Source organism: Klebsiella sp. K5-204 (genome assembly GCF_030128585.1).
GTDB classification, from domain to species: Bacteria; Pseudomonadota; Gammaproteobacteria; order Enterobacterales; family Enterobacteriaceae; genus Klebsiella; species Klebsiella quasipneumoniae.
This window is the reverse complement of the sequence record NZ_JAKUZS010000008.1, coordinates 1-115,343: the sequence shown is the minus strand read 5'-3', so window position 1 is coordinate 115,343 and position 115,343 is coordinate 1. Positions and strand designations below refer to the sequence as shown.

101 protein-coding genes, 1 rRNA gene, 2 pseudogenes and 1 riboswitch (1 of these 105 running past the window's edge) are annotated in these 115,343 nt (G+C 57.6%); of the genes and pseudogenes, 51 read left to right on the top strand and 53 right to left on the bottom strand.

Translation table 11 applies throughout. From position 1 onward, the window contains the following. From MKR05_RS20825 to phnP, 6 genes are all read left to right on the top strand, one after another. Window positions 1-210, top strand: partial view of an alpha-D-ribose 1-methylphosphonate 5-phosphate C-P-lyase PhnJ gene (locus tag MKR05_RS20825; protein WP_002885202.1) — the final stretch only. Its footprint begins 639 nt before the window's first position; the window shows 210 of its 849 coding nt (coding positions 640-849); its start codon lies beyond the left edge, outside the window; the stop codon is at window positions 208-210. Continuing rightward, window positions 207-965 carry a phosphonate C-P lyase system protein PhnK gene (gene phnK, locus MKR05_RS20820; RefSeq protein WP_023291666.1) on the top strand — a complete coding sequence of 253 codons (759 nt, stop codon included), beginning with the start codon at window positions 207-209 and terminating at the stop codon, window positions 963-965. Before MKR05_RS20825 ends, phnK begins: the two co-directional genes overlap by 4 nt. A gap of 107 nt (window positions 966-1,072) precedes the next feature. Next, window positions 1,073-1,753 carry a phosphonate C-P lyase system protein PhnL gene (gene phnL, locus MKR05_RS20815; RefSeq protein ID WP_048296450.1) on the top strand — a complete coding sequence of 227 codons (681 nt, stop codon included), beginning with the start codon at window positions 1,073-1,075 and terminating at the stop codon, window positions 1,751-1,753. Then, a complete protein-coding gene (gene phnM / locus MKR05_RS20810; protein WP_048296449.1) occupies window positions 1,750-2,886 on the top strand; it encodes an alpha-D-ribose 1-methylphosphonate 5-triphosphate diphosphatase in 1,137 nt (378 codons plus the stop codon). The genes phnL and phnM overlap by 4 nt, the downstream gene beginning before the upstream one ends. Next, complete coding sequence (gene phnN / locus MKR05_RS20805; protein ID WP_023291663.1) at window positions 2,886-3,449, top strand: ribose 1,5-bisphosphokinase; 564 nt, start codon at window positions 2,886-2,888, stop codon at window positions 3,447-3,449. The genes phnM and phnN overlap by 1 nt, the downstream gene beginning before the upstream one ends. 15 nt (window positions 3,450-3,464) lie before the next feature. Next, window positions 3,465-4,223 (top strand): phosphonate metabolism protein PhnP, encoded by a 759-nt coding sequence (gene phnP / locus MKR05_RS20800; RefSeq protein WP_048296448.1) that lies wholly within the window; start codon window positions 3,465-3,467, stop codon window positions 4,221-4,223. A gap of 22 nt (window positions 4,224-4,245) precedes the next feature. On the opposite strand, the gene yjdP is transcribed toward phnP, so the two are convergent. Next, window positions 4,246-4,599 carry a DDRRRQL repeat protein YjdP gene (gene yjdP, locus MKR05_RS20795; protein WP_004206366.1) on the bottom strand — a complete coding sequence of 118 codons (354 nt, stop codon included), beginning with the start codon at window positions 4,597-4,599 and terminating at the stop codon, window positions 4,246-4,248. A gap of 70 nt (window positions 4,600-4,669) precedes the next feature. Beyond that, window positions 4,670-6,955: an ATP-binding protein gene (locus MKR05_RS20790; RefSeq protein ID WP_048296447.1), complete on the bottom strand. Its 2,286-nt coding sequence runs from the start codon at window positions 6,953-6,955 to the stop codon at window positions 4,670-4,672. A gap of 179 nt (window positions 6,956-7,134) precedes the next feature. On the opposite strand from MKR05_RS20790, the gene MKR05_RS20785 reads away from it, so the two are divergent. From MKR05_RS20785 to MKR05_RS20770, 4 genes are all read left to right on the top strand, one after another. Continuing rightward, window positions 7,135-8,655, top strand: a complete 1,521-nt coding sequence (locus MKR05_RS20785) for a sugar ABC transporter ATP-binding protein (RefSeq protein WP_048296446.1) — start codon at window positions 7,135-7,137, stop codon at window positions 8,653-8,655. Then, entirely contained in the window at window positions 8,652-9,650 is a 999-nt protein-coding gene (locus MKR05_RS20780; RefSeq protein WP_023291658.1) for an ABC transporter permease subunit, read from the top strand. The genes MKR05_RS20785 and MKR05_RS20780 overlap by 4 nt, the downstream gene beginning before the upstream one ends. Window positions 9,651-9,680: 30 nt before the next feature. After that, entirely contained in the window at window positions 9,681-10,622 is a 942-nt protein-coding gene (locus MKR05_RS20775; RefSeq protein ID WP_032454582.1) for an ABC transporter substrate-binding protein, read from the top strand. A 74-nt stretch (window positions 10,623-10,696) separates the two neighbouring features. Further along, window positions 10,697-11,713, top strand: coding sequence for a carbohydrate kinase family protein (locus tag MKR05_RS20770; RefSeq protein WP_032454581.1), 1,017 nt, complete (start codon window positions 10,697-10,699; stop codon window positions 11,711-11,713). 40 nt (window positions 11,714-11,753) lie between these two features. Here the strand turns inward: MKR05_RS20770 and MKR05_RS20765 are convergent, their stop codons facing one another. Beyond that, window positions 11,754-12,482 (bottom strand): response regulator, encoded by a 729-nt coding sequence (locus MKR05_RS20765; RefSeq protein ID WP_023291655.1) that lies wholly within the window; start codon window positions 12,480-12,482, stop codon window positions 11,754-11,756. 272 nt (window positions 12,483-12,754) lie between these two features. Here MKR05_RS20765 and fdhF point away from each other — a divergent pair, with 272 nt between their 5' ends. Further along, window positions 12,755-14,902, top strand: coding sequence for a formate dehydrogenase subunit alpha (fdhF, locus tag MKR05_RS20760; RefSeq protein WP_077598907.1), 2,148 nt, complete (start codon window positions 12,755-12,757; stop codon window positions 14,900-14,902). A gap of 429 nt (window positions 14,903-15,331) precedes the next feature. Then, window positions 15,332-16,018 carry a tetratricopeptide repeat protein gene (locus MKR05_RS20755; protein WP_023291654.1) on the top strand — a complete coding sequence of 229 codons (687 nt, stop codon included), beginning with the start codon at window positions 15,332-15,334 and terminating at the stop codon, window positions 16,016-16,018. A 34-nt stretch (window positions 16,019-16,052) separates the two neighbouring features. On the opposite strand, the gene gltP is transcribed toward MKR05_RS20755, so the two are convergent. Further along, window positions 16,053-17,366 carry a glutamate/aspartate:proton symporter GltP gene (gene gltP / locus MKR05_RS20750; RefSeq protein ID WP_004206354.1) on the bottom strand — a complete coding sequence of 438 codons (1,314 nt, stop codon included), beginning with the start codon at window positions 17,364-17,366 and terminating at the stop codon, window positions 16,053-16,055. A 111-nt stretch (window positions 17,367-17,477) separates the two neighbouring features. Then, a pseudogene (locus MKR05_RS20745) lies at window positions 17,478-17,678 on the bottom strand (hypothetical protein). A gap of 100 nt (window positions 17,679-17,778) precedes the next feature. Between MKR05_RS20745 and acs the strand changes: the two are divergent. The 3 genes from acs (at window position 17,779) to actP (ending at window position 21,885) form a co-directional block, all read left to right on the top strand. After that, complete coding sequence (gene acs / locus MKR05_RS20740; protein ID WP_004206352.1) at window positions 17,779-19,737, top strand: acetate--CoA ligase; 1,959 nt, start codon at window positions 17,779-17,781, stop codon at window positions 19,735-19,737. 184 nt (window positions 19,738-19,921) lie between these two features. After that, window positions 19,922-20,233: a DUF485 domain-containing protein gene (locus tag MKR05_RS20735; protein WP_004206350.1), complete on the top strand. Its 312-nt coding sequence runs from the start codon at window positions 19,922-19,924 to the stop codon at window positions 20,231-20,233. Further along, window positions 20,233-21,885 (top strand): cation/acetate symporter ActP, encoded by a 1,653-nt coding sequence (gene actP, locus MKR05_RS20730; RefSeq protein ID WP_032429245.1) that lies wholly within the window; start codon window positions 20,233-20,235, stop codon window positions 21,883-21,885. The genes MKR05_RS20735 and actP overlap by 1 nt, the downstream gene beginning before the upstream one ends. A 52-nt stretch (window positions 21,886-21,937) precedes the next feature. Here the strand turns inward: actP and MKR05_RS20725 are convergent, their stop codons facing one another. The 7 genes from MKR05_RS20725 to MKR05_RS20695 form a co-directional block, all read right to left on the bottom strand. Then, window positions 21,938-23,035: a type 1 fimbrial protein gene (locus tag MKR05_RS20725; RefSeq protein ID WP_048296445.1), complete on the bottom strand. Its 1,098-nt coding sequence runs from the start codon at window positions 23,033-23,035 to the stop codon at window positions 21,938-21,940. 20 nt (window positions 23,036-23,055) lie between these two features. After that, window positions 23,056-23,607 carry a fimbrial protein gene (locus MKR05_RS20720; protein ID WP_044525147.1) on the bottom strand — a complete coding sequence of 184 codons (552 nt, stop codon included), beginning with the start codon at window positions 23,605-23,607 and terminating at the stop codon, window positions 23,056-23,058. A 35-nt stretch (window positions 23,608-23,642) separates the two neighbouring features. Next, entirely contained in the window at window positions 23,643-26,234 is a 2,592-nt protein-coding gene (locus MKR05_RS20715; protein ID WP_048296444.1) for a fimbria/pilus outer membrane usher protein, read from the bottom strand. Next, complete coding sequence (locus MKR05_RS20710) at window positions 26,188-26,877, bottom strand: fimbrial assembly chaperone (protein ID WP_044525145.1); 690 nt, start codon at window positions 26,875-26,877, stop codon at window positions 26,188-26,190. The genes MKR05_RS20715 and MKR05_RS20710 overlap by 47 nt, the downstream gene beginning before the upstream one ends. Before the next feature lie 59 nt (window positions 26,878-26,936). After that, window positions 26,937-27,494, bottom strand: coding sequence for a fimbrial protein (locus MKR05_RS20705; RefSeq protein ID WP_167879028.1), 558 nt, complete (start codon window positions 27,492-27,494; stop codon window positions 26,937-26,939). 509 nt (window positions 27,495-28,003) lie between these two features. Beyond that, window positions 28,004-28,693, bottom strand: coding sequence for an LrgB family protein (locus tag MKR05_RS20700; protein ID WP_044525144.1), 690 nt, complete (start codon window positions 28,691-28,693; stop codon window positions 28,004-28,006). After that, window positions 28,690-29,097, bottom strand: a complete 408-nt coding sequence (locus MKR05_RS20695) for a CidA/LrgA family protein (RefSeq protein WP_048296442.1) — start codon at window positions 29,095-29,097, stop codon at window positions 28,690-28,692. The genes MKR05_RS20700 and MKR05_RS20695 overlap by 4 nt, the downstream gene beginning before the upstream one ends. 104 nt (window positions 29,098-29,201) lie before the next feature. Between MKR05_RS20695 and MKR05_RS20690 the strand changes: the two genes are divergently transcribed. Further along, window positions 29,202-30,083 (top strand): LysR family transcriptional regulator, encoded by an 882-nt coding sequence (locus MKR05_RS20690; protein WP_048296441.1) that lies wholly within the window; start codon window positions 29,202-29,204, stop codon window positions 30,081-30,083. A gap of 125 nt (window positions 30,084-30,208) precedes the next feature. On the opposite strand, the gene MKR05_RS20685 is transcribed toward MKR05_RS20690, so the two are convergent. The 4 genes from MKR05_RS20685 to soxR form a co-directional block, all read right to left on the bottom strand. Further along, complete coding sequence (locus MKR05_RS20685; protein ID WP_004206334.1) at window positions 30,209-31,855, bottom strand: Na+/H+ antiporter; 1,647 nt, start codon at window positions 31,853-31,855, stop codon at window positions 30,209-30,211. A 147-nt stretch (window positions 31,856-32,002) separates the two neighbouring features. Further along, entirely contained in the window at window positions 32,003-33,352 is a 1,350-nt protein-coding gene (locus tag MKR05_RS20680) for an NCS2 family permease (protein ID WP_004206333.1), read from the bottom strand. Between the two features lie 390 nt (window positions 33,353-33,742). Continuing rightward, entirely contained in the window at window positions 33,743-34,411 is a 669-nt protein-coding gene (locus tag MKR05_RS20675; protein ID WP_238875328.1) for a glutathione S-transferase family protein, read from the bottom strand. Between the two features lie 259 nt (window positions 34,412-34,670). Next, window positions 34,671-35,129, bottom strand: a complete 459-nt coding sequence (soxR, locus tag MKR05_RS20670; RefSeq protein WP_004206331.1) for a redox-sensitive transcriptional activator SoxR — start codon at window positions 35,127-35,129, stop codon at window positions 34,671-34,673. Between the two features lie 84 nt (window positions 35,130-35,213). On the opposite strand from soxR, the gene soxS reads away from it, so the two are divergent. Beyond that, entirely contained in the window at window positions 35,214-35,543 is a 330-nt protein-coding gene (soxS, locus tag MKR05_RS20665) for a superoxide response transcriptional regulator SoxS (RefSeq protein ID WP_004206330.1), read from the top strand. Here soxS and MKR05_RS20660 read toward each other — a convergent pair. Beyond that, window positions 35,528-37,132 (bottom strand): EAL domain-containing protein, encoded by a 1,605-nt coding sequence (locus tag MKR05_RS20660; RefSeq protein WP_064157759.1) that lies wholly within the window; start codon window positions 37,130-37,132, stop codon window positions 35,528-35,530. The genes soxS and MKR05_RS20660 overlap by 16 nt on opposite strands. Before the next feature lie 508 nt (window positions 37,133-37,640). On the opposite strand from MKR05_RS20660, the gene MKR05_RS20655 reads away from it, so the two are divergent. Beyond that, window positions 37,641-37,922, top strand: a complete 282-nt coding sequence (locus MKR05_RS20655; RefSeq protein ID WP_002885064.1) for a YjcB family protein — start codon at window positions 37,641-37,643, stop codon at window positions 37,920-37,922. Window positions 37,923-37,968: 46 nt separating this feature from the next. On the opposite strand, the gene MKR05_RS20650 is transcribed toward MKR05_RS20655, so the two are convergent. From MKR05_RS20650 to MKR05_RS20635, 4 genes are read right to left on the bottom strand one after another with little or no spacing between them, the layout of a single operon-like run. Then, on the bottom strand, window positions 37,969-38,826 hold the full coding sequence (locus tag MKR05_RS20650; protein ID WP_044525142.1) for an ABC transporter permease: 858 nt from the start codon (window positions 38,824-38,826) through the stop codon (window positions 37,969-37,971). Then, the gene (locus tag MKR05_RS20645) at window positions 38,823-39,656 is read right to left on the bottom strand and encodes an ABC transporter permease (protein ID WP_044525141.1); all 834 of its coding nucleotides are present in this window, start codon (window positions 39,654-39,656) and stop codon (window positions 38,823-38,825) included. Before MKR05_RS20645 ends, MKR05_RS20650 begins: the two co-directional genes overlap by 4 nt. A 60-nt stretch (window positions 39,657-39,716) precedes the next feature. Next, a complete protein-coding gene (locus MKR05_RS20640) occupies window positions 39,717-40,856 on the bottom strand; it encodes an extracellular solute-binding protein (protein ID WP_044525140.1) in 1,140 nt (379 codons plus the stop codon). A gap of 29 nt (window positions 40,857-40,885) precedes the next feature. Next, window positions 40,886-41,917 (bottom strand): ABC transporter ATP-binding protein, encoded by a 1,032-nt coding sequence (locus tag MKR05_RS20635; protein ID WP_048296440.1) that lies wholly within the window; start codon window positions 41,915-41,917, stop codon window positions 40,886-40,888. 162 nt (window positions 41,918-42,079) lie between these two features. Here MKR05_RS20635 and MKR05_RS20630 point away from each other — a divergent pair, with 162 nt between their 5' ends. Genes MKR05_RS20630 through MKR05_RS20620 form a run of 3 tightly spaced genes read left to right on the top strand, consistent with a single transcriptional unit; the run spans window position 42,080 to window position 44,638 of the window. Beyond that, complete coding sequence (locus tag MKR05_RS20630) at window positions 42,080-42,850, top strand: MBL fold metallo-hydrolase (protein ID WP_044525138.1); 771 nt, start codon at window positions 42,080-42,082, stop codon at window positions 42,848-42,850. Next, window positions 42,847-43,866, top strand: coding sequence for a LacI family DNA-binding transcriptional regulator (locus MKR05_RS20625; RefSeq protein WP_048296439.1), 1,020 nt, complete (start codon window positions 42,847-42,849; stop codon window positions 43,864-43,866). The genes MKR05_RS20630 and MKR05_RS20625 overlap by 4 nt, the downstream gene beginning before the upstream one ends. Window positions 43,867-43,876: 10 nt before the next feature. Beyond that, window positions 43,877-44,638 (top strand): inositol monophosphatase, encoded by a 762-nt coding sequence (locus tag MKR05_RS20620; protein WP_044525136.1) that lies wholly within the window; start codon window positions 43,877-43,879, stop codon window positions 44,636-44,638. Between the two features lie 27 nt (window positions 44,639-44,665). On the opposite strand, the gene iraM is transcribed toward MKR05_RS20620, so the two are convergent. Both iraM and bamA read right to left on the bottom strand, forming a co-directional pair. Further along, window positions 44,666-45,019: an anti-adapter protein IraM gene (gene iraM, locus MKR05_RS20615; protein ID WP_023291644.1), complete on the bottom strand. Its 354-nt coding sequence runs from the start codon at window positions 45,017-45,019 to the stop codon at window positions 44,666-44,668. 552 nt (window positions 45,020-45,571) lie between these two features. Beyond that, window positions 45,572-47,995 (bottom strand): outer membrane protein assembly factor BamA, encoded by a 2,424-nt coding sequence (bamA, locus tag MKR05_RS20610; RefSeq protein ID WP_044525135.1) that lies wholly within the window; start codon window positions 47,993-47,995, stop codon window positions 45,572-45,574. Window positions 47,996-48,619: 624 nt separating this feature from the next. Between bamA and MKR05_RS20605 the strand changes: the two genes are divergently transcribed. Together MKR05_RS20605 and MKR05_RS20600 are read left to right on the top strand one after the other, a co-directional pair. Further along, complete coding sequence (locus MKR05_RS20605; protein ID WP_248569206.1) at window positions 48,620-50,380, top strand: tannase/feruloyl esterase family alpha/beta hydrolase; 1,761 nt, start codon at window positions 48,620-48,622, stop codon at window positions 50,378-50,380. 33 nt (window positions 50,381-50,413) lie between these two features. Beyond that, window positions 50,414-50,782 (top strand): helix-turn-helix transcriptional regulator, encoded by a 369-nt coding sequence (locus MKR05_RS20600; protein WP_048296437.1) that lies wholly within the window; start codon window positions 50,414-50,416, stop codon window positions 50,780-50,782. 265 nt (window positions 50,783-51,047) lie between these two features. Here the strand turns inward: MKR05_RS20600 and MKR05_RS20595 are convergent, their stop codons facing one another. Next, complete coding sequence (locus tag MKR05_RS20595; RefSeq protein WP_048296436.1) at window positions 51,048-53,306, bottom strand: TonB-dependent siderophore receptor; 2,259 nt, start codon at window positions 53,304-53,306, stop codon at window positions 51,048-51,050. Window positions 53,307-53,894: 588 nt separating this feature from the next. Between MKR05_RS20595 and MKR05_RS20590 the strand changes: the two genes are divergently transcribed. Continuing rightward, on the top strand, window positions 53,895-55,532 hold the full coding sequence (locus MKR05_RS20590) for a lytic transglycosylase F (protein WP_048296435.1): 1,638 nt from the start codon (window positions 53,895-53,897) through the stop codon (window positions 55,530-55,532). 71 nt (window positions 55,533-55,603) lie between these two features. Here the strand turns inward: MKR05_RS20590 and ssb1 are convergent, their stop codons facing one another. Continuing rightward, on the bottom strand, window positions 55,604-56,128 hold the full coding sequence (ssb1, locus tag MKR05_RS20585; protein WP_004151744.1) for a single-stranded DNA-binding protein SSB1: 525 nt from the start codon (window positions 56,126-56,128) through the stop codon (window positions 55,604-55,606). Between the two features lie 254 nt (window positions 56,129-56,382). Between ssb1 and uvrA the strand changes: the two genes are divergently transcribed. Next, complete coding sequence (gene uvrA, locus MKR05_RS20580; RefSeq protein ID WP_023291635.1) at window positions 56,383-59,208, top strand: excinuclease ABC subunit UvrA; 2,826 nt, start codon at window positions 56,383-56,385, stop codon at window positions 59,206-59,208. On the opposite strand, the gene MKR05_RS20575 is transcribed toward uvrA, so the two are convergent. From MKR05_RS20575 to dnaB, 6 genes are all read right to left on the bottom strand, one after another. Continuing rightward, the gene (locus MKR05_RS20575; protein WP_023291634.1) at window positions 59,209-59,565 is read right to left on the bottom strand and encodes an MmcQ/YjbR family DNA-binding protein; all 357 of its coding nucleotides are present in this window, start codon (window positions 59,563-59,565) and stop codon (window positions 59,209-59,211) included. It abuts the gene before it with no gap. Between the two features lie 3 nt (window positions 59,566-59,568). Beyond that, window positions 59,569-59,985 carry a secondary thiamine-phosphate synthase enzyme YjbQ gene (locus MKR05_RS20570; RefSeq protein ID WP_048296434.1) on the bottom strand — a complete coding sequence of 139 codons (417 nt, stop codon included), beginning with the start codon at window positions 59,983-59,985 and terminating at the stop codon, window positions 59,569-59,571. 131 nt (window positions 59,986-60,116) lie between these two features. Continuing rightward, window positions 60,117-60,830, bottom strand: coding sequence for an acid phosphatase AphA (gene aphA / locus MKR05_RS20565; RefSeq protein ID WP_004151745.1), 714 nt, complete (start codon window positions 60,828-60,830; stop codon window positions 60,117-60,119). Between the two features lie 191 nt (window positions 60,831-61,021). After that, window positions 61,022-62,215: an aromatic amino acid transaminase gene (gene tyrB, locus MKR05_RS20560; protein ID WP_048296433.1), complete on the bottom strand. Its 1,194-nt coding sequence runs from the start codon at window positions 62,213-62,215 to the stop codon at window positions 61,022-61,024. A gap of 177 nt (window positions 62,216-62,392) precedes the next feature. Further along, window positions 62,393-63,472, bottom strand: coding sequence for an alanine racemase (alr, locus tag MKR05_RS20555; RefSeq protein WP_047718370.1), 1,080 nt, complete (start codon window positions 63,470-63,472; stop codon window positions 62,393-62,395). A 31-nt stretch (window positions 63,473-63,503) separates the two neighbouring features. Next, window positions 63,504-64,919 carry a replicative DNA helicase gene (gene dnaB / locus MKR05_RS20550; RefSeq protein ID WP_002884942.1) on the bottom strand — a complete coding sequence of 472 codons (1,416 nt, stop codon included), beginning with the start codon at window positions 64,917-64,919 and terminating at the stop codon, window positions 63,504-63,506. A gap of 169 nt (window positions 64,920-65,088) precedes the next feature. On the opposite strand from dnaB, the gene MKR05_RS20545 reads away from it, so the two are divergent. Next, on the top strand, window positions 65,089-66,072 hold the full coding sequence (locus MKR05_RS20545; RefSeq protein ID WP_048296432.1) for a quinone oxidoreductase: 984 nt from the start codon (window positions 65,089-65,091) through the stop codon (window positions 66,070-66,072). A 182-nt stretch (window positions 66,073-66,254) separates the two neighbouring features. Here MKR05_RS20545 and pspG read toward each other — a convergent pair whose 3' ends face one another. The 3 genes from pspG to MKR05_RS20530 all read right to left on the bottom strand — a co-directional run bounded on the left by pspG (window position 66,255) and on the right by MKR05_RS20530 (window position 68,225). Further along, window positions 66,255-66,497: an envelope stress response protein PspG gene (pspG, locus tag MKR05_RS20540; RefSeq protein WP_004206297.1), complete on the bottom strand. Its 243-nt coding sequence runs from the start codon at window positions 66,495-66,497 to the stop codon at window positions 66,255-66,257. A gap of 140 nt (window positions 66,498-66,637) precedes the next feature. Continuing rightward, complete coding sequence (dusA, locus tag MKR05_RS20535) at window positions 66,638-67,636, bottom strand: tRNA dihydrouridine(20/20a) synthase DusA (protein ID WP_072199093.1); 999 nt, start codon at window positions 67,634-67,636, stop codon at window positions 66,638-66,640. 100 nt (window positions 67,637-67,736) lie between these two features. Further along, complete coding sequence (locus MKR05_RS20530; RefSeq protein ID WP_023291628.1) at window positions 67,737-68,225, bottom strand: cupin domain-containing protein; 489 nt, start codon at window positions 68,223-68,225, stop codon at window positions 67,737-67,739. 248 nt (window positions 68,226-68,473) lie between these two features. Here MKR05_RS20530 and zur point away from each other — a divergent pair, with 248 nt between their 5' ends. After that, window positions 68,474-68,989, top strand: a complete 516-nt coding sequence (zur, locus tag MKR05_RS20525; RefSeq protein WP_023291627.1) for a zinc uptake transcriptional repressor Zur — start codon at window positions 68,474-68,476, stop codon at window positions 68,987-68,989. Window positions 68,990-69,084: 95 nt separating this feature from the next. Here zur and MKR05_RS20520 read toward each other — a convergent pair whose 3' ends face one another. Then, complete coding sequence (locus tag MKR05_RS20520; protein ID WP_023291626.1) at window positions 69,085-69,294, bottom strand: CsbD family protein; 210 nt, start codon at window positions 69,292-69,294, stop codon at window positions 69,085-69,087. 65 nt (window positions 69,295-69,359) lie between these two features. On the opposite strand from MKR05_RS20520, the pseudogene MKR05_RS20515 reads away from it, so the two are divergent. After that, window positions 69,360-69,471: pseudogene (locus MKR05_RS20515) on the top strand (hypothetical protein); the annotation flags it as partial. A 60-nt stretch (window positions 69,472-69,531) separates the two neighbouring features. Here the strand turns inward: MKR05_RS20515 and dinF are convergent. The 3 genes from dinF to MKR05_RS20500 form a co-directional block, all read right to left on the bottom strand. After that, window positions 69,532-70,848, bottom strand: a complete 1,317-nt coding sequence (gene dinF, locus MKR05_RS20510) for an MATE family efflux transporter DinF (protein WP_044525128.1) — start codon at window positions 70,846-70,848, stop codon at window positions 69,532-69,534. 69 nt (window positions 70,849-70,917) lie between these two features. Further along, window positions 70,918-71,526 carry a transcriptional repressor LexA gene (gene lexA / locus MKR05_RS20505; protein WP_004206291.1) on the bottom strand — a complete coding sequence of 203 codons (609 nt, stop codon included), beginning with the start codon at window positions 71,524-71,526 and terminating at the stop codon, window positions 70,918-70,920. Window positions 71,527-71,648: 122 nt separating this feature from the next. After that, window positions 71,649-72,017, bottom strand: coding sequence for a diacylglycerol kinase (locus MKR05_RS20500; RefSeq protein WP_004206290.1), 369 nt, complete (start codon window positions 72,015-72,017; stop codon window positions 71,649-71,651). Window positions 72,018-72,145: 128 nt separating this feature from the next. Here MKR05_RS20500 and plsB point away from each other — a divergent pair, with 128 nt between their 5' ends. Continuing rightward, entirely contained in the window at window positions 72,146-74,569 is a 2,424-nt protein-coding gene (gene plsB / locus MKR05_RS20495) for a glycerol-3-phosphate 1-O-acyltransferase PlsB (protein ID WP_048296431.1), read from the top strand. A gap of 58 nt (window positions 74,570-74,627) precedes the next feature. Here the strand turns inward: plsB and ubiA are convergent, their stop codons facing one another. The 5 genes from ubiA to malK all read right to left on the bottom strand — a co-directional run bounded on the left by ubiA (window position 74,628) and on the right by malK (window position 79,720). Continuing rightward, window positions 74,628-75,494, bottom strand: a complete 867-nt coding sequence (gene ubiA, locus MKR05_RS20490; protein ID WP_002884808.1) for a 4-hydroxybenzoate octaprenyltransferase — start codon at window positions 75,492-75,494, stop codon at window positions 74,628-74,630. Between the two features lie 12 nt (window positions 75,495-75,506). Next, the gene (gene ubiC / locus MKR05_RS20485) at window positions 75,507-76,004 is read right to left on the bottom strand and encodes a chorismate lyase (RefSeq protein WP_048296430.1); all 498 of its coding nucleotides are present in this window, start codon (window positions 76,002-76,004) and stop codon (window positions 75,507-75,509) included. A gap of 187 nt (window positions 76,005-76,191) precedes the next feature. Then, window positions 76,192-77,121, bottom strand: coding sequence for a maltose operon protein MalM (gene malM, locus MKR05_RS20480; protein WP_008807310.1), 930 nt, complete (start codon window positions 77,119-77,121; stop codon window positions 76,192-76,194). Window positions 77,122-77,235: 114 nt separating this feature from the next. Beyond that, window positions 77,236-78,525, bottom strand: a complete 1,290-nt coding sequence (locus MKR05_RS20475) for a maltoporin (protein ID WP_002884747.1) — start codon at window positions 78,523-78,525, stop codon at window positions 77,236-77,238. A gap of 85 nt (window positions 78,526-78,610) precedes the next feature. Beyond that, window positions 78,611-79,720 carry a maltose/maltodextrin ABC transporter ATP-binding protein MalK gene (malK, locus tag MKR05_RS20470; RefSeq protein ID WP_002884743.1) on the bottom strand — a complete coding sequence of 370 codons (1,110 nt, stop codon included), beginning with the start codon at window positions 79,718-79,720 and terminating at the stop codon, window positions 78,611-78,613. Between the two features lie 370 nt (window positions 79,721-80,090). Between malK and malE the strand changes: the two genes are divergently transcribed. From malE to malG, 3 genes are all read left to right on the top strand, one after another. Beyond that, on the top strand, window positions 80,091-81,281 hold the full coding sequence (gene malE / locus MKR05_RS20465) for a maltose/maltodextrin ABC transporter substrate-binding protein MalE (RefSeq protein WP_004206285.1): 1,191 nt from the start codon (window positions 80,091-80,093) through the stop codon (window positions 81,279-81,281). Window positions 81,282-81,410: 129 nt separating this feature from the next. Continuing rightward, window positions 81,411-82,955 (top strand): maltose ABC transporter permease MalF, encoded by a 1,545-nt coding sequence (gene malF / locus MKR05_RS20460; RefSeq protein ID WP_023291623.1) that lies wholly within the window; start codon window positions 81,411-81,413, stop codon window positions 82,953-82,955. Window positions 82,956-82,969: 14 nt separating this feature from the next. Beyond that, a complete protein-coding gene (gene malG / locus MKR05_RS20455; RefSeq protein ID WP_002884725.1) occupies window positions 82,970-83,860 on the top strand; it encodes a maltose ABC transporter permease MalG in 891 nt (296 codons plus the stop codon). A 193-nt stretch (window positions 83,861-84,053) separates the two neighbouring features. Here the strand turns inward: malG and psiE are convergent, their stop codons facing one another. Next, entirely contained in the window at window positions 84,054-84,464 is a 411-nt protein-coding gene (gene psiE, locus MKR05_RS20450) for a phosphate-starvation-inducible protein PsiE (protein ID WP_004206282.1), read from the bottom strand. A 370-nt stretch (window positions 84,465-84,834) separates the two neighbouring features. Between psiE and MKR05_RS20445 the strand changes: the two genes are divergently transcribed. The 6 genes from MKR05_RS20445 (at window position 84,835) to MKR05_RS20420 (ending at window position 88,712) form a co-directional block, all read left to right on the top strand. Beyond that, the gene (locus MKR05_RS20445; protein WP_048296428.1) at window positions 84,835-86,112 is read left to right on the top strand and encodes a serine dehydratase subunit alpha family protein; all 1,278 of its coding nucleotides are present in this window, start codon (window positions 84,835-84,837) and stop codon (window positions 86,110-86,112) included. 62 nt (window positions 86,113-86,174) lie between these two features. Further along, window positions 86,175-86,915 (top strand): AzlC family ABC transporter permease, encoded by a 741-nt coding sequence (locus MKR05_RS20440; RefSeq protein WP_048296427.1) that lies wholly within the window; start codon window positions 86,175-86,177, stop codon window positions 86,913-86,915. After that, the gene (locus MKR05_RS20435) at window positions 86,908-87,228 is read left to right on the top strand and encodes an AzlD domain-containing protein (RefSeq protein ID WP_004206276.1); all 321 of its coding nucleotides are present in this window, start codon (window positions 86,908-86,910) and stop codon (window positions 87,226-87,228) included. The genes MKR05_RS20440 and MKR05_RS20435 overlap by 8 nt, the downstream gene beginning before the upstream one ends. A 20-nt stretch (window positions 87,229-87,248) precedes the next feature. Next, a complete protein-coding gene (locus MKR05_RS20430; protein WP_023291620.1) occupies window positions 87,249-87,629 on the top strand; it encodes a RidA family protein in 381 nt (126 codons plus the stop codon). Between the two features lie 109 nt (window positions 87,630-87,738). Continuing rightward, window positions 87,739-88,248 (top strand): GNAT family N-acetyltransferase, encoded by a 510-nt coding sequence (locus MKR05_RS20425; RefSeq protein WP_048296426.1) that lies wholly within the window; start codon window positions 87,739-87,741, stop codon window positions 88,246-88,248. 8 nt (window positions 88,249-88,256) lie between these two features. Then, on the top strand, window positions 88,257-88,712 hold the full coding sequence (locus MKR05_RS20420; protein WP_023291618.1) for an acyltransferase: 456 nt from the start codon (window positions 88,257-88,259) through the stop codon (window positions 88,710-88,712). Window positions 88,713-88,760: 48 nt separating this feature from the next. Here MKR05_RS20420 and pgi read toward each other — a convergent pair whose 3' ends face one another. Further along, on the bottom strand, window positions 88,761-90,410 hold the full coding sequence (pgi, locus tag MKR05_RS20415) for a glucose-6-phosphate isomerase (protein WP_023291617.1): 1,650 nt from the start codon (window positions 90,408-90,410) through the stop codon (window positions 88,761-88,763). 348 nt (window positions 90,411-90,758) lie between these two features. Next, window positions 90,759-90,994: riboswitch (Lysine riboswitch) on the top strand. 179 nt (window positions 90,995-91,173) lie between these two features. Here pgi and lysC point away from each other — a divergent pair. From lysC to MKR05_RS20400, 3 genes are all read left to right on the top strand, one after another. Then, the gene (gene lysC, locus MKR05_RS20410; RefSeq protein WP_048296425.1) at window positions 91,174-92,523 is read left to right on the top strand and encodes a lysine-sensitive aspartokinase 3; all 1,350 of its coding nucleotides are present in this window, start codon (window positions 91,174-91,176) and stop codon (window positions 92,521-92,523) included. Window positions 92,524-92,661: 138 nt separating this feature from the next. Next, the gene (gene panS / locus MKR05_RS20405; RefSeq protein ID WP_023291615.1) at window positions 92,662-93,591 is read left to right on the top strand and encodes a ketopantoate/pantoate/pantothenate transporter PanS; all 930 of its coding nucleotides are present in this window, start codon (window positions 92,662-92,664) and stop codon (window positions 93,589-93,591) included. 116 nt (window positions 93,592-93,707) lie between these two features. Continuing rightward, complete coding sequence (locus MKR05_RS20400; RefSeq protein ID WP_004177859.1) at window positions 93,708-93,980, top strand: DUF3811 domain-containing protein; 273 nt, start codon at window positions 93,708-93,710, stop codon at window positions 93,978-93,980. On the opposite strand, the gene rluF is transcribed toward MKR05_RS20400, so the two are convergent. Further along, window positions 93,977-94,852, bottom strand: coding sequence for a 23S rRNA pseudouridine(2604) synthase RluF (gene rluF, locus MKR05_RS20395; RefSeq protein WP_023291614.1), 876 nt, complete (start codon window positions 94,850-94,852; stop codon window positions 93,977-93,979). The two genes, MKR05_RS20400 and rluF, sit on opposite strands and share 4 nt — an antisense overlap. Before the next feature lie 349 nt (window positions 94,853-95,201). Here rluF and MKR05_RS20390 point away from each other — a divergent pair, with 349 nt between their 5' ends. From MKR05_RS20390 to MKR05_RS20355, 8 genes are all read left to right on the top strand, one after another. Further along, window positions 95,202-96,149, top strand: coding sequence for a sugar-binding transcriptional regulator (locus MKR05_RS20390; protein WP_002884616.1), 948 nt, complete (start codon window positions 95,202-95,204; stop codon window positions 96,147-96,149). Window positions 96,150-96,219: 70 nt separating this feature from the next. Then, window positions 96,220-97,023, top strand: coding sequence for an SDR family oxidoreductase (locus MKR05_RS20385; protein ID WP_044525122.1), 804 nt, complete (start codon window positions 96,220-96,222; stop codon window positions 97,021-97,023). A 9-nt stretch (window positions 97,024-97,032) separates the two neighbouring features. Continuing rightward, window positions 97,033-97,440: a mannose/fructose/sorbose PTS transporter subunit IIA gene (locus MKR05_RS20380; RefSeq protein ID WP_044525121.1), complete on the top strand. Its 408-nt coding sequence runs from the start codon at window positions 97,033-97,035 to the stop codon at window positions 97,438-97,440. Continuing rightward, window positions 97,440-97,934, top strand: a complete 495-nt coding sequence (locus MKR05_RS20375; RefSeq protein WP_044525120.1) for a mannose/fructose/sorbose PTS transporter subunit IIB — start codon at window positions 97,440-97,442, stop codon at window positions 97,932-97,934. The genes MKR05_RS20380 and MKR05_RS20375 overlap by 1 nt, the downstream gene beginning before the upstream one ends. A 65-nt stretch (window positions 97,935-97,999) precedes the next feature. Next, window positions 98,000-98,800, top strand: a complete 801-nt coding sequence (locus MKR05_RS20370; protein ID WP_002884608.1) for a PTS mannose/fructose/sorbose transporter subunit IIC — start codon at window positions 98,000-98,002, stop codon at window positions 98,798-98,800. Between the two features lie 11 nt (window positions 98,801-98,811). Continuing rightward, window positions 98,812-99,636: a PTS system mannose/fructose/sorbose family transporter subunit IID gene (locus tag MKR05_RS20365; RefSeq protein WP_002884590.1), complete on the top strand. Its 825-nt coding sequence runs from the start codon at window positions 98,812-98,814 to the stop codon at window positions 99,634-99,636. Between the two features lie 72 nt (window positions 99,637-99,708). Then, complete coding sequence (sorE, locus tag MKR05_RS20360; protein ID WP_048296423.1) at window positions 99,709-100,941, top strand: L-sorbose 1-phosphate reductase; 1,233 nt, start codon at window positions 99,709-99,711, stop codon at window positions 100,939-100,941. Further along, window positions 100,934-101,743, top strand: a complete 810-nt coding sequence (locus MKR05_RS20355; RefSeq protein ID WP_048296422.1) for a shikimate 5-dehydrogenase — start codon at window positions 100,934-100,936, stop codon at window positions 101,741-101,743. Before sorE ends, MKR05_RS20355 begins: the two co-directional genes overlap by 8 nt. An 87-nt stretch (window positions 101,744-101,830) precedes the next feature. Here the strand turns inward: MKR05_RS20355 and MKR05_RS20350 are convergent, their stop codons facing one another. After that, window positions 101,831-103,462: a Na/Pi cotransporter family protein gene (locus MKR05_RS20350; RefSeq protein WP_023291612.1), complete on the bottom strand. Its 1,632-nt coding sequence runs from the start codon at window positions 103,460-103,462 to the stop codon at window positions 101,831-101,833. A gap of 129 nt (window positions 103,463-103,591) precedes the next feature. Next, window positions 103,592-107,275, bottom strand: coding sequence for a methionine synthase (metH, locus tag MKR05_RS20345; protein ID WP_048296421.1), 3,684 nt, complete (start codon window positions 107,273-107,275; stop codon window positions 103,592-103,594). Window positions 107,276-107,469: 194 nt separating this feature from the next. Here metH and iclR point away from each other — a divergent pair, with 194 nt between their 5' ends. Then, window positions 107,470-108,300 carry a glyoxylate bypass operon transcriptional repressor IclR gene (gene iclR / locus MKR05_RS20340; RefSeq protein ID WP_004206826.1) on the top strand — a complete coding sequence of 277 codons (831 nt, stop codon included), beginning with the start codon at window positions 107,470-107,472 and terminating at the stop codon, window positions 108,298-108,300. Between the two features lie 50 nt (window positions 108,301-108,350). Here the strand turns inward: iclR and aceK are convergent, their stop codons facing one another. The 4 genes from aceK to metA form a co-directional block, all read right to left on the bottom strand. After that, entirely contained in the window at window positions 108,351-110,135 is a 1,785-nt protein-coding gene (gene aceK, locus MKR05_RS20335) for a bifunctional isocitrate dehydrogenase kinase/phosphatase (RefSeq protein ID WP_023291610.1), read from the bottom strand. Window positions 110,136-110,237: 102 nt separating this feature from the next. Continuing rightward, the gene (gene aceA / locus MKR05_RS20330) at window positions 110,238-111,542 is read right to left on the bottom strand and encodes an isocitrate lyase (protein ID WP_004206828.1); all 1,305 of its coding nucleotides are present in this window, start codon (window positions 111,540-111,542) and stop codon (window positions 110,238-110,240) included. Between the two features lie 80 nt (window positions 111,543-111,622). Next, window positions 111,623-113,224 carry a malate synthase A gene (aceB, locus tag MKR05_RS20325; RefSeq protein ID WP_048296420.1) on the bottom strand — a complete coding sequence of 534 codons (1,602 nt, stop codon included), beginning with the start codon at window positions 113,222-113,224 and terminating at the stop codon, window positions 111,623-111,625. Between the two features lie 260 nt (window positions 113,225-113,484). Continuing rightward, window positions 113,485-114,414 carry a homoserine O-succinyltransferase gene (gene metA / locus MKR05_RS20320; RefSeq protein WP_004206830.1) on the bottom strand — a complete coding sequence of 310 codons (930 nt, stop codon included), beginning with the start codon at window positions 114,412-114,414 and terminating at the stop codon, window positions 113,485-113,487. A gap of 156 nt (window positions 114,415-114,570) precedes the next feature. Here metA and MKR05_RS20315 point away from each other — a divergent pair, with 156 nt between their 5' ends. After that, window positions 114,571-115,032, top strand: a complete 462-nt coding sequence (locus MKR05_RS20315) for an acetyltransferase (RefSeq protein ID WP_032454547.1) — start codon at window positions 114,571-114,573, stop codon at window positions 115,030-115,032. Window positions 115,033-115,226: 194 nt separating this feature from the next. Here the strand turns inward: MKR05_RS20315 and rrf are convergent. Then, window positions 115,227-115,342, bottom strand: a 5S ribosomal RNA gene (gene rrf, locus MKR05_RS20310). Between the last annotated feature and the right edge of the window lies 1 nt (window position 115,343).

The window sequence follows — 115,343 nt, the reverse complement described above, 5'->3', positions numbered from 1 at the left end:
ATCTACGCCGTGCCGCCCTATACCCCGGTGGAAAGTCTCGATTTCGACGACCATCCGTTTACCGTCCAGGAGTGGGATGAGCCTTGCGCCATCTGCGGCTCGCGCCACAGCTACCTCGACGAAGTGGTGCTGGATGACAGCGGCCAGCGGATGTTTGTCTGCTCCGATACCGACTATTGCCGCCAGCAGAGCGAGGGGCAGAAAAAATGAGCCAGCCGTTACTTGCCGTCAATCACCTGACCCATCTCTATGCCCCGGATAAAGGCTTCCGCGACGTCTCCTTCGAACTGTGGCCGGGGGAAGTGCTCGGCATCGTTGGGGAGTCCGGATCCGGTAAAACCACCCTGCTGAAGGCGATTTCCGCCCGCCTGACGCCGCAGCGGGGCGAGGTGCTGTACCAGCAGCGCTCGCTGTACGCCATGAGCGAAGCCGAACGCCGCCGCCTGCTGCGCACCGAATGGGGGGTGGTGCATCAGCACCCGATGGACGGCCTGCGTCGCCAGGTCTCCGCCGGGGGCAACATCGGCGAACGGCTGATGGCCACCGGCGCGCGCCACTACGGCAACATTCGCGCCACCGCCGAAAAGTGGCTGCAGGAGGTGGAGATCCCGCCCTCGCGCATCGACGACCTGCCCACCACCTTTTCCGGCGGCATGCAGCAGCGCCTGCAGATCGCCCGCAATCTCGTCACCCAGCCGAAGCTGGTGTTTATGGATGAACCCACCGGCGGGCTGGATGTGTCCGTGCAGGCGCGGCTGCTTGACCTGCTGCGCGGCCTGGCGGTGGAGCTGAATCTGGCGGTGGTGATTGTCACCCACGATCTCGGCGTCGCCCGCCTGCTGGCGAACCGACTGCTGGTGATGAAGCAGGGCCAGGTGGTGGAGAGTGGCTTAACCGACCGGGTGCTCGACGATCCGCATCACCCTTACACCCAGCTGTTGGTGTCGTCGGTATTGCAGAACTGACGCTGTTTTGCCGGGCGGCGGCGGCGCCTTACCCGGCCTGCAGATACGTTATTCGTAGGCCGGGTCAGCGAAGCGCCTCCCGGCAACTCAACCCCGTGAGGGCTAACATGATCCGCGTTGAAAACATTCATAAAACCTTTGTTCTGCACCAGCAGCACGGCGTGCGTCTGCCGGTGCTGGCCGACGCCTCGCTGACCGTTAACGCCGGGGAGTGCGTGGTGCTCCATGGCCACTCCGGCAGCGGCAAATCGACCCTGCTGCGCTCGCTGTACGCCAACTATCTGCCGGACAGCGGCCATATTCATATCCGCCACGGCGACGAATGGGTCGATCTGGTCACCGCCACGCCGCGCAAGGTGCTGGAAGTGCGTCAAACCACCATCGGCTGGGTCAGCCAGTTTCTGCGGGTGATCCCGCGCATTTCGGCGCTGGAGGTGGTGATGCAGCCGCTGCTCGACCTCGGGACGCCGCGTGAAGCGAGCGCCGCCAAAGCCGCCCAGCTGCTGACCCGCCTCAACGTTCCGCAACGTCTGTGGCACCTTGCGCCGTCGACCTTTTCCGGCGGCGAACAGCAGCGGGTCAATATCGCCCGCGGTTTTGCGGTCGACTATCCGATCCTGCTCCTCGATGAACCCACCGCCTCACTGGATACCAAAAACAGTGCTGCCGTGGTCGACCTGATCCACGATGCCAAAGCGCGCGGCGCGGCCATCGTCGGGATTTTCCATGACGAAGGGGTACGCCGTCAGGTCGCCGACCGGCTGCACCCCATGGGAATAACAGCATGATTATCAATAACGTAAAACTGGTTCTCGACGATGACGTGGTCCACGGTTCGCTGGAAGTCCAGGACGGTCGCATTCTCGCCTTCGCGGAAAGCCAGAGCCGGCTGCCGCAGGCGCTGGATGGGGAAGGCGGCTGGCTGCTGCCGGGCCTTATCGAGCTGCATACCGATAACCTCGACAAGTTCTTTACCCCGCGGCCGAAGGTAGACTGGCCGGCCCACTCGGCGATGAGCAGCCACGACGCAATGATGGTCGCCAGCGGCATCACCACCGTGCTGGACGCCGTGGCGATTGGCGACGTGCGCGATGGCGGCGATCGTCTTGAGAATCTGGAGAAGATGGTCAATGCGGTGGAAGAGACGCAAAAGCGCGGTCTTAACCGCGCAGAGCACCGTCTGCACCTGCGCTGCGAGCTGCCGCATCACACCACGCTACCGCTGTTTGAAAAGCTCATTGACCGCGAGTCGGTGAGCATGGTCTCTCTGATGGACCACTCGCCCGGCCAGCGTCAGTACGCCGATCGCAGCAAGTACCGCGATTACTATCAGGGAAAATATCATCTGACGCATGACGAAATGGACCGTTTTGAAGCCGAGCAGATGGCTCTGGCCGCCACCTGGTCGCAGCCCAATCGCCAGACCATCGCCGCCATGTGCCGCGCCCGCCGTATCGCCCTCGCCAGCCACGACGACGCCACCGAGGCGCATGTGGCTGAATCCCACCAGCTGGGTAGCGTCATCGCCGAGTTTCCCACCACCCTGGCCGCGGCGCAGGCTTCACGTCAGCACGGGATGCACGTCCTGATGGGGGCGCCGAATATCGTGCGCGGCGGTTCCCACTCCGGCAACGTCGCCGCCCACCTGCTGGCGAACCACGGTTTGCTCGACATTCTCTCTTCCGACTACTATCCCGCCAGCCTGCTGGATGCCGTATTCCGCATCGCCGACGCCGAGGATAACGCCTTCACCCTGGCGCAGGCGATCCGTCTGGTCAGCAAACATCCGGCGCAGGCGCTGGGCCTTGACGATCGCGGCGTCATCGCCGAGGGGAAACGCGCCGACCTGGTGCTGGCGCACCGTCGCGGCGAGCATGTCCACATCGACCATGTCTGGCGCCAGGGAAGGAGGGTCTTTTAATGCCGGGAAAACTGATCTGGCTGGTGGGCCCCTCCGGCTCCGGGAAAGACAGCCTGCTGGCGGCGCTGCGCCAGCGCGAGCACCCGCAGCTGCTGGTGGCGCATCGTTACATTACCCGGCCCTTTAACGCCGGTAACGAAAACCATATCGCCCTCAGCGAACATGAATTTTTTACCCGCGCCGAGCAGCATCTCTTTGCCCTCAGCTGGCACGCCAACCATACTTACTATGGCATTGGCGTGGAGATCGACCTGTGGCTGCACGCCGGCTTCGACGTGGTGGCCAATGGCTCCCGCGCCCATCTGGCGCTGGCGCGGGAACGCTACGGCGAGGTGCTGGTGCCGATCTGTCTCGCCGTCTCGCCGCCGGTGCTGCGCCAGCGGCTGGAGCAGCGCGGCCGGGAAAATGCGGTGGATATCGCCCAGCGTCTGGACCGCGCCGCGCGCTATAAGCCGGACGATTGCCTGACGCTGAATAACGACGGCAGTCTCCGACAATCGGTCGATGAATTTTTCCGCCTGCTGCGCAGCCACGCGGTGCGCGAAGCGGATCCGCTGATATAAACACAAGGTGACACGATGAGCCTGACCCTCCGCTTAACCGGCACCGGCGGCGCTCAGCTGGTGCCGGTCTTCGGCTGCGATTGCGCGGCCTGCCGCCGCGCCCGCCGTGAGGAAAGCCATCGCCGCCGCCCCTGTAGCGGGGTGGTGACGTTCAACAGCGCAGTGACGCTGCTGGACGCCGGCAGACCGGATCTGATGGAACATCATCCCGCCGGCAGCTTTCAGCAGGTGCTGCTAACCCACTATCACCTGGATCATGTGCAGGGGCTGTTTCCGCTGCGCTGGGGCGTGGGCGCGCCGATCCCGGTCTACGGCCCGCCGGACGACGCCGGCTGCGACGATCTGCTCAAGCACCCCGGCCTGCTCGACTTCAGCCATACCGTCACGCCGTTTGTGGTGTTTGAGCTGCAGGGCCTGCGGGTAACGCCCCTGCCGCTCAACCATTCGAAGCTCACCTTCGGTTATCTGCTGGAGTCGGCCCACAGTCGGGTAGCCTGGCTCTCGGATACCGCCGGGCTGCCGGACAAGACGCTGAAGTTTTTACTCAGCAACCGCCCGCAGGCGATGATCATCGACTGCAGCCATGAGCCGCGGGCGCAGACCCCGCGTAACCATAACGATTTCAATACCGTTCGCGCCCTTAACCAGGCGATAGGCTGTCCGCGGGTGATCCTCACCCATATCAGCCATCAGTTTGACGTCTGGATGATGGATAACCCGCTACCGGAAGGTTTCGAAGCGGGTTATGACGGGATGGAAATCGTGCTGGATTAGGCGTCGGTCTGCTGCGGGGCGATCAATAGTCATCGTCCAGACGACGCTGATCGCTTTCTAACTGGCGGCGATCGCGATCGAGCTGGCGCTGGCGTTCATCCAGCTGACGGCGGCGATCGTCCAGCTGGCGTTGCCGATCGTCATGCTGACGCTGGCTGTCACGGCTCTGCTGGCGACTTCCCTGATAGCGCCCGTCATCATACCGGCCATCGTCATCGTATCTGTCGTCGTCATCAGAGCGACTGCTACCCGGGTTATAGGCGTCGTTAATGGCTTGCTGAATATTGCCGATCGCGTCATCGATAATATCGGCGCGGGCGGCCAGGCTGGTCAGCGACAGAGTGCAAAAGAGCAGTGCGATTGCGTAACGTTTCATCGGGGCCAATCTCATCAGAGTCCTGCCGCTACCTTAATCATCGGCATGCCGCCCGGGTAGCGGAGGAATCTCAAATCCTCGCGTACGCTGCACTCAGCGCCTGCGCCAGTTGAGCGCGGGTAAAGGGCTTACGCAGCCACTCCACCTCCGGCAGGGCCGGGTTCTGCGCCGGGCGCAAATCCTGACCGCTGATCAGCAGCACCGGCAGCGCCGGAAAGCGGCGACGCGCGGTATGGATCACATCGGCGCCGCTCAGCCCGCCGGGCAGCATCAGATCGCTAATCAACAGGGCAATATCCGGCGAGGCCTCCAGCAGCTGCAGCGCCTCTTCCCCGCTGGCGGTTTCCAGCGTCAGCCAGCCCAGCTGATGCAGCTGTTCGCACAGCGTCTGGCGAACATCCTCTTCATCCTCCAGCACCAGCGCCAGCCGCTCTCCCGCCGGGATGGGTTCGTCTTCCACCGGCGCCACCGCCTTCCCGACCTCGGTCATCGCCCGGGGCAGCTGCAGCCGCACCGTCGTCCCCTGCCCCGGCGCGCTCTCCAGCGCCACCCTGCCGCCCGACTGGCGCACAAAGCCATACACCATCGACAGCCCCAGGCCGCTGCCGCTGCCGGTGGCTTTGGTGGTGAAGAAGGGTTCAAACACCCGGGCTTTCACCGCCTGCGACATGCCGCTGCCGTGATCGATCACCTCCAGGGCCACCATATCCTGCCGCTGGCCGCTGCTGCGAGTGACCCGCTGATTCCAGGTGCGAATTTTAATGACGCCCGTGCGCCCGGCCATGGCGTCGCGGGCGTTCATCACCAGGTTGATCAGGGCGTTTTCCAACTGGCCGACGTCTATCCATGCCGGCCATGCCGGCGACTGCGCCTCAATCTCCAGGCTCAAGGTCGCCGGCAGGGAGTGGCGCATCAGCTCGCTGAGGTTCTCCAGCAGCGGCGCCATCGCCACCGCCTGGGGATGCAGCGCCTGCTTGCGCGAAAAGGCCAGCAGCCGCTGGGTCAGCAGCGCCCCGCGTTCCGCCGCCTTCAGCGCTCTGGTGAGGCGCGGCGCATCCTGCGCATTCGGCTCCACCAGCTCAAGGCTGCCGATGATCACCGCCAGCAGGTTGTTAAAATCATGCGCCAGGCCGCCGGTCAGCTGGCCGACGGCCTTCATCTTCTGGCTGTGCAGCAGCGCCTCCTCCAGCTCCTGGCGCTTAATCCGATCGATCTCCATCTGGGTGGTCTTCTCTTTCAGCAGCCGGGTGGTGTGCTCCAGCGACGCCGTATTGCGGGCGAAAACGTTAAAGGCGCGCGCCAGTTCGCCCAGCTCGTCGCGCCGCTGCAGGGCCGGCACCGAGACGTTCGGCTCTCCCTGAGCCAGCCGCGACATCGCCCGCGAGATAGCGGTCAGGTTAGAGCCCAGGTTACGGTAGATGTACCACCCGGCGCAGCCGGTGATCGCCAGCGCCAGCAGCGCGGAAAGCAGAATAAACATGCTGATGGAGCGCAGCTCCCGATGGCTCTGCGCCGCCCGCTGTTCTGAGGCTTCCGCCACCCGGGTCACGTACTGATTGATGTCGTCGTTAAGCAGCGCGACCAGCGCTTTGATGTGGTACATGTACCAGCTGATCGTCAGGTCGCTCTCCTCCAGCTGGGCCGACAGCGGGGCAAGTTTCGCCAGCTCCCGGGTGACGTCGGGGAGAACAAACGCCAGCGCGGGATCGGCGCTATGGGCCGGCAGGTCGCCGCGCAGCTGGTCGAGCTGCAGGACGATCGACCGCGGCGTGACGGTATGGATCGCGGCGACGATCAGCCGGTCCATCTCGGCCAGCCGGCGAGGATCGATCGCCCGCTCCCCGCCGCGATCGTTAAGATCGGCGAGATGGCGCAGGTTGCTCTGATTCTGGTAAAGCGAACTCAGCAGCGCATTGCGCTGCAGATGGCGGCGCTGGCCGCGCTCCAGCATCTCCGCCACGCTCTGCTGCAGCGCGTTGCTGCGGCGAATAATACTGGCCACCAGCGCCTGCTCCTGCTGCGCCAGCGGGGCCGCCGCCAGCTGGGCCAGCGAGTGCTTCAGCGCCTGCTGCGTCGCCAGCAGCCGTTCCGCTTCGCTTTTGTACTCCAGCGCGCCCACCACCTGCGACAGGCGCACCGCCGCCGTGGCGACATTCGCCGTGTCCCGCGCCAGATCCATACTGCCGCGCATATCGTTGAGGGTCTGGCGCTGCACCTGCTCCTGCAGCTGGCTGGCGTGGTGAAAGCCGAACACCGCCACGCCGCTCACCAGCAGGGTGACGACCACCATCAGCAGATTAAAGGAGAGCAGGCGGCCACGGGCGCTGGTGAAAAACGGGTGTCGGCGAGCGGTCATAGCAACTCCGGTGAAGGAACGGTCGGCAGATAAGCGTGACGGTGCAGAAAATGACGCCGCGTAACTGTGATCGCGGTTAACTATTTATCACTATGACAAATATGAATGGATTCTGACATCCTGCATTTATTTTCCGGTGGTGGACTGCAGCTATTGTTCTCGCAGACAGGAGCGCCGTGATGACCGCCACCCCGGTACTGGAAATGCGCCATATCGCCAAAGCTTTTGGCAAATTCTACGCGCTGAAGGGCGTCGACCTGACGGTCTGGCCCGGCGAGATCCATGCCCTGATGGGGGAAAACGGCGCCGGAAAAAGCACGCTGATGAAGATCCTCGCCGGCGCCTATACCGCCACCAGCGGCGAGATCCTGATCGACGGGAAACCGCAAACGATCCGCGGCCCCAAGGACGCGCTGGCCGCCGGGATCACGTTGATCTACCAGGAGATGCAGCTGGCGCCGAACCTGACCGTCGCGGAAAACATTTTCCTCGGCAGCGAGCTGGCGCGCGGTGGCCTGGTGCAGCGCAAAGCGATGCTCAGCCAGGCGCAGGCGGTGATCGACCGTCTCGGCGCCCAGTTCAAGGCCAGCGACCGGGTGATGACCCTGACCATCGCCGAACAGCAGCAGGTGGAGATCGCCCGCGCTCTGCACCGTCAAAGCCGCATTCTGGTGATGGATGAACCCACCGCCGCCCTCTCCTCGCGGGAAACCCAGCGCCTGTTCGACCTCATCCTGCGCCTGCGTGACGAGGGCATGGCGATCATCTATATCAGCCACCGCATGGCGGAAGTGTATGAGCTCTCCGACCGGGTCAGCGTCCTGCGCGATGGGCAGTATGTCGGCAGCCTGGTGCGCGACAAGCTCAATGCGCCGGAGCTGGTGCGCATGATGGTCGGCCGTCCGCTCAGCGATCTGTTCAATAAAGAGCGCGATATTCCCCGCGGCCAGCCGCGCCTGCGGGTCGAGGATCTGACCGATGGCGGCAAGGTTAAGCCCAGCAGCCTGGTGGTGCATGCTGGCGAAATCGTCGGCCTCGCCGGGCTGGTCGGCGCCGGACGCTCCGAGCTGGCGCAGCTGATCTTTGGCGTGCGCAAAGCCACCGGCGGGGTGATCGAGATCGACGGCGAGCCGGTGGTGATCCACTCGCCGCGCGAAGCCATCGACCATGGAATCGGCTTTCTGACCGAAAATCGCAAAGAGCAGGGCCTGTTTCTCGAACTGGCGGCCCAGGAAAACATCACCATGGCGACGCTGGAGCGCGACGCGACCTGGGGGATGCTCAATCGCCGTAAGGCGCAAACTATTTCCGATGACGCCATCCAGCTGCTGAACATCCGCGTGCCTCACGCCCAGGTGCGCGCCGGCGGACTGTCCGGCGGCAACCAGCAGAAGCTGTTAATTTCGCGCTGGGTGGCGATTGGCCCACGCATTCTGATCCTCGATGAACCCACCCGCGGCGTCGACGTCGGCGCGAAAAGCGAGATTTACCGCATCATGAACGACATGGCGCGCCAGGGCGTCGCTATTCTGATGATCTCCAGCGAACTGCCTGAAGTGGTGGGCATGAGCGACCGGGTCTATGTGATGCGCGAAGGGACTATCGCCGGCGAGCTGCAGTCCGGCGATATCAGCCAGGAACAGATCATGACGCTGGCCACCGGCGTGAACGATTCTCACCTTAAGGCAGGGCAACTATGAGCATACCGAAAGAGACCTCCGCGCCGGTCGCGACATCCGCTTCGGCGAAAAAAATGCTGATGGGCGACCTGATGCAGACCGTCGGCATTCTGCCGATCCTCATCCTGATCGTCGCCGTTTTCGGCTTTATCGCCCCCAACTTCTTCACGGAAAGCAATCTGCTGAATATCACCCGCCAGGCCTCGATCAACATTGTGCTGGCGGCGGGAATGACCTTCATCATCCTCACCGGCGGCATTGACCTCTCCGTCGGCTCCATTCTCGGCACCACCGCGGTGGCGGCAATGGTGGTCTCGCTGATCCCGGAGTTGGCGTTGCTGTCGATTCCGGCGGCGCTGATGCTCGGCCTGCTGCTTGGGCTGTTCAACGGCGCGCTGGTGGCCTTCGCCGGGCTACCGCCGTTTATCGTCACCCTCGGCACCTATACGGCGCTGCGCGGCGCCGCCTATCTGCTGGCCGACGGCACCACGGTAATCAACTCCGATATCAGCTTCGAGTGGATCGGCAATGACTACCTCGGCCCGGTGCCGTGGCTGGTGGTCATCGCCCTGGCGGTTATCGCGGTGTGCTGGTTTATCCTGCGCCGAACCACCCTTGGGGTGCATATCTACGCGGTGGGCGGCAACATGCAGGCGGCGCGGCTGACCGGCATCAAAGTCTGGCTGGTGCTGCTGTTTGTCTATGGCATGAGCGGCCTGCTCTCCGGCCTTGGCGGGGTGATGAGCGCCTCCCGGCTGTACAGCGCCAACGGCAACCTCGGGGTCGGCTACGAGCTGGACGCCATCGCCGCGGTCATTCTCGGCGGCACCAGCTTCGTCGGCGGCATCGGCACCATCACCGGTACGCTGGTGGGGGCGCTGATTATCGCCACCCTCAATAACGGTATGACCCTGATGGGGGTCTCCTACTTCTGGCAACTGGTGATCAAAGGGGCGGTGATCATCATTGCGGTGCTGATCGACAAATACCGTACCCGACACCATCAAAGTGCATAACAACACCATCTTACCTGCGAGGAAAAGCGAATGCGTTTAAAACCGATAGTCACCGCGCTGTGTGCTGGCGCGCTGCTGGCCGCCTCCCCCTTTGCGTCGGCCAAAGAGCTGAAAGCGATAGGCGTGACGGTGGGCGACCTTGCCAACCCGTTTTTTGTGCAGATCACCAAGGGCGCGGAGCTGGAAGCCCGCAAGCTGGCGGGGGATAACGTCAAAGTGACGCTGGTCTCCAGCGGCTACGACCTGGGCCAGCAGGTGGCGCAGATCGACAACTTTATCGCCGCCAGGGTCGATATGATTATCCTCAACGCCGCCGATTCGAAAGGCATTGGCCCGGCGGTGAAGCGGGCCAAAGAGGCCGGGATCGTGGTGGTGGCGGTTGACGTTGCCGCCGAAGGGGCCGACGCCACCATCACCTCCGATAACACCCAGGCGGGCGAGCTGGCCTGTAAATACATTAGCGACCGTCTGAACAACAAAGGCAACGTGGTGATCATCAACGGGCCGCCGGTCTCCGCCGTACAAAACCGCGTCGAAGGCTGCGAAACGGAGTTCAAAAAACACCCGGATATTAAAATTTTGTCCTCCAACCAGAACGCGAAAGGCAGCCGGGAAGGCGGACTGGAGGTGATGACCTCCCTGCTGGCGGCCAATCCGAAGATTGACGGCGTGTTCGCGATCAACGATCCGACGGCGATTGGCGCCGATCTGGCGGCGAAACAGGCGCAGCGCAGCGAGTTCTTCATCGTCGGCGTCGACGGCAGCCCGGACGGCGAAGAGGCGCTGAAGCGTAAGAACTCGCTGTTCGTCGCGACGCCGGCGCAGGATCCGCAGGTGATGGCGGCGAAGGCGGTGGAGATTGGCTACAACATCCTGCAGGGCAAACCGGCCCCAACCGCGCCGGTGCTGATCCCGGTGACCATGATCGACAAAAACAACGTCAGCTCTTACAAAGGCTGGACCGTGAAATAAGCGCAACCGGGCGCACAATCGTTCCGCCGATTGTGCGCTACGCTTAACGAGTATGACGGCGCGGAGTAGCGATCATGGAACGTAAAGGGATTATTGCCGCAGGCAACATGCTGGTCGATCATGTCCATCAGATCAGACAGTGGCCGGAGCGCGGCTGGCTGGTGGAAATTATTCACAGCGAACGCGCCACCGGCGGCGCGCCGCTGAATGTCCTGCTGACCCTGGCCAAAATGCACGCCGGACTGCCGCTGCAGGCGGTCGGCCTGATTGGCGAGGATAACGATGGCGACTATATTACCGCCATGCTCGATCAGTACCATATCAATCGCCAGCTTGTGCAGCGCACCAGCTCCGCCCCCACCTCGATGACTCAGGTGATGACCGACGCCGAAGGCCAGCGCACCTTCTTTCACTCTCCCGGCGCCAACCGCCTGCTTGACCTTCCGGCCTTTGAGCCGCTGGATGCGCCGCTGAAAATTTTCCATCTCGGCTATCTGCTGCTGCTTGAGAGTCTCGATCGCCCCGACGAAGAGTACGGCACCCGCAGCGCGCGGTTGCTGGCGCAGATGCGCGAGCGAGGCTATGAGGTTTCCCTCGATCTGGTGTCGCGCAAGGGCGACCCGCGCTACCGCCCGCTGGTCCTGCCGGCGCTGGCGCATCTTGACTACCTGACTATCAATGAGCTGGAAGCCAGCGAGTTTAGCGGGCTGGAGATTCGTCTACCCAACGGCGAGCCGCACGTCGCCCATATCGCCCGCGCCGCCAGCGCATTGCTTGACGCAGGCGTGCGCCAGCGGGTGGTGATCCACTGTCCGGAGGGGGCATGGGGCGTCTCCCGTACCGAAGCCGGGCGCTGGGTACCGTCATGGCGGCTGCCGCCGGAGGAGATTGTCGGCAGCGTCGGCGCCGGAGATGCCTTCTGCGCCGGCCTGCTGTACGGCAGCCATGAACGCTGGCCGTTAACCGACAGTCTGCAGCTGGCTCATGCCTGCGCCCGCGCCAGCCTGCAGGCCGCCAATGCGATCGACGGCGCCAAAACGCTCTCTGAGCTGCAGGCGTTTATTCAGTTGCAGAATAGTGAGAGGGGTTAACACCGCCAGCAATGGGCAGGCCGGTTAGACAGCCCCCACCCTACGCCGCCTTCTCGCTGTGGGTCACGTCGGCGGAAAAGACATAGCCCAGGCCGCGCAGCGTTTTAATCAGCGTCGGCTGATGCGGGTTCAATTCGACTTTGCGCCGCAGGCGCATGATCAGCACATCGATGGTGCGATCGAACACCTCGGTGCTTTCGGTATGGGTTAGCGCCAGCAGCTGTTCACGGTTCAGCACCCGGCGGGCGTTCTGCGCCAGCGCCAGCAGCAAACCGTATTCTCCCTGAGTCAGCGGGATCGCCTGCTGCTGTGGGTTATACAGCTCACAGCGGGTGGTATCCAGCCGCCAGCCGTTGAACGTCAGGCCAGCGACGCCGCCCGGCGCCTCGCTGGCCAGCGCCCCGCTGCGCCGCAGCACCGCCTTCACCCGGGCGACCACCACCCGCGAACTGAACGGTTTGGCGATGTAATCATCGGCGCCCATCTCCAGGCCCACCACCACATCGGACTCGCTGCCCAGGCCGGAGAGCATCACCACCGGCAGCTCAGGCCGCGTGCGCTGCAGCTGCTGGAGCACCTGCAAACCATGGGTATCCGGCAGGATCATATCCAGCAAAACCAGCGCGATGTCCGCCCGCTGCGCCACCGTCGCCAGCGCGTCGCCGCCGGTCTGGCAGACCAGCACCTCAAACGCGTGCGCGCCGAGCACATCGCTGAGCAGCTCGCCCATCGCTATGTCGTCATCAACCACTAAAATGACCGGTTTCATCTTTGCCTCTGCCCGCGGGGAGTTAGTGTCAGTCTGATCGATTCTGCAAGGCTGCGCCGACAAATTCCTCTCCCGGTGACATTTTTTCAAGCGCCGTCACATCTCCAGGGTATCGACACGTCAAATCTGTCGACAGGCTGTTTTTCGTCAGCATTTCGCCCAAAAAAGCCACGTATCATCAAGGAATACCCACAATGAAAATATGGCATAGAAGATGCATAGTGACGGCGCGATAGCGCAAACGCGCCCATTGAATAACTGGAGCAAGACCGATGAAAAAAGTCGTCACGGTTTGCCCGTATTGCGCATCAGGTTGCAAAATCAACCTGGTGGTCGATAACGGCAAAATCGTTCGGGCTGAAGCGGCGCAGGGGAAAACCAACCAGGGAACCCTGTGCCTGAAGGGCTATTATGGCTGGGACTTTATTAACGATACCCAGATCCTGACGCCGCGCCTGAAAACCCCCATGATCCGTCGTCAACGCGGCGGCAAGCTGGAAGCTGTCTCCTGGGATGAGGCGCTGGATTACGTCGCCACTCGCCTCAGCGCCATTAAAGCCAAATATGGCCCGGATGCGATCCAAACCACCGGCTCCTCCCGCGGTACCGGTAATGAAACCAACTATGTGATGCAAAAATTCGCGCGCGCCGTTATTGGTACCAATAACGTCGACTGCTGCGCTCGCGTCTGACACGGCCCTTCGGTTGCAGGTCTGCACCAGTCGGTCGGTAATGGCGCCATGAGTAATGCCATCACGGAGATTGATAACACCGATCTGGTGTTTATCTTCGGTTACAACCCGGCGGATTCCCACCCTATCGTGGCGAATCACGTCATTAACGCTAAACGCAACGGGGCGAAAATTATCGTCTGCGACCCGCGCAAAATTGAAACCGCGCGCATCGCCGATATGCACATTGCGCTGAAGAACGGCTCGAATATCGCGCTGCTCAACGCCATTGGCCACGTGATTATTGAAGAGGATCTGTACGATAAATCCTTCGTCGCCAGCCGTTCCGAAGGCTTCGAGGAGTATCGCAAAATCGTTGAAGGCTATACGCCGGAGTCGGTGGAGGAGATCACCGGGGTCAGCGCCCAGGAGATCCGCGCCTGCGCCCGGATGTACGCCAGCGCCAAATCCGCCGCCATTCTGTGGGGCATGGGCGTGACCCAGTTCTACCAGGGCGTGGAGACCGTACGTTCGCTGACCAGCCTGGCGATCCTCACCGGCAACCTCGGCAAACCGAGCGTCGGCGTCAACCCGGTGCGCGGCCAGAACAACGTCCAGGGCGCCTGCGACATGGGGGCGCTGCCGGATACCTATCCGGGCTATCAGTACGTTAAGTTCCCGGAAAACCGCGAGAAGTTCGCCAAAGCCTGGGGCGTCGACAGCCTGCCGGCACATACCGGCTATCGCATCAGCGAGCTGCCGCACCGCGCGGCGCACGGCGAAGTGCGGGCGGCGTACATTATGGGTGAAGATCCGCTGCAGACCGATGCCGAACTCTCGGCGGTGCGCAAAGCGTTCGACGATCTGGAGCTGGTTATCGTCCAGGACATTTTCATGACCAAAACCGCCTCCGCGGCCGACGTCATCCTGCCGTCCACCTCGTGGGGCGAGCACGAAGGCGTGTACACCGCAGCGGATCGCGGCTTCCAGCGCTTCTTTAAAGCGGTAGAGCCGAAGTGGGACCTGAAAACCGACTGGCAGATCATCAGCGAAATCGCCACCCGGATGGGTTATCCGATGCACTATAACAACACCCAGGAGATCTGGGACGAGTTGCGGCATCTGTGCCCGGACTTCTACGGCGCCACCTACGAGAAAATGGGTGAGCTTGGCTACGTCATGTGGCCGTGCCGCGATGAGTCCGACGCCGATCAGGGGACGTCGTATCTGTTTAAAGAGAAGTTCGATACCCCGAACGGGCTGGCGCAGTTCTTCACCTGCGACTGGGTCGCGCCGATCGATAAGCTCACCGACGAGTACCCGATGGTGCTGTCGACGGTGCGCGAAGTCGGCCACTACTCGTGCCGTTCAATGACCGGTAACTGCGCGGCGCTGGCGGCGCTGGCGGATGAGCCTGGCTATGCGCAGATCAACACCGCCGACGCCGAACGGTTAGGCATTGAGGATGAAGCGCTGGTGTGGGTGAATTCGCGCAAGGGTCGGATCATCACCCGCGCGCAGGTCAGCGACCGGCCGAACAAAGGCGCGGTGTATATGACCTACCAGTGGTGGATTGGCGCCTGTAACGAGCTGGTGTCGGAGAACCTGAGCCCGATAACCAAAACGCCGGAGTACAAGTACTGCGCGGTCAACGTTGAGCGGATTGCCGATCAGCGCGCGGCGGAACAGTACGTGATCGACGAGTACAACAAGCTGAAATCCCGCCTGCGCGAAAGCGCGATGGGTTAAGGTGCAGCGGCCTGATCCGGCTCGCGGGATGCGTAGGCCGGATCTGGCGCAGCCGCCACCCGACACACAAGCGGCGCCGTGCCCGCAGCCTGTCGCCCGGCGGCGCTGCGCTTGCGCGGGCCTACGGTTGGCAGGCGCGTCTCCCTTCCCAGGCCGGATCAGGCGCAGCCGCCACCCGACACACAAGCGGCGCCGTGCCCGCAGCCTGTCGCCCGGCGGCGCTGCGCTTGCGCGGGCCTACGGTTGGCAGGCGCATCTCCCTCCCCAGGCCGGATCTGGCATAGCCGCCACTCGGCATACAAGCGGCGCCGTGCCCGCGTACCTGCGGTAGGTAGAGCGAATCCGCTCTACCTACCGATCCCTGTCATTTTCTTCTTTTTCGCCTCCCTTTATACTGCGCGCTATGTTCCTTGCTGATAATAAATACAAATGAAATACCTCTTTTTATTTTTACTGGTCATTACCAGCGGCGCAGCGGTGGCCACCGAACCGGGTAGCCGGTATCAACAGCAGGCGGAAGCCGGCGATCGACGCGCGCAATATTACCTTGCGGATACCTGGGTTAGCTCCGGCGATTATCAGAAAGCCGAATTCTGGGCACAGAAAGCAGCGGCGCAGGGCGATGGCGACGCGCTGGCCCTGCTGGCGCAGCTAAAAATTCGCAATCCGCAGCAGGCGGACTATCCGCAGGCTCGCCAGCTGGCGGAAAAAGCCGTCGAGGCCGGCAGTAAATCCGGGGAAATCGTCCTCGCGCGAGTGCTGGTGAACCGTCAGGCTGGCCCCACCGACGTGGCGCACGCCATCACGCTTCTGCAGGATGCCGCCCGGGACAGCGAAAGCGATGCGGCGGTAGACGCCCAGATGCTGCTGGGGCTGATCTACGCCAGCGGCGTGCACGGTCCGGAAGATGATGGGAAAGCGAGCGCCTACTTTAAAGGCAGCTCGGCGCTCTCGCGGACCGGCTATGCCGAATACTGGGCCGGGATGATGTTCCAGCAGGGAGAGAAAGGCTTTATCGAACCGAATAAGCAGAAGGCGCTGCACTGGCTTAACGTCAGTTGCCTGGAGGGGTTTGATACCGGCTGCGAAGAGTTTGACAGGATCAGTAAAGGATAAGAAAAAGCCCGGCGCTCGCGCCGGGCTTTGTGTTTTATTGCGCGGTTTTATCAAACTTGCCCAGCACTTCGCGTTCATACGCCAGCGCTTTTTTGCGGTCGAACTTATGCTCCCACTTGGCGATAACCAGCACCGCCAGCGCATTGCCCACCACGTTCAGCGCGGTACGCGCCATGTCGAGGATACGGTCGACGCCGGCGATAAAGGCGAGGCCCTCCAGCGGGATCCCGACGCTGCCCAGGGTGGCCAGCAGCACCACAAAAGAGACGCCCGGCACGCCGGCGATCCCTTTCGAGGTCACCATCAGGGTCAGTACCAGGGTGATCTCCTGCCAGATGGAGAGGTCGATGCCGTACAGCTGGGCGATAAAGATCGCCGCGATGCTCTGATACAGCGTTGAGCCATCGAGGTTAAAGGAGTAGCCGGTCGGCACCACGAAGCTGGTGATCGACGCCGGCGCGCCATAGGCTTCCATTTTCTCGATAATACGCGGCAGCACGCTCTCGGAGCTGGCGGTGGAGTAAGCCAGAATCAGCTCATCTTTCAGGATGCGGATTAGGATCCAGATGCTCAGGCCGCACAGGCGGGCGACAATCCCCAGCACCACCAGCGCGAAAAACAGGATCGCGAAGTAAACCAGCAGCACCAGCTTGGCCAGCGGCCACAGCGAGGCGAAACCAAAGGTGGCGACGGTCACTGAAATCAGGGCGAACACCCCGATCGGCGCATAGCGCATCACCATATGGGTGACTTTGAACATGGTTTCGGAGATGGAGCGGAAGACCGTCACCAGCGGCTCACGGTGCGTCGCCGGCAGCGAGGAGAGCCCCAGACCAAACAGCACCGAGAAGAAAATAATCGGCAGCATATCGCCTTTCGCCATCGACGCCACGATGTTGGTCGGCACCAGCGACAGGATGGTGCCCATCAGGCCATGCGCATGGCTCTGCACCTCAGCGGTGGTGTTCTGGTATTTCGAAATATCAACCGCCGCCAGCTGCGACATATCAATGCCCGTTCCCGGCTGGAAGACGTTGGCCAGGGTGATACCCAGCACGATCGCCACCGTGGTGATCACTTCGAAATAGATAATGGTTTTGGCGCCGATCCGGCCTAACTGTTTGGCATCGCCCACGCCGGCAATCCCGACCACCAGGGTCGAAATAACAATCGGGACTACGATCATTTTAATCAGATGGATAAAGATATCGCCCGCCGGCGTCAGCAAATTGCTAATCAACCAATCGCGACTTTCGGCGTGGTAATGCAGATAACTGCCCAAAAGGATACCCAGCACCAGGGCTAGCAAAATTTGCCAGGCCAGACTGACTTTTTTTGTTTTCTTCACTACTGACTTCCTCAATGAAAGGCACCATTCCTTTTCGTCATGGTACCCACTGCAGGGGGTATGAATTGTGTTGCGTTGCTTTGTGGGGTTATTTAACGCGCAATATCAGTATCATTTGCACGGCATGCTGCGCAAGCCTTTAAGAATAGGGCTTTCTTCTGGTTTTCTGCATAAAGTCACGAATTTTCCCCAGTTACAATGCATAAGTATTTGTAATAAAAAATATTTCACATCTTCCGTTTCTATAAATTCATTTACGCAATTATTTCACTTCAAAGTTTCATTTGACGAAATTTCACTCAGTTGAATCATTGCGTGATCTGCCCCCCAATTAACAAACAAAGCTGTCAAAACCCCTACTCTTAACGTTTGTTTGACATATATTTAACAAGTTCAAAGGAGAAAAAAAGCCATGAGCCAAATACACAAACACCCTATTCCCGCTAACATTGCGGAACGTTGCCTGATTAACCCGGATCAGTACAAGGCGCAGTATCAACAATCCATAACCGACCCTGATACATTCTGGGGCGAGCAGGGCAAAATCCTTGACTGGATGCGCCCCTATACCCGCGTGAAGAATACCTCCTTTGCGCCAGGTAACATTTCCATCAAATGGTATGAAGACGGCACCCTGAACCTCGCCGCCAACTGCCTCGACCGCCATCTCGCCGAGCGCGGCGATCAAACCGCCATCATCTGGGAAGGCGACGACGCCAGCCAGAGCAAGCACATCACCTACCGTGAACTGCATGCGGACGTCTGCCGCTTCGCCAATGTGCTGCTCGGCCTCGGGATTAAAAAAGGCGACGTGGTCGCCATCTATATGCCGATGGTGCCGGAAGCCGCGGTGGCGATGCTGGCCTGCGCCCGCATCGGCGCCATCCACTCGGTGATTTTCGGTGGCTTCTCGCCGGAGGCGGTGGCCGGACGCATTATCGACTCCAGCTCGCGCCTGGTGATCACCGCGGATGAAGGGCTGCGCGCCGGTCGCGCCATCCCGCTGAAGAAAAACGTCGATGACGCGCTGAAAAACCCGAACGTCAACAGCATTGAACACGTCGTGGTCCTGAAACGTACCGGCGGTAAAATCGACTGGCAGGAAGGCCGCGATCTGTGGTGGAGCGATCTGATGGCGAACGCCAGCGCCGAACACCGCCCCGTCGAGATGAACGCCGAAGATCCGCTGTTCATCCTCTATACCTCTGGCTCCACCGGTAAACCGAAAGGGGTGTTGCACACCACCGGCGGCTATCTGGTCTACGCGGCCACCACCTTTAAATACGTTTTCGATTACCACCCGGGCGATATTTACTGGTGCACCGCCGATGTCGGCTGGGTCACCGGCCACAGCTATCTGCTGTACGGCCCGCTGGCCTGCGGCGCCACCACTCTGATGTTCGAAGGGGTACCGAACTGGCCAACCCCGGCGCGTATGTGCCAGGTCGTCGATAAGCATAAGGTCAGCATTCTGTATACCGCTCCGACGGCGATCCGTGCCCTGATGGCGGAAGGCGACAAGGCTATCGAAGGCACGGACCGCTCCTCACTGCGCATTCTCGGCTCGGTCGGCGAACCCATTAACCCGGAAGCCTGGGAGTGGTACTGGAAGAAGATCGGTAACGAGAAGTGCCCGGTGATGGACACCTGGTGGCAGACCGAAACCGGCGGCTTTATGATCACCCCGCTGCCGGGGGCGATTGAGCTGAAGGCTGGCTCCGCTACCCGCCCGTTCTTCGGCGTTCAGCCGGTACTGGTGGATAACGAAGGGCTGCCGCTGGATGGCGCCACCGAGGGCAATCTTGCCATCGCCGACTCCTGGCCCGGCCAGGCGCGAACCCTGTTCGGGGATCATGAGCGCTTTGAGCAAACCTACTTCTCCACCTTCAAAAATATGTACTTTAGCGGCGACGGCGCGCGCCGAGATGAAGATGGCTATTACTGGATCACCGGCCGCGTGGATGACGTTCTGAACGTCTCCGGCCACCGTCTGGGTACTGCCGAGATCGAATCGGCGCTGGTGTCGCACCCGAAAATCGCCGAAGCGGCAGTGGTCGGTATTCCGCACAACATCAAGGGCCAGGCTATCTACGCCTACGTGACGCTCAATCACGGTGAAGAACCGACGCCGGAGCTGTATGCGGAAGTGCGTAACTGGGTGCGTAAAGAGATTGGCCCGCTGGCGACGCCGGATGTTCTGCACTGGACCGATTCGTTGCCAAAAACCCGCTCGGGCAAAATTATGCGCCGCATTCTGCGCAAGATCGCCGCGGGCGACACCAGCAACCTCGGCGATACCTCGACTCTCGCCGATCCTGGCGTAGTGGAAAAACTGCTCGAAGAGAAGCAGGCCATTACCATGCCTTCTTAAGTAAGGACCGATTCCCTACACCCTCTCCCCCACCGGGGAGAGGATAAAAATAAGTCCCTCCCCCAGGATTTCACTCGCAGGAACGCCGTCAGCGAACCGTATCCCGGCCTTTAACGCCGGAGGGGTTGCTGTCGCCAGCGTCCGCTGCGTGGATGACGAAAGGGAGACCTCTGGAGACGCTAAGATGAATGAACAACTTTGTCAGCGGATAGAAAATAGTGCGCATTTCAGGGAGCTGGTAGCATCACGGCAACGGTTTGCCGCCATTCTGTCAGTGATTATGTTAGTGATCTATGTGGGCTTTATTCTGCTTATCGCCTTCGCGCCAGGCTGGCTCGGCACGCCGCTGCACGCCGGGACCAGCGTCACCCGCGGGATCCCGCTGGGCATCGGGGTGATCGTCATTTCGTTTGTTCTCACCGGTATTTATGTCTGGCGGGCCAACGGTGAATTTGACCGTTTGACCAAGAGCGTTCTCAACGAGGTAAAAGCATGATCAAGAGAGTCCTGACGGCGCTCGCCGCCACGCTGCTGCCCCTCGGCGTTCAGGCCGCAGATGCCATTACCGGCGCGGTACAGCGCCAGCCGACCAACTGGCAAGCGATTGTCATGTTCCTGATTTTCGTCGCCCTGACCCTGTACATCACTTACTGGGCGTCAAAACGGGTGCGTTCGCGCAGCGATTACTACACCGCCGGCGGCAATATCACCGGTTTCCAGAACGGGCTGGCGATTGCCGGCGACTTTATGTCGGCAGCGTCGTTCCTTGGTATCTCCGCGCTGGTGTATACCTCCGGTTACGACGGTCTGATCTACTCGCTGGGCTTCCTTGTCGGCTGGCCGATTATCCTGTTTCTGATTGCCGAACGTCTGCGTAACCTTGGCCGCTACACCTTTGCCGACGTGGCGTCCTATCGTCTCAAACAGGGACCGATCCGCACCCTCTCCGCCTGCGGCTCGCTGGTGGTGGTGGCCCTCTATCTGATCGCCCAAATGGTCGGCGCCGGCAAGCTGATCCAGCTGCTGTTCGGTCTTAACTATCACGTTGCGGTGGTGCTGGTGGGCGTCCTGATGGTGCTCTATGTCCTGTTCGGCGGCATGCTGGCGACCACCTGGGTGCAGATTATCAAAGCGGTTCTGCTGCTGTTCGGCGCCAGCTTTATGGCCTTTATGGTGATGAAGCACGTCGGCTTCAGCTTCAATAATCTGTTTACCGAAGCGATGGCCGTCCACCCGAAAGGCGCGGCGATTATGAGCCCGGGTGGGCTGGTGAAAGATCCGATATCCGCGCTCTCCCTTGGCCTCGGTCTGATGTTTGGTACCGCCGGCCTGCCGCATATCCTGATGCGTTTCTTCACCGTGAGCGACGCCAAAGAAGCGCGTAAAAGCGTGTTCTACGCCACCGGTTTTATGGGCTACTTCTATATTCTGACCTTTATCATCGGCTTCGGCGCCATCATGCTGGTCGGCGCGAACCCAGTGTTCAAAGACGCGGCCGGGCAGCTTATCGGCGGCAATAATATGGCGGCGGTGCATCTGGCGGATGCGGTGGGCGGCAACCTGTTCCTCGGCTTTATCTCCGCGGTCGCCTTCGCCACCATTCTGGCGGTGGTCGCTGGCTTGACGCTGGCGGGCGCCTCAGCGGTGTCGCACGACCTGTACGCCAACGTCTTCCGTAAAGGGGCGACCGAGCGTCAGGAGCTGAAGGTCTCCAAAATTACGGTGCTGATCCTCGGCGTGGTGGCCATTCTGCTGGGCATCCTGTTCGAAAATCAGAATATCGCTTTCATGGTCGGCCTGGCGTTCTCTATTGCCGCCAGCTGTAATTTCCCGATCATTCTGCTGTCGATGTACTGGTCGAAGCTGACCACCCGCGGGGCGATGATCGGCGGCTGGCTGGGTCTGCTGACGGCGGTGATTCTGATGATCCTCGGCCCGACCATTTGGGTGCAGATCCTCGGTCATGAGAAAGCGCTGTTCCCGTATGAATATCCGGCGCTGTTCTCCATCGCTATCGCGTTCATCGGTATCTGGCTCTTCTCCGCGACCGATAACTCACCGGAAGGGATGCGCGAGCGCGAGCAGTTCCGCGCCCAGTTTATCCGTTCACAAACCGGCATCGGTATCGAACGCGGTCAGGCGCATTAATCTTCTCCCCCTTCCCCGGCATCGTCCGGGGAAGGGGCTTATTCTGCCCCCGTCAGTTGTAGGTGAAGGTGATCACCCCTGCTGCGTTTGCTGAACCTGCTGTCACTATACTTCCCGTCTTATAATAGTTTGTGGAAAAAGCGAGCGACTGCTGAGCGGCTGCCCCGCCAGGACTGTCGGGATGGGTGAAATAGCTATAGCTGGCATCTGCGCCGTCGTTCGTTACCGTCGTACGGCTCGAGGTATAGAGGCTGATGTCGGTATTCAATGGCAGCGCTTCGCCATCCAGATTCAACTGGACCCCCACCCCGGTGGCAACATTCTCTTCTGCCGTTAAGGCCATTACGGTGTTATCCGGATTATCCCCACTCGCTTCCGCCGCCACCACCCGCATCGAAACATTGGTTCCCGGCTCGCAAAAGAGATTCATGGACTGCCGCGCTGATCCTACCTTCGTCGCGCTATTAAACTCGCCGGTATTGATGCTGCCCATGGCAAAACTAAGATTATTGCTACTGACATCGCACCCCATCGGGATCATCTGGATGCTGGTGGTTCCGCTGATATGCAGTTGGGAAATCGCTACCGAGCCTGACTTATCCTTTGCCGATACCGTCGCCACCGGGTCGTTAAAGGATAATGTACTATTGCTGGCAATCGCGCCGCCAGTCGCTACCAGCTGCAGCTGATACGCCGGGGTGTAATGTGTGGAAGCGAAGTAATCTAAAAAGCCATTAGGCTCACCGAGTTTAAAGTTGGCATCGCCGATATAATGCACCTGCGAGTCGGGAGTGAAATCATCTGTATCGTTCTCATATTCACCACTGATATTAAGCCACACTTTAACGCGTATCCCGATCCCCTGCACCGAGGTGGTATAGATGTTATCGCCGACCAACGCCCCGGCATTGCTCGAAGACCAGGCAAACACCGCGTAAATTTGCCCCTGGCAATTGAGCATAAACGTTTGCGCGTGATTCATTTTCCCGGAATCGTATAGCACCGTACCCGCGGTATAATTTCCGGCGTTGATCAGTATTTTTTCCGGCAGGTTAGTCATCGAGATATCGCCATAATTTTTCCCCTCACATAACGCCCAGCTGTAGGAGGGGATCAGCACCACAATGAAAAATAAAATAAGCTTTTTCATAAACTTCCCTGTCGAAATGATTATTTATAAGCCACATCAAACGTGGCGGTAAAACCGACAATGCCGGGACTCACCTGGCCATAAGGTGAGTACATCCGTGCCGCCATGGTGAACGTGTGGATGTCCGCTTCGCTATCAAAGGTGAAGAGATACTGGTTACCGGGGCCCAGCGGCTGCTGGTCGGCCATGCTGAGCAGTTGCAAACCAATGCCGCTGGCCCCGCTATTGCCTGTCATATAGCTTTTATAGATCGAAGTATGGGCTTCATCGAAACCAGCCCCACTGAATGTGATCGTCACTGCTGACGCATAGGCGGAACAGTTGGAAAAGAGCAGCTTCACCGGCACGCTGGCGCTGCTCGATCCCGCTTTTCCGGAGAACGTCTGATAGGGAACGGTGCCCAAATCAATACGATTCGACGGCTCCACAGCCACCTCACAGGAGGGCGCTTCGATCGTGCCCGTAACCTTAAAATTGACCGTGCTGTTGCTCTCGTAAGCCAACCCGGGAGCGGAGAGCAGTAAAAGGCTAGCCAGTACACAGCCCCCTGCTCCGCAGTCTTTAATGCTCATATCAGCCCTTTTTTCCTGTTGCGAACGTGCGGCCATTATCGGCAGATGGCCTGATAAAACTGAATATTGTCGCTCAGCGTGGTGCTGGAGAAATCATAATGAGCGGTGCACTGCTCACTGCTTTTGTCCCCCCAGCGTGCTAGCAGCTGGCCTTTTTTCTGCAACCCCGTCAGGTAAACCTGCCCCTCATCGCCAACGATATTGCTGCGCGAGACGCTGGTGTTAGGCCGAGCGTTATCGAGGGTCACCAGCGCGCCGAAGGGCACCACCCCGCTGCGGGTGCGCAGTGTGAGCATCGCCTTATAGCCAATTCGCGTGTCATACTGCACTTTGACGATCGCGTTGCGCGTCGGTACCACCGTTCTGGCAACGTTATCCACTTCAGCGCCGGGGATTTCCTGTTCATCCAGCGCCAGGCTATTACGATGGTATGGACGGACGTAGGGCACCACGGCATATCCGGTGGCATCCGTCGTCACGTTTGTCTGGCCGCGCACCGTCACATCGCTGACGCCGGGGGTCTCGACCAGCGCCGAACTCTCCCCCAGAAAGCGTGACAGCGTGAGCCCCCCTGAATGGGCAACCATGCCGCCGCGCAGCGAATAGTTGTAGTGATTGCTGTAGCGGTCGTAGCCATAGCCGCCCGCCACGTCGCCTTTTGCCCCCTGGTAGTTGACGCTGAGGTTGCCGGAAGTGCTCTTATCCTGGGTGTTGTACCCTTCCAGCACGCTCCAGTTCAGGGAGCGATCCTCGAACGCTGAACCGTTAAGTCCCACGCTGTGCGTGGTGTCGTTATGGCGGCCATGGTTCATGGTGTAATTCGCGGAGAGTGAGTCTCCCAGCGGAATGCTTAACGTCAGGGAGACGACCGTATCGCTGGCCGGCCGGTTATGACCGCTGTCATCGGTGTTCTGCACGTTGCGGTTATAGGAATAGTTAATAAAGTAGGAGGCTTTGCCGATTGCTCCGCTATAGCCCACCCCGACCGACGCCATGCGCGAGTTGTCCCAGTAGGTTTCATTGATCAGCGACAGCGAAAGTGAGCCATAGCCAAACAGCGTCTGTGACACCGAGGCGTCAAAACGGCCTTTCGTTCTGCCGTTGCTGGTACAGCAGTCATACTGAGTGGAAGCGTTATCGACAAAATCCTGAAACGAATAGTATCCCGCGGTGGAATAGCGATAACCGGCCACGGAAAAGTTGGTCCCGGTCTGGAGAAAACTTTTGCTAAAGCGGACGCGATAAGATTGCCCCTGTTCTTTACTGGTCGATGTGGCCGCGGCGTTGGCGTTGACATCAGCCCATGACTGAGAACCATCAAATGAGAGGGCGCCGATAGTCCCAAGATTAAAACCGGCGCCTAACAGCAAGTTGGTGTATTTATCTTCCGCCTGCTGAAAGCCGCTATAAAGAGTAACGTTGCTGGTCACGCCATAAACCAGAGAGGACTGAATAAAGTTATATTCTTTATCGTCGGAGCTACCTGAGCGCGTTCTGCCACTGCTCAGCGCATAGTCCAGCTGGCCCTCGCGCTGCAGGATCGCCAGCGAGGCGAATGGCACCACAAAGTTTTGCTCGCTGCCGTCAGACTCTTTAATGCTGACGTACAGATCGCCGGCGCTGCCGGTGGCGTAAAGATCTTTTATTTCAAAGGCGCCGGGTGCAACGGTGGTTTTATAAATGCTATAGCCATTCTGATAGACCGAGACCTCAGCGGTGGTACGCGCAATACCCTTGATCGTCGGCGCAAACCCGTGAAGGCTATCCGGCAGCATCTCTTTATCTGAGCTGAGCTGTAGGCCGGTAAAGCTCATGCTGTCGAAGATGCCGGACGACGTATAGGTGTTGCCTACCACCAGTTGACTGCGCAGGGTTTGGATATCGCGGGTGATATAGGAGTATACCGACTCCCAGCGACTGCTATTGTCGCTGTGGCTATAGGTGCTGTAGTTGCGCAGGCGCCACGGCCCCAGGTTCACGCCAGGCTGCAGGCTGATAAACTGACTGTCGATAGTCGCGCCGTTATGTCGCGGGGTATTGCGCTGCCCGGAAATGCTGTAGTTGAGAATACCGGCGTTAATCCCCTGCTGCCACTGGCTCTCCGGCACATAGTCCCTGGGGCGGTTCAGCATGGCGGCTTGTGGGACGGTAAAATCTATCCGCTGTTGGGCAAGTGAAACCGTAAACGTCACGCCCGGGATCGCCGACAGCTGAGCACAGGTTTCTCCTGCCTCGAACAGCTTCGGATAGGCGGCGGTATTGATGAGCCATGAATGAAGAAACTCCGTAGAAAGACAGGGAGTCACCGTTGCGTTTGCACCAGCGTCAGGGTTATTTACCTGAAACAGGAGCGATTCAGAACCGACATACTTATCATTGATGAAAACATCCAGGTAATAAGTGCCAGGCGGTACGCCATCTTGCGAAAAATAAGACAGATCAACTGAAGCCGCGCTATTAGCGGTGACTTCGAGTAGGTTTGGATTGAAATATTCGCCGGCCTCAGCGCAAGTAGGTAGGGTACTCAGGCACAGAAAAATAGCGACGCAGAGACTTTTTGTTGGAAATAGCGGCTCAATGCTACTGAATAAGAGCGGTATATTTCTTCCCTGACATACCATAATCATTAATCACGCTCCATGTGATTTCTTTTTTTCCTGCCGAGGACAGGTTACTCCTGACGGGTATTTTTAAAGTCGAAAACGGGGCTGCAAACCATGCACCAGAAATATTTTTACCGTTAATACTAACCTGCGAGAAATTCATATACACTGGCGAACTATTTTTTACCGTTAGGGACGCCCCTTCTTTACCCCATCGTAATTTGTCGGCATAGCTTTCTGGTGTATTACCTTTTAACGCGGCAGGCCGGTAAATTAATTTTATTTTCGAGTTGATAGCAAACTGCACGACATTTTTATCAGGAATATATTCCGTCGCCGGGATCCCTTTAATATTTAGCCAAAACATGGATTCGCGGTCGTCTGGTAACATCTTTCCTGAACGGACAATACGCACAAATCCTTTTTCTCTGGCTTTAAGACGAAATAGCGGTGGTGTAATAATAAATGCATCTTTTGCTGGTGAAGCAGCATCAACCACAGAGAGCCAGGACTGCACAATATTGCTGTTCTGATCTTTATTCTCAACGCTAATAACGGCGTTATTCTTCGTACCATCAAAGACAAGGCGCGTACCGCCAACCACCACGCTGGCTTGCGCGATAGAAGACGACAGCACTAAACCAACCACAAAAAAAGGATATCTCATACGCTTAAATAAGGGGAATAACAGACGATCCCCCTTTCTCCCTTCAATAAAATGCAGAATTAATGATAGGTCACGTTATAAGTTACCGTTGTCTGAACGGCACCCTTTGTCGGTTCACCAGAGCCCGATTTCACCATCTTAACGGTGAACGGAATCGTTGCGGCACCGGAAGAGATATCGACATCGGAACCTTCTTCGTTATTTTTCATCAGGCTACCGGCTTCGTCATACAGCGCCACAGCGACGCCCGTTGCTGCGTCTTCCGTAGCCTGGTTTTTAAAGTAATCGCTATTCGCGGTATCGGAAACCCCGCCGAAAGTCACGCGGGCGGAGTTATTTCCCCCCTCTTCCACCGTCGGGCAATCCGCTAAGCTAAAGGAAAAGTTTTTGGCTGCGCCGAAGGTATACGCTTTCAGGTCCGCCACCGAGGTGGTACCCATATCAATGGCAGTCACACCGCCATCGATGGTCGCCGTACAGGTAGTATCTGAAACAATGCCATTAAAGGTAATGGTGTTATCAGCCTGGGCAACGGTAGACAGCGCGCTGCAGGCAGAGAAAATCAGGGCACCTGCCAGTAATTTTTTACTCATCTTCATATTTATTCCCATATCCATTATAAACGACAATCAGTCCGTCAATTGCTTTATGCAGCGATATTAGAGAATGAAATTCAATCAGCGCGGCGTCATGCCGGCATTTACATGCTATCGGCTTGATGACAGGCACTATTATGCAGAAATAAACGACCCACTATGAATCCATTCAATAATACAAGCTCGCGTAAAAAGAATAACTAACACAAGGTAAAAATTCAATTATCAACAGATATGCTATTTTTTAAACAACGCGTATTAAAAGATTAGCGGCGCGACATAAAAAACCTTAAAAATCACTTGGATAAGCAGTTATATAATTCGTGAAAATAATAAAAACACTGAATTATATTTAGATTGCAATTAAATAATCGACGCCATTGAAATATTTTCTTACAAATTCAGGAGAAACATAAGAATCGACTTAATCTTTTATGATGAGTAATAACGGGTATAAACAAAAACAGGGGAAAATAGTCCACAACTATTCTCCCCCTCAATATTTCATAATATCCGGTTACGGGACCATGTTAAAACAGCAGCCAGCGCACGACCGGCGCAGCCAGCACGACGACCACACCTGAGAGCATCATCACCAGGCTGGCCACTACGCCCTCCTGCTGGCCCAGCTCATAGGAGCGCGCGGTTCCGGCACCGTGGGAGGCCGCCCCGAACCCGGCCCCTTTCGCCATCCCTTCCCGGATAGCAAGCCGTAAAAACAGCATGTCCCCCACCGCCATACCAAAGACGCCGGTGATCACCACAAACAGCGCCACCAGATCGGGTTGACCGCCGAGCGGTTTCGCCGCCGCCAGGGCAAAAGGCGTGGTCACCGAACGCACCGCCAGGCTACGCTGTATTTCGTCAGACAACATCAATCCGCGCGCCAGCCACACGGAACTGGTCACCGCTACCACCACCGCCGTCACCACCCCTGCGCTGAGAGACATCCAGTGGCGTTTGATCACCGCGATATTTTCATAGACCGGGACGGCAAAGGCGATGGTCGCCGGGCCCAGCAGCCAGAGCAGCCAGTGGGTCTCTCCCATATAGCTCTGATAAGAGATATGGCCTGCCACCAGGATCAGCACCAGCAGGATCGGCGTAAATACCAGCGGCATCAACGGCAGTTTATGAAAACGGCGATACAGTTTTTTATTAGCGTAATAGAGGCCCAGCGTCGCCGCCAGACACAGGATACTTAGCGTGGTATCGCTCATTTTTTTATCCTGTTCACTTCGTAACGATAAACCTTGTCAACGACCCAGGCCGTAGCGCCGAGCACCATCAGCGTGCTTAACGCAATGACCAGGAAAATACGCCATCCGTCGACCATCAACAGCTGGGCATAATTGACCACCGCCACCACCGCCGGGACGAAAAACAGCAGCATCTCCGCCAACAGCCAGCGGGCGCCGGCGCGAACCCAGTTGAGGGGGATCACCCGGCAAACGATCATCAACAGGAGCATCACCATGCCCACTAAGTTGGCCGGCAAGGGTACCTGCCACCTGTTCACCAGATATTGTGCGAAGATGAATAACCCGACGTAGAGCAGCACCTGTATCGGGATCTGAAGTCGCTGCGCCACAACAGGGGCAACGCGAGCTGGCGCGAAGGCCATGAGCGATAGTCCTGAAAAAAGAAGTCAGGCATGCAGTATAGAGAGCCGCCGACGCGGACAGAAATGAATTAAAATCATCGCAGGTATAGTCTCAGGGAATAATTATGGATATCCGAACGCTGCGCTATTTCGTTGAAGTGGTTCGTCAGCAGAGTTTTACTCGCGCGGCGGAAAAGCTGTTTGTCACGCAGCCCACCATCAGCAAGATGCTTAAAAATCTCGAAGATGAACTGAACTGCACGCTGTTGATCCGCGACGGCCGCAAACTGCTGCTTACCGATACCGGGCGCGTGGTTTTTGAACGCGGCCAGGCGATCCTCGGCGAGTTCAGCCAGCTGGAGTCAGAGCTGAGCGATATCAATCACCTGCATAAGGGGGTGCTGCGTCTTGGCATTCCGCCGATGGTCGGGATGCTGATGGCGGAGCCGATCAGCCGTTTCCGCCAGCGCTACCCGGGCGTCGAGCTGAAAATCGCCGAGTTTGGCGGCCTGACGGTCCAGCAGGCGGTCAGCAATGGCGAACTTGATATGGCGATGACCGCCCTGCCGATCGAAGAGGGCAGCAGCCTCACCACCCTGCCGTTGTTCAACCACCCGCTGTGCGTCCTGACGCCCAGGAGCGCGGCGTGGGAAGGCAAAACGTCGCTCTCGCCGGCGGAGCTGGCGGCGCATCCGCTGGTTATCTACAACGAGGAATTTGCCCTCAGCCAGCAGCTGATGCGCCTGTTTAGCGAGCACGACGTGAAGCCGCGGATCGCTGTGCGCAGCGGCCAGTGGGATTTTCTCGCCGCCATGGTGCAGGCCGGCATTGGCGTGGCGATCCTGCCGGAGCCGATTTGCCAGCGTCTCGACCCGCAGAATTTTTGCTGGATCCCATTGCAAAGCGAGCTGCGCTGGGAGCTGGGGATGATTTGGCGGGAAGGCGTGTATATGTCGCGCAGCGCTGAGGCCTGGCTGGCGTGCAGTAAAGCATTCTGGCTGGAATAACGCCTGGCTGGTGCGCATCGGGTGGATACCGCGGAGGTTGTCGGCCCGGTAAGGCGTCAGCTGCCCGCGGGCGCACGTGCGTTACGAGAGATCACCCGGCGGCGCTACGCCACCGGGTCTGACGATCACTGATCTTCGATCAACAGCGCTTCCAGCAGGTCGAGGTCGTGCAGCAGCTTCTGCAGCGTCTCGTTACTGATCTGCCGGGTGGCGCGCAGATGGTACAGCTCACCGCGCTCAGAGCGCAGCGCCGCCAGGCGGAAGCGCCGCTCCAGGCTCTCTTCGAGCATCGAGGTTTCCACATCGTTACGACCATCGGCGCGGCGGCGCAGGTTACCGATCACCCGCGAACTGACTTCGGTCAGCAGCTGGTTATCGATATTCTCTTTGGTATCCGCCGCCAGCCGCTCTTCCATCTTCTGGATCGCCACAATCGCCACGTCCGCCGTCGCCGCGCGCGCCAGACGCTCCTCTTTCCGCTGCTGCACATTATCGCTCGATTCAATGTGGCGCAGCAGGATCGGCAGCGCAATCACCCCAACGAACAACGAGAACAGGATCACCCCGGCGGCGAGGAAAATCAGCTCATAGCGCGCCGGAAAGACATTCCCGTCCGGCAGCAACAGCGGAATAGAGAGCACACCGGCGAGGGTAATCGCCCCGCGCACCCCGGCAACGGAGGAGATCAGCAGCTCGCGCGTGGTCCAGGAGCCAAACTCCATCGGTTTCTTCTTCAGGAAGCGCTGGCTAAGCTTACGCATCGACCACAGCCAGCCAAAACGCACCAGCATCAGCGCGGCATAGATCAGGATGATGTCGGTAAACAGCATCCAGGTCTCGACATTGGGGTCGGCTTCCGCCGCCACCAGCGAGCTGGAGAGGATATCCGGCAGCTGCAGGCCCAACAGCAGAAACACCATGCCGTTAAAGACAAACTCCAGCATCGCCCAGGTGCTGTTGGCGCGCAGGCGCATCGCCAGCGGCGCGGTACGCATCACGCCGGAACGGGTGATGGTCATCCCTGCCGCCACCGCCGCCAGAATGCCGGAGACGCCGATATGTTCGGCAATCAGATAGGAGGCAAACGGCAGCAGGAACAGCAGGACGATCTGCGTGGCGGGCTCGTCACCGCCCCAGCGGCTGAGGAAGCGCATCGAGCGGCCATACGACCAGCTCACCACAAACCCGGCCAGCACGCCGCCAATCGCCACTTTCAGAAACTCGACGGTGGCGCCGCCGACGGTAAAGACCATGGTGCCCATCGCCACCGCGACGGCAAACTTGAGCGAGACCAGGCCGGAGGCGTCGTTCATCAGCGCCTCACCCTGCAAAATGCCCATGATTTTTTTCGGTATCCGCCCTTCCCCGACGATACCCGAAAGCGCCACGGCATCGGTCGGCGACAGCACGGCCGCCAGCGCGAACGCCGGGATCAGCGGAATGCCCGGCACAATCCAGTAGATCAGAAAGCCGATGCCGACCACCGTCACGACCACCAGCGCCAGCGCCAGGCCGAGGATCTCGCGCCCGTGCTCAATGAATTCGCGAGTTGGCGTTTTCCAGCCGTCGGCGAACAACAGCGGCGGGATAAACAGGACCAGAAACAGCTCTGGATCAAATTCAACATGCAAACCAAAGGTCGGCCACGCCAGAAGCGCGCCAATGGCGATTTGCATCAGTGGAAGTGGAACCTGAAAGGGCAGTACGCGCGTCACTACCCCGGAGAGTGAGACCACAAGGGTCATGATGAGGATGGTAAAGAATATTTCCATGTGTTCCCTGTTTGCTGCGTTTTCTTTTATACCTGTGAGGCGTCTTGCCTTTGAATCATACGCTACCCAGATTAACGCAAATGGAAACAGGATGTGGCTTAAAAATAAAACGGGCGGCCTGAGCCGCCCGTGAGGAGCACAAAGGGTTTAAATCGCCCAACCGCCGGCGTAGAACACCACCAGCGCCACAGCGATAATCACCGTGCCGAGGTTCAGCTTACGCCACTCGCCGGAGACCAAGCGGCCGATCACCAGGGTCGCGAAACCGATCATGATGCCGGTCACGATGTTGCAGGTCAGCACGATAAACACCGCGGTGATCAGGCCAGCCATCGCGTCAACAAAGTCATTGAAATCGATCTTCGCCACGTTGCTCAGCATCAGCAGACCGACGTACATCAGCGCCGGCGCGGTCGCGTAGGCCGGCACCAGATAAGAGAGCGGAGAGAGGAACAGGATCAGCAGGAACAGGACCCCTACCGTCACCGCGGTCAGGCCGGTTTTACCGCCGGCTGCCGTACCCGCCGCCGATTCGATATACACCGCCGCCGGCGCCGCCCCGACTAAGCCTGAGAAGACGCTGCTCAGGGAGTCGGTGGTCAGCGCTTTACCGCCGTTGATGATCTGTCCGTCTTTGTCCAGCAGGTTCGCCTGACCGGCCACCGCGCGGATGGTGCCGGTGGCGTCAAAGACCGCCGTCATCACCAGGGCCAGTACGCTGGGCAGCACGACCGGATTCAGCGCGCCGACGATATCCAGACTGCCAATCAGCGAGTTGCCCTGGTCATCGCTCAGGGATGGCATGGCGAAAATCCCGGAGAAATGGACGTTAGGATCGAAAATCAGGCCGACAATCGACACGCCGATAATGGTCAGCAGAATACCGCCTGGTACCTTCATTTTTTCCAGACCGATGATCACCGCGAGGCCAATCAGCGACATCACCACCGGGAAGCTGTCAAAGTTCCCCAACGCCACCGGCAGACCGTCCAGCGGGTTTTTGATCACCAGGCCAACGCCATTGGCGGCAATCAGCAGCAGGAACAGACCGATCCCGATCCCGGTACCGTGGGCCACGCCCTGCGGCAGGTTGCGCAAGATCCAGCTGCGGATGCCGGTTGCCGAGATCACCGTAAACAGGACGCCCATCAGGAATACCGCGCCGAGCGCCACCGGAATACTGATGTGCTGCCCCAGCACCAGGCTGAAGGCGGTGAAAGCGGTCAACGAGATAGCGCAGCCGATGGCCATCGGCAGGTTTGCCCATAATCCCATCGCCAGCGAGCCAACGCCCGCCACCAGACAGGTAGAAACAAACACCGCGGCCGGCGGGAAGCCCGCTTTTCCGAGCATGCCCGGCACCACGATGACGGAGTACACCATTGCCAGAAAGGTAGTAAGACCTGCAACAATCTCCTGACGCACGGTGCTACCGCGCGCCGAAATTTTAAACCAGGCGTCTAATGAACCGCCGGTACGCGCTGAAGGCGTAGACATAGAAAACTTCCCCTGAAAATTTTTATTGTTCGTTGATATGCGTGGTGGACCTTCCACTGCCAGTTAAACGCGATCTCCTTGTACCGAATCGCAGCGCCAGGGGGGCCGCAAAAAAGCAAACGTTTAACTCCGCGCATACACTACGGTGTGTCAACCTTATCAACTCCCCCCGGCTAGCAGAAAAAAGAGGGAGTAAAACAGAAAGGCAAACGATTATCCGGCCTTTAGATAACCCTTTTCAACCGATGTTTATCGTATTTCGCTAAATTTCGCTTATGACGAACAGAAAATAACCAGCCGATGCGCAAACGTTATCGTCCATGCGCAATCCGCTAACAATTTTTTAGTGAGTTGCTTTCATTTAGCCGCGTCATCGGATCCGCTGATACTTCAGGCGCCGGGTAAGGTGAAGGGGCCGCCGCGCTCGATAGCCCGCTGCCAGGCCGGGCGCTGCTCCACCCGCTGTCGCCAGGACTCAATATGGCGAAGATCATGCATGCCGCCGCGGGCCAGCAGCGCCATCACCGGGAAGCTCATCTGGATATCGGCCATGCTCAGCCGATCGCCGGCAAACCATGGCCGCGTGGCAAGATGGTCGTCAATGAACCGCGCATGGGTGGCCAGCTGAGGATCGAGCCACGCTTTCTGGATACCTTTGCCCAGCAGCGAGCCCAGCGAGCGGACGCCAAAGGGCACCGGGGGTTTGCCGAGACTGGCGAACACCAGCTTCATTAACAGCAGCGGCATCAGCGAGCCTTCGGCATAGTGCACCCAGAAGCGGTACTGCAGTTTGTCATCCGCGCCCTGTGGCTTCAACAGCCCATCGCTGTCCCAGCTCTCCTGCAAATACTCAAGGATCGCGCCGGACTCCGCCAGCACATAGCCGTTGTCTTCCAGCACTGGCGATTTCCCCAGCGGGTGGATTTTCTTCAATGCCGCTGGCGCCAGCATCGACTTTTCCCGCTGATAGCGGACTATCTGATAAGGCAGCTGTAGCTCCTCCAGCGCCCACAGTACGCGTTGCGATCGTGACTGATTAAGATGATGTACCGTCAGCATGGGCCTCTCCCGTGGTTTGTTCAAATTAACTATAGGAACAGGCGCGGATTGCCGGGAAAATTTCGGCAAAATAGTGAGGAAAAAACGGCGGCGGATGCCATAGTTAAAGTGTCGACGCAAACCGGAACCTCCATCAACAGATTGCGCAATACTGAGGGACGTCGACGTCGGGGGAAACCCTCTCGTGAACCAACGAGATAATGCGAAAGACCAAGACCGGAAAACAACTAAAGCGCCCAGTTGTGGCGCTTTAGTTTTATCACTCCTCCTCCAGCAGCCGGGCGCCGGTCCCCTCTTCCCCCAGTTTATCGCCCGGGTTGCGTAGCGGGCAGTCGCGCCGCGATAAACAGCCGCAGCCGATGCAGCCGTCGAGCTGGTCGCGCAGCGCCGTCAGGGTGTGGATACGCCGGTCCAGCTCCTCGCGCCACTGTGATGACAGCATTTTCCACTCTTTTGCGCTGAGATTGTGCCCTTCCGGCAGCACGCCAAACGCGTCGCCGATGGTGGCCAGTGGGATGCCGATACGTTGCGCAATTTTGATAATCGCCACCGCGCGCAGGACATCGCGCCGGTAGCGCCGCTGATTGCCGGCATTCCGCTGGCTGTGGATCAGCCCTTTACTCTCATAAAAATGGAGGGCCGAGACCGCCACGCCGGTTCGTTTTGCCACTTCCCCGGGCGTCAGCAGCATTTTGATGCGGGGTGATTTCTTTTCCATAAAGCGCTTTACCTCAAGTTAACTTGAGGAATTATACTCGCCCGCAGACAAAACGACGAATCGAGAATTGAGAGAGGCCGCTTTATGTCCCATCAGGATATTATTCAAACACTGATTGAATGGATTGATGAACATATCGATCAACCACTTAACATTGATGTAGTCGCCAAAAAGTCAGGATACTCGAAGTGGTACCTGCAGCGGATGTTCCGCACCGTGATGCATCAGACGCTGGGGGATTATATTCGTCAGCGCCGTCTGCTGCTGGCGGCGGAGGCGTTGCGAACCACCCAGCGGCCGATCTTTGATATCGCCATGGATCTGGGCTACGTCTCGCAGCAAACCTTCTCGCGAGTCTTCCGCCGGGAGTTCGACCGCACCCCCAGCGACTACCGCCATCAGATCTCAGCGTGACGCGACGGCTGAGGCACGTTCATAGGCGCGGGCGCATTGGCTAACCACTGCATAAACTCCCGCGCCGGCATCGCTTTCGCAAACAGCCAGCCCTGGCAATACTGCACGCCGCGCTTGTAGAGCCAGCTTACCTGCTCAGGCGTCTCCACGCCTTCCGCGATAGTCTTTAGACGTAACCCGCGCGCCATCTCGATGATGTGTTCGGCAATCAGGTGGCTGGTGTTGTTGGTGGTCAGCGTATCAACGAAGGTTTTATCGATTTTAAGGATATCGACGTTCAGGGCGTGCAGATTATGCAGATTCGAATAGCCGGTGCCGAAATCATCGATGGCAATTTCATAGCCCGCTTCGCGGAACGCCTGAATCACCGGCGTGGTCTTCGGTACGTCGATAAACCCCCGCTCGGTTACTTCGATTTTGATCTGCCCGATACAGACCGCATAGCTGCGCGCTTTCTCACTGATCTGTGAAATCAGCCGCGCCGAGTGGAAATCCGACGCAGAGAGATTGATCGCCACGTACAGCTGCGGATGGCTGGCAAGAAACTCTCCCATTTCGTAAAACAGCTCATCTACCACGTAGTCCGTCACCTGGGCAATCATGCCTTCATTTTCCGCCAGCGGAATAAACTCCGCCGGGTTCATCACCGGACCGTCAAACCCTGGCCAGCGCAGCAGCGCTTCCGCCCCGACGCAGCGGTTATTTTTAATATCGATAATCGGCTGGTAGTGCAGGCGCAGCTGGCGGCAGCTCAGAGCCCGCTGCAGCATATTGCGCGGCGAGTGATACTGACGGCGGGTGCGCGACCACACCAGCACCAGTAAAATACTGCAGATGATCCCCAGCGGCAGCGTCAGGCTGGCCTGGTCACAAAAGTTGTGATAATAGCTGGCCCGCGAGGTGGACATAATGACGGCGATCGGCCGGATAGCAGAGCGGGCTATCGTATACACCCGGCCATTCTGATTAAAAAAGGTATCGCCTTCGCGAATTAACGCATGGAGCTCTGCGGGCTCGACATTGTTACTTACCGAGAAAAAGAGGTTGGTTTTGGTATCGAACACGCCATAGGCTAAATCGCGATCGCTGGCGATCACTGAGCTGAACGAGAAGGGATTGACCACCACCACATAGGGTCCCTTCTGCATATAATTCATGGCAAAGCCGGGATAAAACGGCGTGTCCCGGTAATAGTAAATCGCGACATCCGGCTTTTTGGTGTAATTGGCCGCCGGCATCCGCCAGCCGGTTTGCTGATGAACGGACGTTGAACAGATAAAGCGCTGACCGTTAGCGTAGATCAGATCTTCCACATACAGCAGGCCGCGAACGATATGCAATAAATAACGCTGATGGTCCGCTGAGCACAGTTCCCCGCGATACTGGCTGGCTTTCGCCCGGGCCTGATCCGCTTCGCGGATGACCATTTCCGTTTTTTGCAGCGCCAGCTGCGAAAATGAGTGTAATTGATCAATGGTTTCGGCTTTTGCCCGCAGTTGGGCAAACCACAATGCCAGTACCACTGGCAATAAAATAACCAAACCCGTTCCGATGAGCCTTAGCGCCTTATGCGGCGTACTGTCACCCATTTACGCTTACATCCATGCGATATGCCTTAATTAAGGTAGCCCAAACACGTTAGCAATCGCGACTGCGATAGACATCAGCCGATTTCCGCCAGCCCTCACGGGCGTCAGCTTTACCACTGACAGGGAAGAATAATACTTATTTATCAGGTATTCGGAAGATATTCCGCCAAGATTAAGAATAGACGCGCTTCTGACTCGGTTTCTCCGTGTATTAAACAAGAACAAGTAATAAAACCCGCAGAATAATAATCATTAGCAAGAGAATGAAAATAAGATCATCGGAGGTTACTTACTAATATCCACATAAATAACAGTGTTATTAAGCGCAGCGAAAGCTCATTTTTTGACTGGTGAATAAAGCGCCAAGTGTGATATAGTTCACACAAGTTGATGAAACAGAAATGGCGTTTCATCACTCTCTAGTACGCCAGTTGAGACCAGAGCGCTATGCCATCGTCAGTCGCGCCAGGTCGTCCATGGCTCCCCGACTTTCTTTGAGGACAGGTTAATGGCTTCCATTACTACCAGTGTTGTGTTGTTGCGCTGGCCCCTGGTGAGCGCGGTACTGATGTTTCTTGCCAGTTCACTGAATATCCAACTTCGCAAAAGCGATTATGCCGGTCTGGCGGTGATCTGCAGCTGCCTCGGCCTTGCCGCCGCCTGCTGGTTCGCCACCGGTTTGCTCGGCATCACCCTGCTCGATATTGCCAAAATCTGGGGCAATATCAAAGATGTGATGATTGAAGTCATGAGTCAGACACCGCCAGAATGGCCAATGATGATGACCTGAGGTTAAAAAGCTTCCCACCGGGAAGCTTTTTCGTTTTCTGCAGCCCTTATTTCCCCAGTTTCGCCATCATCTCCGGACGCATAAATTTATGGATCACCACCATAAAGAGCAGCGATGGCGCCAGTAAAATCAGCGCGGTAATCGACGAGACCTGATAGTTACCCGACATGCTGGCGTTATAGAGCAGCAGCGGCAGCGTAGTGACATCCGGCGCCCCGACGAAGAAGGTGCCGGTAAACTCATCCAACGACTCCAGAAAAACAAAGATGCTGGCGGCAACGATCCCCGGCGCCGCCTGCGGCAGCACGATGTGCCAGAAGGTATACATCGGTCCGGCGCCCAGGTTACGCGATGCCCGCGCCAGCAGCGGGTCGATGGCTGAAAACGCGGCCACACAGATCCACACCGAGTACATCAGACCGTGGACGCTATGCACCAGCACCACCCCCGCGATAGTTCCGTTCAAGCCCCACTGGTAAAACAAACGGGCAATATTCATGTATACCGTCAGGTTGGGAAAGGCCTGCGGGAGGAGAAACAGCAGCATAAACAGCACCCGCAGCGGCATTTTCCGCCGGGAAAGCGCATAGCCGGCGGGAACGGAAATCAGCAAACAGACCACCACCGACAGCAGGGCGATCAGTACGCTGGTTAACAGCGAGCTGGAGACATCGCTGTACGGATTGAAGACCTGATACCAGTACTTCAGGCCCCACTGGCTGGGCAGCGAATGGGGAAAATACCAGCTTTCCGCTACGGTCCAGATCAACAGGTTCAGAAGCGGGCCAAACATCGCCAGCAGCATAAACAGCAGTAGCAGGGTCTGCAGCACCGGGCTGGCGTTCACTTTACGGCGTCCTCTTACCCACCATGACGGAGAGGAAGCAAGGTGCAGCGCTTTCATCCTTCACCGCCTTTTTGCTGCAGGCTGTGGCGCAGGTAAAACCACGACAGCGCGCCGCAGATCGCCAGCGACACCACGCCAAGCGCATTCGCCACCGCGTAATCACCATAGGAATTGACGCGAAACGCCATATCCACGGTCAGCATCGTCGGCGTCCCCACGCCGATCATCAGCGGTACCGACAGCACCGACATCATGGTTACCGTCGACAGCACCAGCGCCACTCCGATGGTCGGCAGGACCTGCGGCAGCATAATATCGAACAGCAGCCGCGGCCGGGAGGCGCCAAGATTACGTGCGGCGAGGATCTGCGACGGCTCCAGCGCCGCCATCGCTCCGCAGATCAACAGCGTAGCAAAGGCCAGCTGCTTCCAGACAAAGGTAATGACAATTCCCTTCCATCCCAGCCAGGAGAGGGTCTCCAGCGGCCTGACCAGATCGGCCGCCACCAGCGCATTGTTCATCAGGCCATTTTTGGCGAGAAAAGTGCGCATCATCTGGGCGACGACAATAAAGGGGATAAACAGCGGCAAGCGATACAAAAAACCCAGCAGGCGAACAACGGGCCGGCAAGGCGACAGCGCAATCACTGCCGAGAGGGTAATGGCGATCAGCGCTAACAACGCCACTGAGATCAGCACGATAAGCAGCGAAAAGAGCACATCGTTGGCGTAAAGCGCATAGACCTTGCGAAAATGATCGAGGGTGAACGACTGTCCCGGCGCGGTAAACGCCGAGACCAGCGAAAACCCCAGCGGATACAAAAACAGGACCGCGATCATCAGCGCTGCCGGGGCAACCAGCAGCAAATATTTCAATGAACTGGACATAAAGGACCTGGCGTTGGCACAAGCAAGCGCCCGGGTCGGCGACCCGGGCTGGAAAAAGGGTTAATTGGCCACCTGGCTTTCGTAACCCTCTTTGATATCGTCAAAGTAGGGGGCGATCGGGAAGCTTTTGCCATACTTCGCCAGGGCTTCAGGCGAAATTTCGGCAAACAGCTTTTGCCAGGTCGCCGCATCCAGCTTCGGCTTCACCTGCCCGGCGTCGATGCCCGGGTACCAGTTGAACTGCTTAACGATCCCCTGCGCCTGCACTTCCGGGCTGGTGGCCAGCGCGATAAAGTCGCGCGCCAGCTGCGGATTCGCCGCTTTCGCTGGGATGACGTAATACATCGGCTGACCCGGCATACCCGGGGCCAGTAAAGCGAGCTTAATCGATGGCGGCAGCTTGCCCTGATCTTTCCAGCTATAGAACATGTCGACCCATACCGGGCCCATGGCGATCTCTCCCCGACTTAGCATATCGAGCGTTCCGGCGTTGCCCGGAGTGAAAGTGACATTTTTATTAAACGCTTTCAGTTTCGCATAGGCCTGCTGCCAGCCCTTTTCGACGCTTTTATCATAAGGCGCGGAGGAGAGGCGCTCGGCGCCGGTCCCGTAGGCGTAGATCCAGCCCACCACAAAGCTAACGCCGGACATGCCGTTCTTGATGCCGTTATAGCCAAAAGCCTGCGGATGTTTCTGCGTCCACGCGACCAGCTCGTCATACGACGCCGGTGGCGTACTGACGAGATCGCTGTTCCAGGCGATAGCGGTCTGGCTTAAGAACATCGGCATGACGTATCCGTCGACGTTAACGCCGAGCGCCTGGGTGGCGCTCGGCGAGCTCACCATGCCGCCGGTCTGAATATCCTGGCGATATTTTTGCAGCAATCCCTTTTCCACCTGTTCGCCCCCCGCCTTCTGATGCACCACGGCGACGTCGATATCCCACTGCTGCGCGCCGCTCTCCTGTTGGGCGCTCAACTTCTCGCTGATTTTATTCGACCCGGCGTCGCCAGGGCCGGTACCGATCACCCGCACCTTGACGCCGGGATGAGCGGCTTCAAATTTTGGCCCCAGCCAGGTTTTCACGTAATCCACCATATTCTGATCGCCCGCGGTAGCGACGTTAAGAAAGGTGTCGGCCTGGGCGCTAACGCTCAGGCAGAGGGTCGTTAAGATCGCTGCTTTCGTCTTAGTAAACATGGATTGTCCCCAGAATGAACACGCTGATATCACTGTGATAGTGGTAAAGGAAAAATATGGAGGGCCGGCATGGGCACATGGAGCCTGACGCGGCTTTTCGTCGGCCAGCACTGAGCGGAGTCGGCCTGCAGCAGGCGGTCATGGCAGCGCACGCTGTGGCGATACAGATTGCCCAGAAACGCGCTTTGCTCCACCATCCCCTCCAGGGCGAGCCCCTCCTGCGGCGCGGGCTGCGTTAATTCGCCGAGCGTGGCATCGGCGCTGCGGAAATAAATGACTTTTTCACCCTGCTGAGCTGCGGATAAACCGGATATTGCGGCAGCAGATATTTCATCAGAGGTTATTTTATTATCGGCGCCCATAAAATCAGCGACGAAGGGTGTCGCGGGTCGCTGATATATTTGTTGCGGCGTGCCGGTTTGCTCAATTCGCCCCTGGTTTAATACTGCAATACGGTCCGCCATCACTAATGCCTCCTGTTGATCGTGGGTGACAATTAACGACGTAAAGCCGAGTTTCTTTTGCAGAGATTTAATTTCATGGCGCACATTGAGCCGCACTTTGGCATCCAGATTAGATAACGGCTCATCCAGCACCAGCACCTGAGGTTCTATCGCTAGTGCCCTCGCCAGCGCCACCCGCTGCCGCTGGCCGCCCGACAGTTCAGTCACCTTCACGTCAGCCAGCCCGTCGAGATTGACGATCCGTAGCAGCTCCGCCACTCGCCGTGTGATGTCCGCCCCGCGCCATTTGCGCAGCTTCAGGCCATAGCCAATATTGCGCGCCACCGTCAGGTGCGGCCACAGGGCGTAGCTTTGAAACACCATGGTGATATTGCGCTGCTCCGGCGCCTGATGGGTGATCGCTCGGCTGGCGATGGAGATCTCCCCGCTTTCCACCGGAATAAAACCGCAGAGGGCATTCAGCAGGGTGGTTTTTCCACATCCCGAAGGACCGAGCAGCGCGATCATCTCCCCCTGCTCGACCGCCAGATCGATATTATGTAAAACCACTTTATCGCCATAACTAATTTTAAGGCCGGAGATCTTTAAATAACTCATATTCGCTACCTGACAGCGCTGTTGCGGGCATTTTTTATTGCTGTGAACACGTGTTCATTTAGCTGTAAAAAAAATGCAACGTTAACTCGACATGATGTGAGCCTACTTTGTCGGGTATTTATGACAATTTAATTAAGCGGCAAAAAATTTTGGCGAGGGTAAATGAAAATAGATGTGCTTGGCTGCGGGAGCGCCTTTTCCTGCACGCAAAATACCTCCGCGCTGCGGGTAATCGACGCGGACAACAAACAGTGGTTAATCGACTGCGGACCCACCGTTCCCCGCGCGCTCTGGCAGCGCGGCGGCGGGGTCAACGATATCGACGCGATCTACTTCACCCACGTTCATCCGGACCACTGCACCGGTCTGACGGCGCTGCTGAATTACTGGAAAAGCGGCTCCCGCCAGAAGCCGCTGATTATCTACTGCCAGCCGACGCAGCAGCCGGTGCTCATGCAGCTGGCCGCGCTGGCGAACTGGCCGCAGGCGGAGCTCGGTTTCACCATCGACTGGCAAGCATGTCGCGAAGCCTGGACGTGGCAGGACTGGCAGATCCGCACTGCCCCCACCCAGCATGAGCTGAGTAATCGCGCCATCCGTATCACCATTGCCGGGCAGACGCTGTTTTACAGCGGCGATGGCCGGCCGACCGCCGACTCGATGGCCCTGATGGCCGGCGCCGGGCTGGCGTTTCAGGAGTGTGCCTCGGTGGCGGCCCTGGACGATGACGCCTCTCATGGCGATTTCCCCTCTTGCCTGATGCTGTTCAGAACGCTGCAGCTCCCGGCGCTGGGGCTCTATCACTGCGAGGACGCTGCCCTGCCGGGGCTGAAGCAGGCCTGCCAGCCGTGGCCGGGGTTATTCGTTTCCCGGGATGGGCTCGCCTTAACGCTGCCGCGTCCCCCGTTTACCGACGAGGCGCACATCCTATGAGCACCGCATCACGTAAAGCCAGCGTCACCGCCCAGGATGTCGCACGGCGTGCGGGCGTCTCCCGGGCGGTGGTGTCCCGGGCGTTGAGCAGCAACGGCAGCATCTCTCCCGATGCCCGGGCGCGGGTGTTGCGCGCCGCCGAAGAGCTGGGGTATCAGGTTAACTTCCTCGCCCAGGGGCTGAACCGCCAGCGCAGCCACTTAATCGGCGTGATCGTCTCGCGCATCAGCGATCCTTTTCGCAGCGCCCTGCTTGATGCCTTGCTCAACGAGATCCAGCGCCAGGGCTTTCAGGCGCTGGTGAGCGAGATCCATAGCGAGCAGGATCTGGTGCATACCCTGCGCCGTTTCACGCAGTTTCGCGTCTCCGGGGTTATCGTTACCTCCGGCCAGCCGCCGGAAGCGCTGGTGAACGAGTGCGTTCACCAGCATATTCCGGTAGTGGGCATTAACCGTCAACCGACGATCCCCGGGGTGGATTATGTCTGCTCTGATAACGCCGCCGGCGCCGAACTGGCCGCTAACCAGCTGTTGCGCAGCGGCTGTCGGCGCTTCGGCTGGCTCAATACTCTCCCTTCCACCTGGGCCGGGCGCATGCGCGGTGAAGCATTCAGCCGGGCGCTACAGGCGCGCGGAGTGGACATCGAACGCGACCTGGCGCACCTCGCCTGTCCGGAAGAGGGCTACGTCGGCGGTGAGCAGGCCGCGGCGCTCGCTGACGAGGTGCCTGAGGGGATCTTTTGCGCGAATGCCCAGCTTGCCTGTGGCTTTCTTGATGGGATGCGCCAGCGCGGCAAACAGGCGCCTGAGGATTTTCAGCTGATTGGTTTTGATAACACGCCGCCGACCGCGCAATATAGCTATCAGCTCACCACCCTACATCAGGATGTGGCGGCGATTTCCCGCCAGGCGCTTGCCCGGCTGCTGGAGCGCACCGCCGACCCTTTACAACCTTCACGCACCACATGGGTGGAGGTGACATTAATTCACCGGCGCACGTCGCCCTTTGTTATCTGAGAGCAGGACTATGACGGAAGCACAACGAGAGTCATTATGCGCCTTAATTCGCCAGGCTGGCGCCCACGCCCAGGCGCTACGCGATGCGGGATTACAGGTCGATAAAAAATCGCGCCAGGATTTTGTGTCGCAGGCGGATCTCGCGGTAGAACAAGAGATTAAAGGCTGGCTGCAGGCCCATTTTCCCCAGGAGGGTTTCCTCGGCGAGGAGAGCGGTTTCGCCGGCGATGCACAGACCGTCTGGGTGCTCGACCCTGTCGATGGCACCACCAACTTTATCCTCGGTATGGATTACTGGTGTATCTCGCTGGCGCGAGTGTGCCAGGGTGAGCTGACGCTTGGCATTATCTACGCCCCCGATCGCGATGAGTTTTTCTTCGCTGGTCGCGGCGAAGGCGCGTATCTCAACGGCCAGCGCCTGACGCTACGCGAACCGGATCCGGATGCGGTGGTAGTGGGTATGGGCCGCTCCAGCCGCGCCCCGGCCAGCGACTACGCCTGGGCCATCACCACCCTGCTCGACGCCGGCCTGGAATATCGCCGCTTCGGCGCGGGCGCCCTGATGCTGGCGCATGTCGCCGCCGGCCAGCTCCATGCCTATTATGAAGCGCATATGAACAGCTGGGACGCGCTGGCAGGCATGCTGTTGATTGAGGAGGCGGGCGGAACGTGCAATGCGTTTCTCGCCAATGAGGGGCTGCGGCGAGGTAACCGCGTGCTGGCCGGCTGCGCAGGCGTCCAGCCACGACTGGCCGCCCTGCTGGAGAAATGACGCTACACCGCCCCCGGCGTGGCCTGACTAACGCCAGGTTTCGCTGCGGGGAATATTATTCGGGCAGCGCTTAATCGCGCAAAAGGACTGGTAAAAACAGGAGTCAGACCGCTCGCCGCCGGCATGGTACGGGCACGATGGCCGCTCGCGTAATATTTCCCACTGCGCCTCGTCGTACACCGCAATATTGTAGATTTTTAATGAATGATACTGGTCATTAATTAAAACTCTTGAGGAATAGAGCTTCATTGTCTCGCCGGGCAGCAGGATCACATCGGCCTCGTACCACATAATAAATTTTAAGAAACGCAGGCTGGATATCGCCGAAAAGGCGATGCCGGATTGCGGGCAGATCAGAGTATTAAGAATAGTCCATTTCATATTCCTTCCTTATATAAATGCTACAAATTGTTACCGTATATAGTGATAGCATTCATTAATATAAACTGCAAGCATCCCTGACAATTATGTGACTTAAGACAATTCCTAACAACATACTCCATTATTAGTAACGTTTACTTTTCGTCGAGAGATTAATGATTAGACCCTATAAAAAAAGAAACAAATCAACCTAAAAAAAGAAAATACAATAAAAAATAAGATTAAATAAAAATAATTGACAATATGTATTAGTCCCTTTGGATGAGCCTTCATCCATTCGTATCAGACGATGTGGCGCTGAGCGTCGCCAAAGCTTCCGCCGGCAGAGAGGACGACGGCAGCCAGCTATTTATTGCGCGGTTGCCTCGGCGTACGACAACAGACCCGCGCAGCCATCAGGCCGCGCTCGGGTAAATGTCTTTGGTATACCGCCATAGCGAATAACTTCGCGATAATATCGCCATGGCGATTGATCTTATTTAGCTCAATCCGTATGTCGGGGTACCGTCTACAGAATATTGCCACGCCGGTCTAATAAGCCCCGCTGGGGCCTTACCAGGTTTTGCCGATATTAAACTGAAACTGCTCTGCTTTATCGCCATCATACTTTTTAAATGGCTCTGCCCATGAGAAGACCAGTGGACCGAGAGGAGACATCCACTGCACGGCAATCCCAGCGGAGAGACGAATATGACTCGGATCGCCGTAGTCAGGGATCCCTGCCGCCTGCGTCTGCGCGGTGTTTTGCCAGGAGGTGCTCCAGACCGTCCCCGCATCAACAAACAGCGAGGTTCGCAGACTATCGGCATATTTGTCATTCACAAAGGGGGTTGGAATGATAAATTCGCTGTTCAGCACCGCCATGGCATTCCCGCCGACCGCATCAGATGAGGAGTCCAGCGGGCAGGCGCTATAGCTGCTTTCGCTGCCGTTACAACGGTAATAGGCCGCTTTAGGCCCGATGGTGTTAGATGAGAAGCCGCGCACTGTCGACGAACCGCCAGCATAAAAGTTATCGTAGAACGGCACACTTTTGCCGTCTAACCCGCCGGCATAGCCTGCGCGCAGGCGTTCCATCCAGATCCAGCGCTTATTCTCGTTCAGTGGCAGATACTGGGCAGTGTCAAAGGAGAGTTTGTAATAACTGTTATCCGAGCCGGGGAGGGTCAGTTTTCCGCTAAGGCTGCTTTTGTTTCCCGCTCGCGGGAAAAAGCCGCGGTCGAGGTCGTTGTAACCCCATCCAATACTCACAAAATAATCGTTGGCGCTATATTTCGCGCCGCTGTCGCCATCTTTCGTCACCACGCTGGGCTCGATTCCGCGAGAACTGAGGTAGCGCCAGGTCGACAGCTCCGGATCCATATTAGTCAGCCGATTATGAACATAATCCAGTCCCAGGTTCAGGGAGTTATTTTCGCTAATTGGAAACCCCAGCGTACTGCCTAAGCCGTAGCTCTGCTGGTTATAGCTCCCGGCGTCCGCATCGGAAGCATCATAGCTGTTATAAAAAATCTTTCCGCCCAGGCTAATGCCATCGACGGTAAACCACGGATTCGTCGCCCCCAGTTCAAGATAAGACTGATAGCTGTTGCGCGTCCCGTTGAAGCTAACGCTGTTGCCCGTTCCCAGCCAGTTATCCTGAGTCACGCCAAGCTGATAGCTCACGCCGCTGTCCGTTCCAAATCCCAGGCCCACGTTAAATGAGCCGGTGTTGCGCTCCTTCACCTTGTAGACCACATCGACCTGATCCGCCGTCCCACTAACCGGAACGATCTGCTGTTCAACGTTCTCAAAAAAACCCGTTCGGTCAAGACGTACTTTCCCTTGCTCGACTTTTTCGTTGTTGAGCCACGCCCCTTCCATTTGACGCATTTCACGACGCAGCACCGCGTCCCGGGAGGTGTCGTTACCGGAAAAGCGGATCTGGCGTACCGAGTAGCGGCGACCCGCGTCGACCTGAATATGCAGCGTCATACGGTGATGCGCATCATCGATTTCCGGCGTGGTCGTCACTTGCGGCCAGGCATAACCATACTTGCCGAAACGCTTTTTGATCTCATTTTCAATCGTGGTGACTTGCGCCCCGCTATACCATGCCCCCGCCAGCGGCTGGGCAAGGGCCTCGATCTCCGGTCCATGCTGCGCCAGGTCGCCTGTCACCTGAGTTCGGTCGACCCGATAACGTTCGCCTTCATTGAGGGTGATGGTGATATACAGGGATTTTTTATCTGGCGTCATACTGACCTGCGTGGACTGGATAGCAAAGCGCGCATAGCCGCGATCGAGATAAAAACTGCGCAGCGTTTCCAGATCGGCTTCCAGCTTCTGTTTCTGGTATTTTTTATCCGCTACCACGTTCCACCACGGCACATTATCGCGTAGCTGAAGCTGGTCCAGGAGCGTCTCTTCTCGAAACGCCTGATTACCGATAATGTTTATTTGTGCGATTTTCGCCGATACGCCTTCCTGAAAGACGAACGTTAAGTCAACGCGATTACGCGGTAACGGGGTCACCACAGCGTGAACCTGCGCACTGTATTTCCCCGCGCTGTAATAGAAATCCTGCAACCCCTTTTCTATTTCGCTGAGCGAATTTCTATCCAGTGCGCTACCTGCAAAAATACCTGTCGCGGTGAGATTCTCCGTTAACGCATCATCCTTCACCGACTTATTCCCGGAAAAGCTGATGCTGGCAATAGTGGGCCTCTCCTTAACCTGCACCACCAGCGTTTTCCCATCGCGCAGGATCTGCACATTCTCGAAATTGCCGCTCGCATACAGCGCGCGCACCGCCTCGCTGACTTCCTCTGGCGTCACCGTTTCTCCCGCGTGCAACGGCATACTTAATAGCGCCGCCCCGACGGTCACGCGCTGCAGCCCTTCAAAACGAATATCATCAACTTGATATGATGTTGCGGCGTACAACGTTAAAGGGGTAATCAATAATCCGCTGATGATATGAGTCTTTTTTAACATGAATGTGTCGTCTACGAGATAATGAGCAATAGCAGTTATCTGCTGGCGTTGAGCTTATTTGTTCAGGTTGCGTATCTAAGATATGCGACAGAATTAACCTGAGCGAGGCGCAGAATTACATGCAATTATGGCGACAAAATGGAGAAAAAAAGGATGTTAAATCATCTTTAAAAATATATTTAATGATGGAACTTTCCCTGAACTCCGTGGTTCTAATGGCCAACACCAGAGCTATATTTAGATTTGCCTGAACGGTTTTTATTGAAAAAGCCCCCTTTCTTGCTAATGGAAAGGGGGAAGGATCTCGTTAGGAATGTTGTTCTCTGGAATCACCAGGAACGGGCACAATCATATTCTTAAAGCCAGCAGATATAATGAAGAGAAATTGAATAAATTATGCAATCGACATCACAACATTCTTTCATGTATTTACCGCCAGATGACAATGGCGAAAATCTCCATATTTTCCTCAAAATAGCAGAATACAGTAGGGACGCCTTATCAAGGCATCAAGGAAAGTCTATCGTTATCTACAATAGCCAAGCAGTGGCGCCTCGCCAGGGAAGGTGAGGCATAGGATTCACCATCCTGCCGCCTCCCATCATCAATCACAGGGAATTGCGTATGTCACGCTTACTTAAAACGATCTTACCCATCATTATCTGCACCCTCTTTGGGTTACCGTTCGCTTCGCCGGCGCAGGCTGCCTCCAGTCTGCAGATTGTTCTCCCCGCGCTGACATGCGATACGCTGAGCGCTACCGACTTCAGCGCCGCCGTTGGCGCAAAGGTCACTATCAACCACACTGAAATGCAAACCTCCGCGCAGGGAAGCTGGTGCAAGGTGAGCGCCACTATCGCCCCCCAGATTGGCGTGCAGATTGCCCTGCCGACCCAGCGCTGGAGTCAACGTTTCTTGCAGGTCGGCTGCGGCGGACTGTGCGGGAGCATTAACCTGAGTCTGTCGAATGCCAGCGGCTGCCTGCCGGCAATGAACGGCGAGTTCGTGGTGGCAGCAACCGATATGGGGCACCATGGCAGTATGATGGATGCTTCATGGGCCGAGGATCCGCAAAAGCGCATCGATTTTGCCTGGCGCGCCAACCACCTGACCGCAGTGCTGACCAAAGCGGTGATTCAGATGCTTTACCGCCAGCCGCCAAAATACGCGTACTTTATGGGCTGCTCAGACGGCGGTCGCGAAGCATTGATGGAAGCACAGCGCTTTCCGCAGGATTTTGACGGTATCAGCGCTGGCGCGCCTGCGGCCTTTTTCCAGTTTCAGAATTCCTTCTTCCACGGCTGGAATGTGGCCGCCAATCAGCGTCCGGACGGTACCGCTATCTTATTGAAAGTTCGCTTACCTTTGATTCACCAGGCCATACTGGCTCACTGCCCGACGCTTTCCGGCGTGCAGGACGGCATCCTGCAAAACCCCTATGCCTGTCAGTTCTCTGAGACTTGGCTCCCCCGCTGTCGTGCCAACGCTCAGGACCGTTCCGCCTGCCTGACACAGGAAGAGATTGAGGTAGTGAAAAAGCTCTACCGCGGCGCTTACGACAGCCACGGCGCCCAGTTCGTCGCTGGCGGTCTTCCGCTGGGCTCCGAGCTACGCTGGCCGGTGCCGGAGACGCCGACCAGCCACTCAATGTCGGAAATGATGGTACTACCGGCTCTGCAATCCGTGCTCCTGCCGGGAGGAAAACAGAAGATCCAATCGATGCGGGATTTCCCACTTAATCAGCAGAATTTTGACGCCGTCGCTCAACTGGCACCGCTCTATAACGCGGCAAATACCAATCTTCATGCCTATCAACAGCGCGGCGGCAAGCTTATCCTGTGGCACGGTCTGGCCGATGACTCCGTCAGCCCAGCCTTTTCTATCGCCTATTACCGCGGCGTAGAAGCAGAGATGGGCCATGCCGCAACGGATACCTTCCTGCGGTTATTCCTGCTGCCTGGGGTAGCACATTGCGGTAATGGCGAAGGTTACGATCAAATTGATCTCCTTACCCCGCTGATGCGCTGGACCGAGGAAGGCATCGCGCCGCAAGAGCTTATGGCCGGAAAACGGGCGCCAGTCGCCGCCAGGCTGCCGCCGATGACAGAAAAACCAGATGCGCAAACGCAGTTTCACGGCGTGCAGAAAATCAGTCAGCCTTACGCTGACGCCACTCCAGCCGTTATCGCAACGCGTCCGGTGTATCCCTTCCCAGCTATTGCCCGTTATAACGGGAGCGGCGACGTGAATGACGGCGAAAATTATCATGCAGAGCAATCAACCGCGTTTGGTCATCTGCAGGTGGCAAAACCCGCCAGCGACTATATTGGCCCTGATAACCAAAAAAATTATCAGGTTCGCCGCGGCGAGCTCACCGTTCAATAAACCCGGGGCTCCTCATTGAGGAGCCATTCGTTTTTGGGATTGGCCTCAATCATGCGTAGCAAAACGCTCCAGCAATCGGTACTAAACGACCTGATCCTTTGGATCGATAATAATCTGGATAAGAAACTAACCGTCGACGATCTGAGCGATATCTCTGGTTATTCTCCCTGGCATCTATTTCGGCTCTTCCGTTATTATTTTGATCGTTCGCCGATGGAATATATCCGTCAACAGCGTATGTCGCTCTGTCGCCGTTTATTGCTGACGACGCCTGGTTACCGTATTGTCGATATTTGTATTATGGTTGGTTATGACGATCTCAGTGCGTTTAATCGTACCTTCAAAAAATATCATGCGCTCACACCCACCCAATATCGTCACCGGGTCACGCGACAAAAATAAGGAAGGTCCCCCTCCTCCGCATCGCTGCGGTTGGGAATGGAAGGGGGACAGGGGGGTATTGCAGAAGGGAAATAGCAGGATGCTATTATCGAGCCCGGTCGGGATCAACGACCTTGCGCGACGGAAATCAGTATAAAAGGATATTTTGAGCTAATAATGTAGAGGGCGTGAAGATTTTGTCACCATTTATAACCGCTTCCACCACTTTTATCTGAAATAAAAAAACCGGGCCGCGCTGCACCCGGTTTCATTCTCATCAGCACCATTAGAAATGGGTATTTACGCTCATAAAGAAGGTTCGCCCCGACTCGTTATAGGTCTCAGCACCCGCACCATAAAGGTAAGCCCCCGTCGTCGCGTTTCCAGTCGTTTGCGCATTCCCTGCCCGATAATGGCGGATATCAAACAGGTTATCTATCCCACTGGTGAAGCTCAGATTTTTGTTCACATCCCAGGTCGCGCTGAGGCCGACAATGCTGTATGGGCTGACTTCGTTTAGTTCGCTGCCGCTGACCGCCTCGCCCTTATAATTAAAGCGTTTTGGTTTCTGACGGCCATACCAGGTAAAGGTGCTCTGCAGAGAGAGATCTTCACGAACCTGCCAGCTCAAAGTCGAGTTCAGGGTAAACTGCGGGATCACTGACAGCCGGTCGCCTGTCGTCTTATTCTTGCTCTGCAGCATCCATGTCAGGTTATTGCTCCAGTTAACCGTCTCCCCCACTGGAAGATTCAGCGTTCCTTCCAGGCCTTCCACTAACGCTTTTGGTACGTTTTCCCACTGATAGATATTGGTGGTACCGTTGCTGGCAGTGCCCACCGCCGCATACCCTGACTCAATCTTGTTGTGATAGTCGTTACGGAACCAGGTAATTCCCGCCTGATAGCCATCATGCTTGTACTCAATACCGATCTCTTTATTGACGCTGGTCTCCGCTTTCAGGTCGCTATTTCCCATCAGATAGCAGGCGGAACTACTGGCGTAACAGCCTTGACCGTTGCTGTAGAGAATATAGTTCGGGTTCAACTGGTAGAGGTTAGGCGCCTTGTAAGCGCGGGCAATGCCCAGCTTCAGCGTCCAGTCATCCGTCAGTTCCTGGGAAAGATTCAGCGACGGGCTCCAGTTATTACCGACGATGCTGTGGTGATCGAAGCGCAGAGCGGGCGTCAGCATGGTGCTGTCCGTTAGCGCCATATTATCTTCGGTAAACAGCGAGAAAATCTCAGCGCTGGAGTACGGGCTACGATCGGTAGCCGATACACCGTCGATCGCCCCGTAAGAGAGCGCCTGAGTTGTCGACACACCGTCTTTCATCCGCTGCTGGTTCCATTCGGTGCCCAGCGTCAGATTCTGATCGACCCCCAGCGTAAACGGAATATTCACTTCGCTATGTAGCAGAACATCGGCCAGATCGATATCTGAAAACTCGCTACTGGAGAAGATCCCTTCCGTCCCCCCCGCCAGCCCTTCATTCATTCGCGAGTTGCGGGTGTGTTCGTACTGGGCATAGCTGTTGCTGGTCACGCCATTATCCCAGCCGCCGGTCCATGTCACGCCATAAGTTTGCCGGTAGAGACGGTTAGTCTCTTTCCCGTACATACTCTTCACCAGCGTACTGGTATTGGTGTTTTGTGTGTCGCCGGCATAGAGGTTGCCCTGTCGGCTGTAGCCGGCCTCAAACTCCAGGGCCTGCATCGGGGCGAATTCCCAGCGCAGCTTACTGTGAATATCTTTGTTCACTACCCCTTCACGTCCGGCTGGATAAGAGCCCGCGTAGGAACCGGTACGCTCAGCTTCATGCCCGGCGTTAATGTCCTGAGCATCGGCCTGGGTTTTACTCAGATTACCCCAGAGATTGAAGCTAACACTGTCTGACAGCGGACCATTGAGGCTAAAGTTGGTACGTTTCGTCGACCCTTCTTTACGGTGCTGCGGAGCATTGATATAGGTATTCCACGACCCATGCCATTCAGGCGTGGTCGGTTTGGTTACGATGTTGACGACCCCGCCCATCGCGCCATTACCATAGCGCGCCGCCGCCGGGCCGCGGATCACATCGATATGATCGATCATCTCTGCCGGCACCCAGTTGGTATCGCCACGGGAATCACGATCGCCGCGCCAGCCATATCGTACCGAGTTACGGCTGGTGACCGGTTTTCCATCGACCAGCACCAGCGTATTCTCTGGCCCCATGCCACGGATATCAATTTGCCGGTTGTTGCCGCGCTGACCGCTAGTGGAGTTACCGGTCAGGTTGACCCCGGGTTGCGTGCGAATTAACTCCGACACATCGCGGGCGGGGGGATGTTTGCGAATCTCCTCTGCGGTAATGGTCGACACGCCCGGCGCCTGCAGGTTCTGCCTGGCAGCGGTCACCACCATCGTTTCCTCCTGGTTTTCGGCCGTTGGGGTGCTCTCGTCACGAGTCGATTGTTCAGTAATATTCTCTGCCGCCTGCAGCTGCACGCTACAGGCGAGCAAAGGAATGACGATCCCCAGCGGGAAGTGAGACGTGTATTTCATAGAATATGCCCTGTTTTCTGTTGCTGTCGGGCATAACGCCTTCCCCAATTGAAAAAACAAGGGGATAAAATACTCGCCTCAGCGCCTCGCCAGATTTTGGCGTAGGTCAGCCCCTTCCCGATAGTCATGGGAATAAGAAAACAGCATGAGGCATAATAAAATTAAGTGCCCTGTTTCATCATTAGAGAAAAAGCGCTTCGCGCTATTCTTTGATAGCGTAATCCAGACAGCGAATAATAAGAGTAATGTGCTGTGCTACGGTAATAAAAATGAGATTCATTATCAAGGTGATAATAATCAATATCGGATAAAAATAAAATAAACACTAATAATCAAAAGGTTAATACAAAACAGATGAGGAAGCATAAAATAAAAAAATTATCATTACTTTCTATTTATCATTAAAAAAACACATTTCCGCCATATTATCTCCATAGTTAAAGTAAAGATAAAAGCACATTAATAGTAAGCGATAAAATGGGAGAAAATGATTTGTCAGCATCGTTATGTTTTTTACGCCCTTGTCGTGCCCGGCTAACGGCGGCCGTTCTGCTAAAATAAACACATCCCCCTGCGGAGTGTTCCTCCATGAACGCCAACTTGCTATCACGCCTGTTTATCGCCTGGCTCACCTGCCTCGCGACGCTGTTATTCGCCCCTATCCTGCTTGCGGCGGAGGCGGAAAAAGCGCCGCCGGTGGCAACCGAAGACAACACGCTGTCGATCCGTATCGACGACATGCTGCAGCCGTGGAAAGGCGATCTGCCTGGCATGCTTGATCGGCGCACCATCCGGGTATTAACCACCTACAGCAAAACCTTCTTTTTTATTGATAAGGGAACCCAACGCGGAGCGACGCACGACATTTTCATGGCGCTGGAAAACGATCTGAATAAACAGCTGGCGAAAGATAAAAAGCTGAAACAGCGCCACCTGAAGCTACATATCGTTTTCGTGCCGGTCAGCCGGGATAATCTCTTCACCGCGCTCAATGAAGGTAAAGGGGATATCGTCGCCGCCAACCTGACCATCACTCCGTCGCGGGAAGCCCAGGCCGCTTTCGCTCAGCCGCTCTACAGCGGCGTCAAAGAGTTGCTGATCTCCGGCCCGGCGTCGCCAAAGGTCGACAGCCTGGAGCAGCTCTCCGGTCAAACGGTCTTTGTTCGTCGCTCCTCCAGCTATTACGACAGTCTGCAAGCGCTGAACGCCCGATTTGCCAGTGAGTCAAGACCGCCGGTTACCCTGGAAGCGGCGCCGGAAGCGCTGGAGGATGAAGATCTGCTGGAAATGCTCAACGCCGGGCTGGTGCCGTTGATCGTCGTCGATCAGCATAAAGCTGTTTTCTGGAAACAGGTGTTTCCGAAAATCCAGGTCCATGACAACGTGGTGCTGCGTGACGGCGGCAACATTGCGTGGGCGGTACGCCAGGACAGTCCGCAGCTGCTGGCGCTGCTGAACAACTTCGTGAAAAAGAATCGTCAGGGCACCACGCTGGGTAATACTCTCCTGCTGCGTTACCTGAAAAACGCTAAATATGTCAAAAATGCCGCAGCGAGTCAGGAACGGCGCAAGTTCCTCGCCATGGTGGACGTCTTCCGTAAATATGGCGATCGCTACGATGTCGACTGGCTGCTGATGGCGGCCCAGGGATACCAGGAGTCGCGGCTGAACCAGTCGGTTCGAAGCCACGTCGGCGCCGTCGGGGTGATGCAGGTGATGCCCAGCACCGGAAGAGAGCTGAAGGTGGGCGATATTAAACAGCTGGATCCCAACATTCATGCTGGCGTGAAATATATGCGCTGGATGATAGATCGATACTATGCTGATGAGCCCATGACCCGGCTGGATAAAGCGCTATTTACCTTTGCTTCCTACAACGCCGGTCCAGCGCGTATCGCCCGCCTGCGCACCATGACCAAACAGCGCGGGTTTGATCCAAACGTCTGGTTCGGTAATGTCGAAAATCTGGCGGCAGAAAAAATCGGCGCGGAAACGGTGACCTACGTCAGCAATATCTATAAGTATTACATCGCCTATCGGCTGATCGTCGATGACATGGCCCGCAAACAGAAAGCGACGGCCGCGCCGCGGCAAAGGCCAGCGACACAGCCCGCCGCACCGCAGCCAGGCGTGGCGACGCCCGCAACCGCTCAGGTGCCCGCGGCCTGGAGCGCTCGCGATCCGCGATCAGTGGTCAAAACGACTCCTGAGGCGGTGGTGGAATAATCATAAAAAAAGACCCGGCGAAACCGGGGCTTTCTGTTTTAACTACGCGAATATTGCGTCTAAGGCAAGCCTTAGAACGGGATATCGTCGTCGAAGTCCATCGGCGGTTCGTTGGAAGGCGCTGCCGGAGCCTGCTGCTGCGGACGGGACTGCGCGCCGCCGCTGAACTGGTTGCCGCCCTGCGGCTGCTGAGGCTGACCCCAACCGCCCTGCTGCTGGCCGCCGCCTGCCGGTGCGCCGCCGCCCTGACGGCCGCCCAGCATCTGCATGGTGCCGCCAACGTTCACCACCACTTCAGTGGTGTATTTGTCCTGACCGGATTGATCGGTCCACTTGCGGGTACGCAGCTGGCCTTCAATGTACACCTGAGAGCCTTTACGCAGGTACTCACCAGCGACTTCCGCCAGTTTGCCGAACAGCACAACGCGGTGCCATTCAGTCTGCTCTTTCATTTCGCCGGTCTGCTTGTCACGCCAGGATTCGGAAGTTGCCAGCGTGAAGTTGGCGACTGCGCCGCCACTTGGCATGTAGCGTACTTCCGGGTCCTGCCCCAGATTACCGACGAGAATCACCTTGTTTACGCCTCTGCTGGCCATGATCGAATCTCCTGAATAATACGTTTTGTATAAGTGTAAACCGGGAATTCTAACACCACAAAGGGACAATTTGATAGCTGCTAAGCCAATTCCAGAAAACATGCCGCCGCTATGCAAATTTTCACACGCTTCCCGCAGCGCCATTCCAATACTGTATATCCAGACAGGTTAAATTGTGTCATAATTAGCCGTTTCTGCCGTTTGTCCTTCAAGCAAACCAGGCAATCCGTGTATCTACCTACCGGGAAAGGTGAATGGATAAGATCGAAGTTCGGGGCGCCCGCACCCATAATCTCAAAAACATCAACCTCGTTATCCCGCGCGACAAACTCATTGTCGTCACCGGGCTTTCCGGGTCTGGCAAATCTTCACTGGCTTTCGACACCCTGTATGCCGAAGGCCAGCGTCGCTACGTCGAATCGCTCTCCGCCTATGCGCGACAGTTCCTGTCGCTGATGGAGAAGCCGGACGTCGACCATATCGAAGGGCTGTCGCCGGCGATTTCCATCGAACAGAAATCAACCTCTCACAACCCCCGCTCGACGGTGGGTACTATTACCGAAATTCACGACTACCTGCGTCTGCTGTACGCCCGCGTCGGCGAGCCGCGCTGTCCGGACCACGACGTGCCGCTGGCGGCGCAGACCGTCAGCCAGATGGTCGATAACGTCCTCGCCCAGCCGGAAGGCCTGCGTCTGATGCTGCTGGCGCCCATTATTAAAGAGCGTAAAGGCGAGCACACCAAAACCCTGGAAAACCTCGCCAGCCAGGGCTATATCCGCGCACGGATCGACGGCGAAGTCTGCGATCTCTCGGATCCGCCGAAGCTGGAGCTGCAGAAGAAACACACCATCGAGGTGGTAATTGACCGCTTCAAGGTCCGCGACGATCTGGCGCAACGTCTGGCCGAGTCGTTCGAAACCGCGCTGGAGCTATCCGGCGGTACCGCCATCGTGGCCAATATGGATGATGAGAAAGCGGAAGAACTGCTGTTTTCCGCCAACTTCGCCTGCCCGATCTGCGGCTACAGCATGCGCGAGCTGGAGCCGCGCCTGTTCTCCTTCAACAACCCGGCGGGCGCCTGCCCGACCTGCGACGGCCTCGGCGTGCAGCAATATTTCGACCCCGATCGCGTGGTGCAAAATCCGGAGCTGTCGCTGGCGGGCGGCGCCATCCGCGGCTGGGATCGGCGTAACTTCTACTACTTCCAGATGCTGAAGTCGCTGGCGGAGCACTACAAGTTCGACGTCGAAGCGCCGTGGGGCACTCTCAGCGCCAGCGTGCAGAAAGTGGTCCTGTACGGTTCCGGTAAAGAGAATATTGAATTCAAATACATGAACGACCGCGGCGACACCTCGGTACGCCGCCATCCGTTCGAAGGCGTGCTGCATAACATGGAGCGCCGCTACAAAGAGACGGAATCCAGCGCGGTGCGCGAAGAGCTGGCGAAGTTCATCAGCAATCGCCCGTGCGCCAGCTGCGACGGTACGCGTCTGCGCCGCGAGGCGCGCCACGTGTTTGTGGAAAACACCCCGCTGCCGACCATTTCCGATATGAGCATCGGCCACGCGATGGACTTCTTCAACAATCTGAAACTCTCCGGCCAGCGGGCGAAAATCGCCGAAAAAGTGCTGAAAGAGATTGGCGATCGCCTGAAGTTCCTCGTCAACGTCGGCCTCAACTACCTGACGCTCTCCCGTTCGGCGGAAACGCTCTCCGGCGGCGAGGCCCAGCGTATCCGCCTGGCGAGCCAGATTGGCGCTGGACTGGTTGGCGTGATGTACGTCCTGGATGAGCCCTCCATCGGCCTGCACCAGCGCGATAACGAGCGCCTGCTCGGGACCCTGATTCACCTGCGTAATTTGGGCAACACGGTGATCGTCGTTGAGCATGACGAAGACGCCATTCGCGCCGCCGACCATGTGATCGATATCGGCCCTGGGGCCGGGGTCCACGGCGGCCAGGTGGTGGCGGAAGGGCCGCTGGAGGCCATTATGGCCGTCCCGGAATCCCTGACCGGCCAGTTCATGAGCGGCAAGCGCAAAATTGAAGTGCCGAAGCAGCGCGTGCCCGCCGATCCGGAGAAAGTCCTCAAACTGACCGGCGCGCGCGGCAACAACCTGAAAGACGTGACGCTGACTCTGCCGGTGGGCCTGTTTACCTGCATCACCGGCGTCTCCGGCTCGGGTAAATCAACGCTGATCAACGATACCCTGTTCCCGATTGCCCAGCGTCAGCTTAACGGGGCGACCATCGCCGAACCGGCGCCGTATCGCGATATTCAGGGGCTGGAGCACTTCGATAAAGTCATCGATATCGACCAGAGCCCGATCGGCCGTACGCCGCGCTCCAATCCCGCGACCTATACCGGGGTGTTTACGCCGGTGCGCGAGCTCTTCGCCGGGGTGCCGGAATCACGTTCCCGCGGCTATACGCCGGGTCGTTTCAGTTTTAACGTCCGCGGCGGTCGCTGCGAAGCCTGCCAGGGCGACGGAGTGATCAAGGTCGAAATGCACTTCCTGCCGGATATCTACGTACCGTGCGACCAGTGCAAAGGTAAGCGCTATAACCGCGAAACGCTGGAGATTAAGTACAAAGGCAAAACCATCCACGAAGTGCTGGATATGACCATTGAAGAAGCGCGCGAGTTCTTTGATGCCGTACCGGCGCTGGCGCGTAAGCTGCAAACCCTGATGGATGTCGGCCTGACCTATATCCGTCTCGGCCAGTCGGCGACGACGCTGTCCGGCGGCGAGGCGCAGCGCGTGAAGCTGGCGCGCGAGCTGTCCAAGCGCGGTACCGGCCAGACGCTGTATATCCTCGATGAGCCAACCACCGGTCTGCACTTCGCCGATATCCAGCAGCTGCTGGAAGTGTTGCACCAGCTGCGCGATCAGGGCAATACCATCGTGGTGATTGAGCACAACCTCGACGTGATAAAAACTGCCGACTGGATTGTCGATCTCGGCCCGGAAGGCGGCAGCGGCGGCGGCGAAATTCTGGTTTCCGGTACGCCGGAAACCGTCGCTGAGTGCGAAGCCTCGCACACCGCGCGCTTCCTGAAGCCGATGCTGAAATAATTAGCGGGAAAGCTGCTGCCGGACCGGCTCCGGCAGCATTTTCACCGCCTGCTGGTAAGACGCATCGACCAGGTAGTAGATTTGCGAATCCGGCAGCGAGCCATCCAGAAAGACGGTGCTCCAGTGCGCTTTATTGAGATGCTTGCTGGGCCGGACGTCGCGATGCTGCTGCCGCAGGAGCTCCGCCAGCTCCGGACTCGCCTTCAACGCAACCGCCGGCCGCTGGTCTTCGACCTCCTTCACCATGGCAAACAGCACGTCCGAGACCTTAATCTGCGTGGCTTTCCAGTCGCTGTGGACGCTCTGCTCTGCTCCCGGCTTCGCCATGCAGTACTGCAATAACTCCGAAATTGTCATCTTTTATTCCCCCATGAGCGTCGCAACGATGTGCCGCGAACCGCCGTGTATCCGATGCTCCCCCAGCCAGATGCCCTGCCAGGTCCCCAGCCTGACGCGTCCGTCCTCGACCGGCAGCATCAGCGACACGCCAAGCATCGATGATTTGATGTGCGACGGCATATCGTCAGGGCCTTCATAATCATGTTCGTACGGCGCATTGTCCGGCACGGCGTTGAGAAAATACTGCTCCATGTCATACCGGACGGTGGGATCGCAGTTTTCGTTGAGCGTCAGGGAAGCGGAAGTATGCTGGAGCAGGAGGTGTAGCAGGCCGACCTTCATCCCGGACAGCCCGCGGATCTGGCCGAGGATTTCGTCGGTGACCAGATGAAAACCACGGGATTTGGGCCCAAGCGTCAGGGTTTGCTGATACCACATCATCGACTCCTTTTTGCGAATGAATCCCTCTAAGTGTGCAGCAATACGTGAAAAGGTAAAACCTTCCACCCCGGATTTTGCATAAAAAAACGGCAGCGTCACCGCTGCCGTTTATCCCGTTCAGGCGCCCATCAGTATTCGGAATTGACGATCACTTCTTCGCCCAGCGCGCCGGCCATCGGCAGCGGCTTGTAGGAGGAGTTGGCGGCGCGCAGCACGCGGATCCCGCGGGCGCCCGCCTCGCGGGCAGCGGTAATGTCGTTATCCGAGTCGCCATAGAAAACCTTTATCTGCTTCGCCTGCAGCCACTGGGTCTTGGTGTTCTGACCCGGCTTATCGCCAGCGAAAATCACCGGGTTCATATTGGCGGCCGGGATGAGGAAATCATCCTGCAGGGTTTTAGAAACGGTTTCTGTTTTGGTCTGGCTGCGGCCGGTGACGAACCAGATGCTGTCGCCACGCTTCACATGCATGGCAATCAGCTGGCGCGCCACCTCTTTTGGCATGCTGAATTCGTCCCAGCCGTTGTTCATTTTTTCCCAGAACTGCGGGTTTTTCAGGTAATCCTCACTGCCGGGGGAGAAGGTTTTTTGCCCGCGCCAGAAACCGGGACTGGAGAAGAGGACGGTGTCATCGATATCAAAACCGACGGCCATCGGCGGGCGCCCCAGCAGGCTGTTCTCAATTTGCGCCACCGAAACCCAGTGGATCGGCGCCTGCTCGGCCAGCTGGGCCACGTTGGTACCGACCCACAGCGGCTGCGGCGTGGAGGCGCGCGCCACGACGGCGCTGTTCAGCGTGAACAGGAGAGAGGCCGCCGCAAGGGCGAGAGTAAGTTTGCGCATATTTATCCCTAAATCGATCAATCATTATTGTTTTCAATAATGTGCATGCTTAGTAACGTCCCGACCTTACCCGCAGGCGACAGGGATGAAAAGCCTTTTTCGCGCTGATGTCATAGAAAAAGAGGATGATCACAATCAGAGGGGGTTGCCCCTGCCCGTTGACCGGCAGAGACAACCTGCTGGAGAGCGGCTTACATTACCGCGGCAAAGGCTTTCGCTACCTGCTGAACATTACGTGAGTTTAACCCCGCCACGCACATACGTCCGCTGGCAATCAGGTAGACGCCAAACTCGTCGCGCAGGCGATCCACCTGCGCCGCGCTGAAGCCGGTGTAGCTGAACATCCCGCGCTGCTTGAGCAGATAATCCACTTTGCTGCCCGGAGCAACCTGCTGCAGCGCGTCGACCAGCGCCTGACGCATGGTCAGGATATGCGCGCGCATGGCGTCCACTTCCGCCTGCCAGGTGGCTTTCAGCCCGGCATCGTTCAGCACCGTCGCCACCACCTGCGCGCCAAAGCTCGGCGGGCTGGAGTAGTTGCGGCGCACGGTGGCCTTCAGCTGGCCCAGCACGCGGCCTGCGGTTTCACTGTCTTCACAGACCACCGACAGGCCGCCGACGCGCTCCCCGTACAGGGAGAAAATTTTGGAGAAAGAGTTGCTGACCAGCATCGGCATCCCGGCGCTGGCGATGGCGCGAATGGCGTAGGCATCCTCTTCCAGCCCTGCGCCAAAGCCCTGGTAGGCAATGTCGAGGAACGGGATCAGCTGACGCGCTTTCAGGATCTCCACCACACGATCCCACTGTTCCGGCGTCAGGTCGGCGCCGGTCGGGTTGTGGCAGCAGGGGTGCAGCAGCACAATGTCGCGCGCCGGCAGCGTTTGCAGCGTCGCCAGCAGCGCTTCAAAGCGCACGCCGTTGGTGGCTTTATCAAACCAGGGGTAAGTACTTACTTCGAAGCCAGCCCCTTCAAATATGGCGATGTGGTTTTCCCAGGTCGGGTCACTGACCCAGACATGAGACTCAGGAAAGTAGCGTTTGAGGAAGTCGGCCCCGACCTTCAGCGCGCCCGAACCGCCGACCGTCTGAATGGAGGCGATGCGGTTTTGCTTAAGCGCGGTATGCTCTGCGCCAAACAGCAGCGGGGCAATCGCCTGGCGGTAGCCGCTCAGCCCTTCCATCGGCAGATACAGCGAGGCGCCGTGCGGCTCGGCGTTCAGGCGCGCTTCCGCTTCCGCCACCGCCTGCAGCTGCGGGATAATGCCGTCATCGTTGTAATACAGCCCGATACTCAGGTTGACTTTGTCGCTTCGCGGGTCTTCTTTGAAGCGTTCCATCAGAGAAAGAATTGGGTCGCCGGCGTAGGCGTCAACTTTTTGAAACACGCGATGTATCTCCAGGTTTACATAGGGCAGGTTCTTACACAATAAACCGGATATGACGGCAGGTCGAGAGGATGTTGAGGGGAAAGTGACTGCGCAGCGGTATAAACCGCTTTTTTGTCCGCGGCTATACCGATTGCGTACCGGACCAGCGTCTGAGCTATCCGGTACGAACGAGGCTCAGTCGAGGTATTTCATGGCTACGCGGGAGGTCAGTCGCGTAATAAGTTCGTAAGCGCTCACTTTCGTTATCTCGGCGATGCGCTCTACCGGGAGTCCCTCTCCCCACAGCACCACCGCGTCGCCGGCTTTATCCTCGGCCTGCGGGCCGAGGTCAACACAGATCATATCCATCGCCACCCGGCCGACAATCGGCACTTCGCGGCCATTGACCAGCACTGGGGTGCCCGACGGCGCGGCGCGCGGATAACCGTCGCCATAGCCCATCGCGACCACGCCGAGCCGAGTGTCGCGTTCGCTGATCCAGGTGCCGCCGTAGCCGACGGGCTCCCCTGCTTTATGCTCGCGCACGGCAATCAGGCTGGACGTCAGGGTCATCACCGGCTGACAGCCAAAATCTTTCCCGGTGGAGCGATCGTCCAGCGGCGACACGCCATACAGGATAATGCCCGGACGCACCCAGTCATAATGCGACTGCGGCCACAGCAGGATGCCGCCCGAGGCGGCAATAGAGCGCCATCCCGGCTTGCCTTCGGTAAAGGTGGTGAAGATATCCAGCTGCCGTTCGGTGGCGCCGCAGGTCGGCTCATCGGCGCGGGCGAAGTGGCTCACCACGTTGACCGGCTGGCGGACGTTTTTGCACTGGCTCAAACGCTGATAAAACGCCTCAGCTTCCTCCGGGCGCACCCCTAAGCGATGCATACCGGTATCCAGTTTCATCCACACGGTCACCGGCTCGGGGAGGTCGGCTTGCTCCAGCGCCGCCAGCTGTTCGGGGCTATGCACCGCCGTATGCAGACGCTGAGCGGCGATCACCGCCAGGTCTTCCGCCGCAAAAAAGCCTTCCAGCAGGAGGATCGGCTGGGCGATCCCCCCCGCTCGCAGGCGCAGCGCCTCTTCCAGGCGGGCGACGCCAAAAGCGTCGGCGTCGGTCAGCGTTCGCGCGGTCTCAAGAAGACCGTGTCCGTAGGCGTTCGCTTTCACCACCGCAACCAGTTTGCTGGCAGGCGCCAGTTCACGCAGACGTTGCAGGTTGTGTCGCAGAGCGCGGCGGTTGATAACTACAGTTGCCGCTTGCATTTGAATTCCTTAATTAAAGAAGGAGGAAGGATTACTCATCATCATACTGGGGGCCAGCATAATTATCGAAACGCGACCACTGGCCGTTGAAGGTCAGTCGCACGGTGCCGATCGGGCCGTTACGTTGTTTACCAATGATAATTTCCGCGATGCCCTTCAGATCGCTGTTCTCGTGATAGACCTCATCACGGTAAATGAACATGATTAAGTCGGCATCCTGTTCGATAGAGCCGGACTCACGCAGGTCGGAGTTGACCGGGCGTTTATCGGCACGTTGCTCCAGCGAGCGGTTCAGCTGCGACAGCGCCACCACCGGCACCTGCAGCTCTTTGGCCAGCGCCTTCAGCGAGCGGGAGATTTCGGCGATCTCAAGGGTACGGTTGTCGGAGAGCGACGGCACGCGCATCAGCTGCAGGTAGTCGATCATAATCAGCCCGATACCGCCGTGCTCGCGAGCGATACGCCGCGCGCGGGAACGCACTTCCGTCGGCGTCAGGCCGGAGGAGTCATCGATATAGATGTTACGTTTTTCCAGCAGAATGCCCATGGTGCCGGAGATCCGCGCCCAGTCCTCATCGTCCAGCTGACCGGTACGAATGCGGGTCTGATCGACGCGCGACAGCGAGGCCAGAGAACGCATCATGATCTGTTCCGAGGGCATCTCGAGACTGAAGATGAGTACCGGCTTGTCCTGCAGCATCGCTGCGTTTTCCACGAGGTTCATGGCGAAGGTCGTTTTACCCATCGACGGACGGGCGGCGACGATAATCAGATCCGACGGCTGCAGGCCGGCGGTCTTTTTGTTGAGGTCGTCGTAGCCGGTGTTGACCCCGGTAACGCCGTCGTGGGGCTGCTGGAACAGCTGTTCGATTCGGGCGACGGTGGCGTCGAGGACATCGGCGATGTTTTTCGGCCCTTCGTCTTTATTGGCCCGGCTTTCAGCGATTTTAAAGACGCGGGACTCGGCGAGGTCGAGCAGATCTTCGCTGGTTCGCCCCTGCGGGTCGAAGCCGGCCTCGGCGATTTCATTGGCCACCGAGATCATCTCGCGCACGACCGCGCGTTCGCGCACGATGTCGGCATAGGCGCTGATGTTTGCCGCGCTGGGAGTATTTTTGGACAGTTCAGCCAGATAGGCGAAGCCGCCCACGCTGTCCAGCTGTCCCTGACGCTCCAGCGACTCCGCAAGGGTGATGAGGTCAATCGGGCTGCCCGACTCCTGCAGGCGCGCCATCTCGGTAAAGATATGACGATGCGGACGGGTATAAAAGTCGTCGGCAACGACGCGTTCGGCGACGTCGTCCCAGCGCTCGTTATCCAGCATTAAACCGCCCAACACCGACTGCTCCGCTTCAATCGAGTGCGGCGGGACTTTCAGCCCGGCGAGCTGCGGATCGCGTTCGCGGGTTTCTGTCTGTGGTTTGTTGAAGGGTTTATTTCCTGCCATAGCCTAACGTTTCACCGATACGGAAAAGAGCGTGACAGTATAGCGAGAAAGCCATTGCCGCTAAAGAACCCATTCAGCGTGACTGGCCTGAGGCGGGTAAGAAAATCCGTCGCCGCCGCCGCAGGCTGTTAAGCTTACTGGATAATCTCAGAACAACACAGGAGCGAACATGGCAACACGCATCGAATTTTCAAAACACGGGGGGCCGGAGGTGCTTCAGGCGGTTGAATTCACGCCCCGCGATCCCGCTGAGCATGAAATTCAGGTCGAAAACAAAGCCATCGGTATCAATTATATCGACACCTATGTTCGTGGCGGCCTCTATCCGCCGCCCTCGCTGCCGAGCGGCCTCGGCACCGAAGCGGCCGGCGTCGTCAGTAAAGTTGGCCACGGGGTATCGCACATTAAGGCAGGCGATCGGGTGGTGTACGCCCAGTCGGCGCTCGGCGCCTACAGCACGGTGCACAATGTGCTGGCCGACAAAGCGGCGGTCCTCCCGGACGCCATCTCTTTCGAACAGGCCGCCGCGTCGTTCCTCAAGGGATTAACGGTCTGGTATCTGCTGCGTAAAACCTATGAAATTAAGCCTGATGAGATGTTCCTGTTTCACGCAGCCGCCGGCGGCGTGGGGCTGATAGCCTGTCAGTGGGCGAAAGCGCTGGGGGCGAAACTTATCGGCACCGTCGGCAGCGCGCAGAAGGCGCAGCGCGCCAAAGCGGCGGGCGCCTGGCAGGTGATTAACTATCGCGAAGAACCTATCGCGGAGCGGCTCAAAGCGCTCACCGACGGTAAGAAAGTCGCCGTGGTCTATGACTCGGTAGGGAAAGATACCTGGGAAGCCTCTCTGGACTGTCTGCAACGCCGCGGCCTGATGGTCAGCTTTGGCAACTCCTCCGGCCCGGTAACCGGCGTTAATCTGGGGATCCTGAACCAGAAAGGTTCTCTGTACGTCACCCGCCCATCGCTGCAGGGCTATATCACCAACCGGGAAGAGCTGGCGGAAGCCTGCAGTGAGCTGTTTTCGCTGATCGCCAGCGGCGTGATTAAAGTGGACGTGCCCGAAAGTCAGACCTATCCGCTGACCGAAGCGCGACGGGCGCATGAAGTTCTGGAGAGCCGGGTGACACAGGGGTCGAGTCTGCTGCTGCCGTAAGCGGACAAAGGGACAAAAGTTTAGGGCTTCCACCTGGGAAGCCCTTACTTTTTTTTTAGTTCGGCTGTATGTAGGGTACAGCGCGATGAATTCGTTAACGCGCTAATAGTGACAGATTTGCGCAGTAATGCCTACGCGGTTCTGTGCAAAATTGTTCAGGTTGTGACATACCCCTCAATACCTTAGTAACGCCAACGGTTATTGTCGCGAAAAGCGTTTCCGTCCGGGGTTTTCAGTGCCCGAATAACCCACACCACCACCACCGCCAACAGCAGCCACGGCAGCAATTTAATCATTAAAGCAAACAAACCGCCGACGAACATCAGCGCCGTAGCCACCACGATGGCGGCGATAATCCCCAACAGCGATACGCCGGTGACCAGCAGCATGACAAAAAATCCGATGACAAATAACAGTTCCAGCATGGCTCTCTCCCCACAGTCATTGATACGTCGCTCTGCAGGTTTTACAAAAAACATGCCAACAATAACCAACTGAATTTAAAAGAAAACGCCCCGCAATGGTGTGCGAGGCGTGGTCAATTTCACCAGGTTTTGGTGAGAAACTAACGCTTATCGGCCACCAGCTTCAGGGCCTGCTCCAGCACCGCAATGTCGGCGCCGGCTTTATGCGCATTCTCGCTCAGGTAGCGACGCCACTGGCGGGCGCCCGGGATACCCTGAAACAGTCCCAGCATATGACGGGTGATATGGCCCAGATAAGTACCCTTGCTGAGCTCGCGCTCAATATACGGGTACATGGCCCGCACGACGGCCACGGGATCGGCATCCGCGCCGGCGACGCCGAAAATCTCCCGGTCGACCGAAGCCAGAATGCCCGGATTCTGATAGGCCTCACGCCCGACCATCACCCCATCCATATGCTCAAGCTGTGCTCTGACTTCATCCAGCGATTTGATGCCGCCGTTAATCGCCATCGTCAGATGGGGGAAGTCGCGCTTCAGCTGCCAGACGCGGGGGTAATCCAGCGGCGGGATCTCGCGGTTCTCTTTCGGGCTCAGACCGGAGAGCCAGGCTTTGCGGGCGTGAATAATAAACATCTCACATTCGCCCTTGCCGGAGACCGTCTCAATGAAATCGCAAAGGAATTCATAGCTATCCTGGTCGTCGATGCCGATACGGGTCTTCACCGTGACCGGGATCGACACCACATCGCGCATCGCTTTGATACAGTCGGCCACCAGCTGGGCGTTCCCCATCAGACAGGCGCCAAACATCCCGTTCTGCACCCGATCGGAGGGGCAGCCGACGTTGAGATTGATCTCATCATAGCCGCGCGCCTCGGCCAGCTTCGCGCACTGCGCCAGGGCCTGCGGATCGCTGCCGCCGAGCTGCAGAGCAACCGGGTGTTCTTCTTCGCTATAGGCCAGATAGTCCCCTTTGCCGTGAATAATCGCCCCGGTGGTCACCATTTCGGTATACAGCAGCGTATGCCGCGACAGCAGCCGCAGGAAGTAGCGGCAATGCCGGTCAGTCCAGTCGAGCATCGGCGCGATGGAGAAGCGGTGAGCAGGAAAAACAGGTGACGTTGATTCAGGCATCATGGCGAATAAATAAGCATCCGGGTAAAAAGGGGCGCTACTATAGCATAAAGATAAACCACAGGCGCGTAGTGCGCCGCGCTTCGCCCCTTCCCGGTGTCGATTACTTTATCCGCGGTTTGCCGTCATGTGGGCCAAAGAACTGCGGCGGATGATCAACCCAGCGATCCTGGCGCGTCGCGGCATAGCCGGGATTGAGCGGGTAGTAAATTCGGTTGTACTTTTTGTTGGCCTCACCCACCACCAACAGACGAACCTCCTGCTCGGTGTTATTGAGAAAGGTGTGGCAAACGCCGGTGCCGGCGGGGAAACCCACGCTATCGCCCGGCTCCAGCTTCCAGAGATAGCCATTTATCCACACTTCCGGATAGCCCTCCAGCACATAGATGAACTCTTCCTCATCGCTCTCCGCGTGCGGGTAAGAGGTGCGCCGCCCGGGCGGCAGTCTCTCGTGGTGGATCCCCAGCCGGTTGAGGCGTAAACCGCGCCCCAGCGGCGCGCCAATGGAAAAACGCTCCGGGCTGTCGGGATAAGTGGCATCGTCGGGCCCTTCCAGTTCGCGCCAGTGGCGAATGCAATCAGGTCGTTTCATCGTTTTCTCCCGAAAATGAGACACTTCAGATATAGCATACCCTGGGTCAGGCGTGTTGCGATTAAATCGGGCATGACGGTTTTAGCGACCGGCTAAAGCGCAGCCTCCACGAGCGTCAGCGGCCAGCGCCAGGGAGTGGACTGGCGCCGACAATCTGAAGTATGACCCGCATCACCCGTCGGGTCTCGGCGTTTTCCGCGGAACGTGATAAAGTAACAGATTCAATTTCACGCAACCTGAGGATGCTCATGGATAAGTCCCCTTCGCAAGAGATGTTAGCGCATGCTGAAAAGCTGTGTGCGCAACGCGGCGTACGCCTGACCCCACAGCGTCTGGAAGTGTTGCGCCTGATGAGCCTGCAGCAAGGGGCAATCAGCGCCTACGACCTGCTGGATCTGCTGCGTGAGAAAGAGCCGCAGGCGAAGCCGCCGACGGTCTACCGCGCGCTGGAGTTTTTACTCGAGCAGGGTTTTGTCCACAAGGTGGAATCGACCAACAGCTATGTGCTGTGTCATCTCTTTGACCAGCCAACCCACAGCTCGGCCATGTTTATCTGCGACCGCTGCGGCGTGGTGAAGGAAGAGGCGGCTGAAGGGGTGGAAGATATCATGCACACGCTGGCGGCCAGAATGGGCTTCGCCCTGCGCCACAACGTGATTGAAGCTCATGGCCTTTGCGCGAGCTGCGTGGAAGTGGAAGCCTGCAGCACGCCGGGACACTGCCAGCACGATCATACGATTCAGCTCAAAAAGAAAGCCCGCTGAGCGGCAGCCGCAGCGGGAAAAAGGGTTAACGGCGCATCCCTGCGCCATTTAGACAGGCACTAACACAAATGCTTCATTCTTCGGATCACGGAACGCTACCAGCGATAGTCGTTCTTATGCTCCCAGTCTGAGACTTCTTTCTCAGCCTGATCTTTCTCATAGCCGTAACGCTCCTGAATTTTGCCGACCAGCTGGTCGCGCTTCCCTTCGATTACGGTCATATCGTCATCGGTAAGTTTGCCCCACTGTTCCTTGGCTTTACCTTTCAACTGTTTCCAGTTACCGCCGATTTCGTCTTTATTCATGATAACGTCCTCATCATTCGGTGGGTTTACAGCCCGTTTTGTGCCGGACATGGTATTAACTATAGATGAGAATGCTGGCTCCGATTCGTTATTCGGAATTTTTAACCATAGCCCTCATTGGAAACGCTGAAGGTGGTTTTCCCGGCACGCGCTACGCTCGGCCGGGCTACTGAGTCGCTCCGGCAAGCCTGGCGCGACCGGAGGACGTTCACCGATAATGGCGAGCTAGAGAAAGGGCTAACTAAACCAGGTGCCGCGTCGCCAGTGGCGGCGCCAGATCAGCGCCAGCGACAGGCCTCGCAGCGCGAGAAACACCGCCAGCGCCAGCCACAGGCCGTGATTGCCGAGCGCCGGGACCGTAAGCAGCGTCACGGCGAAGCCGGCCGCGGCGACCGCCATACTGTTCCGCATCTCCGCGCCGCGCGTCGCGCCGATAAACATGCCGTCCAGCAGATAGCACCAGACCCCGACCACCGGCAGGATAGTCTGCCAGATCAGATAGCGATCGGCCAGCTGCTGCAGGGAAGGCAGCGAGGTTAACAGCGCGATGATGTACTCCCCCGCCAGGCTGTAAACCAGGGCAAACGCCAGCGCCACCATACCGGACTGCCGGCAGGCCGCCCGCCACACCTCCAGCAGCTGGCTGCCGTCGCGCGCGCCGTAGGCCTGGCCGGAGTGGGCCTCCACGGCATAGGCAAAGCCATCCAGCGCGTAGGCGGTAAAGGTCAGCATGGTCATTAGTACGGCGTTGACCGCCACGATATCGCTGCCCAGACGGGCGCCGTAGACGGTCAGCGCGCCAAAGCACAGCTGCAGCAGCAGGGAGCGCAGCATGATGTCGCGATTCAACGCCAGCAGACGGCGCATGTCGCCGCGCCAGGCGTTTTTCAGCATCGCCAGCGACACGCCGCGCAGCGTTAGCACCCGCTTCGCCATCATCAGGCCGATAATGAGAGTGGCGTACTCCGCGGTGACCGTGGCCAGCGCCGCCCCCTGGACGTTCATCCGCAGGCCCATCACCAGCCACAGGTCGAGCACAATATTCAACAGATTACCGACCACCAGCAAAATCACCGGCGCCCGGGCATACTGGACCCCCAGCAGCCAGCCGAGCAGCACAAGGTTGGCCAGCGACGCGGGAGCGCTGAGCCAGCGGATATCGAGAAACCGTCTCGCCTGCTCGAGAACCGCCTCGCTGCCGCCGACGATATGCAGGGCGAGGTTAATCAACGGCAGGCGAAACAGGATAATCAACACCCCGGCGCCCAGCGCCAGAGCCAGCGGCTGCACCAGCGCCCGTGCCAGTCGCAGCGGATCTTTGGCCCCCCAGGCCTGAGCGGTCAACCCGGTGGTACTCATGCGAAGAAACAGCAGCAGCATAAACAGGAAACTGGTGGCCGTCGCTCCGACCGCGACGCCGCCGAGGTATACCGGGCTGTCAAGGTGGCCGATCACCGCGGTATCCACCAGCCCCAGCAGCGGGACGGTGATATTGGAGAAAATCATGGGGAGTGCAAGGCGCCACAGCGCTTTATCGGCAGCGTTGAGCAGCATGTTCGGAGACCTGATTGAGGACAAACGTCGCAGCGTCATGCATCAGATGACGCTGCGCGGGGGCAGGCGTTACAGCCATTCTCCATTACGGATCACGCCAACGGCCAGACCCTCAATGGTAAAACTCTGCTGACGCAGATCGACAACGATAGGGGTAAATTCGCTGTTTTCTGGCAACAGTTCGACGACGTTGCCCTGCTTTTTCAGGCGCTTCACCGTCACTTCATCGTCAATGCGCGCTACCACCACCTGGCCGTTACGCACATCCTGGGTTTTGTGGACCGCCAGCAGATCGCCATCCAGAATACCGATGTCTTTCATCGACATCCCGCTGACGCGCAGCAGAAAATCGGCGTTGGGCTTGAACATCGACGGGTCGACCTGATAGTGGCCTTCAATATGCTGCTGCGCCAGCAGCGGCTCACCGGCGGCGACGCGGCCGATCAGCGGCAGGCCGTGCTCTTCTTCCGTCAGCAGGCGGATACCGCGCGAGGCGCCGGAGACGATCTCGATTGCGCCTTTACGCGCCAGCGCTTTCAGGTGTTCTTCCGCCGCGTTTGGGGAACGGAACCCCAAGCGCTGAGCAATCTCCGCACGCGTCGGCGGCATGCCCGTCTGGCTGATATGATCCCGAATGAGATCAAACACCTCTTGCTGCCTGGTCGTTAACGCTTTCATTCCGCCCCCTGGGTGTATATACAGTTATGCTGTGAGTATATACAGCTAACGGTGATTTTGGAACCACATGGCACACAAAAATCGGCAGATTGTTTATATTTTGCGAGGGTTAGCGAAGAACGTTAGTGATAATGGCTCCACAGCAGCGTTCCCCAGGTGATCAGCGCGATGATTATCGCCAGCAGGACCGCCGCCGACCCCATGTCTTTGGCGCGCCCTGAAAGCTCGTGATAATCCGAGCCAATACGGTCCACGACCGCCTCAATCGCGCTGTTGAGAATTTCGACTATCATCACTAGCAGGACCGAGCCAATCAGCAATACGCGGGTGATGGCGTCGACGTCCAGCCAGCAGGCTATCGCGACGGCCACGATGGCGGCGACACCTTCCTGACGAAACGCGGCCTCGTTGATCCACGCCGCGCGAAATCCTTTCCAGGAGTAACCTGCCGCCTTAATGATTCGGGTTAACCCGGTGGTATTATTGGCCATCACAAAACCTTTTTATGTAAATGACGTCGATGAGTGTACGCGTTTGCCGCGCGGTAACGGAAATTTTGCCCGCTTTCTGTTATTCTTGCCGCGCATTTGCATGATTAACCAGAGGCTTCACATCGTTTATGTCCGGCTGGCAACGAATTTACTATAAATTACTGAATTTACCATTACGGGTGCTGGTAAAAAGCAAGTCTATTCCGGCAGAGCCTGCTCAGGAATTAGGACTCGATACCTCGCGTCCGGTCATGTACGTCCTGCCCTATAACTCCAAGGCGGACCTGCTGACGCTGCGCGCCCAATGTCTGGCGCATGATTTACCTGACCCGCTTGAACCGCTGGAAATCGACGGCGCCCTGCTGCCGCGCTACGTATTCATCCACGGCGGGCCGCGCGTATTCACCTACTACACGCCAAAAGAAGAGTCCATCAAGCTGTTCCACGACTACCTCGATCTGCACCGCAACCATCCGGATCTCGATGTGCAAATGGTGCCGGTGTCGGTGATGTTCGGCCGCTCGCCGGGTCGTGAGAAAGGGGAAGTTAATCCGCCGCTGCGGATGCTTAACGGCATTCAGAAATTTTTCGCCGTCTCCTGGCTCGGCCGCGACAGCTTCGTGCGCTTCTCGCCTTCCGTATCGCTGCGCCGCATGGCGGATGAGCACGGTACCGATAAGATCATCGCCCAGAAACTGGCACGCGTCGCGCGGATGCATTTTGCCCGCCAGCGCCTGGCCGCCGTCGGCCCGCGTCTGCCGGCCCGCCAGGATCTGTTTAACAAGCTGCTGGCGTCGAAGGCCATTGCCCGGGCGGTGGAAGACGAAGCGCGCAGCAAGAAAATTTCCCACGAGAAGGCCCAGCAGAACGCGATTGCGCTGATGGAAGAGATTGCCGCGAACTTCTCTTACGAGATGATCCGCCTGACCGACCGCATTCTCGGCTTCACCTGGAACCGCCTGTACCAGGGCATCAACGTGCATAACGCCGAGCGCGTACGCCAGCTGGCGCACGATGGCCATGAGATTGTCTATGTCCCCTGCCACCGCAGCCACATGGACTATCTGCTGCTCTCTTACGTCCTGTACCACCAGGGGCTGGTGCCACCGCATATCGCGGCGGGTATCAACCTTAACTTCTGGCCAGCCGGGCCAATCTTCCGCCGCCTCGGCGCGTTCTTTATTCGCCGCACCTTTAAGGGCAATAAGCTCTACTCCACGGTGTTCCGCGAGTACCTTGGCGAACTGTTCAGCCGCGGCTATTCCGTAGAGTATTTCGTCGAAGGCGGCCGCTCCCGTACCGGCCGTCTGCTCGATCCGAAGACCGGTACGCTGTCGATGACCATCCAGGCGATGCTGCGCGGCGGCACCCGGCCGATCACCCTGGTGCCGATTTACATCGGCTACGAGCACGTGATGGAGGTAGGGACCTATGCCAAAGAGCTGCGCGGCGCCACCAAAGAGAAAGAGAGTCTGCCGCAGATGGTGCGCGGCTTAAGCAAGCTGCGCAATCTTGGCCAGGGCTACGTTAACTTCGGCGAACCGCTGCCGCTGATGACCTATCTGAACCACCATGTGCCGGAGTGGCGGGAAGCGATTGACCCGATCGAAGCGGTCCGCCCTTCCTGGCTGACGCCGACGGTGAATAACATCGCCGCTGACCTGATGGTACGCATCAACAACGCCGGCGCGGCCAACGCCATGAACCTCTGCTGTACGGCGCTGCTGGCCTCCCGCCAGCGTTCGCTGACCCGTGAGCAGCTCACCCAGCAGCTGGAGTGTTACCTCGCGCTGCTGCGCAATGTGCCCTATTCGCCGGATGCCACCGCGCCGTCCGCTTCGGCCAGCGAGCTTATCGACCACGCGCTGCAGATGAACAAGTTCGAAGTCGAGAAAGACACCATTGGCGACATCATCATTCTGCCGCGCGAGCAGGCGGTGCTGATGACCTACTATCGCAACAACATCGCCCATATGCTGGTGATGCCGTCGCTGTTAGCCGCCCTGGTGACTCAGCATCGTCATCTCAGCCGCGCCGAAGTGCTGCGCCATGTGGAAACGCTCTATCCGTTCCTCAAAGCCGAGCTGTTCCTGCGCTGGGAAAAAGCGGAGCTGGCCGGAGTGATGGATGCGCTGATTGCCGAGATGCTGCGTCAGGAGCTGATCGTCATCGATGGCGATGTGATGTGCCTCAACCCGTCGCACTCTCGCTCTCTGCAGCTGTTGGCCGCAGGCGCCCGCGAGACGCTGCAGCGCTACGCCATTACCTTCTGGCTGCTGAGCGCTAACCCGTCTATCAACCGCAGCTCGCTGGAGAAAGAGAGCCGTACCGTGGCTCAGCGCCTGTCGGTGCTGCATGGCATCAACGCGCCGGAGTTCTTCGATAAAGCGGTGTTCAGTACCCTGGTGCTGACCCTGCGCGATGAAGGCTATATCAGCGATACGGGCGATGCCGAGCCGGAAGAGACCCTGAAGGTCTATCGGATGCTGGCGGATTTGATTACGTCGGATGTACGTCTGACGATCGAAAGCGTCACGCAGGACGACGCGTAACGCGGCGTTTGCTGTCCTCCTCGCCCCCCGGCAAACCGGGGGGATGGGGACAGGGATTTTACAGGTAGCTCATCGCCAGGCCGAGGAACAGCACCAGCCCGACGTAGTTATTGTTCATAAACGCTTTAAAGCAGTTATCGCGGTCGCGATTGAAGATAAGCTTCTGCTGCCAGCCAAACAGACCCGCCGCCACGAACAGCGACCAGTAGTATTCCCAGCCCAGCCCGTTCAGCCAGCCTACCGCGCCCATCAGCGCCAGCACGGCCACCTGCAGGATACCGATAATCAGACGATCGTTTTCGCCGAACAGGATCGCCGTCGATTTAATGCCGATCTTGACGTCGTCATCGCGATCCACCATCGCATACTGGGTATCGTAGGCCACCGCCCACAGAATGTTGGCGAGGAACATCAGCCAGCAGCTCAGCGGCAGCGATTCGCTGACGGCCGAGAAGGCCATTGGGATCGACCAGCCAAAGGCCGCCCCCAGCACCACCTGCGGCAGATGGGTGTAGCGCTTCATAAACGGATAGACCCACGCCAGCGCCAGCGCCGCCACCGACAGCAAAATCGTCATGGTGTTGAGGGTGAGCACCAGCAGGAAGGAGAGCAGCACCAGAACGATAAACAGCGTTCGCGCCTCTTTCTCGGTGACGTCGCCGCTCGGCAGCGGACGGCGGGCGGTACGCTTTACGTGACCATCAAATTTTCGATCGGCATAGTCATTCACCACGCAGCCGGCGGCGCGCATCAGCCAGACGCCGGCGACGAATACCGCCAGGATCCACAGCGGCGGGACGCCCGGCGAGGCCACCCACAGCGCCCACAGCGTCGGCCACAGCAGCAGCAAGGCGCCGATCGGTTTGTCAGTGCGCATCAGGCGATGAAACGCCAACAGCTTATTCTGCGACAGACTCCACTCCATTTTTTCTTCCTCTTAGTACAACGGCGACGCAGGCAAAAACAGCTCGGTCAGCAGCAGGGGTTTGCCGCTCAGCCGCAGGCGGGAACGACGCCCCCACAGCGCTGCATCGCGACCAATTTCAATAAAATCGCGGGTTAACGTCGACGACGTGAACAGGTATCGGCCCAGCGGGGTCTGCCCGAGCTGCTGTAGCGCCAGCTCCGGCCCACACAGCGTCGACTCCGGCACCACCGTGCGCCCGGCCAGCCAGGGCTCGCCATCGGCATTGAGTATAATCTCCCGCAGCCAGTAGCGCGGCTCGTCGGGCAACAGCGCCGCTTCGTCAGCCAGCGCCTCACGCCCGATATACCCTTCGTTAACCAGGGTGACGGTGACCTGCTTTCCTTGTTGCTCAAAACGCTGGGTCATTGAGTCCTCCAGCAGCAGCCAGTCACTCAGGGGCGTCGCCAGGGGCGGCATAACGGCAAAATAGCGCAGCGCACGCAGTCGCGTAAGCGCAGGATGGGACATGCCTGATTCTCCGGTACATAACGTGAGAGCATTGTATCGCAGAATAGGCGGTTGGTGGCGGGCAAACGTCAATATACGATCATTCACGCAACAGCCATGCAACAGACCGCCGCGCGTGCAAAAAAAGGTGCATCCCGGAGGATGCACCTAAAGGCTGTGCCTAAACATCAGCATTGTGGGGAGACGATTACCCCTTGCCTTTTACACTGCTGATAAAGGTGGAACGAGCGGATTTGGAGCCGAGGCGCTCAGCTTCGTTCATCAATTTCAGGGCTTTGTCGATGTCACCTTGTTTCACCGCCTGCTTAATACCGTTGTTGAAGTAGGTCTCGGTATCGCTGAGCATCGGTTCGCTTTTGGCGGCCGGCGCCGCAGCGGCTGCGGCGGCTGGCGCAGCTACCGGCGCCGCGGTGTTACCGACGGTGACCGGGCCCGGGCCGGAGGAGCCGAACAGCGGCCCCACCAGCACGCTGGAGGTGCTGTTGGTTTTCACTTTCAGCTTCAGCACGCCATCGGTGGTATGTTTGGCGATCGGATCCGGGATGTCCGGCGCCGCATTGCCTGCGCCTTTGGCATAGGCCTTCGCCGGATCCAGCAGGGTGGTGGTCTGCTGGAGATCTTTCTCAGTAGTAAACACCAGCACATAGAGCTTCTGCTGGCCCAGCGCCGGGGTCAGGCGCATCACACCGCCCAGGCGATCGGCAGTCATCACGCCCGGCTGCTGATAGGTAAAGTAGTTGCTGGGAAAGAACGCCGCTGGCGTCATGTTCTGGTCGAGAATCAGCACGTTCGGCGCAAAAATCTGCTTATGTTTGTTCAGTTCGCTGTCGAGGGTCAGGGTCAGCTCACCGATATTGGCCGGCACGCTCCAGGCGGCGACCGGTCCGACGATCCCTGGAACATCCAGGCGTTGACCGCCGGTGGTTAAATCTACGCTCTGCGTCTTCGATTGATCGGCAGGCGTCCAGATCAGCTGCTGCAGCGCGCTGGCTGGAATAGACGGCGCGGCGCTGGTGTTCTGCGGTACAAAGTTAACATCGGCAAGGCTCATCCCCGGCACGCATGCCAACATCCCTGCGGATAAACACAGAGCGACGAGAGTTTTCTTCATTTTCATTCTTCTCACCTTGGATAGCATCGGTTTAGCGGTAGCCAGGCAATAGCGCGCTAACCCTGAATAGTCAGGAGGGGCCGATGCCCCTCCCAGGTTACACCCGTCCTGCGGACGGTATTACCACCACACTTCCATCTGGGCACCGAAGGTAACTTCGCTGTCGTCACCGCGGCTGGAGGTGAAAGCGCCGCTTCCGCTGCTGTCTTTCGTCTGCAGACCAGAGGTGTTGCTGTAGCCCCAGTTTTCATCCCACTTCGCGTAGGTTGCGAAGATACGGATAGCCGGACGAGACCAGACGCTGTTGCCTGCCTGCCACTGTTGAGCCAGAGTAATTTTGTACTGGTTGTTGTTTTCGCTGGTACGCTGAGATTTCACGTTGTCGTAACCGATTTCCAGCTGGGTGCTCATGATCGGCGTCCATTTGTACATCGGACGAACACCCACGGTGTACCAGGTGGAGCCGTTTTTGCTGTCCAGATCCACGTCCTGGTACATCGCAACGTACATCAGGCCCCAGTCATCGTTGAAGTCCATCGCGCCGTGATCCAGAACGCGGATCATGCTGCCGTTGTTATCGATGCTGGTTCCCTGAGAGTGGCCGCTGTTCCAGGAGGTCATTGCGTCAGTGGCGTACTGAACCACAAACTTGTTGAAGCCGCCCCAGATGGACTGAGTATGTTCACCGGTCCACATCCAGCCGTCTTTCGACGCGCCGTCTTCCAGGCGATAGTCATCCTGCGGGTTCGCACGGCCGTAATCGACGCCTAACTCCAGCACGCCGCCCGGGTTGGTTTCCAGGCCCGCCAGACGGATGTCAAAGACGTCGTTGGCAGTTTTCGCAGCATATTTCTTGGTGTCATCGCTGGAGAAAGTATAAGAGCCGCCGCTTTCTGAGTTACGGGTAGCGGCCAGAGAGAGCTTACCGAAGCCAAGGTCAACGTTTTCCAGACCTGCACCTGGGCCGGAGATATCCCAGTAGTAGAAGTCGATCATGTGAACGTCATGACGCTGATAGAAGCGTTTACCCGCCCACAGCGTGGAGCCCGGCAGCCAGTCGATCAGGTTTTTACCCTGGATGTTGGCTTCACGGAACGCCGGAGAGGTGCTTTCCCAGTCATCTTCCTGATTCACGGAATAGGCAACGTTAGTATCGAAATAAAAACTCTTATCTCCTTCCTTCCACAGCTCCTGGCCCAGCTTCAGTTCCGCATAGGTTTCACATTCGTTACCAAGACGGTATTTACTTTGAGCGCCGGTCGCTTTGAAGCACTGTTGCTCGCCGCCGCTGCCGGTCCAGCCAATGCCGGAACGCGCGTAGCCATGGAAATCGACAGCCAGCGCCTGAGCAGACATAACGCCTGCCGCGACGGCGACCGCCAGTGGAAGTTTGCGCAGAGTAATCATCATTCTATCTCCTGAGATCATTGCTTTTCTTTGCACGCTTCGCCGGTGTACCGCCAGCCGGGTTCGCGCCTTTTTTTAATGGGAAGCCTTACACGCCCGGCTCTTTATGCAGCCGACGACAAGCGGTGCCATCCTCACGGAATAAATGGCAACGTTCTGGCGGCAAACCGATAGCGAATGTGGCTCCCTCTTCTACCAACACCACGTCGTTCTGGCGGTAGACCAGGTTTTGACGGATGGCGGGGATCTGGATATGAATTTGCGTTTCGTGACCTAACTGCTCGACAACCTGAACCTCGCCTTCGAGGGTCACATCGGCGATATCGCTGGGCAGTAAATGCTCCGGGCGGATACCTAAGGACATGTTGGCGCCCGCCTGAACGTTGGCGCTGTCCACCGGTAGCCAGATTTGCTGACGGTTTGGCAGTTCAACCTGCACCTGATCGATAGCCGTCGCGGTGACTTTGACCGGCAGGAAGTTCATCTTCGGTGAACCGATAAAGCCGGCGACGAAGCGGTCAGCCGGATAGTGATAGAGTTCCAGCGGTTTCCCGACCTGCGCCACACGGCCGGCGTCGAGGACCACGATCTTGTCCGCGAGGGTCATCGCTTCCACCTGATCGTGGGTCACATAGATCATGGTGCGGCCCAGTCGCTTATGCAGACGGGAGATTTCGATACGCATCTGAACGCGCAGGGCGGCATCGAGGTTGGAGAGCGGCTCATCCAGCAGGAAGACGCTCGGCTCAGCCACCAGCGTACGGCCAATCGCCACACGCTGGCGCTGACCGCCGGAGAGGGCTTTCGGTTTACGCTCCAGCAGATGGGCCAGCTGCAGCACTTCCGCCACCTGGGTCACCCGCTGGTTAATCAGATCTTTTTTCGCGCCGGCCAGCTTCAGGCCAAACGACATATTTTCCGCAACGGAAAGGTGGGGATAGAGCGCATAAGACTGGAATACCATCCCAACGCCGCGTTCTGCCGGTGGGATCTCGTTCATGCGGGTGTCACCGATAAACAGGTCCCCGCTGGTAATAGTTTCTAACCCGGCAATCATACGCAGCAGGGTAGATTTGCCGCAGCCCGATGGCCCGACAAACACGACGAATTCCCCTTCGTGGATATCGAGATTGATATCTTTCGATACCACCACGTCACCCCAGGCTTTCGTTACATTTCGCAGCTGTACGCTCGCCATGCCCTTCTCCCTTCGTTACAACCTGTCACTAACAGTCACATTCAAGATGGGTCGACTATGCGGCATTCATTAGCCGGGCAAATCCTCCACCCCCCGGCTTTTTTATGGGGGAGGAGATGGGAGGATGAGAGATTGGCTCTCGCCGCGGGGGATGGCGGGCAGCGGGTGATTTCGTGATGGAGGCGACAAAATTGGGCGCTTTTTTCTGTGCTCCAGGACGCAATACGGCCGTTTTTGCAATGGAGATCACACAACCAGCGGGTGGGGCGTAGACCTGGGGAGGATGGAAAGGGGTTGTTAAAAAAGGAAACTCATCATCGTTAAGCCACCGAAGTGTATCCACGAGTACAACACCAAAAAGGACGGGTATATGAAAATCAAAACTGGCGCTCGCATCCTCGCGCTGTCGGCACTGACCACGATGATGTTTTCCGCCTCTGCCCTCGCGAAAATTGAAGAAGGTAAGCTGGTTATCTGGATTAACGGCGACAAAGGCTACAACGGCCTCGCTGAAGTGGGTAAAAAGTTTGAAAAAGACACCGGCATTAAAGTTTCTGTAGAACACCCGGACAAGCTGGAAGAGAAATTCCCGCAGGTTGCGGCGACCGGCGACGGCCCGGACATCATCTTCTGGGCGCATGACCGTTTCGGCGGCTACGCGCAGTCCGGCCTGCTGGCGGAAATCACCCCGGACAAAGCGTTCCAGGACAAACTCTATCCGTTCACCTGGGATGCCGTTCGCTATAACGGCAAACTGATCGCCTACCCGATCGCGGTGGAAGCGCTGTCCCTGATTTACAACAAAGACCTGGTGCCGAACCCGCCGAAGACCTGGGAAGAGATCCCGGCGCTGGATAAAGAACTGAAAGCGAAAGGTAAGAGCGCGCTGATGTTCAACCTGCAGGAACCGTACTTCACCTGGCCGCTGATCGCTGCCGACGGCGGATACGCGTTCAAGTTTGAAAACGGCAAGTACGATGTGAAAGACGTCGGCGTGGACAGCGCAGGCGCGAAAGCGGGCCTGACCTTCCTGGTTGACCTGATCAAGAACAAGCACATGAATGCCGATACCGATTACTCCATCGCGGAAGCGGCCTTCAACAAAGGTGAAACCGCGATGACCATCAACGGTCCGTGGGCGTGGTCTAACATCGATAAGAGCAAGGTTAACTACGGCGTGACCCTGCTGCCGACTTTTAAAGGCAAACCATCGAAACCGTTCGTTGGCGTGCTGAGCGCGGGGATCAACGCCGCCAGCCCGAACAAAGAGCTGGCGAAAGAGTTCCTCGAAAACTACCTGATGACCGATCAGGGTCTGGAATCCGTTAACAACGACAAACCGCTGGGTGCGGTGGCGCTGAAATCCTTCCAGGAAAAACTGGAAAAAGATCCGCGCATCGCTGCCACCATGGCGAACGCCCAGAAAGGCGAAATTATGCCTAACATCCCGCAGATGTCCGCCTTCTGGTATGCCGTTCGTACCGCGGTTATCAACGCCGCCAGCGGTCGTCAGACTGTCGATGCTGCGCTGAAGGATGCCCAGAGCCGTATCACTAAGTAATGCTGTAGCGCACGTGCCGGATGGCGGCATGAATGCCTTATCCGGCCTACACAATCCGTAGGCCGGATAAGCGCAGCGCCATCAGGCACTGACGCCGACAGATGTTTAACGCTGTAGAGGATGATCCCCATGGATGCCGTTAAAAAGAGACACTGGTGGCAAAGTCCGCAACTCACATGGTCTGTGATTGGCTTACTGTGCCTGCTGGTGGGTTACCTTGTTGTTTTGATGTACGCCCAGGGGGAGTACCTGTTCGCCATCATGACGCTGATTTTAAGCTCAGTTGGCCTGTATATTTTCGCTAATCGCAAGGCCTATGCCTGGCGCTATGTCTATCCCGGCCTCGCCGGCATGGGCCTGTTTGTCCTGTTTCCGCTGATCTGTACTATCGCTATCGCGTTCACCAACTACAGCAGCACCAACCAGCTGACCTTTGAGCGCGCGCAGCAGGTGCTGATGGATCGCTCCTTCCAGGCCGGCAAAGCCTATAACTTCACGCTGATCCCGGCAGGCGACGAGTGGAAGCTGGCCCTGACCGATGGCGAGAGCGGTAAAAACTACCTTTCCGACGCCTTTAAATTCGGCGGCGAGCAGAAGCTGGCGTTAAAAGAAACTGACGCCCTGCCGGAAGGCGAGCGCGCCAACCTGCGCGTCATTACCCAGAACCGCACCGCGCTGAACCAGCTGACCGCCGTACTGCCTGATGACAGCAAAGTGATCATGAGCTCGCTGCGCCAGTTCTCCGGCACCCAACCGCTGTATACGCTTGGCGAAAACGGCGAGCTGACCAACAATCAAACCCACGTCAAATACCGCCCGAACAACGACGTTGGTTTCTACCAGGCAATCAACGCCGACGGTAGCTGGGGCACAGAAAAGCTGAGCCCGGGCTACACCGTGACTATCGGCTGGGATAACTTTACCCGCGTCTTCCACGATGAAGGCATCCAGAAACCGTTCTTCGCCATCTTCGTCTGGACGGTGGTGTTCTCGGTTCTGACCGTGGTGCTGACCGTCGCGGTGGGGATGATCCTCGCCTGCCTGGTGCAGTGGGAAGCGCTGAAAGGCAAAGCGATTTACCGTGTCCTGCTGATTCTGCCGTATGCCGTACCGTCATTTATTTCGATTCTGATTTTCAAAGGCCTGTTCAACCAGAGCTTTGGTGAAATCAACATGATGCTCAGCGCGCTGTTCGGCATTAAACCGGCGTGGTTTAGCGACCCGACCACCGCGCGCACCATGATCATCATCGTCAACACCTGGCTGGGCTACCCGTACATGATGATCCTGTGCATGGGGCTGCTGAAGGCGATTCCGGACGATCTGTACGAAGCGTCGGCAATGGATGGCGCCGGCCCGTTCCAGAACTTCTTTAAAATTACCTTCCCGCTGCTGATTAAGCCGCTGACGCCGCTGATGATCGCCAGCTTCGCCTTTAACTTTAACAACTTCGTCCTGATTCAACTGTTGACCAACGGCGGTCCGGACCGTCTCGGCACCACCACCCCGGCCGGTTATACCGACCTGCTGGTGAGCTACACCTACCGTATCGCCTTTGAAGGCGGCGGCGGTCAGGACTTCGGCCTGGCGGCGGCTATCGCAACGCTTATCTTCCTGCTGGTTGGCGCGTTAGCGATTGTGAACCTGAAAGCCACACGCATGAAGTTTGATTAAGGGAGATAACGATAATGGCTATGGTCCAACCCAAATCGCAGAAGCTACGTTTATTTACCACGCATCTCCTGCTACTGATTTTTATCGCCGCGATTATGTTTCCGCTGCTGATGGTTATCGCCATCTCGCTGCGCGAAGGCAACTTCGCCACCGGCAGCCTGATCCCGGATACCATCTCCTGGGAACACTGGCGTCTGGCGTTAGGCTTCAGCGTCGAACACGCGGATGGCCGCGTCACGCCGCCGCCGTTCCCGGTCCTGCTGTGGCTGTGGAACTCGATTAAGGTCGCCGGGATTACCGCGATCGGTATCGTCGCCCTCTCCACCACCTGTGCCTACGCTTTTGCCCGTATGCGCTTCCCGGGGAAAGCGACCCTGCTGAAAGGGATGTTGATTTTCCAGATGTTCCCGGCGGTGCTGTCGCTGGTTGCCCTGTACGCGTTGTTTGACCGCCTGGGCCAGTACATCCCGTTCGTCGGCCTCAACACCCACGGCGGCGTGATCTTTGCCTACATGGGCGGTATCGCCCTGCACGTCTGGACGATTAAAGGCTACTTCGAAACCATCGATGGCTCGCTGGAAGAAGCGGCGGCGCTGGATGGCGCGACCCCATGGCAGGCGTTCCGCCTCGTGCTGCTGCCGCTGTCGGTGCCGATTCTGGCGGTGGTCTTTATTCTGTCGTTCATCGCCGCCATCACCGAAGTGCCGGTCGCCTCGCTGCTGCTGCGCGATGTGAACAGCTATACCCTGGCGGTAGGCATGCAACAGTATCTCAACCCGCAGAACTATCTGTGGGGCGATTTTGCCGCCGCGGCGGTACTCTCCGCCATCCCAATCACGGTAGTGTTCCTGCTGGCGCAGCGCTGGCTGGTGAACGGCCTGACGGCGGGTGGGGTGAAAGGTTAAGTTTTTTTTGTAACACCGGCCCCAAATTTCAGATGGGGGCCGACGGTCTAGCCGCAATACACGACCCCAACCGGGTATTGTCGCCGTCGCCCTCAGCTGAAAAAGTAAGGCCAATGCCACTGCTATCCTCAACTGGACCCTACATAAATTCTATTTGTGACTGTTGGTCAGCGGCCCTGGAGGCCGCTTTTTTTTATTCGCGTTTCAGGCGATTGGAGTTACACAGCCAGAGCGTAATCACCAGGATCAGGATCGCGGCGGAGTATATGAGCACCGCCATCGGCGATTCATGATCGATGATGATCAAACGCACAATCGCGGTGATGCCGATATAGACGAAATAGCGCAGCGGGAAGTGGAACCCCGACTGAAAATACTTGACGATCAGCGCGATAAATTCGAAGTAGAGAAAGTAGACCACCAGTCCTTCCACCAGCCGGTACTTACTGGTCGGCTCCGGGGTAAAGAGGACATCGGCCAGATGCAGCGTCTCTTTACCGAGGAAGACGATCAGGATAATCCCCAGGCACAGCAGCCCCAGATTCAAAACCGTTTGCATCGCAGTGGCGATAAAATTTACCAGTGGGCGATAAACCGACGACATATTCACACCTCATAATCAGTCCTTGTTGCGTCCGGTATAGCGCAAAAGTGTGATCCAGATCTACAGTTACCCCTCACCGCGTGGGCTTTCCACGTTTGCGCCCTCAGGACAGGATTTCGGCAAAAGAGAAAAATGCTCTCCTTAACGGCGTGTGATCGACATAACTGAATCCCCTTTTTTGTATAAAACTATCCCTGCACAGTCATTGTTAATCAATAACTTAATTTACATACAGACCTGCATGTTTAGATAAGGCTAAAAATAAAATTTTTCTCCAGACCTTAATAAATAAAGGGTTATTTGAGAAAGTTTTTTTCTGCCGATTCCCTTAGCATATTTCCTCATCATCTTACGTCCAGGAATCATAATAATGTCTGACCAAGCATCCTCACTTTTTATTCGCTGGCTACAGCGAGAAGTCGCACCAGCATTAGGTTGTACGGAACCTGTTGCTATTTCATTTACCACCGCTTACGCCGCGAAACATTTAGCGACACCCTGCGAAAAAATTAGCGGTTTTATTTCTGCCAACCTGTATAAAAACGCCACGGGCGTCACGATTCCCGGCACGACAGTTAATGGCGTCGCGCTGGCCGCCGCCATCGGCGCCTTTGGTGGCGATGCCGATAAGGGATTACAGACCCTGGCAGGCATTACTTCACAGCATGTGGAACAGGCACAAGCGCTGGTGGATGCCGGCCACGTTACTATTGACGTCCAGGATACGCCTGACTTTATTCATCTCGATCTCACCCTCAGCGCCGGTGACCAGACCTGTCGCGTCGTGGTAAAAGGCACGCATACCAATGTGGTCGAGTTATATATTAATGGCGAACAGCAGCCATTACACGCCGGGGAAAATAGCGCCACAGCGCAGACTGAACTGCCAACTTTCTCTCTCCAGGAAGCGTATGACTTTATTATCTCCACCCCGGTTGAGAATATTACGTTTATTCTGGAAGCCGCCCGCCTCAATAGCGCACTGGCTGCAGAAGGCAAATCGAAAAAGTATGGGTTGAATATTAACGGAACATTCTCTGAAGCCGTTAAAAATGGTTTGTTAAGTAATGACTTAATGAGCGAGGTCATTATCAACACCGTCGCAGCTTCCGATGCGCGTATGGGCGGAGCCCCGGTGGTCGCCATGTCGAACTTCGGCTCTGGCAACCAGGGGATCGCAGCGACCATGCCGGTAGTTACCGTCGCCGAGCATCTGAATGCCGATGAAGAGACGCTCGCTCGCGCGCTGGCGCTCTCGCATCTGACGGCCATTTCCATCCATTCGCGCTATACCCGCCTGTCCGCACTGTGCGCGGCCTCCACCGCCGCCATGGGCGCCGCCGCCGGTATGGCATGGCTGTTTACCCGCAATATCGAAACCATCAACACCGCCATCATCAATATGATTAGCGATGTTACCGGCATGATTTGCGATGGCGCTTCCAACAGCTGCGCGATGAAGGTCTCCTCGGTGGTTTCCAGCTCCTTTAAATCTGTGTTGATGGCGATGCAAAACCGCTGCGCCAGCGCCAACGACGGCATTGTCTGCGCCGACGTCGAACAGTCGATTAATAACCTGTGCCGCCTCGTGATTAAGCCTATGGCGCAAACCGATAAAGAGATCATTCGCATTATGGTCAGCAAATAAGACCAGCCCTTTTGTACCCTACGCAATAATGATTTATTGCCTGCACCAACAGGTATTTTACGATGAATAAAAAAGTCATATTACGCGGCGCCAGCGCCATTATGCCCCTGTGCATCGGGGACTTTCCTTTCTCGTTCATTGTTGGCGCATTAAGCGTCAGCGCCGGCATGAGCGTCTGGCAAAGTACCGCGTGGTCGGCGATTGTGATTGCCGGTTCGGCGCAAATGCTGGCACTGAATATGTTAAAAACCGGCGCCACGCTCGGCGTGATTATTTTCACCACATTAATTATTAATCTTCGCCATGTGCTGTATAGCGCCTCTATTTCCGGCACCGTGCGCGAAGCCTCATTCTTTAAAAAATGCTTTATGTCCTATGCGCTCACCGACGAAGTGTATGCCACCACCGTCAAAGAGATGGAAGGAAACAAAAAGGAAAAATATCTGTTTTATGGTTCGGCGATGGTCACCTTCTGGGCGATTTGGGTGCTGGCCGATTTTCTTGGCGCGCTGGTCGGCGCCTCGTTTCCCCACATTGAGAAATACGGTCTCGATTTCGCCATGGTCGCCGCCTTTATCGCCATCGTGGTGCCGCAAATTAAAAGCCAGGCCTGCACCGTCGCCGCGGTAGTGGCCGCCGTTTCCGGCGTGCTGTTAGTGGTCCTGCCCTACTCGCTGGGTATCGTTGTCGCCTCCGTGCTCGGCGTCCTTGCCGGCCTGTGCGTCGATCTGTCGGAAGAGCGCAAGCAGATGGCAACAACCGAATCCGACATGCCGTTAGTGGAGGCGCTGGAAAATGAGTAATAGCTATTTTATCGCCCTGACGCTGGGCATGGCCGCGGTCACTTTTCTTATTCGTTTCTCGTTTATCGGCCTTGCCGGCAAGATCCAGATGTCTGAGCGGGTGACCAAAACATTGCGCTTCGTGCCGGTCACCGTCCTGCCGGCCATCATCACCATTCAGATCCTGAGCGTGAATTCCAGCATGGAGTTCGACTTAAAAAATCCGAAGGTGATCGCCGCCATTATCTGTACGCTCGCCAGCTTCCGTTTAGGTCTGGTGTGGGTGGTGGTGAGCGGCGTCGGCTCGCTGGTGCTATTGAATTATTTTCTGTAACTGTTTGAAGGGGTAACCACATGATTATTACTACCGCTGACGCGCCCGCCGCGATTGGTCCGTACGTTCAGGGCGTCAATCTCGGCGCGATGACCCTCACCTCCGGCCAGCTGCCCATTAATCCGCAGGACGGCACCATGCCCGACGACATTGCCGAACAGACGCGCCAGTCGCTGGAGAACGTGAAAGCCATCGTCGAAGCCGCCGGCCTCACCGTTGGTCAGATCGTCAAAACCACGGTGTTTGTGAAAGACCTGGCGGATTTTGCCGCCATTAATGCCGCCTACGAGGCCTTCTTTACCGAACATCAGGCGGCCTTTCCGGCGCGCTCCTGCGTGGAAGTAGCCAGGTTACCGAAAGACGCTGGCGTCGAAATCGAAGCGATCGCTTTCGCCCGTTAATCCCCCCGGCTGGAGGAAGAACCTCCAGCCCCTTCCCCACCGATTTTTGTCGTTCCACGTTGTTCATATTACAGGCACTATAGCCACTGAACGACCCGAGGAACGCAGCATGTTAACTATCCGAAAGGCATTGCCCGAGGACGCGCCACAACTGAGCGCGATGGGTTATGCCAGTTACCAGCACCACTTCGCCCATCTCTGGCGCAATGCCGATGAACTGGCGTTATTTCTTAAGCAAGAATATGCCGAAGATGCGCTACGTCGGGGTCTTACCGATGCCAACCATCATTGGCTCATCGCCGAAGCCGCTTCCCCCGTTGGTTTCGCTAAATATAGCTATCAGCAGCGAATGGCTGAAGATGGCACGATGGGTACGCTGCTGCATAAGCTCTACCTGATGCCGGGGGAGACTGGCCACCGCTACGGCGAGCAGATTTTTCACGCCATCGAGACGCGAGCAAAAACGGCCGGCGAACGCTGGCTGTGGCTGGAAGTACTCGCCGCGAATCCCGCCGCGCGCCGTTTTTACGAACGCCAGGGGATGCAGCACATCAGAGACACGACTTTCCATTCCGCCAGCCAGCAAAGCACCTTGCATATTCTGGCCAAACCGCTGTGAGAGGAACTATGCCTGAGCTTCGTGATACCGGCGTACGTAACGTCGTCTGTGGGAAAAATGTCGTTATTTACCAGCCCGCCAACCTGTACGACTGCACGCTGGGTGATAACGTCTTCGTTGGACCGTTCGTTGAGATCCAGGGGAATACCCGCATCGGCGCGGAGAGTAAAATCCAGTCGCATACCTTTATCTGCGAGTACGTCACCATTGGCCGGCGCTGTTTTATCGGTCACGGGGTGATGTTCGCCAACGACCTGTTTCGCGACGGCAAACCAAACGCCGACCGCGCCAGCTGGGGGCGGATTGAGATTGGCGATGACGTGTCGATCGGTAGCGGCGCCACGATTCTGGCCGTCAACATCTGCGACGGCGTGGTGATTGGCGCGGGCAGCGTGGTGACGAAGTCCATCACCGAGAAAGGCGTGTGGGCGGGGAATCCAGCCCGCCTGCTGCGGCGGCTGTAAAAAAAATGCCGACCATAAGGTCGGCATTTCGTCTTAACGGCGCAAGCGTTATGCGCGCCAGGCTTTATAACGGTTAATCAGACCGTTAGTGGAGCTGTCGTGGCTGCTGACTTCGCTGCCGTCTTTCAGCTCCGGCAGGATGCGGTTAGCCAGCTGTTTGCCCAGCTCAACGCCCCACTGGTCGAAAGTGAAGATGTTAAGGATCGCGCCCTGGGTGAAGATTTTGTGCTCGTACAGAGCAATCAGCGCCCCGAGGCTGAACGGGGTGATCTCACGCAGCAGGATAGAGTTAGTCGGGCGGTTGCCTTCGAACACTTTGAACGGCACCACGTGCTCCAGGGTCGCCGGATCTTTACCCTGATCGCGATATTCCTGCTCCACCACTTCACGGGATTTACCGAAGGCCAGGGCCTCGGTCTGGGCGAAGAAGTTGGACAGCAGCTTCGGATGATGATCGGAGAGCGGGTTGTGGGTGATAGCCGGGGCGATGAAATCGCACGGTACCATTTTGGTGCCCTGATGGATCAGCTGGTAGAACGCGTGCTGACCGTTGGTGCCCGGCTCGCCCCAGATGATCGGGCCAGTCTGGTAGTCCACGGCGTGGCCGTTACGGTCGACATACTTACCATTGGACTCCATGTTGCCCTGCTGGAAGTAGGCGGCAAAACGGTGCATGTACTGGTCGTAAGGCAGAATCGCTTCGGTTTCCGCACCGAAGAAGTTGTTGTACCAGATACCGATCAGCGCCAGCAGCACCGGCAGGTTTTTCTCCGCCGGGGTGGTGGAGAAGTGCTTATCCATCGCATGCGCGCCAGACAGCAGCTCAACGAAGTTGTCGAAGCCCACGGAGAGAATGATGGACAGGCCAATCGCCGACCACAGGGAGTAACGGCCGCCAACCCAGTCCCAGAATTCGAACATGTTGGCGGTGTCGATGCCGAACTCGCCAACCGCTTTCGCGTTGGTGGAGAGCGCCGCGAAGTGTTTAGCCACATGCTTGTCGTCGCCCGCGGTCGCCAGGAACCAGTCGCGCGCGCTGTGGGCGTTGGTCATGGTCTCCTGAGTGGTGAAGGTTTTGGACGCGACCAGGAACAGGGTGGTTTCCGGGTTGACGTTCTTCAGCACTTCGGCGATGTGGGTGCCATCGACGTTGGAGACAAAGTGCATGTTGAGGTGATTTTTATACGGACGCAGCGCTTCGGTGACCATGAACGGACCGAGGTCGGAGCCACCGATACCAATGTTGACCACGTCGGTGATCGGTTTGCCGGTGTAGCCTTTCCAGCTGCCGGAGATAATCGCTTCAGAGAAGGCTTTCATCTTCTCCAGCACAGCGTTCACTTCCGGCATCACATCTTTGCCATCAACCACAATCGGCGTATTGCTGCGGTTGCGCAGCGCGACGTGGAGTACCGCACGATCTTCGGTGCGGTTGATCTTTTCACCGGAGAACATCGACTTGATGGCGCCTGCGAGATCGGTCTCTTTCGCCAGATCCTGCAGTTTAGCCAGCGTCTCTTCGGTGATGCGGTTTTTGGAGAAGTCCACCAGCATCAGATCGTCGAACGTCGCGGAAAACTTAGAAAAACGGTCGCTATCTTTGGCGAACAGCTCGCTGATAGTGACATCTTTCATTTCGTCGAAGTGTTTCTGTAATGCCTGCCAGGCAGAGGTCTGCGTTGGGTTGATGTTTTTCATTAGCAATACTCTTCTGATTTGAGATTGTGACTTCGGTCGATTGTAGCGCCGGTGACGGAAAATTGTGATGATTTTTGTGACTTGTCCCTGACGCCGGTCAGGAATCAGGTCAAAACGGAGTAAAAAGCCCCATTAGTATAGCTATCATAAGGCTTTTTTCTGTTAGCCGCAGGGGCATGAAAAATCCGCATAACCGCAGCGTTGACATAGCTGGCGTTAAGCCTTTATATATCCGCAGTGCTTACGTATTGTAAGTATCTATTGCTCGCGCATTTCACGCTACAGCGAAAGGGTATTCGCGGGGGATATAATGTCCTTATTCCCCCGGCCAGGTGAAAGACGTCGGTAATTGCCAGAAGAGGTGCGTTGCCCAGGTAACCGTATTGGAGGAACCAGTCCGGCGAAAATACGTGAGGGGGAGCAACGCCGAGGTGAAAGAGCGTCTGGTTACGCTCCTCACCGGCCACAGGGGCTGAATCCCCTGGGTTGTCACCAGAAACGTTCGCAGTCGGGCGTTTCATACCCGAACACTTCAGCGCCCAGAGCGGTGAGTCGGGTCTACAAGGTGGAGCACTTCTGGGTGACATCGTAGTTGTTTATCATTCTGCGCCACCCTGTTTATCGCTCTTCCCTTGTGCCATGGCTGAATAATTTGGCCTGGCTTATTAAGACATTTTGTTGCGATCCGGCGGCATCCAGCCCCTGTCAGGATCGGTGTTCAGGAATCGTTTTAATAAGTCAGGCCCCCTGACACGAGGTTGTTATGACAGATTTAGTCGTCGCCAAATTTGGCGGCACCAGCGTTGCTGATTTTGACGCGATGAACCGCAGCATTGATGTGGCGCTGCTCGATGCCAATACCCGTATTGTTGTGCTCTCCGCCTCTGCCGGCGTGACCAACATTCTGGTGGCCTTAGCGGAAGGGCTGGAACCCACCGAACGTTTTTCCCAGCTGGACGCTCTGCGCCAGATCCAGTTCAATATTCTGGAGCGTTTGCGCTATCCCAACGTGATCCGCGAAGAGATTGAGCGCCTGCTGGAAAATATCACCACGCTGGCGGAAGCCGCCGCGCTCGCCTCCTCTAGCGCGCTGACTGACGAACTGGTCAGCCATGGCGAACTGATGTCCACCCTGCTGTTTGTAGAGATTCTGCGTGAGCGCGGAATTCAGGCGCAGTGGTTTGACGCCCGTAAAGTGCTGCGCACTAACGATCGCTTTGGTCGCGCCGAACCGGATATCGCCGCCGTCGCCGAACTGACTCAGCAGCAGCTGACGCCGCGTCTGGCGGAAGGCCTGGTGGTGACGCAGGGCTTTATCGGCAGCGAAGCGAAAGGCCGCACCACCACCCTCGGCCGCGGCGGCAGCGACTATACCGCCGCTCTGCTCGGCGAAGCGCTGAATGCCACCCGCGTCGATATCTGGACCGATGTGCCCGGGATCTATACGACCGACCCACGCGTCGCGCCTGCGGCGAAACGCATCGACGTCATCGCCTTTGAAGAGGCGGCGGAAATGGCCACCTTTGGCGCCAAAGTGCTGCACCCGGCGACCCTGCTGCCTGCCGTGCGCAGCGATATCCCGGTATTTGTCGGCTCCAGTAAAGAACCTAAAGCGGGCGGTACGCTGGTGTGTAAAACCACCGAGAACCCGCCGCTGTTCCGCGCGCTGGCGCTGCGTCGCCGCCAGACGCTGCTGACGCTGCACAGCCTGAATATGCTGCACTCCCGCGGCTTCCTCGCCGAAGTGTTCGGTATTCTGGCGCGCCATAACATCTCCGTCGATTTGATCACCACCTCCGAAGTGAGCGTGGCCCTGACCATGGACACCACTGGCTCAACCTCTGCGGGCGATACCCTGCTGACCCAGGCGCTGCTGACCGAGCTCTCCTCGCTGTGCCGCGTGGAAGTGGAAGACGACCTGGCGCTGGTTGCCCTGATCGGCAACGAGCTGTCGAAAGCCTGCGGCGTCGGCAAAGAGGTGTTTGGCGTCCTTGATCCGTTTAACATCCGCATGATCTGCTATGGCGCGTCCAGCCACAACCTCTGCTTCCTGGTGCCTGGCGCCGATGCGGAGAAGGTGGTGCAGACGTTGCATCATAATTTGTTTGAATAAAATTCCTTAGCACGATAAACAATACCTATAGCCGGGCTCGAACCCGGCTTTTTTATAACAACATCAACACAACCAGCTGACCTGCTCGCCGCCCTACCGGGACGGCGCGGCCGGTTTGCGTATCGCAAGGAACACAACATGCTCGCAACTCTGACGCGGCTGTTCCCGTTATGGGCACTGCTGCTCTCCGTTCTGGCCTATTACACCCCCACCACCTTCACCCCGATCGGCCCGTGGGTTACCACCCTGCTGATGCTGATTATGTTCGGTATGGGGGTACATCTGAAGCTGGCGGATTTCAAACGCGTCCTGTCGCGTCCGGCGCCGGTCGCCGCAGGGATATTTCTGCACTATCTGGTGATGCCGCTCGCCGCCTGGCTGCTGGCGCTGCTGTTTCATATGCCGCCGGAGCTCTCCGCCGGGATGGTGCTGGTGGGCAGCGTCGCCAGCGGGACGGCCTCCAACGTGATGATCTTTCTGGCCAAAGGGGATGTGGCCCTGTCGGTGACCATCTCCTCGGTCTCCACCCTGGTCGGCGTCATCGCGACGCCGCTGCTGACCCGTCTGTACGTCGACGCGCACATTCAGGTCGACGTCATGGGGATGTTGCTGAGCATTCTGCAGATTGTGGTCATTCCCATCGCCCTGGGGCTGATTGTCCATCATCTGCTGCCGAAGGTGGTGAAAGCGGTGGAGCCGTTCCTGCCCGCTTTCTCGATGGTGTGCATTTTGGCGATCATCAGCGCGGTGGTGGCGGGTTCCGCGGCCCATATCGCGTCCGTCGGCCTGGTGGTGATTATCGCAGTGATCCTGCATAACACCATCGGCCTGCTCGGCGGCTACTGGGGCGGACGTCTGTTTGGTTTTGATGAATCCACCTGCCGTACGCTGGCGATCGAGGTGGGGATGCAGAACTCCGGCCTGGCGGCCGCGCTGGGGAAAATTTACTTCGGCCCGCTGGCGGCGCTGCCGGGAGCCCTGTTCTCCGTCTGGCATAACCTGTCCGGTTCGCTGCTGGCCGGGTACTGGTCAGGGAAGCCCATCGCCAAAAAAACCAGCAAGCGCTGAGCGTGACACGTCCGGGCGCCGGCCCGGACGTGTGCCTGCTTTAGTTGCCATACAGGCTATCAGTAAAATATTCATTGCCGTACACTGGGTGCTCTGGTCTGACTGAGGGCACCACCATGGCACTCCCCCGTATTACACAAAAAGAGATGACCGAGCGCGAACAGCGCGAATTGAAAACGCTGCTTGACCGCGCGCGCATTGCGCACGGCCGCCCGCTGAGCAATGCGGAAACGAACAGCGTAAAAAAGGAATATATCGATAAGCTGATGGCCCAGCGTGAAGCGGAAGCGAAGAAAGCCCGCCAGGTGAAAAAACAGCAGGCTTATAAGACGGATAAGGAAGCGACCTTTTCCTGGTCGGCGAATACGCCGACCCGCGGCAGGCGTTAACGCCCTTTCTTTTTACGTCCCGGCTGGGTGAAACGCTTGCCGTTGCCAGCCGGGCGGCCCTTATCGTTGCTATTTTCCATCTTCACCACCGGGCGCTTGATGCCGGGGGTCGCCGCTTTGGCCTTCGGCTTAGCTTTCGGCTTCGCTTCGGAAGAAGAGTTTTCAATCAGCTTGAACAGATCGATCAGCTCGTCATCGGTCAGATCGCGCCACTCACCCAGCGGGATCCCCGTCAGGCTGACGTTCATAATCCGCGTACGCTCAAGCTTCGTCACTTCATAGCCAAAGTGCTCGCACATGCGACGGATCTGGCGATTCAGCCCCTGCACCAGAGTGATGCGGAAAACGAACGGCGCTTCTTTCTTTACCTTACATTTTTTGGTCACGGTCCCGAGAATCGGTACCCCCGCGCCCATGCCGCGAATGAACTCATCGGTCACCGGCTTATCGACCGTAACCAGATACTCTTTTTCATGGTCGTTGCCGGCGCGCAGGATCTTATTCACCAGGTCGCCGTGATTGGTGAGGAAGATCAGCCCCTGGGAGTCTTTATCCAGACGGCCGATAGGGAAGATACGCTTGCTGTGGTTGACGAAATCGACAATGTTGTCGCGCTCGCCGTCTTCCGTGGTGCTCACAATGCCGACCGGCTTATTCAGCGCAATCAGCACCAGATCATCCGCTTCGCGCGGCTCAATCAACCGTCCGTTAACTTTGACCAGGTCGCCAGGCTTCACCTGATCGCCAATTGTGGCGCGCTTGCCATTGATAAAGACGTTGCCTTGTTCAATAAAGCGGTCCGCTTCGCGACGCGAGCAGATGCCGCTTTCACTGATGTATTTGTTTAATCGGGTTGATGAGTCGGGCAGCATAGATTCTCCTGTAAAAGCGAAATATACCCTACCTTGCGGGCGAGAAAAAAGATGTGCCTTTGCGCCCTCCGGCGCAAGGTGTGATCGACTACGCCTTTTTTCACAAAAGTGTCTCGCTCAACGCCTGGCAACTTTGCATGCTTAAATATCACAGAATCAGCGATTTAGCGTGCAATGCACAAAGGTGCCAACAACCAGCTATTGATAACGCAAATGTGCAAGATTATTCGCCAGATTAGGGTGATGAAATAAAAGAAAATCGCTTTAAACGGTGGCTCTAATAGGGTTATATCAGATCAACAGCACAAACCCGCGATTTGCACAAATGTGCAGGAGCCTGCAGATGACCATGGAAAACAGCGATGATATCCGGTTGATTGTCAAAATCGCCCAGCTCTATTACGAGCAGGATATGACTCAGGCGCAAATTGCTCGCGAGCTGGGGATCTATCGCACCACCATCAGTCGCCTGCTGAAGCGCGGCCGCGAGCAGGGCATTGTTACCATCGCCATCAACTATGACTACAATGAAAACCTGTGGCTCGAGCAACAGCTCAAGCAAAAATTTGGCCTGAAAGAGGCGGTGGTTGCCAGTAGCGATGGGCTGCTGGAAGAAGAACAGCTGAGTGCGATGGGCCAGCATGGCGCCCTGCTTGTCGACCGATTGCTGGAGCCAGGCGATATCATCGGTTTTTCATGGGGCCGCGCCGTGCGTTCGCTGGTGGAGAACCTGCCGCAGGCCAGCCAGTCACGCCAGGTGATCTGTGTCCCCATCATCGGTGGTCCTTCCGGTAAACTGGAGAGCCGCTACCATGTGAACACTTTAACCTACGGCGCGGCAGCCAGGCTGAAAGCGGAATCCCACCTTGCCGATTTTCCAGCCCTGCTGGATAACCCGCTGATCCGCAACGGCATCATGCAGTCCCAGCATTTTAAAACCATCTCATCCTACTGGGACAGCCTGGATGTGGCGCTGGTGGGTATTGGTTCACCGGCCATTCGCGACGGCGCAAACTGGCATGCCTTCTACGGCAGCGAAGAGAGCGACGATCTCAACGCCCGCCACGTCGCCGGGGATATCTGCTCGCGTTTCTACGATATTAACGGCGGGTTAGTCGATACCAATATGAGCGAAAAAACCCTGTCGATCGAAATGGCGAAGCTGCGCCAGGCTCGCTATTCCATCGGCATCGCCATGGGTGAAGAGAAATACTCTGGCATTCTTGGCGCATTGCACGGACGCTATATTAATTGTCTGGTGACAAACAGAGAAACGGCTGAGTTATTACTGAAATAACACACAGGATATGATTTCACGCAGCACCCGCTGCGGGGGATCCCTTTATCTAAAGAAATGGGAGTAAATAATGAATACATGGTTAAATTTAAAAGATAACGTCATTATCGTGACCGGCGGCGCCTCGGGAATTGGGCTGGCCATTGTCGATGAATTATTATCACAAGGTGCTCATGTCCAGATGATTGATATTCATGGCGGCGATCGTCATCACAATGGCGATAATTATCACTTCTGGCCGACGGATATTTCCAGCGCGACAGAGGTGCAACAGACTATCGATGCCATTATTCAGCGCTGGTCGCGAATTGATGGTTTGGTCAATAACGCCGGCGTGAATTTCCCGCGTTTATTAGTCGACGAAAAAGCACCGGCCGGCCGCTATGAATTAAACGAAGCCGCTTTTGAAAAAATGGTCAATATCAACCAGAAAGGGGTGTTTTTCATGTCGCAGGCGGTGGCGCGTCAAATGATCAAACAGCGCGCCGGTGTGATTGTCAATGTCTCTTCGGAGAGCGGCCTGGAAGGCTCTGAAGGTCAAAGCTGCTACGCCGCGACCAAGGCCGCGCTCAACAGCTTTACCCGCTCCTGGTCCAAAGAATTGGGTAAATATGGGATCCGCGTGGTCGGCGTTGCGCCGGGGATCCTCGAAAAAACCGGCCTGCGGACACCGGAATATGAAGAGGCGCTGGCCTGGACGCGCAATATCACCGTCGAGCAACTTCGCGAGGGATATACCAAAAACGCCATTCCCATCGGGCGGGCAGGAAAGCTCTCGGAAGTGGCTGATTTTGTTTGCTATCTCTTGTCAGCGCGCGCCAGCTACATCACCGGAGTCACCACTAACATTGCCGGCGGAAAAACGCGCGGTTAAGGAGGCAGTATGGTTCACGCTATCTTCTGCGCCCACGGCCAGCTGGCCGGGGCCATGCTTGATTCGGTACGCATGGTCTACGGCGAGGTTAACGTCAGCGCCGTCGCGTTTGTCCCCGGCGAAAACGCGGCGGATATCGCCATTAACCTGGAAAAGTTAGTAAGCGCCCACACCAATGGGGAGTGGGTAATCGCGGTAGATTTGCAGTGCGGAAGCCCATGGAATGCCGCAGCCGGGCTGGCAATGCGTCACCCGCAGATCCGGGTGATTAGCGGCCTGTCGCTACCGCTGGCGCTCGAGCTGGTGGATAACCAGCATACCCTGAGCGCCGATGACTTATGCCAGCATCTGCAGGCCATCGCCAGTCAGTGCTGTGTGGTCTGGCAGCAGCCAGAAACCGTTGAGGAGGAGTTCTGATGCAAATTACCCTCGCCCGTATTGATGACCGACTGATTCATGGCCAGGTTACCACCGTGTGGTCAAAAGTCGCCAACGCCCAGCGGATAATTATCTGCAATGACGATGTATTTAACGATGAGGTTCGCCGGACCCTGTTGCGCCAGGCGGCTCCGCCAGGCATGAAGGTAAACGTTGTCAGTCTGGAAAAAGCGGTTGCGGTCTATCATAACCCGCAATATCAGGACGAGACCGTCTTTTATTTATTTACCAATCCACACGATGTTTTAATGATGGTGCGCCAGGGCGTGCAGATCGCCACGTTAAATATTGGTGGCATGGCCTGGCGACCCGGGAAAAAACAGCTAACCAAAGCCGTTTCTTTGGATCCGCAGGATATTCAGGCATTCCGTGAACTCGATAAACTGGGCGTAAAACTCGATTTACGCGTGGTCGCATCAGATCCGTCAGTCAATATTCTCGACAAAATTAACGAAACAGCTTTCTGCGAATAAAAAATAGCGCCTGTTGTGATATGCCGTAGCAGGCAGGATGACTCACACCTTAAAGGTCATAAATTATGGAAATTAGTACTCTACAGATAATAGCCATATTTATTTTTTCCTGTATTGCCGGAATGGGCAGCGTGCTGGATGAATTTCAGACCCATCGGCCCCTTATCGCCTGTACCGTGATTGGCCTCATCCTGGGTGATTTAAAAACCGGGGTTATGCTCGGCGGTACGCTGGAGCTGATCGCCCTCGGCTGGATGAACGTGGGGGCAGCGCAGTCGCCAGATTCGGCGCTGGCCAGCATTATCTCCGCCATTCTGGTGATTGTGGGCCACCAGAGCATTGCCACCGGTATCGCCATTGCTCTGCCGGTGGCCGCCGCCGGGCAGGTGCTGACCGTTTTCGCCCGTACCATTACCGTGGTGTTCCAGCACGCCGCGGACAAAGCGGCCGAGGAGGCGCGCTTTCGCACAATCGACCTGCTGCATGTCTCCGCACTGGGGGTGCAGGCACTACGCGTGGCAATCCCGGCGCTGGTGGTCTCGCTGTTCGTTAGCGCGGATATGGTCAGCAGTATGCTCAGCGCGATCCCGGAATTCGTCACCCGCGGCCTGCAGATTGCCGGTGGTTTCATTGTCGTCGTGGGCTACGCGATGGTGCTGCGAATGATGGGTGTGAAGTACCTGATGCCCTTCTTTTTCCTCGGTTTTCTCGCCGGGGGTTATCTCGACTTCAGTCTGCTGGCCTTCGGCGGCGTGGGCGTCATCATCGCGCTGATCTACATCCAGCTCAATCCACAGTGGCGTAAGGCTGAACCCGCCGCCTCCACTGCCCCCTCTGCCCCCGCCCTTGACCAGCTTGACGACTAATGGAGCCGAAAATGGAACAGAAAAAAATCACGCAAGGCGACCTGGTGAGCATGTTTCTCCGCTCCAACCTCCAGCAGGCCTCCTTTAACTTCGAACGTATTCATGGCCTGGGATTTTGCTACGACATGATCCCGGCGATCAAACGCCTGTATCCGCTCAAAGCCGATCAGGTCGCGGCGCTGAAGCGTCATCTGGTGTTCTTTAATACCACGCCGGCGGTGTGTGGCCCGGTGATCGGCGTCACCGCCGCCATGGAGGAGGCCCGGGCTAACGGCGCGGCCATTGACGATGGCGCTATCAACGGCATCAAAGTGGGTCTGATGGGCCCGCTGGCCGGCGTCGGCGACCCGCTGGTCTGGGGCACGCTGCGGCCGATTACCGCGGCCCTTGGCGCCTCGCTGGCCCTCTCCGGCAATATTCTGGGACCTTTGTTATTTTTCTTTATTTTCAATGCAGTGCGGCTGGCAATGAAGTGGTACGGCCTGCAACTGGGCTTCCGTAAAGGGGTCAATATCGTCAGCGATATGGGCGGTAACCTGCTGCAGAAGCTGACCGAAGGCGCCTCCATTCTCGGCCTGTTTGTCATGGGGGTGCTGGTGACCAAATGGACCACCATCAATGTGCCGCTGGTGGTGTCCCAAACGCCCGGTGCAGACGGCGCCACCGTCACGATGACCGTCCAGAACATCCTCGATCAGCTCTGCCCCGGCCTGCTGGCGCTGGGCCTGACGCTACTGATGGTGCGTCTGCTGAACAAGAAAGTGAATCCGGTCTGGCTGATTTTCGCCCTTTTCGGCTTAGGCATTATCGGCAACGCCCTCGGCTTTCTGTCCTGATTATTCCGCCCCGGCGATGCCGGGGTGACGTCAACAACATAGCCCCGAAAGATGAAGGGGATGAGGTGGTTTATGCAAACAACAACGGCTCTGCGCCTGTATGGCAAACGTGACCTGCGCCTGGAAACCTTTACCCTCCCGGCGATGCAGGACGATGAGATCCTCGCCCGGGTGGTCACTGACAGCCTGTGCCTTTCTTCATGGAAAGAGGCCAATCAGGGTGCCGATCATAAAAAGGTGCCTGATGATGTGGCCACCAGGCCTATTATTATCGGCCATGAATTCTGCGGCGAAATCCTTGCCGTCGGTAAAAAGTGGCAGCATAAGTTTCAGCCGGGGCAGCGCTACGTGATCCAGGCCAACCTGCAGTTGCCCGACCGACCCGACTGCCCCGGCTACTCATTCCCATGGATCGGTGGCGAAGCCACGCATGTGGTGATCCCCAATGAGGTGATGGCGCAGGATTGCCTGCTCACCTGGGAGGGGGATACCTGGTTTGAAGGATCGCTGGTGGAGCCGCTCTCCTGCGTCATTGGCGCCTTCAACGCCAACTATCATCTGCAGGAGGGGAGTTACAACCACGTGATGGGGATCCGTCCTCAGGGACGCACCCTGATCCTGGGCGGGACGGGGCCGATGGGGCTGCTGGCCATCGACTATGCGCTGCACGGCCCCATCAATCCTTCACTACTGGTAGTGACCGATACCAATAAGCCGAAGCTCAGCTACGCCCGCCGGCATTACCCCTCTGAGCCGCAGACGCTGATCCACTACCTCGACGGCCATGAGGCCAGTCGCGATACGCTGCTGGCGCTCAGCGGCGGCCATGGCTTCGACGATATCTTCGTGTTTGTGCCAAACGAACAGCTGATCACCCTGGCCTCCTCGTTGCTGGCCCCGGACGGCTGCCTGAATTTCTTTGCTGGCCCCCAGGATAAGCAATTCAGCGCCCCGATCAACTTCTACGACGTGCACTACGCCTTTACCCACTACGTCGGCACCTCCGGCGGTAATACTGACGATATGCGCGCCGCGGTGGCGCTGATGCAGGCGAAAAAGGTCCAGACGGCGAAAGTGGTCACCCATATTCTCGGCCTGAACGCTGCGGGCGAAACCACCCTCGATCTGCCTGCCATCGGCGGGGGAAAAAAGCTGGTGTATACCGGAAAAGCCTTCCCGCTCACGCCGCTGGGCGAGATCGCCGATCCCGAACTGGCAGCGATTGTGGCGCGTCACCATGGGATCTGGTCCCAGGAGGCTGAAGCGTATCTGCTGGCCCACGCGGAGGATATTATGCATGATTAACCGCGATACGCTGTTGTGCATCTCCCTGGCGGGTCGCCCCGGCAACTTCGGCACCCGCTTTCATAACTATCTGTATGACAAGCTGGGGTTGAACTACCTCTACAAAGCCTTTACGACTAAGGATATTGAGGCGGCGGTAAAAGGGGTTCGCGCATTGGGTATCCGCGGCTGTGCGGTCTCCATGCCGTTTAAAGAGAGCTGCATACCGTTTCTTGACGCTATCGATCCGTCGGCAAAAGTCATCGACTCCGTCAACACCATCGTCAATGACGACGGGAAGTTAACCGGGCTGAACACCGATTACATCGCGGTCAAAAGCCTGATCGCCAGCCATCGGCTCGATGCCAACGCCAGAGTGATGATTCAGGGTAGCGGCGGCATGGGGAAAGCCGTCATTGCCGCCTTCCGTGATGCCGGTTTCCGTGACGTGATCATTGCGGCCCGCAATCGCCAGCGCGGCCTGGCGCTGGCAAAACAGTATGGCTTTCAGTGGCAGCCCCTGCCGGAAGGGATCGCAGCCGAGATTCTGGTCAATGTCACACCGCTGGGCATGGCGGGGGGAGCGGAAAGCAACACGCTGGCGTTCAGCGAGGCCATGGTGGCCCAGGCCAGCGTCGTGTTTGACGTGGTCGCGTTGCCGGCGGAAACCCCGCTGATCCGCCTGGCGCAACAACGGGGTAAGCAAACCATCAGCGGTGCGGAAGTCATTGCCCTGCAAGCCGTCGAGCAGTTCGCCCTTTATACCGGCGTACGACCGGATAACGCGCTGGTGGCAGAGGCCTCGGCGTTTGCCAGAAGCTAGGATGTCCCTCCCGGGAAGGCGTCAGCCACGTCCCGGGAGGGCTACCTCGCCAGAAAAGAAGCGACATAGACGGAAAAATAATCCGTCTCAGTAGTCATCCCTTTCGTCGTCTTCATCCGGTTGCTCCATCACGCTGTAAGCCACCGAGCAGAACAGGCTGTTCAGACGCTTCATATCCCCTAGCAGCGCCAGGTGCAACGTACTGGTTTCGATACTCTGCACGTTCTGCTGATGCAGACGGTCAACGTGCGCATGCGAGTAACGGCGGTTAAGAATGCGGAACCGGTGTTTACTGCGCCGCAGGCGACGGGCGCTGGGCACATCGCTGGAGAAGAAGACCGACATCGCCAGCTGCAGGTTGCTGAGCAACAGATCGTACAGGGCGTCCAGCTCCTTTAACCCTTCCACCGAGAAGGCGCGCCGCGCCGCCAGCGATTTATCAGCGATCTCGCTGCCCATCCGCTCGACGATATCGGAGGCCTGCTCGAGGTTTAACGACATCTCAATAATTTCCGCCCAGCGCCGGGACTCCTCTTCCGCCAGCTCATCCTTTGGCATTCGCGCCAGATAGAGCTTAATGGCGGTGTAGAGCACGTTGATATCGTCCGCCATGCGGCGTAGCTCTTTCTCCTGACGCGGTTCGCCATGCATCACCTTATGCAGGCTCTCCAGCATTTGCTCCATCGCGTCACCAATGCGCAGCGTCTCGCGCGCGGCATTGGCCAGCGCCAGCGCCGGGGTGTCCAGCGCCGACGGGTCGAGATGCTTGGGTTTGAGATGGTTATCCAGCTCGGGTTCATCGCGGATCATGCGCTGGCACAGCTTCGCCATCGGTCCGGTAAAAGGCACCATCGCGATGCAGCGCAGCAGGTTGTAAAAAACATGGAAGTAGATAACCAGCTCGGACTCGGCCAACGGCAGCTTGTGCATCGCCGCGGCCAGCGGATGGACGAACGGCAGAATGATCAGGCTCCCCACCAGCTTAAACAACAGGCTGCCCAGCGCCACCCGGCGCGCCGCCGCGTTCGCCGCGCTGTTGTTGAGCATCGCCAACAGCCCCGATCCCAGGTTGGCGCCAATCACCAGGCACAGCGCCACCGGGAAAGAGATCGCTCCTGCCGCGGTCAGCGTCGCGGTCAGCAGCACCGCCGCCAGGCTGGAGTAGCTGATGATCGCGAATACGGCGCCAATCAAGGCATCCAGCATAATATCCCCGGTCAGCGAGGCAAAAATTACCTGCACGCCGTTGGCCTGGGTAATGGGGTGGACGGCCTGCACAATCAGCTCCAGGGCCAACAGGATCAGCCCAAGGCCAATCCCCACTCGCCCCAGCTGCCCGGCGCGGGTCTGCTTGCGGCCGAGGAAGAAAATCACCCCGATAAATATCAACAACGGCGACAGCCACGACAGGTCGAAGGTCAGCACCCTCGCCATCAGCGCCGTACCGACGTCGGCCCCCAGCACCATCACTAGCGCCGGCGTGAGGCCCACTAAATCCTGGGCGACAAACGAGGTCACCAGCATGGTGGTGGCATTGCTGCTTTGCACCAGCGCAGTCACGCCAAGACCCGCGCAGAAGGCGAGCGGCTTTTTCTCTACGCTGCTACTGAGAACGGTACGCAGGCGAGCGCCATAGACGCGCATCACCCCGGTACGCACGATATGCGTGCCCCACACCAGCAGAGCGACCGCGGACAACAGGTGTAGCAGAGTTAACACGGAATCAGCTTCTCCTTATCGTTATAGGTGTTCCGACATTCTGGAACCTATCTCAGTATAAGGGGTTAACCTCAATAAAGAGACAAGGCGCTCACAGAGCGCCTTGTTTGTTGTAAGGAAAGATGACGACTAGTCCGCATCATAGCCCAGATTAGGGGCTAACCAGCGCTCGACTTCCGCCGGGGTCATCCCTTTACGCAGCGCGTAGTCTTCGACCTGGTCGCGCTGGATCTGCGCCACGGCGAAGTATTTGCTGTCCGGATGGCTGAAGTACCAGCCGGAAACCGATGCCCCCGGCCACATGGCGAACGATTCGGTAAGCTTCATGCCGGTATGGGCTTCGACGTCCAGCAGCTGCCAGATGGTGCCTTTTTCGGTGTGCTCCGGACAGGCCGGATACCCCGGCGCCGGACGGATCCCCTGGTAATTCTCGCGAATAAGCTCCTCATTGCTGAGGTTCTCATTGGCCGCATACCCCCAGTAGACCTTGCGCACTTTCTCGTGCAGATACTCGGCGAAGGCTTCCGCCAGACGATCGGCGATGGCCTTGATCATGATCTTGTTATAGTCATCATGCTGCGCTTCATAGGCTTCCGCCAGCGCGTCCTCTTCCAGGCCGCCGGTGACGGCGAAGGCGCCGATATAGTCCGCTTTGCCGCTCAGCTTCGGCGCCACAAAGTCGGCGAGGCAGTAGTTGGCGAAGCCGACCTTCTCCGTCTGCTGGCGCAGGTGATGGCTCACCGTCAGCACGTGGGTGCGGGTTTCATCGCGATAGATTTCAATATCGTCGCCCACGCGGTTGGCCGGGAACAGGCCCACCACGCCGCGCGGGTTGAGGGTTTTCTCTGCGCTCAGCTTATCCAGCAGCTCGTTAGCGTCTTTGAACAGGCGCTGCGCCTCTTCCCCTACCACGTCATCTTCCAGAATGCGCGGATATTTGCCCGCCAGCGACCAGGTCATAAAGAACGGCGTCCAGTCGATGTAGTTGCGTAGCGTCTCGATACTGGCTTCCACCTCCTGAATCCCCAGGCGATGGGCCACCGGCGGAGTGTAGCTCTCCCAGTCAAAGGCCAGATCGTTTTCCCGTGCGGCGGCCAGGGTCACCGGCGGGGTGCGCGGTTTTTTACGCCCATGCTGGATACGCACGGTTTCATACTCTTTGCGCGTACGGGCGACAAACTCATCGCGCTGCGTGTCCGAGAGCAGCGCAGCCACCACCCCGACGGTGCGCGAAGCGTTCTGTACGTAAACGGTCGGGCCGCTGTAGTTCTGCTCGATTTTCACCGCCGTATGCGCTTTAGAGGTGGTCGCGCCGCCGATCAGCAGCGGGATGGTAAAGCCCTGGCGCTCCATCTCTTTCGCCACGTTAACCATTTCGTCGAGCGACGGGGTAATCAACCCGGAAAGGCCGATGAGATCCGCGTTCACCTCTTTGGCGGTTTTGAGAATTTTATCCGCCGGGACCATCACGCCAAGATCGATTATTTCGTAGTTATTGCACTGCAGCACCACGCCGACGATGTTTTTGCCGATGTCATGAACGTCGCCTTTTACCGTGGCAATCACCATTTTGCCGTTACTGGAGCCCTGCTCTTTACTGGCTTCAATAAACGGCTCCAGGTAGGCCACCGCCTGTTTCATGACGCGGGCGGATTTCACCACCTGCGGCAGGAACATTTTGCCTTCGCCGAACAGATCGCCGACCACGTTCATGCCGTCCATCAGCGGCCCTTCGATCACCTCAATCGGGCGAGCGGCCTGCTGACGCGCTTCTTCGGTGTCCTGTTCAATAAATTCGGTAATGCCCTTCACCAGCGAATATTCGAGGCGTTTTTTCACCTCCCAGCTGCGCCATTCCGCCTGCTGGGCATTGGCGCCGTCGTCAACTTTACTGCCGCGATATTTTTCCGCCAGCTCGAGCAATCTTTCGGTGCTGTCATCGCGGCGGTTGAGGATCACATCTTCAACCGCGTCGCGCAACTCGGCGGGAAGGTCGTCGTAAATCGCCAGCTGGCCGGCGTTGACGATGCCCATATCCATGCCGTTACGGATCGCGTAGTAGAGGAATACGGCGTGGATCGCCTCACGTACCGGGTCATTGCCGCGGAAAGAGAAGGAGACGTTGGAGACGCCGCCGGAGATCAGCGCGTGCGGCAGCTCGCGTTTGATGTCTTCGCAGGCGCCGATAAAGTCCTGGGCATAGTTATTGTGTTCTTCGATACCGGTCGCCACCGCGAAGATATTCGGGTCAAAGATAATATCTTCTGGCGGGAAGCCGACCTCTTCGGTGAGGATTTTGTAGGCGCGACGGCAAATCTCAATTTTACGTTCGCGGGTATCGGCCTGCCCCACTTCGTCAAAGGCCATCACCACCACCGCGGCGCCGTAGCGGCGAACCAGTTTCGCATGGTGGATAAAGGGTTCGACGCCCTCTTTCATCGAGATGGAGTTAACGATGCCTTTGCCCTGAATGCATTTCAGGCCCTTTTCGATGACCTCCCATTTGGAGGAGTCGATCATGATCGGCACGCGGGCAATGTCCGGCTCGCCGGCAATCAGGTTGAGGAAGCGCACCATCGCCGCTTCGGCGTCGAGCATCCCCTCGTCCATGTTGATATCGATGATCTGCGCGCCGCTTTCCACCTGCTGACGCGCGACGTCCAGCGCTTCGCTGTACTTCTCTTCTTTGATTAAGCGTTTAAATTTCGCCGAGCCGGTAACGTTGGTACGTTCGCCGACGTTAACGAACAGGCTGTCATCGCCGATATTCAGCGGCTCCAGGCCGGAAAGACGGCAGGCGACGGGGATCTCCGGCAGCTGGCGCGGCGGCAGGCCGGCCACCGCGCGGCTCATGGCGGCGATATGTTCCGGCGTGGTGCCGCAGCAGCCGCCGACGATATTGAGGAAACCGGCTTCCGCCCATTCGCGGATCTGCGCCGCCATGGTATCGGCATCCAGATCGTATTCGCCGAAGGCATTGGGCAGGCCAGCGTTCGGGTGCGCGGTAACGTAGCATTCAGCGATACGCGACAGCTCCTGGACGTACTGGCGCAGTTCGTCCGGCCCGAGGGCGCAGTTCAGACCAAACGATAAGGCTTCGGCGTGACGCAGCGAGTTATAGAAAGCTTCGGTGGTCTGCCCGGACAGCGTGCGGCCGGAGGCATCGGTAATGGTCCCGGAGATCATCAGCGGCAGGTCAACGCCCAGCGCCTCCAGCTCCTCTTTCACCGCATAGATGGCCGCTTTGGCGTTCAGGGTGTCAAATACCGTTTCAATCAGGATCAGATCCACGCCGCCTTTCACCAGCGCTCGGGTGGATTCGCGATAGGCAGCCACCAGCTGGTCAAAGGTAATATTGCGGAACGCCGGATCGTTCACATCAGGCGAAATAGAGGCGGTGCGGTTGGTTGGGCCAAGCACGCCCGCGACGTAGCGCGGTTTTTCCGGCGTGCGGGCCGTCCAGGCATCGGCGCTGGCGCGGGCCAGCTTCGCCGCCGCAAAGTTGATCTCTGCCGACAGGGATTCCATCTGGTAATCCGCCATCGCAATGGTCGTCGAGTTAAAGGTGTTGGTCTCAATGATATCCGCGCCGGCCTCGAAGTAGGCGTCGTGGATCTCGCGGATCACCTCGGGCTTGCTGAGCACCAGCAGGTCGTTGTTGCCTTTCAGGTCGCACGGCCAGTCAGCAAAGCGCTCACCGCGAAAGTCCTGCTCACTCAGACGGTAGCCCTGGATCATGGTGCCCATGCCCCCATCCAGAACCAGAATACGTTCTTTTAACTGCTGATGCAGTTGCTCAACTTTGCTGCTCACACTTGCTCCCGACAACGCTCAACACAGGCCAAATAGCCAACAAACCATACTGGCATAAACCACCGGAGCGGAAAAGACAACAACGGGCAATATGAGACATGTTCAGCTTCACTCCTCCGATGAGTCCGGTTGTGATTGCATTATCGCCAAATAAAACGAAAATCATTTCCACGATACAGAAAAAGGAGTCCGCGATGGCCACTACCCCCGTTCCCGCGAAACGCGGCAGAAAACCCGCGGCTGCCACCGCCCAGCAGGCTGGCGGTCAGGTTCAGTCGCTGACCCGCGGCCTGAAATTGCTCGAATGGATTGCCGAGTCCCACAGCAGCGTCGCGCTGACCGAGCTGGCGCAGCAGGCGGGTCTGCCCAACTCAACCACTCACCGTCTGCTGACCACCATGCAGCAGCTGGGTTTCGTTCGCCAGGTCGGCGAGCTGGGCCACTGGGCCGTCGGCGCGCATGCCTTCGTGGTCGGCAGTAGCTTTCTGCAAAGCCGCAATCTGCTGGCGATTGTCCACCCGATCCTGCGCCAGCTGATGGAGGATTCCGGTGAAACGGTGAATCTGGCGGTGCTTGACCAGAGCGACCACCAGGCGATCATTATCGACCAGGTGCAGTGCACCCAGCTGATGCGTATGTCGGCGCCAATCGGCGGAAAACTGCCGATGCACGCCTCCGGCGCCGGGAAGGCGTTCCTCTCGCAGCTGAGCGAAGAGCAGGTGACCAGCCTGCTGCACCGTAAAGGGCTGCATGCCTATACGCATGCCACGCTGGTCTCGCCGCTGCATCTGAAGGAAGATTTAGCGCAGACCCGCAAGCGGGGCTACTCGTTCGATGACGAGGAGCACGCGCTCGGCCTGCGCTGCGTCGCCGCCTGCATTTATGATGAACACCGCGAACCGTTCGCGGCAATCTCCATCTCCGGTCCCATCTCACGCATGACCGATGATCGGGTGACCGAGCTGGGCGCGCTGGTGATCAAAGCGGCGAAGGAAGTGACGCTGGCATACGGCGGGGTTAAATAAAAAAATGCCCCGCAGGGGCATTTTAAGTAGGCCTGATAAGCGTAGCGCCATCAGGCAGATCGGCGCACCTTGCCGGATGGCGGCGTAAACGCCTTATCCGGCCTACTGTCGGCGCCATAGCGCACGCTAAAACGCTGCTTACGCCGGTAAGCATAGACATCCTCCACATGACCGTTTTTAATCCGCGTCTGCAGTTCGCGCCAGTAGTCGGCACGCAGCAGGTCGGCATGCATCTCCTCAAACAGCGGCCCGATGCGCGGGTCAGCGCACAGCCAGTGGCGGAACTCCTCCGGAAACACATCCCCCGGCGAGACGCTGTACCACGGCTCGCTGGCCAGCTCATCCTCGGGATAGCGCGGCGGCGGGATCTGGCGGAAATTCACCTCCGTCATATAGCAGATTTCATCATAGTCGTAGAACACCACCCGGCCGTGGCGGGTGACGCCGAAGTTTTTAAACAGCATATCGCCGGGAAAGATGTTGGCGGCGGCCAGCTGGCGGATAGCATTCCCATACTCTTCTACCGCATCGCGCAGCGCCTGGCCGTTAACCTGCTCCAGCCACAGGTTGAGCGGCACCATTCGCCGTTCAATATACAGATGACTGATGACAATCCGGTCGCCGAGGTCGGTCAGTTTGTTCCCCGCTTCCGCCTGCAGCAGCGCCAGCAGCGCTGGCGCGATTTGTCGTTTCTCCAGCACGAAGTTTTCAAACTCCTGCGTGTCCGCCATCCGCCCGACGCGGTCATGCTCCTTTACCAGCTGATAGCAGGCGCGCACGTGGGCGGCGGTCATCTCCTTCTGCGGCGCGAAGCGGTCTTTGATCACCTTGAACACCCGGTCAAACCCCGGCAGGGTAAACACCAGCATCACCATCCCGCGAATGCCCGGCGCCTCGATAAACTGCTCATCGCAGCGAGCGATGTAGTGCAGATATTCGCGATAGCTTTCGGTTTTGGCGTGCTTCTGGCAGCCAATCGCCATATACAGCTCGGCCGTGGTTTTACCCGGCAGGATCTCGCGCAGCCATTCCACCAGAGCGCCGGGCAGGGGCGCATAAACCATAAAATAGGAACGCGCGAAGCCAAAAACGATGCTCGCTTCGGCATGGGTGGTCAGGCAGGTATCGACAAACAGCTCGCCCTCGTCGCTGCGATGGATCGGCAGCAAGAAGGGCAGCGTGGTCATCGGCATCACCAGTTTGCCCACCAGCCAGGCGGCTTTGTTGCGATAGAACAGCTCATTGGCGACCTGTAGATGACAGGTGGCGAGCGGTTCCTCCCCTAGCGCCTCCTGCAGACTGGCAATGATATAGCCGATATCCCGCGCTTTATTTTGCCACGGCAGCCGCAGCGGCAGATCGGACAGCACTTTACCCAGCAGGTGCGACCAGCCGCGCTCTGGATAGAAATCTTTCGCCAGCGGGCGCGGAAGGGTGCGAAAAGGACGCTCGGGCTGCGAGCTGAAAATAAAGAGCCGCTCGGGGGTCAGCGAGCGGTGGTCAAACAGGCGGCAGTAGACCGAATTGAAAAAGCTCTCGGCAATTTCAAAACGAGGGTAATCCGGCAGCAAACGGGTGTAGTGGGCTTTCACCCGCAGCAAAAAGTCGGCATCCGTGCTTTTTCCCTCCGTGATGCAGCGCAGCTGCTCCACCACCAGACCCACATGGTGGTCATAGAGATGGATCCGCTGTTTCATCGCCTGCTGCACCGCATGCCAGTCGGCCTGTTCAAAGCGCTGCTGCGCGCCGGAAGTCACTTCGAGAAAACGCCCATACTGAGCGTCAAATCCCTGCAATATCGTTTGGGCAATCAGTAATTCCAGACCACGCGTCATCGAACTCCCCCATCCGGTACCACGTCAGGCCGGATGGCGCGCTCGCTTATCCGGTCTGGATCCCTTCACAGGCCCGGTGAGCGTCGTGCCACCGGGCATGGCTCAAAACTGATCTTCTTCGGTCGAGCCGGTCAGCGCCGTCACCGACGAGGCGCCGCCCTGGATAATGGTAGTGACCTTGTCGAAGTAGCCGGTGCCCACCTCCTGCTGATGCGAGACGAAGGTATAGCCTTCCGGCCCGGCGGCGAATTCCGGCTGCTGCACTTTTTCAACATAGTGGCGCATCCCCTCACCCTGAGCGTAGGCATGGGCGAGGTCGAACATGTTGAACCACATGCTGTGGATCCCGGCGAGGGTAATAAACTGGTATTTGTACCCCATGTCTGACAGCTGCTGCTGGAAGCTGGCGATGGTTTTATCATCGAGATTTTTCTTCCAGTTAAACGACGGCGAGCAGTTATAGGCCAGCAGTTTGCCCGGGAAACGCGCATGAATGGCTTCGGCAAAGCGACGCGCCTGCTCGAGATCCGGTTTCGACGTTTCACACCACACCAGGTCCGCATACGGCGCGTAAGCCAGCCCGCGGCTGATCGCCTGCTCGATCCCGGCATGAGTGCGGAAGAACCCTTCGCTGGTGCGATCTCCGGTAATAAACTCACGATCGTACGGATCGCAGTCTGAGGTAATTAAATCGGCAGCGTCAGCATCGGTACGGGCGATCACCAGCGTCGGGACCCCCATCACGTCGGCAGCCAGACGCGCCGCCACCAGTTTCTGTATCGCCTCCTGGGTTGGAACCAGCACTTTACCGCCCATATGACCGCACTTCTTCACCGACGCCAGCTGATCTTCGAAGTGAACAGCCGCTGCACCGGCTTCAATCATCGATTTCATCAGCTCAAAGGCGTTCAGGACGCCGCCGAAACCGGCCTCCGCATCCGCCACGATCGGCAGGAAGTAGTCGATAAAGCGCGGATCGTTCGGCTCAATCCCGGCTGACCACTGGATCTGATCGGCGCGGCGGAAGGTATTGTTGATCCGATCCACCACCGCCGGTACCGAGTTGGCCGGGTACAGCGACTGATCCGGGTACATGCTGGACGCCAGGTTAGCATCCGCCGCCACCTGCCAGCCGGAGAGATAAATGGCTTCGATGCCGGCCTTCGCCTGCTGCAAGGCCTGGCCGCCGGTCAGCGCGCCAAGGCTGTTGATGTACCCTTTCTTCGCCTCACCGTGCAGCAGACGCCACATTTTCGCTGCGCCAAGCTGCGCCAGCGTGCACTCCGGGTTCACCGAGCCGCGTAATTTCACCACCTCTTCCGCGCTGTACGGGCGGGTAATCCCTTCCCAGCGCGGGTTCGTCCACTCTTTGTTTAATTCTTCGATTTGTTGGGTACGGGTTTTCATGTGCAGATGCTCCATATTATTTCCTGGCTCCCCAGGCGTCATTGGTGAAGGACTAAATGGCGAACAACACCATCTGGCGATTAGGCCAGCAGGCGGTAGCCCGGTAATGTCAGAAAATCAATCAGTTCGTCGGAGGTGGTGATCTGCTCCATCAGCCGCGCCGCATCGTCAAAGCGGCCATGGCTGAAGCGGTGCTCTCCCAGCTCCTCCTGAATCACCATCAGCTCTTCCGCCAGCCACTGGCGGAACAGCGCTTTCGTGACCGGCGTGCCGTCGTTCAGGGTTTTCTGATGATGGATCCACTGCCAGATAGAGGTGCGCGAGATCTCGGCCGTCGCGGCGTCTTCCATCAGGCCATAAATCGGTACACAGCCGTTGCCGGAGATCCAGGCTTCGATGTACTGCACCGCCACGCGGATGTTGGCGCGCATCCCGGCTTCCGTGCGCTCGCCCTCGCAGGGGGCCAGCAGCTGTTCGGCGGTAATTGGCGCGTCCTCGCTACGGGTCACCGAGAGCTGATTCGGCTTGTCGCCGAGCACGCGGTTAAACACCGCCATGGCGGTATCCGCCAGTCCAGGATGGGCGATCCAGGTGCCATCGTGACCGTTGTTCGCCTCCAGCTCTTTGTCGGCGGTGACTTTATTCAGCACCTGACGGTTACGCTCGGCCTCTTTACTCGGGATAAAGGCCGCCATTCCACCCATCGCAAACGCCCCGCGTTTGTGGCAGGTCTTAATCAACAGCCGTGAGTAGGCGCTGAGGAAGGGTTTATCCATCGTCACCACCTGGCGGTCCGGCAGTACGCGGTCAGGATGGTTTTTCAGCGTCTTGATATAGCTGAAGATATAGTCCCAGCGGCCACAGTTCAGGCCGACAATATGGTCGCGCAGCGCATGCAGGATCTCATCCATCTGGAACACCGCCGGCAGTGTTTCAATCAGCAGCGTGGCCTTGATGGTGCCGCGCGGCAGGTCAAAGCGATCTTCAGTAAAGCTGAAGACATCGTTCCACCATGCCGCCTCCTGCCAGGCCTGGGTTTTTGGCAGATAGAAGTAGGGACCACTTCCTTTCGCCAGCAGCGCCTGGTAGTTATGAAAGAAATAGAGCGCAAAATCGAAAAGACTGCCGGGAATGGCCTCATTACGCCAGGTCACATGCTTTTCCGGCAGGTGCAGGCCGCGCACACGGCATACCAGCACAGCGGGATTGGGCTGCAGTTGGTAGATTTTGCCAGCCTCATTGGTGTAGCTGATGGTCCCGTTCACGGCATCACGTAGGTTGATTTGGCCATCAATGACTTTACGCCAGTCCGGCGCCAGCGAATCCTCAAAGTCCGCCATAAAGACTTTTACGTTAGCATTCAGCGCGTTAATGACCATCTTGCGCTCGACGGGGCCGGTAATTTCAACGCGGCGATCCTGCAAATCCGCCGGGATACCGCGAATGGTCCAGTCGCCATTTCTAATGGAAGCAGTTTCCGAAATAAAATCCGGCAGCTGCCCATCGTCAATGGCCTGCTGCTGCTGCAGACGCGCGGCCAGCAGTTTATTGCGCGCCGGCGTAAAGCGGCTCACCAGTTCCGTCAGGAATTCTACCGCCTCAGGCGTTAAGATCTGCTTCTCCTGCTCGCCATAGTGCTGACTAAAGGCCAGTTCATCGGTGATTGTCGCCTGCTGCGTCATTGTGCTGCTCCTCTTGGTTGATCCGCTGGAAGCGAGCGAAAGATCGTTGTGCAGTTTTCGCTCAGCACAATTAAGACTACTCAATTAATTTTCAAAATCAAAAACAATTTCCATTTTAATTTTAAAATTAGATTAACATATTGATAACAATGAAATTAAAGTTATCATCAGCCATGAGGTGAATTTCGGAAATAAAAAAGGCACCCGAAGGTGCCAGAGGCAAAGTGCTGAAACGCTTTAGGATCGTTTCGTGCGGAGTATTACTCCAGCGTTGGATTCATATGACGCAGATCGTATGGTGTAATCTGGTAGACGTAATAGTTCAGCCAGTTAGCGAACAGCAGATTACCGTGGCTCCGCCAGGTGGCGCGCGGTTTGTTCTGCGGGTCGTTTTGCGGAAAATAGTTGTGGGGAACCTCAGGGTTCAAACCGGCTTCCACATCGCGGAAATATTCACTTGCCAGGGTATTGGCATCGTACTCGGGGTGGCCGGTGACAAAGGCTATACGCTTATCTTTACTGGCGAACAGATACGCATCGCCCTCTTCCGTCTCCGCGAGGATCTCGAGATCGGTATAATCCCGGATAAGCCCTGCCGGAAAGTCAGCATAGCGTGAGTGTGGGGCCAGGAAAGAGTCGTCGAAACCGCGGGTCAGTAAAGCGTGTGGATGAAGAATATGGTGTTCATAAACGCCAGAAATCTTTTCGGCGCGGGTCTGCTTGGGAATGCCGTACAGAATATTCAGCGCGGCCTGAACTGCCCAACAGACGAACAGCGTCGAAGTGACGTGATCCTTGGCCCACTCCAGCACCTGTTTGATCTGCGGCCAGTAAGCGACATCATTAAATTCAACCAGGCCTAAGGGAGCGCCGGTGACGATCAGGCCGTCGAAGTTCTGATCGCAGATCTCATCGAAATTGCAGTAAAAGTTATTCAGATGCTCCGCCGGCGTATTACGTGACTCACGCGCATCGATACGTAATAACTGGATGTCCACCTGCAGCGGAGAGTTCGACAGCAGACGCAGGAACTGATTCTCCGTCTCGATTTTCTTCGGCATCAGGTTGAGGATTAACACCTTCAGGGGGCGGATTTCCTGAGTTGTTGCACGCGTTGTCGTCATCACAAAGACGTTTTCATTGCGCAAGAAATTGACGGCTGGTAGCTCGTCCTGCACCCGAATTGGCATAACTCTATTACCTCATAGCATACGTATAAACGTTTAGACATCCAGATAGCTGAAGATAACCAGGAATCGGGTGAATGTCGAGTCTGCATGTTCACGGTGAGAAAATTTCACGGCGCGCATTGGGTTAGAATATAAGAATGAAGAAAAGGAGAAAATATGGTTATTAGCATCCGCCGTTCCCGACCTGATGAAGGGGATAAACTGATTGCGATCTGGTGTCGGTCAGTCGACGCCACGCACGATTTTCTGTCAAAAGCGTATCGGAGAGAGCTGGAGGAGCTGGTACGTGCCTTTATACCGGAGGCTCCGCTGTGGGTGGCGGTTAACACGGAGGACCAGCCGATCGCCTTTATGCTGCTGACCGGAGATCATATGGATGCGCTGTTCGTCGATCCGGATGTCCGCGGCTGCGGTGTGGGGAGATTGCTGATCGCGCATGCGCTGTCGTTAACGCCAACACTGACGACCAACGTAAATGAGCAGAATGAACAAGCGGTCGGGTTTTATCGGAGAATGGGTTTCAAAGTGACAGGTCGCTCTGAAACGGACGATCTGGGTCAACCATATCCGTTATTGAATTTGATACATGAGCAGCAGGCTGAAGCAGACTACGATTGACGTCGGTAACTTTGCGGCATTGATGTCCCCTCGGCCAGCAGGTGGCCGAGGATCCGTAGCCCCGGTAAGCGCAGCGCCACCGGGGGAGGCATACACCACACAGCAAAAAACCCCGCACCTTTCGGGACGGGGTTCTTTTTAAACGCAAAAACAAAAAGCTCAGCCTTTCGACTGAGCTTTCTGCTTTATTTGATGCCTGGCAGTTCCCTACTCTCACATGGGGAGACCCCACACTACCATCGGCGCTACGGCGTTTCACTTCTGAGTTCGGCATGGGGTCAGGTGGGACCACCGCGCTAGTGCCGCCAGGC

Bases quoted from the DNA above. Each gene is read 5' to 3' on its own strand.
- phnK (WP_023291666.1), top strand. From the start codon at position 207: ATGAGCCAGCCGTTACTTGCCGTCAATCACCTGACCCATCTCTATGCC.
- phnL (WP_048296450.1), top strand. From the start codon at position 1,073: ATGATCCGCGTTGAAAACATTCATAAAACCTTTGTTCTGCACCAGCAG.
- phnM (WP_048296449.1), top strand. From the start codon at position 1,750: ATGATTATCAATAACGTAAAACTGGTTCTCGACGATGACGTGGTCCAC.
- phnN (WP_023291663.1), top strand. From the start codon at position 2,886: ATGCCGGGAAAACTGATCTGGCTGGTGGGCCCCTCCGGCTCCGGGAAA.
- phnP (WP_048296448.1), top strand. From the start codon at position 3,465: ATGAGCCTGACCCTCCGCTTAACCGGCACCGGCGGCGCTCAGCTGGTG.
- yjdP (WP_004206366.1), bottom strand. From the start codon at position 4,599: ATGAAACGTTACGCAATCGCACTGCTCTTTTGCACTCTGTCGCTGACC.
- MKR05_RS20790 (WP_048296447.1), bottom strand. From the start codon at position 6,955: ATGACCGCTCGCCGACACCCGTTTTTCACCAGCGCCCGTGGCCGCCTG.
- MKR05_RS20785 (WP_048296446.1), top strand. From the start codon at position 7,135: ATGACCGCCACCCCGGTACTGGAAATGCGCCATATCGCCAAAGCTTTT.
- MKR05_RS20780 (WP_023291658.1), top strand. From the start codon at position 8,652: ATGAGCATACCGAAAGAGACCTCCGCGCCGGTCGCGACATCCGCTTCG.
- MKR05_RS20775 (WP_032454582.1), top strand. From the start codon at position 9,681: ATGCGTTTAAAACCGATAGTCACCGCGCTGTGTGCTGGCGCGCTGCTG.
- MKR05_RS20770 (WP_032454581.1), top strand. From the start codon at position 10,697: ATGGAACGTAAAGGGATTATTGCCGCAGGCAACATGCTGGTCGATCAT.
- MKR05_RS20765 (WP_023291655.1), bottom strand. From the start codon at position 12,482: ATGAAACCGGTCATTTTAGTGGTTGATGACGACATAGCGATGGGCGAG.
- MKR05_RS20755 (WP_023291654.1), top strand. From the start codon at position 15,332: ATGAAATACCTCTTTTTATTTTTACTGGTCATTACCAGCGGCGCAGCG.
- acs (WP_004206352.1), top strand. From the start codon at position 17,779: ATGAGCCAAATACACAAACACCCTATTCCCGCTAACATTGCGGAACGT.
- MKR05_RS20735 (WP_004206350.1), top strand. From the start codon at position 19,922: ATGAATGAACAACTTTGTCAGCGGATAGAAAATAGTGCGCATTTCAGG.
- MKR05_RS20725 (WP_048296445.1), bottom strand. From the start codon at position 23,035: ATGAAAAAGCTTATTTTATTTTTCATTGTGGTGCTGATCCCCTCCTAC.
- MKR05_RS20720 (WP_044525147.1), bottom strand. From the start codon at position 23,607: ATGAGCATTAAAGACTGCGGAGCAGGGGGCTGTGTACTGGCTAGCCTT.
- MKR05_RS20715 (WP_048296444.1), bottom strand. From the start codon at position 26,234: ATGATTATGGTATGTCAGGGAAGAAATATACCGCTCTTATTCAGTAGC.
- MKR05_RS20710 (WP_044525145.1), bottom strand. From the start codon at position 26,877: ATGAGATATCCTTTTTTTGTGGTTGGTTTAGTGCTGTCGTCTTCTATC.
- MKR05_RS20705 (WP_167879028.1), bottom strand. From the start codon at position 27,494: ATGGATATGGGAATAAATATGAAGATGAGTAAAAAATTACTGGCAGGT.
- MKR05_RS20700 (WP_044525144.1), bottom strand. From the start codon at position 28,693: ATGAGCGATACCACGCTAAGTATCCTGTGTCTGGCGGCGACGCTGGGC.
- MKR05_RS20695 (WP_048296442.1), bottom strand. From the start codon at position 29,097: ATGGCCTTCGCGCCAGCTCGCGTTGCCCCTGTTGTGGCGCAGCGACTT.
- MKR05_RS20690 (WP_048296441.1), top strand. From the start codon at position 29,202: ATGGATATCCGAACGCTGCGCTATTTCGTTGAAGTGGTTCGTCAGCAG.
- MKR05_RS20685 (WP_004206334.1), bottom strand. From the start codon at position 31,855: ATGGAAATATTCTTTACCATCCTCATCATGACCCTTGTGGTCTCACTC.
- MKR05_RS20680 (WP_004206333.1), bottom strand. From the start codon at position 33,352: ATGTCTACGCCTTCAGCGCGTACCGGCGGTTCATTAGACGCCTGGTTT.
- MKR05_RS20675 (WP_238875328.1), bottom strand. From the start codon at position 34,411: ATGCTGACGGTACATCATCTTAATCAGTCACGATCGCAACGCGTACTG.
- soxR (WP_004206331.1), bottom strand. From the start codon at position 35,129: ATGGAAAAGAAATCACCCCGCATCAAAATGCTGCTGACGCCCGGGGAA.
- soxS (WP_004206330.1), top strand. From the start codon at position 35,214: ATGTCCCATCAGGATATTATTCAAACACTGATTGAATGGATTGATGAA.
- MKR05_RS20660 (WP_064157759.1), bottom strand. From the start codon at position 37,132: ATGGGTGACAGTACGCCGCATAAGGCGCTAAGGCTCATCGGAACGGGT.
- MKR05_RS20655 (WP_002885064.1), top strand. From the start codon at position 37,641: ATGGCTTCCATTACTACCAGTGTTGTGTTGTTGCGCTGGCCCCTGGTG.
- MKR05_RS20650 (WP_044525142.1), bottom strand. From the start codon at position 38,826: ATGAAAGCGCTGCACCTTGCTTCCTCTCCGTCATGGTGGGTAAGAGGA.
- MKR05_RS20645 (WP_044525141.1), bottom strand. From the start codon at position 39,656: ATGTCCAGTTCATTGAAATATTTGCTGCTGGTTGCCCCGGCAGCGCTG.
- MKR05_RS20640 (WP_044525140.1), bottom strand. From the start codon at position 40,856: ATGTTTACTAAGACGAAAGCAGCGATCTTAACGACCCTCTGCCTGAGC.
- MKR05_RS20635 (WP_048296440.1), bottom strand. From the start codon at position 41,917: ATGAGTTATTTAAAGATCTCCGGCCTTAAAATTAGTTATGGCGATAAA.
- MKR05_RS20630 (WP_044525138.1), top strand. From the start codon at position 42,080: ATGAAAATAGATGTGCTTGGCTGCGGGAGCGCCTTTTCCTGCACGCAA.
- MKR05_RS20625 (WP_048296439.1), top strand. From the start codon at position 42,847: ATGAGCACCGCATCACGTAAAGCCAGCGTCACCGCCCAGGATGTCGCA.
- MKR05_RS20620 (WP_044525136.1), top strand. From the start codon at position 43,877: ATGACGGAAGCACAACGAGAGTCATTATGCGCCTTAATTCGCCAGGCT.
- iraM (WP_023291644.1), bottom strand. From the start codon at position 45,019: ATGAAATGGACTATTCTTAATACTCTGATCTGCCCGCAATCCGGCATC.
- bamA (WP_044525135.1), bottom strand. From the start codon at position 47,995: ATGTTAAAAAAGACTCATATCATCAGCGGATTATTGATTACCCCTTTA.
- MKR05_RS20605 (WP_248569206.1), top strand. From the start codon at position 48,620: ATGTCACGCTTACTTAAAACGATCTTACCCATCATTATCTGCACCCTC.
- MKR05_RS20595 (WP_048296436.1), bottom strand. From the start codon at position 53,306: ATGAAATACACGTCTCACTTCCCGCTGGGGATCGTCATTCCTTTGCTC.
- MKR05_RS20590 (WP_048296435.1), top strand. From the start codon at position 53,895: ATGAACGCCAACTTGCTATCACGCCTGTTTATCGCCTGGCTCACCTGC.
- ssb1 (WP_004151744.1), bottom strand. From the start codon at position 56,128: ATGGCCAGCAGAGGCGTAAACAAGGTGATTCTCGTCGGTAATCTGGGG.
- uvrA (WP_023291635.1), top strand. From the start codon at position 56,383: ATGGATAAGATCGAAGTTCGGGGCGCCCGCACCCATAATCTCAAAAAC.
- MKR05_RS20575 (WP_023291634.1), bottom strand. From the start codon at position 59,565: ATGACAATTTCGGAGTTATTGCAGTACTGCATGGCGAAGCCGGGAGCA.
- MKR05_RS20570 (WP_048296434.1), bottom strand. From the start codon at position 59,985: ATGTGGTATCAGCAAACCCTGACGCTTGGGCCCAAATCCCGTGGTTTT.
- aphA (WP_004151745.1), bottom strand. From the start codon at position 60,830: ATGCGCAAACTTACTCTCGCCCTTGCGGCGGCCTCTCTCCTGTTCACG.
- alr (WP_047718370.1), bottom strand. From the start codon at position 63,472: ATGCAAGCGGCAACTGTAGTTATCAACCGCCGCGCTCTGCGACACAAC.
- dnaB (WP_002884942.1), bottom strand. From the start codon at position 64,919: ATGGCAGGAAATAAACCCTTCAACAAACCACAGACAGAAACCCGCGAA.
- MKR05_RS20545 (WP_048296432.1), top strand. From the start codon at position 65,089: ATGGCAACACGCATCGAATTTTCAAAACACGGGGGGCCGGAGGTGCTT.
- pspG (WP_004206297.1), bottom strand. From the start codon at position 66,497: ATGCTGGAACTGTTATTTGTCATCGGATTTTTTGTCATGCTGCTGGTC.
- dusA (WP_072199093.1), bottom strand. From the start codon at position 67,636: ATGATGCCTGAATCAACGTCACCTGTTTTTCCTGCTCACCGCTTCTCC.
- MKR05_RS20530 (WP_023291628.1), bottom strand. From the start codon at position 68,225: ATGAAACGACCTGATTGCATTCGCCACTGGCGCGAACTGGAAGGGCCC.
- zur (WP_023291627.1), top strand. From the start codon at position 68,474: ATGGATAAGTCCCCTTCGCAAGAGATGTTAGCGCATGCTGAAAAGCTG.
- MKR05_RS20520 (WP_023291626.1), bottom strand. From the start codon at position 69,294: ATGAATAAAGACGAAATCGGCGGTAACTGGAAACAGTTGAAAGGTAAA.
- dinF (WP_044525128.1), bottom strand. From the start codon at position 70,848: ATGCTGCTCAACGCTGCCGATAAAGCGCTGTGGCGCCTTGCACTCCCC.
- lexA (WP_004206291.1), bottom strand. From the start codon at position 71,526: ATGAAAGCGTTAACGACCAGGCAGCAAGAGGTGTTTGATCTCATTCGG.
- MKR05_RS20500 (WP_004206290.1), bottom strand. From the start codon at position 72,017: ATGGCCAATAATACCACCGGGTTAACCCGAATCATTAAGGCGGCAGGT.
- plsB (WP_048296431.1), top strand. From the start codon at position 72,146: ATGTCCGGCTGGCAACGAATTTACTATAAATTACTGAATTTACCATTA.
- ubiA (WP_002884808.1), bottom strand. From the start codon at position 75,494: ATGGAGTGGAGTCTGTCGCAGAATAAGCTGTTGGCGTTTCATCGCCTG.
- ubiC (WP_048296430.1), bottom strand. From the start codon at position 76,004: ATGTCCCATCCTGCGCTTACGCGACTGCGTGCGCTGCGCTATTTTGCC.
- malM (WP_008807310.1), bottom strand. From the start codon at position 77,121: ATGAAAATGAAGAAAACTCTCGTCGCTCTGTGTTTATCCGCAGGGATG.
- MKR05_RS20475 (WP_002884747.1), bottom strand. From the start codon at position 78,525: ATGATGATTACTCTGCGCAAACTTCCACTGGCGGTCGCCGTCGCGGCA.
- malK (WP_002884743.1), bottom strand. From the start codon at position 79,720: ATGGCGAGCGTACAGCTGCGAAATGTAACGAAAGCCTGGGGTGACGTG.
- malE (WP_004206285.1), top strand. From the start codon at position 80,091: ATGAAAATCAAAACTGGCGCTCGCATCCTCGCGCTGTCGGCACTGACC.
- malF (WP_023291623.1), top strand. From the start codon at position 81,411: ATGGATGCCGTTAAAAAGAGACACTGGTGGCAAAGTCCGCAACTCACA.
- malG (WP_002884725.1), top strand. From the start codon at position 82,970: ATGGCTATGGTCCAACCCAAATCGCAGAAGCTACGTTTATTTACCACG.
- psiE (WP_004206282.1), bottom strand. From the start codon at position 84,464: ATGTCGTCGGTTTATCGCCCACTGGTAAATTTTATCGCCACTGCGATG.
- MKR05_RS20445 (WP_048296428.1), top strand. From the start codon at position 84,835: ATGTCTGACCAAGCATCCTCACTTTTTATTCGCTGGCTACAGCGAGAA.
- MKR05_RS20440 (WP_048296427.1), top strand. From the start codon at position 86,175: ATGAATAAAAAAGTCATATTACGCGGCGCCAGCGCCATTATGCCCCTG.
- MKR05_RS20435 (WP_004206276.1), top strand. From the start codon at position 86,908: ATGAGTAATAGCTATTTTATCGCCCTGACGCTGGGCATGGCCGCGGTC.
- MKR05_RS20430 (WP_023291620.1), top strand. From the start codon at position 87,249: ATGATTATTACTACCGCTGACGCGCCCGCCGCGATTGGTCCGTACGTT.
- MKR05_RS20425 (WP_048296426.1), top strand. From the start codon at position 87,739: ATGTTAACTATCCGAAAGGCATTGCCCGAGGACGCGCCACAACTGAGC.
- MKR05_RS20420 (WP_023291618.1), top strand. From the start codon at position 88,257: ATGCCTGAGCTTCGTGATACCGGCGTACGTAACGTCGTCTGTGGGAAA.
- pgi (WP_023291617.1), bottom strand. From the start codon at position 90,410: ATGAAAAACATCAACCCAACGCAGACCTCTGCCTGGCAGGCATTACAG.
- lysC (WP_048296425.1), top strand. From the start codon at position 91,174: ATGACAGATTTAGTCGTCGCCAAATTTGGCGGCACCAGCGTTGCTGAT.
- panS (WP_023291615.1), top strand. From the start codon at position 92,662: ATGCTCGCAACTCTGACGCGGCTGTTCCCGTTATGGGCACTGCTGCTC.
- MKR05_RS20400 (WP_004177859.1), top strand. From the start codon at position 93,708: ATGGCACTCCCCCGTATTACACAAAAAGAGATGACCGAGCGCGAACAG.
- rluF (WP_023291614.1), bottom strand. From the start codon at position 94,852: ATGCTGCCCGACTCATCAACCCGATTAAACAAATACATCAGTGAAAGC.
- MKR05_RS20390 (WP_002884616.1), top strand. From the start codon at position 95,202: ATGGAAAACAGCGATGATATCCGGTTGATTGTCAAAATCGCCCAGCTC.
- MKR05_RS20385 (WP_044525122.1), top strand. From the start codon at position 96,220: ATGAATACATGGTTAAATTTAAAAGATAACGTCATTATCGTGACCGGC.
- MKR05_RS20380 (WP_044525121.1), top strand. From the start codon at position 97,033: ATGGTTCACGCTATCTTCTGCGCCCACGGCCAGCTGGCCGGGGCCATG.
- MKR05_RS20375 (WP_044525120.1), top strand. From the start codon at position 97,440: ATGCAAATTACCCTCGCCCGTATTGATGACCGACTGATTCATGGCCAG.
- MKR05_RS20370 (WP_002884608.1), top strand. From the start codon at position 98,000: ATGGAAATTAGTACTCTACAGATAATAGCCATATTTATTTTTTCCTGT.
- MKR05_RS20365 (WP_002884590.1), top strand. From the start codon at position 98,812: ATGGAACAGAAAAAAATCACGCAAGGCGACCTGGTGAGCATGTTTCTC.
- sorE (WP_048296423.1), top strand. From the start codon at position 99,709: ATGCAAACAACAACGGCTCTGCGCCTGTATGGCAAACGTGACCTGCGC.
- MKR05_RS20355 (WP_048296422.1), top strand. From the start codon at position 100,934: ATGATTAACCGCGATACGCTGTTGTGCATCTCCCTGGCGGGTCGCCCC.
- iclR (WP_004206826.1), top strand. From the start codon at position 107,470: ATGGCCACTACCCCCGTTCCCGCGAAACGCGGCAGAAAACCCGCGGCT.
- aceK (WP_023291610.1), bottom strand. From the start codon at position 110,135: ATGACGCGTGGTCTGGAATTACTGATTGCCCAAACGATATTGCAGGGA.
- aceA (WP_004206828.1), bottom strand. From the start codon at position 111,542: ATGAAAACCCGTACCCAACAAATCGAAGAATTAAACAAAGAGTGGACG.
- aceB (WP_048296420.1), bottom strand. From the start codon at position 113,224: ATGACGCAGCAGGCGACAATCACCGATGAACTGGCCTTTAGTCAGCAC.
- metA (WP_004206830.1), bottom strand. From the start codon at position 114,414: ATGCCAATTCGGGTGCAGGACGAGCTACCAGCCGTCAATTTCTTGCGC.
- MKR05_RS20315 (WP_032454547.1), top strand. From the start codon at position 114,571: ATGGTTATTAGCATCCGCCGTTCCCGACCTGATGAAGGGGATAAACTG.